112 protein-coding genes and 9 pseudogenes (1 of these 121 only partly in view) are annotated in these 111,540 nt (G+C 70.4%); 70 read left to right on the top strand and 51 right to left on the bottom strand.

Annotated elements, in window-relative coordinates; genetic code table 11:
- The 3 genes in view from ACFV2X_RS28565 to ACFV2X_RS28555 are tightly spaced (each overlapping or abutting the next) and all read left to right on the top strand, a layout consistent with a single transcriptional unit that may run on beyond the window.
- Nucleotides 1–4,944 carry the 3' portion of an amino acid adenylation domain-containing protein gene (locus ACFV2X_RS28565; protein ID WP_385621681.1) on the top strand. Its footprint begins 69 nt before the window's first position, so the window shows 4,944 of its 5,013 coding nt (coding positions 70–5,013); its start codon lies off the left edge, out of view; its stop codon occupies nucleotides 4,942–4,944.
- Complete coding sequence (locus tag ACFV2X_RS28560; RefSeq protein ID WP_385621679.1) at nucleotides 4,941–6,227, top strand: condensation domain-containing protein; 1,287 nt, start codon at nucleotides 4,941–4,943, stop codon at nucleotides 6,225–6,227. The genes ACFV2X_RS28565 and ACFV2X_RS28560 overlap by 4 nt, the downstream gene beginning before the upstream one ends.
- Nucleotides 6,220–7,440 (top strand): cytochrome P450, encoded by a 1,221-nt coding sequence (locus ACFV2X_RS28555; protein ID WP_385621677.1) that lies wholly within the window; start codon nucleotides 6,220–6,222, stop codon nucleotides 7,438–7,440. Before ACFV2X_RS28560 ends, ACFV2X_RS28555 begins: the two co-directional genes overlap by 8 nt.
- A 284-nt stretch (nucleotides 7,441–7,724) precedes the next feature.
- Here the strand turns inward: ACFV2X_RS28555 and ACFV2X_RS28550 are convergent, their stop codons facing one another.
- The 4 genes from ACFV2X_RS28550 to ACFV2X_RS28535 form a co-directional block, all read right to left on the bottom strand.
- Nucleotides 7,725–8,132, bottom strand: a complete 408-nt coding sequence (locus ACFV2X_RS28550; RefSeq protein WP_385621674.1) for an integrase core domain-containing protein — start codon at nucleotides 8,130–8,132, stop codon at nucleotides 7,725–7,727.
- Nucleotides 8,133–8,148: 16 nt separating this feature from the next.
- Nucleotides 8,149–9,090: a glycosyl hydrolase gene (locus tag ACFV2X_RS28545; protein WP_385621673.1), complete on the bottom strand. Its 942-nt coding sequence runs from the start codon at nucleotides 9,088–9,090 to the stop codon at nucleotides 8,149–8,151.
- A gap of 186 nt (nucleotides 9,091–9,276) precedes the next feature.
- Nucleotides 9,277–10,263, bottom strand: a complete 987-nt coding sequence (locus tag ACFV2X_RS28540; RefSeq protein WP_385621670.1) for a LacI family DNA-binding transcriptional regulator — start codon at nucleotides 10,261–10,263, stop codon at nucleotides 9,277–9,279.
- A gap of 139 nt (nucleotides 10,264–10,402) precedes the next feature.
- A complete protein-coding gene (locus ACFV2X_RS28535; protein ID WP_385621667.1) occupies nucleotides 10,403–10,657 on the bottom strand; it encodes a hypothetical protein in 255 nt (84 codons plus the stop codon).
- 929 nt (nucleotides 10,658–11,586) lie between these two features.
- On the opposite strand from ACFV2X_RS28535, the gene ACFV2X_RS28530 reads away from it, so the two are divergent.
- The 5 genes from ACFV2X_RS28530 to ACFV2X_RS28510 all read left to right on the top strand — a co-directional run bounded on the left by ACFV2X_RS28530 (nucleotide 11,587) and on the right by ACFV2X_RS28510 (nucleotide 18,631).
- A complete protein-coding gene (locus ACFV2X_RS28530; protein ID WP_385621758.1) occupies nucleotides 11,587–13,566 on the top strand; it encodes a TIM-barrel domain-containing protein in 1,980 nt (659 codons plus the stop codon).
- A gap of 114 nt (nucleotides 13,567–13,680) precedes the next feature.
- Complete coding sequence (locus ACFV2X_RS28525; protein ID WP_385621666.1) at nucleotides 13,681–14,589, top strand: glycoside hydrolase N-terminal domain-containing protein; 909 nt, start codon at nucleotides 13,681–13,683, stop codon at nucleotides 14,587–14,589.
- The gene (locus tag ACFV2X_RS28520) at nucleotides 14,511–15,062 is read left to right on the top strand and encodes a hypothetical protein (protein ID WP_385621755.1); all 552 of its coding nucleotides are present in this window, start codon (nucleotides 14,511–14,513) and stop codon (nucleotides 15,060–15,062) included. Before ACFV2X_RS28525 ends, ACFV2X_RS28520 begins: the two co-directional genes overlap by 79 nt.
- 195 nt (nucleotides 15,063–15,257) lie before the next feature.
- On the top strand, nucleotides 15,258–16,253 hold the full coding sequence (locus ACFV2X_RS28515; RefSeq protein ID WP_385621664.1) for a glycoside hydrolase family 43 protein: 996 nt from the start codon (nucleotides 15,258–15,260) through the stop codon (nucleotides 16,251–16,253).
- Nucleotides 16,254–16,321: 68 nt separating this feature from the next.
- Entirely contained in the window at nucleotides 16,322–18,631 is a 2,310-nt protein-coding gene (locus ACFV2X_RS28510) for a beta-L-arabinofuranosidase domain-containing protein (protein WP_385621661.1), read from the top strand.
- Nucleotides 18,632–18,639: 8 nt separating this feature from the next.
- On the opposite strand, the pseudogene ACFV2X_RS28505 reads toward ACFV2X_RS28510, so the two are convergent.
- The 8 genes and pseudogenes from ACFV2X_RS28505 to ACFV2X_RS28470 all read right to left on the bottom strand — a co-directional run.
- Nucleotides 18,640–19,475 (bottom strand): annotated as a pseudogene (locus ACFV2X_RS28505) (carbohydrate-binding protein); the annotation flags it as partial.
- Between the two features lie 90 nt (nucleotides 19,476–19,565).
- On the bottom strand, nucleotides 19,566–20,573 hold the full coding sequence (locus ACFV2X_RS28500) for a LacI family DNA-binding transcriptional regulator (protein WP_385621658.1): 1,008 nt from the start codon (nucleotides 20,571–20,573) through the stop codon (nucleotides 19,566–19,568).
- 41 nt (nucleotides 20,574–20,614) lie between these two features.
- Nucleotides 20,615–21,955 (bottom strand): alpha-galactosidase, encoded by a 1,341-nt coding sequence (locus tag ACFV2X_RS28495; RefSeq protein ID WP_385621656.1) that lies wholly within the window; start codon nucleotides 21,953–21,955, stop codon nucleotides 20,615–20,617.
- Entirely contained in the window at nucleotides 21,952–24,399 is a 2,448-nt protein-coding gene (locus tag ACFV2X_RS28490) for an alpha-L-arabinofuranosidase C-terminal domain-containing protein (protein ID WP_385621653.1), read from the bottom strand. The genes ACFV2X_RS28495 and ACFV2X_RS28490 overlap by 4 nt, the downstream gene beginning before the upstream one ends.
- A gap of 43 nt (nucleotides 24,400–24,442) precedes the next feature.
- On the bottom strand, nucleotides 24,443–25,960 hold the full coding sequence (locus ACFV2X_RS28485) for an alpha-N-arabinofuranosidase (RefSeq protein ID WP_385621650.1): 1,518 nt from the start codon (nucleotides 25,958–25,960) through the stop codon (nucleotides 24,443–24,445).
- 125 nt (nucleotides 25,961–26,085) lie between these two features.
- Complete coding sequence (dgoD, locus tag ACFV2X_RS28480) at nucleotides 26,086–27,231, bottom strand: galactonate dehydratase (RefSeq protein ID WP_385621647.1); 1,146 nt, start codon at nucleotides 27,229–27,231, stop codon at nucleotides 26,086–26,088.
- Between the two features lie 107 nt (nucleotides 27,232–27,338).
- On the bottom strand, nucleotides 27,339–28,103 hold the full coding sequence (locus tag ACFV2X_RS28475) for an SDR family NAD(P)-dependent oxidoreductase (protein ID WP_385621643.1): 765 nt from the start codon (nucleotides 28,101–28,103) through the stop codon (nucleotides 27,339–27,341).
- A complete protein-coding gene (locus tag ACFV2X_RS28470) occupies nucleotides 28,100–29,149 on the bottom strand; it encodes a LacI family DNA-binding transcriptional regulator (RefSeq protein ID WP_385621641.1) in 1,050 nt (349 codons plus the stop codon). Before ACFV2X_RS28470 ends, ACFV2X_RS28475 begins: the two co-directional genes overlap by 4 nt.
- 367 nt (nucleotides 29,150–29,516) lie before the next feature.
- On the opposite strand from ACFV2X_RS28470, the gene ACFV2X_RS28465 reads away from it, so the two are divergent.
- The 9 genes and pseudogenes from ACFV2X_RS28465 to ACFV2X_RS28425 all read left to right on the top strand — a co-directional run bounded on the left by ACFV2X_RS28465 (nucleotide 29,517) and on the right by ACFV2X_RS28425 (nucleotide 37,635).
- Nucleotides 29,517–30,854, top strand: a complete 1,338-nt coding sequence (locus ACFV2X_RS28465; RefSeq protein WP_385621640.1) for an extracellular solute-binding protein — start codon at nucleotides 29,517–29,519, stop codon at nucleotides 30,852–30,854.
- Nucleotides 30,851–31,900, top strand: coding sequence for a carbohydrate ABC transporter permease (locus ACFV2X_RS28460; RefSeq protein WP_385621638.1), 1,050 nt, complete (start codon nucleotides 30,851–30,853; stop codon nucleotides 31,898–31,900). Before ACFV2X_RS28465 ends, ACFV2X_RS28460 begins: the two co-directional genes overlap by 4 nt.
- Complete coding sequence (locus ACFV2X_RS28455; RefSeq protein WP_385621636.1) at nucleotides 31,897–32,718, top strand: carbohydrate ABC transporter permease; 822 nt, start codon at nucleotides 31,897–31,899, stop codon at nucleotides 32,716–32,718. The genes ACFV2X_RS28460 and ACFV2X_RS28455 overlap by 4 nt, the downstream gene beginning before the upstream one ends.
- A complete protein-coding gene (locus ACFV2X_RS28450) occupies nucleotides 32,715–33,398 on the top strand; it encodes a bifunctional 4-hydroxy-2-oxoglutarate aldolase/2-dehydro-3-deoxy-phosphogluconate aldolase (protein WP_385621634.1) in 684 nt (227 codons plus the stop codon). The genes ACFV2X_RS28455 and ACFV2X_RS28450 overlap by 4 nt, the downstream gene beginning before the upstream one ends.
- Nucleotides 33,395–34,363 (top strand): sugar kinase, encoded by a 969-nt coding sequence (locus ACFV2X_RS28445; protein ID WP_385621632.1) that lies wholly within the window; start codon nucleotides 33,395–33,397, stop codon nucleotides 34,361–34,363. Before ACFV2X_RS28450 ends, ACFV2X_RS28445 begins: the two co-directional genes overlap by 4 nt.
- A 40-nt stretch (nucleotides 34,364–34,403) precedes the next feature.
- Entirely contained in the window at nucleotides 34,404–35,480 is a 1,077-nt protein-coding gene (locus tag ACFV2X_RS28440; RefSeq protein ID WP_385621629.1) for a lactonase family protein, read from the top strand.
- A 644-nt stretch (nucleotides 35,481–36,124) separates the two neighbouring features.
- Nucleotides 36,125–36,913: pseudogene (locus ACFV2X_RS28435) on the top strand (integrase); the annotation flags it as partial.
- 134 nt (nucleotides 36,914–37,047) lie between these two features.
- Nucleotides 37,048–37,479 carry a DUF4158 domain-containing protein gene (locus tag ACFV2X_RS28430; protein ID WP_385621627.1) on the top strand — a complete coding sequence of 144 codons (432 nt, stop codon included), beginning with the start codon at nucleotides 37,048–37,050 and terminating at the stop codon, nucleotides 37,477–37,479.
- Between the two features lie 12 nt (nucleotides 37,480–37,491).
- Entirely contained in the window at nucleotides 37,492–37,635 is a 144-nt protein-coding gene (locus ACFV2X_RS28425) for a hypothetical protein (RefSeq protein WP_385621625.1), read from the top strand.
- 65 nt (nucleotides 37,636–37,700) lie between these two features.
- On the opposite strand, the gene ACFV2X_RS28420 is transcribed toward ACFV2X_RS28425, so the two are convergent.
- Together ACFV2X_RS28420 and ACFV2X_RS28415 are read right to left on the bottom strand one after the other, a co-directional pair.
- Nucleotides 37,701–38,693, bottom strand: coding sequence for an aldo/keto reductase (locus ACFV2X_RS28420; RefSeq protein WP_385621622.1), 993 nt, complete (start codon nucleotides 38,691–38,693; stop codon nucleotides 37,701–37,703).
- A 119-nt stretch (nucleotides 38,694–38,812) separates the two neighbouring features.
- Nucleotides 38,813–38,935: a hypothetical protein gene (locus ACFV2X_RS28415; RefSeq protein WP_385621619.1), complete on the bottom strand. Its 123-nt coding sequence runs from the start codon at nucleotides 38,933–38,935 to the stop codon at nucleotides 38,813–38,815.
- Nucleotides 38,936–38,985: 50 nt separating this feature from the next.
- Here ACFV2X_RS28415 and ACFV2X_RS28410 point away from each other — a divergent pair, with 50 nt between their 5' ends.
- The 3 genes and pseudogenes from ACFV2X_RS28410 (at nucleotide 38,986) to ACFV2X_RS28400 (ending at nucleotide 41,634) form a co-directional block, all read left to right on the top strand.
- Nucleotides 38,986–39,162: a hypothetical protein gene (locus tag ACFV2X_RS28410; protein ID WP_385621616.1), complete on the top strand. Its 177-nt coding sequence runs from the start codon at nucleotides 38,986–38,988 to the stop codon at nucleotides 39,160–39,162.
- A gap of 730 nt (nucleotides 39,163–39,892) precedes the next feature.
- Nucleotides 39,893–40,735, top strand: a complete 843-nt coding sequence (locus ACFV2X_RS28405; protein WP_385621613.1) for a MerR family transcriptional regulator — start codon at nucleotides 39,893–39,895, stop codon at nucleotides 40,733–40,735.
- A gap of 363 nt (nucleotides 40,736–41,098) precedes the next feature.
- Nucleotides 41,099–41,634: pseudogene (locus ACFV2X_RS28400) on the top strand (hypothetical protein).
- A gap of 10 nt (nucleotides 41,635–41,644) precedes the next feature.
- Here ACFV2X_RS28400 and ACFV2X_RS28395 read toward each other — a convergent pair.
- Nucleotides 41,645–42,251: pseudogene (locus tag ACFV2X_RS28395) on the bottom strand (transposase).
- Between the two features lie 373 nt (nucleotides 42,252–42,624).
- Between ACFV2X_RS28395 and ACFV2X_RS28390 the strand changes: the two are divergent.
- Nucleotides 42,625–42,990 (top strand): annotated as a pseudogene (locus ACFV2X_RS28390) (phosphotransferase); the annotation flags it as partial.
- A 607-nt stretch (nucleotides 42,991–43,597) separates the two neighbouring features.
- Here ACFV2X_RS28390 and ACFV2X_RS28385 read toward each other — a convergent pair.
- From ACFV2X_RS28385 to ACFV2X_RS28375, 3 genes are all read right to left on the bottom strand, one after another.
- Complete coding sequence (locus ACFV2X_RS28385; RefSeq protein WP_385621610.1) at nucleotides 43,598–43,909, bottom strand: hypothetical protein; 312 nt, start codon at nucleotides 43,907–43,909, stop codon at nucleotides 43,598–43,600.
- Nucleotides 43,910–43,990: 81 nt separating this feature from the next.
- Nucleotides 43,991–44,410 (bottom strand): arsenate reductase ArsC, encoded by a 420-nt coding sequence (locus ACFV2X_RS28380; protein ID WP_385621607.1) that lies wholly within the window; start codon nucleotides 44,408–44,410, stop codon nucleotides 43,991–43,993.
- Nucleotides 44,411–44,457: 47 nt separating this feature from the next.
- Nucleotides 44,458–45,093: a low molecular weight phosphatase family protein gene (locus ACFV2X_RS28375; protein ID WP_385621605.1), complete on the bottom strand. Its 636-nt coding sequence runs from the start codon at nucleotides 45,091–45,093 to the stop codon at nucleotides 44,458–44,460.
- Between the two features lie 76 nt (nucleotides 45,094–45,169).
- Here ACFV2X_RS28375 and ACFV2X_RS28370 point away from each other — a divergent pair, with 76 nt between their 5' ends.
- Both ACFV2X_RS28370 and arsB read left to right on the top strand, forming a co-directional pair.
- Nucleotides 45,170–45,484 carry an ArsR/SmtB family transcription factor gene (locus ACFV2X_RS28370; RefSeq protein ID WP_385621602.1) on the top strand — a complete coding sequence of 105 codons (315 nt, stop codon included), beginning with the start codon at nucleotides 45,170–45,172 and terminating at the stop codon, nucleotides 45,482–45,484.
- Complete coding sequence (arsB, locus tag ACFV2X_RS28365; RefSeq protein ID WP_385621599.1) at nucleotides 45,481–46,563, top strand: ACR3 family arsenite efflux transporter; 1,083 nt, start codon at nucleotides 45,481–45,483, stop codon at nucleotides 46,561–46,563. Before ACFV2X_RS28370 ends, arsB begins: the two co-directional genes overlap by 4 nt.
- Nucleotides 46,564–46,666: 103 nt before the next feature.
- Here arsB and ACFV2X_RS28360 read toward each other — a convergent pair whose 3' ends face one another.
- The 3 genes and pseudogenes from ACFV2X_RS28360 to ACFV2X_RS28350 form a co-directional block, all read right to left on the bottom strand.
- Nucleotides 46,667–46,834, bottom strand: coding sequence for a CrcB family protein (locus tag ACFV2X_RS28360; protein WP_385621752.1), 168 nt, complete (start codon nucleotides 46,832–46,834; stop codon nucleotides 46,667–46,669).
- Complete coding sequence (locus tag ACFV2X_RS28355) at nucleotides 46,816–46,977, bottom strand: CrcB family protein (RefSeq protein WP_385621749.1); 162 nt, start codon at nucleotides 46,975–46,977, stop codon at nucleotides 46,816–46,818. The genes ACFV2X_RS28360 and ACFV2X_RS28355 overlap by 19 nt, the downstream gene beginning before the upstream one ends.
- Before the next feature lie 61 nt (nucleotides 46,978–47,038).
- Nucleotides 47,039–47,266: pseudogene (locus ACFV2X_RS28350) on the bottom strand (DUF190 domain-containing protein); the annotation flags it as partial.
- Between the two features lie 213 nt (nucleotides 47,267–47,479).
- Between ACFV2X_RS28350 and ACFV2X_RS28345 the strand changes: the two are divergent.
- On the top strand, nucleotides 47,480–48,718 hold the full coding sequence (locus ACFV2X_RS28345) for an MFS transporter (protein WP_385621596.1): 1,239 nt from the start codon (nucleotides 47,480–47,482) through the stop codon (nucleotides 48,716–48,718).
- 157 nt (nucleotides 48,719–48,875) lie between these two features.
- Here ACFV2X_RS28345 and ACFV2X_RS28340 read toward each other — a convergent pair whose 3' ends face one another.
- The 7 genes and pseudogenes from ACFV2X_RS28340 to ACFV2X_RS28310 form a co-directional block, all read right to left on the bottom strand.
- The gene (locus ACFV2X_RS28340) at nucleotides 48,876–49,211 is read right to left on the bottom strand and encodes a YnfA family protein (RefSeq protein ID WP_385621594.1); all 336 of its coding nucleotides are present in this window, start codon (nucleotides 49,209–49,211) and stop codon (nucleotides 48,876–48,878) included.
- A 43-nt stretch (nucleotides 49,212–49,254) separates the two neighbouring features.
- Nucleotides 49,255–49,401, bottom strand: a complete 147-nt coding sequence (locus ACFV2X_RS28335; protein ID WP_385621591.1) for a hypothetical protein — start codon at nucleotides 49,399–49,401, stop codon at nucleotides 49,255–49,257.
- Nucleotides 49,337–49,852 carry a hypothetical protein gene (locus tag ACFV2X_RS28330; RefSeq protein ID WP_385621747.1) on the bottom strand — a complete coding sequence of 172 codons (516 nt, stop codon included), beginning with the start codon at nucleotides 49,850–49,852 and terminating at the stop codon, nucleotides 49,337–49,339. Before ACFV2X_RS28330 ends, ACFV2X_RS28335 begins: the two co-directional genes overlap by 65 nt.
- Nucleotides 49,853–49,924: 72 nt before the next feature.
- Nucleotides 49,925–50,440, bottom strand: a complete 516-nt coding sequence (locus ACFV2X_RS28325; protein WP_385621588.1) for a GNAT family N-acetyltransferase — start codon at nucleotides 50,438–50,440, stop codon at nucleotides 49,925–49,927.
- Between the two features lie 18 nt (nucleotides 50,441–50,458).
- Nucleotides 50,459–50,830 carry an ArsR/SmtB family transcription factor gene (locus tag ACFV2X_RS28320; RefSeq protein ID WP_385621586.1) on the bottom strand — a complete coding sequence of 124 codons (372 nt, stop codon included), beginning with the start codon at nucleotides 50,828–50,830 and terminating at the stop codon, nucleotides 50,459–50,461.
- Nucleotides 50,831–50,880: 50 nt separating this feature from the next.
- A complete protein-coding gene (locus ACFV2X_RS28315) occupies nucleotides 50,881–51,492 on the bottom strand; it encodes a hypothetical protein (RefSeq protein ID WP_385621583.1) in 612 nt (203 codons plus the stop codon).
- A gap of 83 nt (nucleotides 51,493–51,575) precedes the next feature.
- Nucleotides 51,576–51,866: pseudogene (locus ACFV2X_RS28310) on the bottom strand (FAD-dependent oxidoreductase); the annotation flags it as partial.
- Between the two features lie 169 nt (nucleotides 51,867–52,035).
- Between ACFV2X_RS28310 and ACFV2X_RS28305 the strand changes: the two are divergent.
- Nucleotides 52,036–53,430 carry an NAD(P)-binding domain-containing protein gene (locus ACFV2X_RS28305; protein ID WP_385621580.1) on the top strand — a complete coding sequence of 465 codons (1,395 nt, stop codon included), beginning with the start codon at nucleotides 52,036–52,038 and terminating at the stop codon, nucleotides 53,428–53,430.
- Entirely contained in the window at nucleotides 53,427–53,765 is a 339-nt protein-coding gene (locus tag ACFV2X_RS28300) for a hypothetical protein (RefSeq protein ID WP_385621765.1), read from the top strand. The genes ACFV2X_RS28305 and ACFV2X_RS28300 overlap by 4 nt, the downstream gene beginning before the upstream one ends.
- Here the strand turns inward: ACFV2X_RS28300 and ACFV2X_RS28295 are convergent.
- The 5 genes and pseudogenes from ACFV2X_RS28295 to ACFV2X_RS28275 form a co-directional block, all read right to left on the bottom strand.
- Nucleotides 53,679–54,077 (bottom strand): annotated as a pseudogene (locus ACFV2X_RS28295) (copper resistance protein CopC); the annotation flags it as partial. The gene ACFV2X_RS28300 and the pseudogene ACFV2X_RS28295 overlap by 87 nt on opposite strands.
- Nucleotides 54,078–54,447: 370 nt before the next feature.
- Entirely contained in the window at nucleotides 54,448–54,666 is a 219-nt protein-coding gene (locus ACFV2X_RS28290) for a hypothetical protein (protein WP_385621578.1), read from the bottom strand.
- Nucleotides 54,615–55,433, bottom strand: a complete 819-nt coding sequence (locus ACFV2X_RS28285; protein ID WP_385621575.1) for a M56 family metallopeptidase — start codon at nucleotides 55,431–55,433, stop codon at nucleotides 54,615–54,617. The genes ACFV2X_RS28290 and ACFV2X_RS28285 overlap by 52 nt, the downstream gene beginning before the upstream one ends.
- On the bottom strand, nucleotides 55,430–55,816 hold the full coding sequence (locus ACFV2X_RS28280) for a BlaI/MecI/CopY family transcriptional regulator (protein ID WP_385621572.1): 387 nt from the start codon (nucleotides 55,814–55,816) through the stop codon (nucleotides 55,430–55,432). The genes ACFV2X_RS28285 and ACFV2X_RS28280 overlap by 4 nt, the downstream gene beginning before the upstream one ends.
- Nucleotides 55,817–56,241: 425 nt before the next feature.
- On the bottom strand, nucleotides 56,242–56,892 hold the full coding sequence (locus ACFV2X_RS28275) for a class I SAM-dependent methyltransferase (RefSeq protein WP_385621569.1): 651 nt from the start codon (nucleotides 56,890–56,892) through the stop codon (nucleotides 56,242–56,244).
- Between the two features lie 43 nt (nucleotides 56,893–56,935).
- On the opposite strand from ACFV2X_RS28275, the gene ACFV2X_RS28270 reads away from it, so the two are divergent.
- The 3 genes and pseudogenes from ACFV2X_RS28270 to ACFV2X_RS28260 form a co-directional block, all read left to right on the top strand.
- Nucleotides 56,936–57,445: a cytochrome c biogenesis CcdA family protein gene (locus ACFV2X_RS28270; RefSeq protein ID WP_385621567.1), complete on the top strand. Its 510-nt coding sequence runs from the start codon at nucleotides 56,936–56,938 to the stop codon at nucleotides 57,443–57,445.
- The gene (locus tag ACFV2X_RS28265; protein WP_385621564.1) at nucleotides 57,445–57,768 is read left to right on the top strand and encodes a cytochrome c biogenesis CcdA family protein; all 324 of its coding nucleotides are present in this window, start codon (nucleotides 57,445–57,447) and stop codon (nucleotides 57,766–57,768) included. Before ACFV2X_RS28270 ends, ACFV2X_RS28265 begins: the two co-directional genes overlap by 1 nt.
- A 62-nt stretch (nucleotides 57,769–57,830) precedes the next feature.
- Nucleotides 57,831–57,995 (top strand): annotated as a pseudogene (locus ACFV2X_RS28260) (permease); the annotation flags it as partial.
- Here ACFV2X_RS28260 and ACFV2X_RS28255 read toward each other — a convergent pair.
- Complete coding sequence (locus ACFV2X_RS28255; protein WP_385621562.1) at nucleotides 57,988–59,154, bottom strand: NAD(P)/FAD-dependent oxidoreductase; 1,167 nt, start codon at nucleotides 59,152–59,154, stop codon at nucleotides 57,988–57,990. The pseudogene ACFV2X_RS28260 and the gene ACFV2X_RS28255 sit on opposite strands and share 8 nt — an antisense overlap.
- 36 nt (nucleotides 59,155–59,190) lie before the next feature.
- The gene (locus tag ACFV2X_RS28250) at nucleotides 59,191–59,904 is read right to left on the bottom strand and encodes a GntR family transcriptional regulator (protein WP_385621560.1); all 714 of its coding nucleotides are present in this window, start codon (nucleotides 59,902–59,904) and stop codon (nucleotides 59,191–59,193) included.
- Between the two features lie 617 nt (nucleotides 59,905–60,521).
- Between ACFV2X_RS28250 and ACFV2X_RS28245 the strand changes: the two genes are divergently transcribed.
- The 6 genes from ACFV2X_RS28245 to ACFV2X_RS28220 all read left to right on the top strand — a co-directional run bounded on the left by ACFV2X_RS28245 (nucleotide 60,522) and on the right by ACFV2X_RS28220 (nucleotide 65,984).
- Nucleotides 60,522–61,652 carry a Tn3 family transposase gene (locus tag ACFV2X_RS28245; protein WP_385621557.1) on the top strand — a complete coding sequence of 377 codons (1,131 nt, stop codon included), beginning with the start codon at nucleotides 60,522–60,524 and terminating at the stop codon, nucleotides 61,650–61,652.
- 105 nt (nucleotides 61,653–61,757) lie between these two features.
- Nucleotides 61,758–62,525: a dienelactone hydrolase family protein gene (locus ACFV2X_RS28240; protein ID WP_385621555.1), complete on the top strand. Its 768-nt coding sequence runs from the start codon at nucleotides 61,758–61,760 to the stop codon at nucleotides 62,523–62,525.
- A gap of 653 nt (nucleotides 62,526–63,178) precedes the next feature.
- Entirely contained in the window at nucleotides 63,179–63,718 is a 540-nt protein-coding gene (locus ACFV2X_RS28235; RefSeq protein WP_385621552.1) for a site-specific integrase, read from the top strand.
- An 804-nt stretch (nucleotides 63,719–64,522) separates the two neighbouring features.
- A complete protein-coding gene (locus tag ACFV2X_RS28230; protein ID WP_385621549.1) occupies nucleotides 64,523–65,143 on the top strand; it encodes a tyrosine-type recombinase/integrase in 621 nt (206 codons plus the stop codon).
- Nucleotides 65,140–65,466, top strand: a complete 327-nt coding sequence (locus ACFV2X_RS28225) for a helix-turn-helix domain-containing protein (protein ID WP_385621547.1) — start codon at nucleotides 65,140–65,142, stop codon at nucleotides 65,464–65,466. Before ACFV2X_RS28230 ends, ACFV2X_RS28225 begins: the two co-directional genes overlap by 4 nt.
- On the top strand, nucleotides 65,463–65,984 hold the full coding sequence (locus ACFV2X_RS28220; protein ID WP_385621544.1) for a hypothetical protein: 522 nt from the start codon (nucleotides 65,463–65,465) through the stop codon (nucleotides 65,982–65,984). The genes ACFV2X_RS28225 and ACFV2X_RS28220 overlap by 4 nt, the downstream gene beginning before the upstream one ends.
- On the opposite strand, the gene ACFV2X_RS28215 is transcribed toward ACFV2X_RS28220, so the two are convergent.
- Nucleotides 65,965–66,087, bottom strand: coding sequence for a hypothetical protein (locus ACFV2X_RS28215; RefSeq protein ID WP_385621542.1), 123 nt, complete (start codon nucleotides 66,085–66,087; stop codon nucleotides 65,965–65,967). The two genes, ACFV2X_RS28220 and ACFV2X_RS28215, sit on opposite strands and share 20 nt — an antisense overlap.
- Before the next feature lie 463 nt (nucleotides 66,088–66,550).
- Here ACFV2X_RS28215 and ACFV2X_RS28210 point away from each other — a divergent pair, with 463 nt between their 5' ends.
- The 3 genes from ACFV2X_RS28210 to ACFV2X_RS28200 all read left to right on the top strand — a co-directional run bounded on the left by ACFV2X_RS28210 (nucleotide 66,551) and on the right by ACFV2X_RS28200 (nucleotide 68,852).
- The gene (locus ACFV2X_RS28210; RefSeq protein WP_385621540.1) at nucleotides 66,551–67,771 is read left to right on the top strand and encodes a metallophosphoesterase; all 1,221 of its coding nucleotides are present in this window, start codon (nucleotides 66,551–66,553) and stop codon (nucleotides 67,769–67,771) included.
- A gap of 362 nt (nucleotides 67,772–68,133) precedes the next feature.
- The gene (locus ACFV2X_RS28205) at nucleotides 68,134–68,511 is read left to right on the top strand and encodes a winged helix-turn-helix transcriptional regulator (protein WP_385621745.1); all 378 of its coding nucleotides are present in this window, start codon (nucleotides 68,134–68,136) and stop codon (nucleotides 68,509–68,511) included.
- Nucleotides 68,512–68,636: 125 nt separating this feature from the next.
- A complete protein-coding gene (locus tag ACFV2X_RS28200; protein WP_385621537.1) occupies nucleotides 68,637–68,852 on the top strand; it encodes a hypothetical protein in 216 nt (71 codons plus the stop codon).
- 279 nt (nucleotides 68,853–69,131) lie between these two features.
- Here the strand turns inward: ACFV2X_RS28200 and ACFV2X_RS28195 are convergent, their stop codons facing one another.
- Nucleotides 69,132–69,386, bottom strand: a complete 255-nt coding sequence (locus ACFV2X_RS28195; protein WP_385621535.1) for a hypothetical protein — start codon at nucleotides 69,384–69,386, stop codon at nucleotides 69,132–69,134.
- 270 nt (nucleotides 69,387–69,656) lie between these two features.
- Here ACFV2X_RS28195 and ACFV2X_RS28190 point away from each other — a divergent pair, with 270 nt between their 5' ends.
- The 6 genes from ACFV2X_RS28190 (at nucleotide 69,657) to rbsD (ending at nucleotide 75,288) form a co-directional block, all read left to right on the top strand.
- Nucleotides 69,657–70,700 carry a LacI family DNA-binding transcriptional regulator gene (locus tag ACFV2X_RS28190; RefSeq protein ID WP_385621532.1) on the top strand — a complete coding sequence of 348 codons (1,044 nt, stop codon included), beginning with the start codon at nucleotides 69,657–69,659 and terminating at the stop codon, nucleotides 70,698–70,700.
- A 307-nt stretch (nucleotides 70,701–71,007) separates the two neighbouring features.
- Nucleotides 71,008–72,084, top strand: a complete 1,077-nt coding sequence (locus ACFV2X_RS28185) for a substrate-binding domain-containing protein (protein WP_385621530.1) — start codon at nucleotides 71,008–71,010, stop codon at nucleotides 72,082–72,084.
- Nucleotides 72,085–72,091: 7 nt separating this feature from the next.
- Nucleotides 72,092–73,051 carry an ABC transporter permease gene (locus tag ACFV2X_RS28180; RefSeq protein WP_385621528.1) on the top strand — a complete coding sequence of 320 codons (960 nt, stop codon included), beginning with the start codon at nucleotides 72,092–72,094 and terminating at the stop codon, nucleotides 73,049–73,051.
- Between the two features lie 12 nt (nucleotides 73,052–73,063).
- Entirely contained in the window at nucleotides 73,064–73,897 is an 834-nt protein-coding gene (locus ACFV2X_RS28175) for an ATP-binding cassette domain-containing protein (RefSeq protein ID WP_385621525.1), read from the top strand.
- Nucleotides 73,890–74,888 carry a ribokinase gene (locus ACFV2X_RS28170; protein WP_385621522.1) on the top strand — a complete coding sequence of 333 codons (999 nt, stop codon included), beginning with the start codon at nucleotides 73,890–73,892 and terminating at the stop codon, nucleotides 74,886–74,888. The genes ACFV2X_RS28175 and ACFV2X_RS28170 overlap by 8 nt, the downstream gene beginning before the upstream one ends.
- Nucleotides 74,889–74,892: 4 nt before the next feature.
- Complete coding sequence (gene rbsD, locus ACFV2X_RS28165; RefSeq protein WP_385621520.1) at nucleotides 74,893–75,288, top strand: D-ribose pyranase; 396 nt, start codon at nucleotides 74,893–74,895, stop codon at nucleotides 75,286–75,288.
- On the opposite strand, the gene ACFV2X_RS28160 is transcribed toward rbsD, so the two are convergent.
- On the bottom strand, nucleotides 75,278–75,463 hold the full coding sequence (locus ACFV2X_RS28160; RefSeq protein ID WP_385621518.1) for a hypothetical protein: 186 nt from the start codon (nucleotides 75,461–75,463) through the stop codon (nucleotides 75,278–75,280). The two genes, rbsD and ACFV2X_RS28160, sit on opposite strands and share 11 nt — an antisense overlap.
- 109 nt (nucleotides 75,464–75,572) lie before the next feature.
- On the opposite strand from ACFV2X_RS28160, the gene ACFV2X_RS28155 reads away from it, so the two are divergent.
- Together ACFV2X_RS28155 and ACFV2X_RS28150 are read left to right on the top strand one after the other, a co-directional pair.
- Complete coding sequence (locus ACFV2X_RS28155) at nucleotides 75,573–75,845, top strand: hypothetical protein (protein ID WP_385621515.1); 273 nt, start codon at nucleotides 75,573–75,575, stop codon at nucleotides 75,843–75,845.
- A 232-nt stretch (nucleotides 75,846–76,077) separates the two neighbouring features.
- Nucleotides 76,078–76,353 (top strand): hypothetical protein, encoded by a 276-nt coding sequence (locus ACFV2X_RS28150; RefSeq protein WP_385621512.1) that lies wholly within the window; start codon nucleotides 76,078–76,080, stop codon nucleotides 76,351–76,353.
- Nucleotides 76,354–76,377: 24 nt separating this feature from the next.
- Here ACFV2X_RS28150 and ACFV2X_RS28145 read toward each other — a convergent pair whose 3' ends face one another.
- Nucleotides 76,378–77,025, bottom strand: a complete 648-nt coding sequence (locus ACFV2X_RS28145) for a GntR family transcriptional regulator (protein ID WP_385621509.1) — start codon at nucleotides 77,023–77,025, stop codon at nucleotides 76,378–76,380.
- A 128-nt stretch (nucleotides 77,026–77,153) separates the two neighbouring features.
- On the opposite strand from ACFV2X_RS28145, the gene argH reads away from it, so the two are divergent.
- The 9 genes from argH (at nucleotide 77,154) to ACFV2X_RS28100 (ending at nucleotide 86,441) form a co-directional block, all read left to right on the top strand.
- Complete coding sequence (gene argH / locus ACFV2X_RS28140; RefSeq protein ID WP_385621507.1) at nucleotides 77,154–78,581, top strand: argininosuccinate lyase; 1,428 nt, start codon at nucleotides 77,154–77,156, stop codon at nucleotides 78,579–78,581.
- 78 nt (nucleotides 78,582–78,659) lie between these two features.
- The gene (locus tag ACFV2X_RS28135; protein ID WP_385621505.1) at nucleotides 78,660–79,586 is read left to right on the top strand and encodes an amino acid ABC transporter permease; all 927 of its coding nucleotides are present in this window, start codon (nucleotides 78,660–78,662) and stop codon (nucleotides 79,584–79,586) included.
- Nucleotides 79,583–80,386 carry an amino acid ABC transporter ATP-binding protein gene (locus tag ACFV2X_RS28130; RefSeq protein WP_385621503.1) on the top strand — a complete coding sequence of 268 codons (804 nt, stop codon included), beginning with the start codon at nucleotides 79,583–79,585 and terminating at the stop codon, nucleotides 80,384–80,386. Before ACFV2X_RS28135 ends, ACFV2X_RS28130 begins: the two co-directional genes overlap by 4 nt.
- Before the next feature lie 84 nt (nucleotides 80,387–80,470).
- Nucleotides 80,471–81,346, top strand: coding sequence for an ABC transporter substrate-binding protein (locus tag ACFV2X_RS28125; protein WP_385621501.1), 876 nt, complete (start codon nucleotides 80,471–80,473; stop codon nucleotides 81,344–81,346).
- Between the two features lie 81 nt (nucleotides 81,347–81,427).
- Nucleotides 81,428–82,315: a polysaccharide deacetylase gene (locus ACFV2X_RS28120; RefSeq protein WP_385621499.1), complete on the top strand. Its 888-nt coding sequence runs from the start codon at nucleotides 81,428–81,430 to the stop codon at nucleotides 82,313–82,315.
- Nucleotides 82,308–83,216, top strand: a complete 909-nt coding sequence (locus ACFV2X_RS28115) for a polysaccharide deacetylase (RefSeq protein ID WP_385621497.1) — start codon at nucleotides 82,308–82,310, stop codon at nucleotides 83,214–83,216. Before ACFV2X_RS28120 ends, ACFV2X_RS28115 begins: the two co-directional genes overlap by 8 nt.
- Nucleotides 83,213–84,631, top strand: a complete 1,419-nt coding sequence (locus ACFV2X_RS28110; RefSeq protein WP_385621494.1) for an MmgE/PrpD family protein — start codon at nucleotides 83,213–83,215, stop codon at nucleotides 84,629–84,631. The genes ACFV2X_RS28115 and ACFV2X_RS28110 overlap by 4 nt, the downstream gene beginning before the upstream one ends.
- Nucleotides 84,628–85,683 carry a C-terminal binding protein gene (locus tag ACFV2X_RS28105; protein ID WP_385621491.1) on the top strand — a complete coding sequence of 352 codons (1,056 nt, stop codon included), beginning with the start codon at nucleotides 84,628–84,630 and terminating at the stop codon, nucleotides 85,681–85,683. The genes ACFV2X_RS28110 and ACFV2X_RS28105 overlap by 4 nt, the downstream gene beginning before the upstream one ends.
- A complete protein-coding gene (locus ACFV2X_RS28100) occupies nucleotides 85,680–86,441 on the top strand; it encodes a class II aldolase/adducin family protein (protein WP_385621489.1) in 762 nt (253 codons plus the stop codon). The genes ACFV2X_RS28105 and ACFV2X_RS28100 overlap by 4 nt, the downstream gene beginning before the upstream one ends.
- Nucleotides 86,442–86,506: 65 nt before the next feature.
- Here the strand turns inward: ACFV2X_RS28100 and ACFV2X_RS28095 are convergent, their stop codons facing one another.
- The 5 genes from ACFV2X_RS28095 to ACFV2X_RS28075 form a co-directional block, all read right to left on the bottom strand.
- The gene (locus tag ACFV2X_RS28095; RefSeq protein WP_385621486.1) at nucleotides 86,507–86,797 is read right to left on the bottom strand and encodes a transposase; all 291 of its coding nucleotides are present in this window, start codon (nucleotides 86,795–86,797) and stop codon (nucleotides 86,507–86,509) included.
- Nucleotides 86,798–86,813: 16 nt separating this feature from the next.
- A complete protein-coding gene (locus tag ACFV2X_RS28090; RefSeq protein ID WP_385621484.1) occupies nucleotides 86,814–87,668 on the bottom strand; it encodes an MBL fold metallo-hydrolase in 855 nt (284 codons plus the stop codon).
- A 452-nt stretch (nucleotides 87,669–88,120) separates the two neighbouring features.
- Complete coding sequence (locus tag ACFV2X_RS28085; protein ID WP_385621482.1) at nucleotides 88,121–88,255, bottom strand: hypothetical protein; 135 nt, start codon at nucleotides 88,253–88,255, stop codon at nucleotides 88,121–88,123.
- Between the two features lie 72 nt (nucleotides 88,256–88,327).
- Nucleotides 88,328–88,600 (bottom strand): DUF2892 domain-containing protein, encoded by a 273-nt coding sequence (locus tag ACFV2X_RS28080; RefSeq protein WP_385621479.1) that lies wholly within the window; start codon nucleotides 88,598–88,600, stop codon nucleotides 88,328–88,330.
- Between the two features lie 48 nt (nucleotides 88,601–88,648).
- Nucleotides 88,649–88,939, bottom strand: a complete 291-nt coding sequence (locus ACFV2X_RS28075) for an SHOCT domain-containing protein (protein ID WP_385621742.1) — start codon at nucleotides 88,937–88,939, stop codon at nucleotides 88,649–88,651.
- Between the two features lie 173 nt (nucleotides 88,940–89,112).
- On the opposite strand from ACFV2X_RS28075, the gene ACFV2X_RS28070 reads away from it, so the two are divergent.
- The 14 genes from ACFV2X_RS28070 to ACFV2X_RS28005 all read left to right on the top strand — a co-directional run bounded on the left by ACFV2X_RS28070 (nucleotide 89,113) and on the right by ACFV2X_RS28005 (nucleotide 103,286).
- Nucleotides 89,113–91,695: a heavy metal translocating P-type ATPase gene (locus tag ACFV2X_RS28070; protein ID WP_385621477.1), complete on the top strand. Its 2,583-nt coding sequence runs from the start codon at nucleotides 89,113–89,115 to the stop codon at nucleotides 91,693–91,695.
- The gene (locus tag ACFV2X_RS28065; protein ID WP_385621475.1) at nucleotides 91,692–92,012 is read left to right on the top strand and encodes a metal-sensitive transcriptional regulator; all 321 of its coding nucleotides are present in this window, start codon (nucleotides 91,692–91,694) and stop codon (nucleotides 92,010–92,012) included. Before ACFV2X_RS28070 ends, ACFV2X_RS28065 begins: the two co-directional genes overlap by 4 nt.
- An 84-nt stretch (nucleotides 92,013–92,096) precedes the next feature.
- Nucleotides 92,097–92,531: an archease gene (locus ACFV2X_RS28060; protein WP_385621473.1), complete on the top strand. Its 435-nt coding sequence runs from the start codon at nucleotides 92,097–92,099 to the stop codon at nucleotides 92,529–92,531.
- Nucleotides 92,532–92,587: 56 nt separating this feature from the next.
- Nucleotides 92,588–94,012 carry an RtcB family protein gene (locus ACFV2X_RS28055; protein WP_385621471.1) on the top strand — a complete coding sequence of 475 codons (1,425 nt, stop codon included), beginning with the start codon at nucleotides 92,588–92,590 and terminating at the stop codon, nucleotides 94,010–94,012.
- A 316-nt stretch (nucleotides 94,013–94,328) separates the two neighbouring features.
- On the top strand, nucleotides 94,329–95,210 hold the full coding sequence (locus ACFV2X_RS28050; RefSeq protein ID WP_385621739.1) for a universal stress protein: 882 nt from the start codon (nucleotides 94,329–94,331) through the stop codon (nucleotides 95,208–95,210).
- Between the two features lie 168 nt (nucleotides 95,211–95,378).
- A complete protein-coding gene (locus ACFV2X_RS28045; RefSeq protein WP_385621469.1) occupies nucleotides 95,379–95,897 on the top strand; it encodes a hypothetical protein in 519 nt (172 codons plus the stop codon).
- Nucleotides 95,897–96,823 carry a V-type ATPase subunit gene (locus tag ACFV2X_RS28040; RefSeq protein ID WP_385621467.1) on the top strand — a complete coding sequence of 309 codons (927 nt, stop codon included), beginning with the start codon at nucleotides 95,897–95,899 and terminating at the stop codon, nucleotides 96,821–96,823. The genes ACFV2X_RS28045 and ACFV2X_RS28040 overlap by 1 nt, the downstream gene beginning before the upstream one ends.
- On the top strand, nucleotides 96,810–98,273 hold the full coding sequence (locus tag ACFV2X_RS28035) for a V-type ATPase 116kDa subunit family protein (protein WP_385621464.1): 1,464 nt from the start codon (nucleotides 96,810–96,812) through the stop codon (nucleotides 98,271–98,273). Before ACFV2X_RS28040 ends, ACFV2X_RS28035 begins: the two co-directional genes overlap by 14 nt.
- The gene (locus ACFV2X_RS28030; protein ID WP_385621461.1) at nucleotides 98,270–98,695 is read left to right on the top strand and encodes an ATP synthase subunit C; all 426 of its coding nucleotides are present in this window, start codon (nucleotides 98,270–98,272) and stop codon (nucleotides 98,693–98,695) included. The genes ACFV2X_RS28035 and ACFV2X_RS28030 overlap by 4 nt, the downstream gene beginning before the upstream one ends.
- A 20-nt stretch (nucleotides 98,696–98,715) precedes the next feature.
- Nucleotides 98,716–98,919 carry a hypothetical protein gene (locus tag ACFV2X_RS28025; protein ID WP_385621458.1) on the top strand — a complete coding sequence of 68 codons (204 nt, stop codon included), beginning with the start codon at nucleotides 98,716–98,718 and terminating at the stop codon, nucleotides 98,917–98,919.
- On the top strand, nucleotides 98,916–99,473 hold the full coding sequence (locus ACFV2X_RS28020; protein WP_385621456.1) for a V-type ATP synthase subunit E family protein: 558 nt from the start codon (nucleotides 98,916–98,918) through the stop codon (nucleotides 99,471–99,473). Before ACFV2X_RS28025 ends, ACFV2X_RS28020 begins: the two co-directional genes overlap by 4 nt.
- Nucleotides 99,470–101,233, top strand: coding sequence for a V-type ATP synthase subunit A (locus ACFV2X_RS28015; RefSeq protein ID WP_385621453.1), 1,764 nt, complete (start codon nucleotides 99,470–99,472; stop codon nucleotides 101,231–101,233). Before ACFV2X_RS28020 ends, ACFV2X_RS28015 begins: the two co-directional genes overlap by 4 nt.
- A complete protein-coding gene (locus tag ACFV2X_RS28010; protein WP_385621451.1) occupies nucleotides 101,230–102,645 on the top strand; it encodes a V-type ATP synthase subunit B in 1,416 nt (471 codons plus the stop codon). Before ACFV2X_RS28015 ends, ACFV2X_RS28010 begins: the two co-directional genes overlap by 4 nt.
- On the top strand, nucleotides 102,642–103,286 hold the full coding sequence (locus ACFV2X_RS28005; RefSeq protein ID WP_385621448.1) for a V-type ATP synthase subunit D: 645 nt from the start codon (nucleotides 102,642–102,644) through the stop codon (nucleotides 103,284–103,286). Before ACFV2X_RS28010 ends, ACFV2X_RS28005 begins: the two co-directional genes overlap by 4 nt.
- 52 nt (nucleotides 103,287–103,338) lie before the next feature.
- Here ACFV2X_RS28005 and ACFV2X_RS28000 read toward each other — a convergent pair whose 3' ends face one another.
- The 7 genes from ACFV2X_RS28000 to ACFV2X_RS27970 all read right to left on the bottom strand — a co-directional run bounded on the left by ACFV2X_RS28000 (nucleotide 103,339) and on the right by ACFV2X_RS27970 (nucleotide 110,469).
- Nucleotides 103,339–103,584 carry an acyl carrier protein gene (locus ACFV2X_RS28000; RefSeq protein WP_385621445.1) on the bottom strand — a complete coding sequence of 82 codons (246 nt, stop codon included), beginning with the start codon at nucleotides 103,582–103,584 and terminating at the stop codon, nucleotides 103,339–103,341.
- Nucleotides 103,581–104,960: a 2-oxo acid dehydrogenase subunit E2 gene (locus ACFV2X_RS27995; RefSeq protein ID WP_385621443.1), complete on the bottom strand. Its 1,380-nt coding sequence runs from the start codon at nucleotides 104,958–104,960 to the stop codon at nucleotides 103,581–103,583. Before ACFV2X_RS27995 ends, ACFV2X_RS28000 begins: the two co-directional genes overlap by 4 nt.
- Before the next feature lie 2 nt (nucleotides 104,961–104,962).
- Nucleotides 104,963–105,958: an alpha-ketoacid dehydrogenase subunit beta gene (locus ACFV2X_RS27990; protein ID WP_385621441.1), complete on the bottom strand. Its 996-nt coding sequence runs from the start codon at nucleotides 105,956–105,958 to the stop codon at nucleotides 104,963–104,965.
- A 4-nt stretch (nucleotides 105,959–105,962) separates the two neighbouring features.
- Entirely contained in the window at nucleotides 105,963–107,033 is a 1,071-nt protein-coding gene (gene pdhA, locus ACFV2X_RS27985) for a pyruvate dehydrogenase (acetyl-transferring) E1 component subunit alpha (protein WP_385621439.1), read from the bottom strand.
- Nucleotides 107,030–108,820 (bottom strand): acetate--CoA ligase, encoded by a 1,791-nt coding sequence (gene acsA / locus ACFV2X_RS27980; RefSeq protein ID WP_385621437.1) that lies wholly within the window; start codon nucleotides 108,818–108,820, stop codon nucleotides 107,030–107,032. The genes pdhA and acsA overlap by 4 nt, the downstream gene beginning before the upstream one ends.
- A gap of 38 nt (nucleotides 108,821–108,858) precedes the next feature.
- Entirely contained in the window at nucleotides 108,859–109,734 is an 876-nt protein-coding gene (locus tag ACFV2X_RS27975; protein ID WP_385621434.1) for a universal stress protein, read from the bottom strand.
- Nucleotides 109,735–109,809: 75 nt separating this feature from the next.
- Nucleotides 109,810–110,469, bottom strand: a complete 660-nt coding sequence (locus ACFV2X_RS27970) for a CBS domain-containing protein (protein ID WP_385621431.1) — start codon at nucleotides 110,467–110,469, stop codon at nucleotides 109,810–109,812.
- Between the two features lie 256 nt (nucleotides 110,470–110,725).
- Here ACFV2X_RS27970 and ACFV2X_RS27965 point away from each other — a divergent pair.
- Nucleotides 110,726–111,540 (top strand): DUF1918 domain-containing protein (locus tag ACFV2X_RS27965; RefSeq protein ID WP_385621428.1); only part of this gene is annotated, 815 nt, incomplete at its 3' end.

Below are 111,540 nucleotides of genomic sequence, written 5' to 3'. Positions count from 1 at the left end.
GGGCTCTCGCCGTGGGCCACCACCCGTCCGCTCGCCGCACCGGACCGGCAGCCCGATGTGATTCCCGCCGCCCGGGAGACGTGGTGTTCGGCGGGCGCGATGATCGCGGAGCGGTGTTCCGCCGATCCGTCCCGGACAGCACTGTCCGACGGCGTGGCCGAGGTCGGTTATGGCGAGCTCGACGCGCGGGTGAACGCCCTCGCGGCCACGCTCGTGAGGCGCGGCATCACCAGGGGCGAGATCGTCGCGCTCGTGTTCGACCGGGGTATGGCGTTCGTGGTGGCGTTGCTCGCCGTGTGGCGGGCCGGAGCCGCGTATCTGCCGCTGTCGCCGTCGCACCCCGAGGCGTGGCTCGCCGACGTCGCCCGACAGGCCAGGGTCGCGCTGGTGGTCGGCGCCCCGATTCCCGGCTTTCCGCATCTGGACGAGGTGCCCGAGGCCGCCGAACCGGTCGAGGACCGGAACACTCCCGAGGACCTGGCGTATGTGATCGCCACCTCCGGGTCGACGGGCACGCCGAAGCTGGTCATGATCGAGCACGGCGGCCTGGTGAACCTGGTGCACGCGCAGCGCGAGTACCTCGGCGGAGTACCGGCGCGCTCACGGGTGCTGCAGTTCCCGCACCCGGCCTTCGACGCCGCCCTGTTCAACGTCCTGATGGCGTTGTCGAACGGTGCCCGGCTGGAGGTGCTGGGCGGCCCGCACTTATCCGGCGATCCGCTCGCCGAGATGCTGACCGTAAGGCGCATCACGCACGCGGTGCTGCCGGCGGCGGTGGTGCGCACCCTGCGGCCGGGCCGGTTCCCGGAGCTGGACGTGCTGATGAGCATCGGTGATGTGTGCCTGCCGGAGACTGCCCGCCAGTGGGGTGCGCACCACCGGTTCGTGAACGGCTACGGTCCCACCGAGACCACGATCTGCGCCACTCTGCACGACTCGGTCGGCGCGGAGCAGACCCGTGTGCCGATCGGACGCCCGATCGCGGGCTGCCACGTCGTCATCCTGGACGAGGAACGCAACCCGGTTCCACCGGGCGCAGTCGGGGAGATCTGCATCGGCGGACTCGGGGTGGGCCGTGGTTACTTGGGGCAGCCGGAGCTGACCGCCGAACGGTTCATCCCGGACCCGGCGGGCGGCAGGCTCTACCGCAGCGGCGATCTGGGGCGCATGCTCGCCGACGGGTCGATCGAATTCCTCGGACGCGTGGACGACCAGGTGAAGGTGCGTGGCGCGCGAGTCGAGCTCGGTCAGGTGGAAGGCGCGCTCTCGGCGCTGCCCGGTGTGCGCGATGCATTGGCGGTGCTCGACCGGCGGGGTGAGCCGCGGCTGCTCGGATACGTGATCGCCGACACCGACGCCGACCCTGAGGAGCTGAGGGCGTCGTTGGCGGCCACGCTGCCCGCGTACATGGTGCCCGACGAGGTCGTCCTGGTCGACCGCTGGCCGCTCACCATCAGTGGCAAGGTGGATCGGGCCGCCCTGCCCCGGCCGGGACGGGCGGCACGCGAGACGGACGCGCCGCGGGACGAGACCGAGGCCGAGGTGGTCCGGATCGCCGCCGAACTGCTCGGCGCGGAACGGGTCGGCGTGCACGACGACCTGTTCGGCCTCGGAGGCGACTCGCTCTTCGCCACGCAGCTCGTGGCCCGGCTGCGGTCGCGGCTGGGTGTCGAGGTCGCGCTGCGGACGGTGTTGGAGTGTGGCACGGCGGCCGGGATCGCGGCCGGAATCGGCGTCAAGGCCACCGACCGCGGGCCCCGGCCCGGTGCGGAGCCGAAGCCGTCGTCCGGGCAGCGGCGCGTGTGGCTGATGCACGGTCTGAGCCCGGACGCCCGTGCCTACCACGCGCAGTCGGTGTTCCGGCTCGCCGGGGAGCTGTCCCTGGAGTCGCTGGAGGCGAGCCTCACCGAGCTCGTGCGGGCGCACGACGTGCTGCGCAGCCGGTTCATCGAGGTCGACGGCGAGCTCGACTGCGTGGTCGACGAGCCCTGGCCGGTCGCGCTGGAGGTCCGTGACCTGAGCGGTTCCGAGGACCAGGCCGCGGCCGTCGGCGCGGTGGTGCGCGAGCTGCTGGGCGCGCCGTTCGACCTGGCGCATGAGCCGCCGTACCGCTGGACACTGCTGCGGCTCGGCGCCGAGGAGCACGTGTTCGTGTGTGTGGAACACCACTTGGTGCACGATGGCTGGTCGTTCCATGTGTTCGTGCGCGACCTGCTGGACGGCTACTCCGAACACCTCGCGCACGGGAGGATCAGCCGTCCGGCGCCACCGGTCGGATACTACGACTACGTACGCTGGCAACGGCAGTGGCTGGAGTCCGAGGAGGCCGACCGGCAACGCGCCTTCTGGCGCGCGGAGCTCGACGGCGCCGAGACCGTGCTGCGGCTGCCGCACCGCGCCGGGGCCCGCGCCACCGGCTTCCGCGGCCGCGCGCCGCGGCTCGAGATCGGCGGCGAGCTGGCCCGTCGCCTCGCGGATCTCGCCGAACGTTCGGATGTCTCCTTGTTCACGACCCTGCTGGCCGCGTTCTTCGTGTTGCTGCACCACACCACCGGATCCTGTGATCTGCTGGTCGGGTCCGGGGTGGCGAACCGGCGATGGCAGCAGACCGAGGACGTGCTCGGCATGTTCGTCAACACCGTGGTGTTCCGGGGAAGGTTCGACGGCGATCCGACGTTTGCCGAGTTCCTGCGGCAGATCCACGAGCGGTCGCTCGCCGGGTACGAACACCAGGAGCTGCCCTACGACCTGATCTTCGCCGAGTCGCCGGCCGGACACGGAGACGGCGCGCGCCCGCTCGTACAGGCGATGTTCAACTTCCATGACTCGCCTCTGGGGCCGCTGCGGCCGACGCCGCTCGATGTGACGGTCGTCGAGGGCGTGGGCAATGGATCGGCCAAGTTCGACATGTCGGTCATCGCGGTGCCGCGCTACGCCGAAGCCGGTCGCATCTCGCGGCTCGCGGGCGACCTGATCGCGATCCCGCGGTCGGCCGGGCCGGTGCTGCCCAGCTCGCGCTCCGCGTTGCAGGGCATCACGCTGGCGTGGGAGTTCGACACCGACCTGTTCGACGAATCGTTCTGCGCGCATCTGCTGACGGCGTTCGAGACGCTGCTGCGGACTCTTGTAGATGAGGCTGACGGGCCTGACACGCCGGTGTCGCGGCTTTCACTCATGGACGAGCGCACCCGTGCGCAGCTGCTCGAGTGGGGGCGGGGCAGGCACGCCGAGCCGCCGTCGTGGTGGATGCCGGACCTGGTCGCCCGCTGGGTGCGCGACACCCCGGACGCGATCGCCGTCGCGGGCCCGGATCCGCTGACCTATGCCGAGCTGGGGGCGCGATCCGATGAGGTCGCTCGGTATCTGCGAGGGTCCGGGCTCGGCGGTGGCGACGTGGTGGCGGTGCGCGTGGCGCACTCGCCGGAGGCCGTCGTGGCGCAACTCGCCGTGATGAAGTCCGGCGCCGCGTATCTGCCGTTCGATCCGGCGCACCCGCCGGCCCGGATGGGCGCCCTGATGGCCGACTGCGGAGCGAGAGTGGTCGTGACGACCGCCGCGCTCGCCGCCGACCTGCCCGCGGGCACGATCGCCGTGGTGCTGGAGGACGTTCCCGAGACCGGCGGCGACCTGCCCGCCGGCGTCGGCACCGACGCCTGCTATGTCATGTATACCTCCGGCAGCACCGGTCGGCCCAAGGGCGTTCTGGTCGAGCATCGCTCGGTCGCGGCCCGCCTGCACGACGACGGTGTCACCGATCTCGCCCCCGGCGACACCCTCCTCGCGGTCGCCACCATGGCGTTCGACGTGTCCGTAATGGAGATCTGGGGCCCACTCGTGAGCGGCGCGACCGTGCGGTTCCTGCCGTCTCCCTGGCATGTGGCCGACTTGGCACGCGAGCTGGCGGAGCCCACGGTGAGCCACGCCGCACTGTCCACGGCGGTGTTCCACGAACTGGTCGCCGAGGCGCCCGAGGCCGTCCGCGGACTGCGGAGCCTACTCGTCGCCGGTGACGTGATAGCGCCGGAGTCGCTCAAGGACTTGAGCGCCAGGGGCATCACCTCCGTCGTCAACGCGTACGGACCGACGGAGACCACGGTGATCGTCACCGGCATGCCGATGGACGAGTGGCGCCCGGTCGACCAGCCGCGCGTGCCGATCGGGCGTCCGCTGCCGAACACCTCGGTGTACGTGCTCGACGAGCACCTGCGGTTGGTGCCACCCGGCGTGATGGGGGAGATCTGCGTCGGCGGCCCGGTGGTGGCCCGTGGCTATGTGCGACCGGCGCCGGGGTTCGTCCCGAACCCGTTCGGGGAGGGAATGCTCTACCGCACCGGCGACCGGGGGCGCTGGCTCGACGGCGGCCTGCTCGACTTCGCCGGGCGGGCCGACGACCAGGTCAAGATCCGTGGGTTCCGGGTGGAGCCGGCCGAGGTCCGCGCGGCGCTCCTGGCGCTGCCCATGGTGCGGGACGCGGTCGTCGTGGCGGACCGCGCCGCGGACAGGCTGGTGGCGCATGTGGTGAGCGCGGAGTCCGGTGCCGCCGTCCGACGCGCCCTCGCCGCCGAGGTCCCCGGCCACTTGGTGCCGAGCGTGGTCGTGCCGCACGAGCGGCTGCCGGTCAACGCCGTGGGGAAGGTCGACGTGCGGGCGCTCGGACTGCCCCCGCGGCCGATGGAACCGGCCGCGCCGCGCACCGCCCTGGAGACTCTGATCGTGGACGTGGCCACCGATGTGCTGGGTGTCCAGCCGGGCGTGCACGACAACGTGTTCGAGCTCGGCATGCACTCGTTACAGGCGATGCGGTTCGCGTCCCGCGTCGCCGCCGCGACCGGCCGCACAGTCGGGCTCGGCCTGGTACTCGCCCAGCCCACCGCCGCCCGACTCGCCTCCGCACTGGAGTCGGCACCCGCCGACGCCGAAAAGATCACCAGGATCCCGCGTTGAGCGCCTCGTTCCCGCTGTCGGCCGCACAACGGGCCGTCTGGGCGCGGCACACGCGGGACCTCAGCGGACACAGGCAGAGCACCCTGCGCACGTTCGCGGTGACCGGAACCCTGAACGTGGCGGCGCTGCGCACCGCGGTCGAAGCGCTCGTACGGCGGCACGAACCGCTGCGGACCGTCTACCTCGACGGGCCCGTACAGCAGATCCGTCCCGATGCGCCGGTGGCGGTGCGGATCGTCTCCGAGCCGCCCCGGCCGCGCGCCTTCGACCTGGCTCGCGGACCACTGTTGCGCGTGGACGTCCGCCCGACCGGCCCGAACCGGCACGAGGTCACGTTCTCTCTGCATCTGCTGGCGGCCGACGGCTGGTCGCTGGGCGTGTTCTTCACCGAACTCACGGCCTGCCACCGGGCTGCCCTGCGCGGCGAATCCGCCGCCCTGCCCGAACTTCCCGTCCAATACGTCGACTGGGCGGCCTGGCAGGCCGAGCGGCTGACCCCGGAGCGGACCGGTGAACTCGTACGCTGGTGGCGCGGCGCGCTCGAGAGATACCCGCGGCCACTCGACGCGGATACCGGCCCCACCGGCGAGCCCGGCCGGGGCAGACGCCGTGCCGTGGCGCTGAACACCGGCCTGGTGAGCGCCATCCGCGACCTGGGCGCCGCCCACGGCCATACCGCGTTCACGGTGCTCGCGGCGGCGTGCGCGATCGCGCTGACCCGGCGCACCGGTCAGGACCGGGTGCTGCTGGGCCTCGCGGTCGCCGGCCGCGACCGCCCTGAAGTGGCCGGTGTCCTCGGATTCTTCGCCACCCTCTCGGTGCTGCCGGTGGACCTGACCCAAGACCCCCCTTTCGGCGTGCTGCTGGGGCGCGTAGCCGAGGCGACGGCCGCCACGTACCAAAACCGCGACCTGCCGCTCGACGAGATGGTGGCCGCGCTCGGCGGCCCGGACGAGCCGGACCGCACCCCCTGGGTACAGGCGATCTTCGCGCACCACCCACCGGGCAGCCTCGGCGAACTCCGTCTCGACGGCTGCGAGACCGCCGAGCTACCAGTCCTCGACACGGCCAAATTCGACCTGACCGTCCGCGTCGAGGACACCCCCGACGGCGCCAGTACGGTATGGGCGGAGTACGACACCGCCCGCTACCACGATCCCGAGATCGATGCGCTGCTCAAGGCCTACCAGGCCGTCCTGCACGCGGTCGTGGCCCGGCCGAAAACACCGGTGTCCGCGCTGCGCGCGCTCGTCCCACCACCCGGAGGACACATCCGTGGCTGAGTTACCCACCTACCCGCTTGCCAGGGATCCGGAGCACCCGCTCGACCCGCCGCCCGAATACCGCGAGCTCCGTGCGTCCGCGTCGCTCACACGGGTACGGGCGTGGGACGGCAGCACGCCATGGCTGATCACCCGCTACGAGGACGCCCGGCGTGCGCTGACGGACCGGCGGCTCACCATGGACGTCACATCGCCCGGCTTCCCGCACACCTCGCCGTCGTCGCGGTTGCGCAGCCAGGGCGCCGTCTTCTTCCCCTCCCGCCCCGAGGAACGGTACGCGGCCGGGCGAGCGATGATGATCCGGGAGTTCACCCCGCGCCGGATGGCAGAGCTGCGGCCCTTCGTCCAGCGCGTGGCGGACGGGGAGATCGACGCCATGCTCGCCGGACCCCGTCCGGCCGACCTGGTCGAGGCGTTCGCGTTGCCCCTCGCCATCAAGGTGATCTGCGAGTTCCTCGGTGTCCCGGTCGCCGACCGCGGCCACTTGCACGACCTCAGCCGCGTCCTCGGCTCCCGCACGGCGCCCGCCGAGCGAGTCGCCTCGGCTCGGTCCGAGATGGACGCGTACTTCCGCGCACTGGTCGCCGACCCGGGCGACGGGCTCATGGGCCGGATCGTGCGCGCCTACGTGGAGACCGGTGAACTGTCCGAAGCGGACGCCGCGGCCGACTTCCAGGGTCTGTTCTTCACCGGCCACGGCCCGACCGCGTACATGATCGCGACGGGTGTGGTCGCACTGCTGCGCCACCCCGAGCAGATCGAGGTGCTGACCGGCACCGACGACGAGACCGTGCACGCGACGGCGGTCCAGGAACTCCTGCGTTACGTCACCGTGTCGCACAACGCGAGGCAGCGGGCCGCCACCGATGACATCGAGATCGGGGAGACGCTCATCCGCCGAGGAGAGGGCGTACTCATCCAGATCGACTCGGCGGACCGTGACGAGACCGTCTTCCCCGAACCCGATCGCCTCGACCTGCGCCGCACCCCGTCGCGGCGGCATGTCGCGCTCGGGCTGGGGGTGCACCACTGCACCGGCCATGCGCTGGCCGACATCGAACTGGACGTCGCCTACACCACGCTGTTCCGCCGCCTGCCCGATCTGCGGCTCGCCGTCGACTTCGCGAAGGTGCCGTTCAAATTTGACGAAAACCTCATCGGCGTGCACGCGTTACCGGTCACTTGGGGCTCGGGAGCGAAACACCGGGATTAGGGCGAACAGGGCGTGCGCTGTACCGCCGTCCTGGGGCAGCCCCAGGTGTTCTGTCCAGGCCCGATGGTCGCCCGCTTCACGGACGGCGTGTGCGTGTCTTCCTGCGGGGTCGGGATGACGGCTGTGCCGTTGTCGGCGAAGACGGCGTCGAACGCGGCGGGCGGTGAACTTGCTGTCCCGGTCGCGGATCAGGAACCGGAAGTACCCAGCCCTGTCCCCGAGGTCCATGAGCAGGTTGCGGGCGAGTGGGGTGACCCTGTGGCGGCCGGAAATCTGTGTCACCTCTATGCGACCTGCGTGTATTCGTGGATGAGGCCGCCGAGCCGATCGCGTCGATGAATGCGAGTGTTGTCGGTGGCGGTGGGTGGTTCGGGTTCGGTGAGTAGGTCCGGCGGCCGTTGTCCGAGGGATCGGTGTGGCCGGTGTTGGTTGTAGTGCTTCGCGTACTCGCTGATGACGAGGCGTAGGTGGCGCTCTCCTGTGATCAGGATGCGGTCGGTTGCCTCGCGTCGGCATGATTCGATCCAGCGTTCCGCGATGGCGTTCATCCGCGGTACCCGGGGCGGTGTTGGAAGGGCGGGGCAGGACCACAGGGTGAGCAGGCTGATCGGTTCGACGCGGGAGCACAGCCGGTCCTCGTCGCGCTCGGCGCGGACGGAGGAGGGCGGGAGGTCGCGGACCGGGCCGGTCACACGGCCCTCTCGACGGTCATGGGGACACGGGGGTCAGATCGAGTCGGACGGGCTCGTCGCGGTCGCAGTGCAGTCTGCCGTCGACGACTCGTGCGGCGGCGACCTGGAGCGAGGAGCGACGGGTGGCCTGGGTGCCGTCGTCCTCGTTGGTGTGCGCGGGGCGGCCGGGGTGTGTGAAGTAGAAGATGTAGGCCGTCTCTCCCTGGACGACCACATCGGCGTGGAGGCCGATGTTGCCGTCGTCGGGACGGCTGCCCGGCGTGTCCAGGATCAGGCCCTGGTGTTCCCAGGTCGTCAGGTCGTCCGACCGCAGCACTCCCTGTCCCCGCCACTCGTCGATGATCATCCAGTAGTGGCCGCCCAGTGCGAAGACGTTAGGGCCCTCGTGCCCGCGGTGATCGAGCACCACGCCGATGGGCCGCCAGTGGTACAGGTCGGTGCTGTCGGCGGCGCAGGTGAGCGAGCCACGGGAGTCGTCCTTGAACCACATCCGCCAGCCACCGCCGGGTAGTGGGAACACGCACGCGTCGATGACCCGGTCGGAGTCGAGGTCGAGTTCCCCGTGGTGGGTCCACTCCAGCATGTCGGGGCTGGTGTAGTGGCGGATACGGGCGGCGCCACCCCAGGAGTCGGGTACGCCGCGGATGTAGCTGACGTACATGTGGTAAAGCCCGTCGTGCCAGATGATCTCCGGAGCCCAGAAGGTGTTCCTGCCCCACTCGGTGTCCAGGCCGGTGAGCGTGCCCCGGTAGGTCCAGGTGCGACCGCCGTCCACGGACGCGGCCACGCCCAGGTCGGTGCCGTGCACCCAGGCGAAGCCGGGACCTGGGGCCGTAGCGCGGCGGTTGGTGTAGACGAGCCACCATTCGCCGCTTTGGCGGTGGTGGACGGCGACGGGGTCCGCGGCCCCGTCATATACGGGGTCGCGGAAGAGAGGGGCGTCGGCTACGGCGTTCACCGGTGGTCTTCCTTACTCATCGAGTGTTCTTGAGAAACCGGGGTGCGGCGACGGCACCCACCGCCCGGCCGGCGGCCAGGTGAGGCATGACGTCGGGCAAGGAGGGATGCGGCGCCGGTCGTGTGGGGCCGGCTGCCCGCACACCGCGGGGACCTCCGCGGGGCCACGCCAGGCCACGGCCCACGTTCAGCCGCCTGTCGACTCCCGGATCACCACGGAGAAGGGGCTGACGAACTCTTCGTGCTCCGCTCCGGGCTCGGTCTCCTCGATTCGCCTGATCAGCAGGTCGACCGCCCGTTCGGCCATCGTGTCGTGGTCCGGGTCGACGGTGGAGAGCGAGGGGACGAGGAACTCGCTCTCCGTGACGTTGTCGAAGCCGATGACCTTGACCTGATCCGGCACCCGTACCCCGGCACTCACCAGGCCCCGCAGCGCGCCCATGGCCGCGGAGTCGTTGACGCAGAACAAGCCATCGAAGTCGAGCCCGCTGTCGACCATCTCGCGGGCCCGTTCAACACCCTCGCGCATGTCCGGCCTTTCCACCGTCTGTATCAGGGCCGGGTCCGCCGGCAGACCGGCCTTGTCCAGCGCCTGCCGGTAGCCCGCGAGGCGCAGGCTGGAGACATCGACTTCCTCCACCGGACCGCACAGGATCGCGATGCGTCGGCATCCCCGCTCGATCAGGTGGCGGGTCGCCGCCTCGGCGGCTTCGACATTGGGCATGGCGACGTGGTCGACGGGCCCGCCGAAGATCCGCTCGCCCAGGACGACCACTGGGTGATCCACCTTGAGCCGCTCGGCGTCGGCCGGCCCCAGTCCCGCGGCGCTGAGGATGAGCCCGTCGTAGAGCCGGTTGCGTGACAGGGACAGGGCGGCCAGTTCGTTCTCCCGCGAAGCGCCGGTCTGCTCGATGCTCACCCGTAGGTTGTGGCGCTCGGCCGCGGTGATGATGGTGGCGGCGAGCCGGCTGTAGTAGGGGCTGTTCACCTGGGGGACGGCCAGGCCGATGGTGCCCGTGCGGCCTTTGCTGAGATTGCGGGCCGCGACGTTGACCCGGTAGTCGAGGCGGGCCATCGCCTCGAGGACCTTCTCCCGCGTTGCCCGGCGCACGTTCGGATGATCGTTGATGACGTTGGAGACGGTCATCGCCGAGACTCCGGCCGCCTTCGCCACGTCCCGAATCGTTACCACGTTCGCCCCTGGCTGCGGTCTCAAAAATCACCCGAGTGCTGTGCCCCGCCTCTGCCTGTGCCGAGCCCCAGTAAAGAGGAAGAGTTCCTCCGGCGCCGGAACACAACCCCCGGAATCCCCTTCACTTGCCTGCCCTGTGCCTGCACGGGCGGCTCGGGGCTCTGCTCTGGCCCCCGCGTTGCGAGTCGTGCGGCTGCGTGCGCTCGTTGATGAAGGCCGCCCGCTGGTCCGGCGGGCCGTCTCCGGCCCTCCAGCGCCAGATCCGGAGGCCGCCGTAGCTGCGGCGCCGGGGGCGCTCAGCGAAGTGGCCGTACAGGTTGCGGCTGATCGTCGGTCGCTCGATGCCGAGGTTGATGACCAAGGTCGGGGTAGGCACGGACGTGCTCCAGTTGTGATGTGGCGGGTTGGGATGCCGCGGTGGGTTGTCGGGCCTCCGGCTGTCGGCCGGCGAGCAGGGGACGGCATGGCGTTGCCATCCCACGGCGTGCTGTTCGGCCGACAATGACCCACTATGGGGCCCTTGCTTGTACCGGTAAAAACGCTGCCATCGCGGTGCCTGGGGAGTCAAGAGTCGTGCGACGACTTGCTCGGCCGCAGGGCCGTCCGCCCCCGCCGGCTGGTGTTCCGGTGCACTTGACAGCCTCAGATCAACGCACCTAGCGTTCGCCGATGTCGCTCCGCAACCGGTTTTGCGATGCGGCCGTCGCAGGGCATGGTTCCGCCGAGTCGAGGAACCGGACCTGCTCCCTGAACACTCACAACCGCCACGCCGACGTGGAGCCGACGGTGGCCGAGGTGTGCCATGAATCAATCCTGAAAATGCCCGGCAGTCGCCATGGCGGCCGCCGGACATCCGTGTCACTGCCCGCGGTTCCCTGATGAAGCGCCAGGCGGGCCAGCCGCCTGGCCACTTCCTCCGCTCTCGGGCTGCCGTTCAGCTACCGGGTTCACTGCCTTCCCCCGGCAGCGGGAGCCCGCCCGCGCGCGGGCAGCGGTGACGATCGCCCCTGGGACCGGGCGGCGACCCGGTCACCGCCGGCGAGGTGTCGTGGCCATCGCCCGCTTCGCGAGCCCGCCGTCCGGCTCCACCACTGGCTTCGTCAGCAGAGCGCGGTGCAGTTCATCACCGGGAAGAAGTACCTCGACTCCAACTGGGACTTGTACGTCAAGGATCTCGACAAGGTCGGGTTGGAGCGCTTCCTGGAGATCTACCAGCAGTCCTACGACAAGACGCACCGGCCACCTCGGCCGACGCCCCGCACGGACGCACGTGCACGGGCCCTTGAGAAGAACAGAGGAAACTCCTTGTCCTACAGCATCCGCGCGGGCGGCCTGGAACACCACGCCACCGAAGAGATCCTGCGCATCGAGCCCTGGGGCCCGCACGCGGTCCGGGTGCGGGCCTCCTCGGGGGCCATCGATCCCGCCGCGCCCGGTGCCCTGGAGAGCCCCCCGCCCTCCCCGCACGCCGAACTGTCCGTATCGGACGAGGGCTCCGCCCGCCTGGTCAACGGCCACCTCGCCGTCGAGGCCTCGGCCCACGGTCGGCTGAGGTTCCTGCACGCCGGCTCGGGCCGTGAACTGCTCGCCGACAAGACCCCGTACCCCCACCACGCCGGCCCGCGCGTCCATGCGGCGGGCGGCCGGACGGAACAGCACTTCGAGGCGTACGACGGTGAACGGCTGCACGGCCTCGGGCAGCATCTGCACGGGCTCCTGGACCAGAAGGGCTGTGTGATCGACCTCGTCCAGGGCAACACCGTGGCCGCCATCCCCTTCCTGCACTCCTCGCGCGGCTACGGACTGCTGTGGAACAACCCCGCCACCGGCCGCGTCGAACTGGGCACCGACACGACCCGGTGGACCGCCGACGGCGGTGGGCGCGTCGACTACTGGATCACCGCCGGGGACACCCCGGCCCAGATCATGGATGCGTACACCCTGGTCACCGGACGCCCACCGCTCCTCCCCGAGTGGGCATCCGGTTTCTGGCAGTCGAAGCTGCGCTACCGCACCCAGGACGAACTCCTCGCGGTGGCACGGCAGTACAACGAGCGCGGACTGCCGCTGTCCGTCATCGTCTGCGACTTCTTCCACTGGCCGAACATGGGCGACTGGCGTTTCGAGGAGAGCGAGTGGCCCGACCCCGCCGCGATGGTGAAGGAGCTCACCGACCTCGGGGTGCGGCTCGCGGTCTCGGTGTGGCCCACCGTCGAGCCCGGCAGTGACACCTTCGACGAGCTGCGCGCGTCCGGACACCTCGTACAGGACACGGACGGCGGCCTGCTCACCTTCCCGTGGCCGTCGCGGAGCGCGGAGGAGCCGATGCGCCCGATGGCGTACTACGACGCCACTCACCCCGGGGCACGCGCCGCGCTGTGGCAGCGGCTGCATGACAACTACTATGCGCTGGGCGTGAGTTGTTTCTGGCTGGACGCCTGCGAGCCGGACCTCACCCGGGAGGTCGCCGACCGCGCCGTCTACGCGGCCGGGCGGGCCGCCGAGGCCGCGAACCTCTATCCCGTGCTGCACACTGGCACGGTCGCCGAGGGCCTGGCCGCGGCGGGCGAGGACCGGCCGCTGTCCCTGGTCCGGTCCGCATGGGCCGGCAGCCAGAAGTACGGGGCCGCGCTGTGGTCCGGCGACATCCCCACCACCTTCCACTCCCTCTCGCGCCAGATCAGGGCCGGGCTGAACGTCGCGATGAGCGGCATCCCCTGGTGGAACACCGACATCGGCGGCTTTGGTGGCGGCGACCCGGACGACCCCGCCTACCGCGAGCTGATGATCCGGTGGTTCCAGTACGGCACCTTCAGCCCTGTCATGCGTCTGCACGGCGACCGTGAGCCCAACCACCCCACATTCTCCGCCGACATGAGCGGCGGCCCGAACGAGGTCTGGTCCTACGGCGAAGAGGCGTACGGCATCCTCCGGGAGCACCTGGTGCTGCGCGAGCGGCTGCGCCCGTACCTGAGGACGCTGTCCGAGGAGGCCCACCGCACCGGCGCCCCGCCGATGCGCCCGCTGTTCTTCGACTTCCCCGAGGACGAGCGCGCCTGGGACGTGGACGACCAGTTCCTGCTCGGGCCCGATGTGCTGGTGGCACCGGTGTACGAGGCGGGCGCGCGGGCTCGCCGGGTGTATCTGCCGTGCGGGGCACGCTGGCTCGACCCGATGACCGGACGCACCGTCGAGGGCGGTACGACACTCGACGCGGAGGCCCCGCTGGAGCGCATTCCCGTCTTCGTGCGCGAAGGAGCCGACGTCGCAACTCGGCTCGGCTGACCTCCTCCGGTCCCTCACCCGCACGGTCGGCCAGGAGACAAGACGTCTGATGGAGGGGCCGCTTTGCCGCCCCTCCATCAGACGGCGCTGATCCGCACGAAGGAAGAGAACACGATGCACTCCGCACACCCTCCCGAGGGCGGTACGGCCGCGCCCAGGCCGGCCAAGGTCGCACTGCCCGACCGGGGAATCCACGACACCGCCCCAGCCCAGTTGTGGACCGACGGCTTCCTCACCGGCAACGGTGAGTACGGAGCCGTGGTGTACGGGGACCCGGCGCTGGAGAAGGTCGTCTTCAACCACCACCGCCTGGTCCTGCCGAACGGCACCCGCGACCTCGCCCCGCCGATCTTCGTCTCCCGCGCCGACCGGGTCATCGTCCACGAACTGGCGCCGGCCCCAGGCCATATCGTCGACGTCACCCTGAGCGTGCACACCGCGCTCGACGACACATCGATCGTCCACAGCGGGGGCGACGACCTGCACACCCGCATGACCTTCACCACCCTGGCCGACGTCGGAGACGGCTCCGGATGGCTGAACTTGCGAGCCGTCTATCCCGAGTCGACGGGCGCGTACGGCTACGAAGGTGTCACCCGCGTCGTGCCCGCCGGCGGCACGGTCGCCGTCAGCGGCTCGACCATCGTGGTAACCGGGGCATCCAGGCTCACCCTCGTCACCCGGCTGGACCGGTACGACACGCCTGCCGACACCAACGTCAACCTCCAGGTGGCCTGCGGCAACATCCTCGACCTGGCCGAGGCCATGCAGGGCTACTTCGACCTGATCCTCGGCCAGCTCGACCACTGGCGGACCAACGCGAGGAACCTCTACGGAGCACGCGGCCTCCTGGCCCCCTCCCGTTCGGACGGCGAGTACGGCCATATGCTCCACTTCAACGGCGGTGACTTCCCGGCCACTGCTGGACCGGTGGCGCCGACTGGCTGCTCTACCCGCTCCTGGAGTACTACGAGGTCACCGGCGACCAGACCTTCCTGCGCGACAAGCTCGCTCCCGCTCTGATGGAACTGGCCCTGTTCTACGAGGACTTCCTCACGCGGACCGGCGCGTACGGCAAGGCGGTCTTCGTGCCGTCGTTCTCCATGGAGAACACCCCGGGCAACACGGGCGAGCACTTGTCCGTCAACGCCACCGGCGACATCACGGCCGGCAGGCACGCCCTACAGGCCGCCATAGACGCCGCCAACGCCGTCGGCGTCGAACAGGGCAGCCGCGAGGGCGTCGAACGCTGGACGGCACTGCTCGACAGGCTCCCCGACTACCGGATCAACGAGGACGGCGCGCTCGCGGAATGGTCCTCACCCGGCCTGACCGACCGCTACGACCACCGCCACATCCAGCACCTGTATGCCGCCTGGCCCCTGCACGAGATCAACCCGGAGGAGCGTCCCGACCTCGCACCGCGCCTTGGCCGCCGCACGGCTCAAGGACGGTGCCAAGGTGTACGACAACCTCCGGAAGATCACCGGCAGTGACATGCTCTTCCGCTCGCTGATGACCTCCCACAACCCGAACCTCGACATCTACAACGCCGACGCCGCGAACGCACTGCCCGCCGTGCTGGCCGGGGCCCTTGGATCACGGTCTCGATGCCGACCGGTACGTCCCCCGAAGCGCGCCGCAGGCCGTAGAAACCCGGCCCTGCCCCTCCACCACACGCAGGAGCGTTTATGTATCAGCCGCAACCAATTTACGCCGGTTACCTGCTCGTCTACTTCGTCGGCAGCCCCGCAGTCGACGACGAACGGATCCGGATGGCGCTCAGCCGCGGCAACGACCCGTTGCACTACCGGGAACTGAACGCCGGAGAACCCGTCCTGACCTCCAGCCTCGGCACCAGGGGACTACGCGACCCCTTCGTGATCCGTTCCCCCGAAGGTGACGGGTTCCATGTGATCGCCACGGACCTGTGGACGTCCGGCAGCGAGCATTCGACGCGGTTCACCTGGGACAGGGCCCAGCGCACCGGCAGCAAGTCGATCGTGGTGTGGGACTCCACGGACCTGGTCAACTGGACTGGTCACCGCCTGGTCAAGGTGTCCCCCGACACCGCGGGCAACACCTGGGCACCCAAGGCGCACTACGCCGACGAACTCGGCACGTACGTCGTCTTCTGGGCCTCGAAGCTCTACGCCCAGGACGACCCGGACCACACCGGAACCAGCTACAACAGGATGCTCTGCGCGACCACCACCGACTTCCGCACGTTCAGTGAGCCCAGGGTCTGGCACGATCCGGGGCACGCGGTGATCGACTCAGCCGTGATCAAGCACAACGGGGTGTACTACCGCTACACGAAGGACGAGCGGGACCAGACGCCTTCCGTGCCCAGCGGCAAGCTCATCATCGCGGAGAAGTCGCGCGAACTGTCCTCCGCCACATATGACTTCGTGGCCGACCGCATCGGTGAGGGGGAGATCACCCGCGGTGAGGGCCCGGCCGTGTTCAAGTCGAACACGGAGGACAAATGGTACATGTTCATCGACGAGTTCGGGGGGCGCAACTACGTCCCCTTCGAGACCACCGATCTCGACTCCGGGAAGTGGACCCAGTCGACGAGCTACCAACTGCCCCCTGAAGCCAAGCACGGCTCGGTGCTCCCTCTCACCCAGGCGGAGTACGACCGGCTGCTGAGTGCCTATGGCGGGCAGACAAACGATTCTTGATCACGCACCATCAACCGCGATGCTGTCCACCGCACGGCAGAAGCCTTCAATGAAGGAAACGAGCACTCATGCAGTCACTCCCGTACAGCGCGGTACGTCTTCTTCCCGGCCCGTTCCTGGACGCACAGACCACCGCCCTCGACTATCTGCTGTCCCTGGACACCGACCGGCTCCTCGCGCCCTTGCGGCGCGAGGCCGGCCTGCCGCCGGTTGCCGAATCCTACGGCAACTGGGAGAGCTCCGGTCTCGACGGCCACACCGTCGGGCACGCGTTGTCGGGCGCCGCTCTGATGAGCGCGGTGACGGACGATCCCCGGCCGCGGGCCATGGTCGAACGTCTGGTGCAGGGCGTCGTCGAGTGCCAGGACGCCCTGGGCACCGGCTACGTCGGGGGCATCCCCGACGGCGTACGGCTGTGGCAGCGGGTGGCCGCGGGGCAGGTCGAGCGGGACTCGTTCGAGCTCGGTGGTGCCTGGGTCCCGTGGTACAACCTGCACAAGCTCTTCGCCGGCCTGCTGGACGCCTACCGGCACGCCGGCTCCGAGCCGGCGCTGACCGCCGTCCGGCGGCTGGCCGACTGGTGGGACCGGGTGGCGGCGGGGATGGACGACGACACCCACGAAGCCATGCTCCGCACGGAGTTCGGTGGCATGTGCGAGGTTCTGGCGGACCTCGCCGAGGTCACCGGCACGGACCGGTACGCCGCCCTGGCACGGCGGTTCCTCGACCAGTTGCTGCTGCGTCCGTTGTGCGAGCACCGTGACGTCCTCGACGGGATGCACGCCAACACCCAGATCGCCAAAGTCGTCGGGTACCAGCGGCTCGGCGAGGTCGCCGACGACCCCGGCCTGCGGGACGCCGCCCGGTTCTTCTGGCAGGCCATGACCAGACACCGGACGTTCTCCTTCGGCGGCAACTCCGTGCGTGAGCACCTGCATCCCCGCGACGACTTCAGCTCCGCGCTCCAGTCGCCGGAGGGCCCCGAGACCTGCAACACCTACAACATGCTCAAGCTGAGCCGCGCCCTCTTCCTCGAACAGCCGGACACCGAGGTGCTCGACCACTACGAGCGTGCGACGGTCAACCACATCCTCTCGTCCCTGCATCCCAAGGGCGGACTGGTGTACTTCACACCGGTGCGACCGGGCCACTACCGCGTGGTGTCGACGCCCCAGAACTGCTTCTGGTGCTGCGTCGGCACCGGGCTGGAAAACCACGCCAAGTACGGCGAGCTGGTGTACACCACCGAGGGCGACCACCTGTTCGTCAACCTGTTCATCGCCTCCCGCCTCAGCCGGCCCGAACAGAACCTGGTGCTCGAGCAGACCGGGACGGCGCCTTACGACGAGGAGGTGAGACTCGTGGTGCGCGGCGCTCCCGCCACCCCTCTGCCGATCCACATACGCGTCCCCGGCTGGCACGAGGGGACGCCGCAGATCCGCATCAACGGCGCACCGCCCGAGGACGGGCCGGCCCCGCTCACCACGCGCCGCGGAGCGGGCGGACAACCCCTGACCTACGTGCGTCTGGAGCGGCAGTGGCGCGAAGGCGACACGGTCACCGTGAGCCTTCGCCCGCGCATCAGCGCCGAGCTGCTTCCCGACGGCTCGCCGTGGGTGTCGTACCGCTTCGGGCCCAGCGTGCTCGCGGCCGAGGGCGACCGGACCGATCTGGCCGGGCTCTTCGCCGACGACTCCCGGATGGGGCATATTGCCGGCGGCCCGTTGCGCCCCCTGGAGCACCTGCCCGTCGTGCTCGCCCGGAGCACCTCCGATCTGGCGGCCGGGGTGCGCCGACTCGCCCCGGACCGGTTGGCCTTCGCCCTGGACCACGTGGACGCGCGACCGGGCGAGTCCGTCACCCTTCTCCCGTTCGCCGGCATCCACGACTCCCGCTACCACCTCTACTTCCCCGTGGCGGAACCGGAGCGGCTCCAGGAGCGGCGGACGGAACTGCGCGCGGCCGACGAGGCGGCACTCGCGTTGCACGACCGAACCGTTGACACGGTTGCCGCCGGCGAGCAACAGCCTGAAAGCGACCACCGGTTCGAGGGGCATGACACATGGTCGGACCTCACCGACGGGCTGAGGTGGCGGGCCGCCACCGGGTGGTGGTCCTACCGCCTGACAGACCGGGACGGTGCCGCCACCGGCCTCCAGGTGATCCACCTCTCGGACGGAGGTACGGGGCCGACCCGCGTGCTGGTCGACGGGCATGTGCTGGGCACGCTCACACCCTCGACCGGCCCGGAGAGCGAGGAAATCTCCCAGGTGTTCCCGCTCGACTCGGACCGTCCGGCCGGGCCCATCGAGGTTCGGTTCGAAGCGGTCGGCCCGGCGCCCACCATCCGGCTGCGCCACGTGCGCCTGGTGCGCTGATGTCGTGGTCAGAACTGGTCACTGGCGACGGGGGTGAACTGCCACCAGTTCACGTTGACCAGATAGCCGCTGCCGCCGGTGAACCGCAGATACAGGTCCTGGGTTCCCGTCGCCCCGCTGACCGGGCAGGACACCGTCGTCCAGGTTTGCCAGCCGCCGGTGTTCGGTACCGCGCAGCGGGCCGCGACCGTCCCGTTCGGACCGCCCAGTCGGGCTTCGACGGTGCCGCCGCCGGTCGCCGAGGCCAGATCCAAAACCGTAGCCAGGTAAAGGAACTGGCCGCCGCCGACGGGTAGATAAGTTATGTCGCCCACGTACCTCGTGTTCGGCTCGGCCGCGGTGAAGTCACGCCGCAGCAGATCCGGCACCGGCGTCGCCGACGGCTCGGGGATTGTGGTGCGGACCTTCTTGCGCAGGTGCCGCCCGACGATGCTCCAAGCACGCATGCCACGAGCGACGCGCTTGTGGTTGACCGCACCCCGGCGTCATGCAGTTCGGCCGCTCCGCGAGCCTGGCATCGGCCCGAGCCCGCTCAGCCCGGGCACCCGCGCCGACCAGCCACCGGTAGAAGCCGGAACGGGAGACCTCAAGCATCCGGCACACTTGACGCCGAAGGCGCCACGATGATCGTCAACGAACTGGAAGCGACTCACCAGCTGGTCTCACCCGCAAAATACTTCGCGGCCCTCCGCAGGATCTCCCGCTCGAGCTCGAGTTCCTTCACCCGCGCCCGCAGCTGCCGGTTCTCCTTCTCCATCGCGCCGGCCTCACCGGCCCCCGGCCGGGCAGCCCGGTCGGCATCCCGCACCCACGTGCGCAGCGTCTCGTGGTTGACACCCACGTCTTTTGGCCACCGACGCGTGCATCCCACCCGGGCCGGCCTTCTCATAGAAACTCACAGAGAGCGGACTGGGCTGTCTGCCGGACTGTACGGTCAGCCGCCTGTCGACTCCCGGACCACCACGGAGAAGCGGCTGACGAACTCCTGCCGATCCGCCCGGGGCTCGGCCTGGTGGATCCGTCCGGCCAGGAGTCCCACCGCCCGCTCGGCCATCGTGTCGTGATCGGGATCGATGGTGGACAACGAGGGGACGAGGAACTCGCTCTCGTCGACGTTGTCGAAACCGATCACCTTGACCTGCTCCGGCACCCGGACACCCGCGTCGGCCAGACCTCGCAGCACGCCCATGGCCACGGTGTCCGTCACACAGAACACGCCGTCGAAGTCGAGCCCGCTCTCCGCCATCTCCCGGGCGCGCCGCGCGCCCGCGCGCATGGTGAGCGTGTCCAGGCGCTGCACCAGGTGGCGGTCCGCGGACAGCCCGGCGCTCTCCAGGGCCAGCCGGTAGCCGGTGTGGCGCAGGCTCGACACGTCGACCTCCTGGCCCACCGCCCCGCAAAGGATGGCGATGCGCCGGCACCCCCGTTCGATCAGATGGCGGGTGGCCGCCTGGGACGCGTCGATGTTGGGCATGGCGACATGGTCCACGGGGCCGCCGAAGATCCGCTCGCCCAGGATGACCACCGGGTAGTCCACCTTGAGCCACTCGGCATCGGCCTGTCCCATGCCCACCGTGCTGAGGATGAGCCCGTCGTACAGCCGGTTGCGCGACAGGGACAGCGCTTCCAGCTCGTTCTCCCGCAGGGCGCCGGTCTGCTCGATGCTGACCCGGAGGCCGTGCCGCTCGGCCGCGGCGATGATGGCGGCGGCCAGCCGGCCGTAGTACGGGCGGTTCACCTCGGGGACGGCAAGGCCGATGGTTCCGGTGCGGCCCTTGCGCAGGTTTCGAGCGGCCACGTTGACGCGGTAGTCGAGCCGGGCCATCGCCTCGAGGACCTTCTCCCGGGTGGCCTTGCGCACGTTCGGGTGGTCGTTGATGACGTTGGAGACGGTCATGGCCGAGACTCCGGCGGCCTTTGCCACATCCTGGATCGTTGCCACGTTTCACCCCCGGTCCGCGGTCCCATGCCTACTCGACACCATTACACCTCAGCCAGGCCTCCCCCGGTGTCGGGTGGTGTGAGGCGGTAGAGGGCCGAGCCGTGGGCGGGAAGGTCGGCGGTCAGGTGGTGGCCGTCGTGCGGGGTGTCGGTGTGGGTCCACAGCTCCCGGATGTGGTCGTCGGGCCGGGCGCCGAGGGCGCCGAGCTCCACCCTGACCCGCTCGGGGCCGTCGGCCAGGGAGAACACGGCGGCGTAGCGGATGCGCCCGTCGGTGTCGTCGGCGGTCCACAGAACGAGGTTCTTCTCGCGGAGGACTTCCCGGTTGTTCCCGCTGTGCCACAGGACGTCGAGCGCTTCGTCGTTGGTGAGCAGCTCGATCGTCTCCGGCGGGCTGGTGGGCAGGTCGCCGCCCATCATCAGCGGGGAGCGGGAGATCAGCCACAGAGTCAGCAGGCTGATCTGCTCGGGGCGGGTGAGAGAGCAGAGCCGGTCCTCACCCCGCTCGGCCCGGATGCCGATGCGGCCGAGGGGCAGCATGTCGGCGTCCGCCCAGCCGCCCGCGGCGGAGCCGCATGCCGACGCTGTGCTCTGCCACGGAGCCCACCGGGCCATGCGCGCGAACTGGGCTTCGACGTCCTCCCACCGGTCCCACAGGTCGTCGCAGACCCGCCACATGGTGGCGGTGTCCCGCAGGTGGTCGAGGCGGGCGAGGGAGACATCGGTGCCGGGGGACAGACTCAGCTCGATGGGGCGGCCACTGCGGGCGATGGCCTGGGCGTAGGCGCTGATCTCCCGCTCGTGGTAGGGGAAGAGCATGTCGTCGGCCTTGATGAAGTCGACACCCCACGCGGCGAATTGGGCGACCTGAGCATCGTAGTACGCCTGGGCACCGGGGTGGTCGTGGTTCAGGCCGTAGTTGTCGGGGTTCCAGGGGCAGACGGAGCCGGTGTCGGCGATCTCGTCGGCGGTCCAGCCGGTGCCGGCGACGGGCAGGCGGGCGGCGACGGCGCGGCGCGGGATGCCGCGCATGATGTGCAGTCCGAAACGGAGTCCGAGCCGGTGCACCCGGTCGGCCAGCGGCCCGAATCCCGCGCCGCCCGCCGCCGAGGGGAACCGGTTCGGCGCGGGCATCTGGCGGCCGTGGCCGTCGAGGACCAGGGGGGCGTCCGGGTTGTAGCCGTGGGCGCGGGCAGTGGGCTCGTACCACTGGATGTCCACGACGACGGTGTCCCAGCCGTGGGGCAGCAGGTGTTCGCGCATGAAGGCCGCGTTCGCGAGGACTTCCTCCTCGGTGACCGTGGTGCCGTAGCAGTCCCAGCTGTTCCAGCCCATCGGAGGACGCAGGTGTCGCTCGGGGACCGGGCGTGCGGATCTGGTCATGGCTGCTCGCCTCCTGGTCGAGTGCGCACAACGGTGAAGGAGTGGGGCGGGATGTCGCAGACCGGCCCGGTCAGCAGGTCCTCGACGGGGGTGGCCGGGGCGGGCTCGAACCGGCTGGTGGCATCCGGGGGGAGTGCGAGGGCGGTCCGCGCGAATCCGGCGGCGGCGTCCGCGCCGGCCAGTCGGAAACGGACCGTGACGGGCTCGGGCGTGGCGTTGGCGACCTTGATGATCACATCGCCGGCGGCGCTGTCGCGGACGGCCGAGACGGCGAAGACCTCCGGGTCCGGCCGGACGTCCTCGATGTCGTGGACGAGTTCGCCGTCGCGGTAGCAGCGGATACGCCGGCCGTCCACCTCGACCCGCAGGTCGTACCAGCGGCCGGTCTCGATCGGGTGGGCCACGGGGTCGTTGAGGTCGTGCCCCACGCCGTCGTCCACGCGCTGGAGGCGCGTACAGCGGTTCTGCCAGCCGCCGACCGACCACTGGTACCAGTCGCCGGACGAGGTCACGGCGAAGCCGATGACGAAGCCTTCGCCACCGCCGGTCTTCCTGGCCCGCACCGAGAAGGCGTACGACGTGCCGTCCGCCGTGTCCACCGCGTCCGCCAGCAGCAGCCTGGCGCCGCTGCCGTTCGCCGTCTGCCGGATGCCGCCCGCACCGTCCGGCTGCCAGCTGCCGGACTCGGTGTCCCAGCCCGCGAAGTCCGGGGCCGGCGCGGATTCGGCGCCCAGGGGGCCGATACGGGCATCGGTGAACTCCGCGCGGGTGTCAGCGCTGGTCCCGATGTGGACACCGTGCCGGGCGGCGTCCGGGACGGGTGGCGCCTGGGGTGCTCCGAGGACGGTGACCGGTAGGGCGGTGTCCCCGGAGTTCACCGAGTGCATCCGCTGGACGTGGTAGTTGAGGGTGGGCCAGACGTGGGTGTTGTCGAAGTAGATCAGATCGGGCGCCCACTGGGTGTGGCCGCGCTTGGCGAGCAGCGGGGCGTAGGAGGCGAGCCGGACGACGTCGCCGTTGCGCTCCATGGCGATCATGTAGGACGCCTCCGCGACCGCGCTGCGGCCGTCGTTGCCCCAGCTCCCGTACTCGCCGATGTACAGGTGCGGCCCCTGGCGGTCCATCGTGTCGAAGCGGCGGGTGTTCTCCAGGAACCAGCGCGGGCTTTTGTACTCATGCTCGTCGAGTACCGGGACGCTCCGCTCGCGCGCGAACTCCCAGCCCTTTTCCCAGTCCTCGCCGCAGGGCGAAGGGCCCACGGTGCCGACGACCGTGATCTCGGGGTGGTGTTCGCTCAGGGCGTCGTGGATGCGGGAGAAGCGGTCGCGGAAGGTGTCGGTGATGGTGTCCTCGTTGCCGACCCCGAGGTATTCCAGGCCGAAGGGCTCGGGGTGCCCGGCGGCGGCCCGCAGCGCGCCCCACGGGGAGTCGGCGGGGCCGTTGGCCCACTCCACCAGGGCCAGCACCTCGGCGATGTAGGCGGGCATCTCCTCCTCGGGGATGCCGACCTGGCCGGTCACGCGCGTGTTCTGGCAGCAGACCCCCGCCGGGACGACGGGCAGCGGCTTGGCGCCGATGTCCTCGCAGAACTCGAAGTACTCGTAGTAGCCCAGGCCCATCGACTGGTGGTAGCCCCATAGGTTGGGCAGCTGTCGGCGGGCCTGCAGCGGCCCGATGGTCTCGGGCCAGCGGTACATGTTGCCGAGCCCCAGCCCGTGCGCGAGGCAGCCGCCGGGGAAACGCATGAACTTCGGCTTCAGGTCCGCGATCGCCTGGGCCAGGTCGGCGCGCAGGCCGCCGGGCCGGTTGCGGAAGGTGGCCTGCGGAAAGAGCGAGACCAGGTCCAGGTGTACGGTGCCGGTCCCGGTCGCCGTGAGGGTGAACCTGGCGTCGGGGTCGGTCGCCTCACACGTGATGACCGCGGTGTGCTGCTGCCAGGAGCCGTGTACGGGTCCCAGCTCCACCTGACCGTGGACCCGGCTGCCGTCCCGGCTCTCGATCCGCGCCACCAGACGGTCCGCGGCGCCGTCCGCCAGGCGGGCGAAGAGGCTGATGTCATAGCGTTCGCCCGCCCGGACGGCGATGCCGTCGAAACCCTCATTGCGCAGCCCCGCCCCGAGGCCCGCCGCACCGGCGGCGGTGGTGCGCACCACCGCATGCTGCGGGTTGGCCGGGTGGAGTGGCGCGTCGGTGGACACCGTCACCGACCCGGCGGCCCCGTCCCGCTCCAGCAGGTCCCAGGCGGTCAGGGCGTGCCATTCGGGCCGGTCGGCGGGGCTGTACTCAAAGGACCGGTTCTGCACCAGCTCGGCATGGAGACCGCCGTCCGCCGCGTAGTTGAGGTCCTCGAAGAACACCCCGAACAGATCGGGCGAGATGGCGGTGCCCGGTGCGTCCGTGTCCACCTCGACGACCGTCTCGGCGGGTCCGGTGGGTTCAGTCATCGTCGTCTACTCCTTGGGCCGGGAAGGGGCGGTGGTGCGCCGGTCAGGCCAGTGGGGCCCGGAGAGTGAGGAACGAGTGGGGCGGCAGTGTCAGGGCCAGGCCCTGGTCGGTGGGGGTCACCGCGTCGAACGGGCGCGGAGCGACGGCGGTGGGGGTGCCCGGGGTGTTGTGGGCCTGGAGTCGGTCAGCGGTCAGGAGGCGGGCGGTCGGTTCGCCGATGGCGTGGCCGCGCAGGTCGAGTGTCACCTCGGCGGGTTCTTCGGCGTCCAGGTTGGACAGTGAGATCAGGACGGTGCCGTCCTTGACGCTGGCGGAGGCGGACAGGGTGTCCAGTTCGGTGTTCCCCACCTGGCGGCGGGCGTTGTCGGTGCGCAGGTGGACGGCGAGTGAGGTGGCGTCCTGGTGGTCCTTGTTCATCTCGAACACGTGGTAGGTCGGGGTCAGGACCAGTGTGTCGCCGTCGGTGAGCACCATGGCCTGGAGGACGTTGACGGTCTGGGCGATGTTGGCCATGTGCAGGCGTGCGGCGTGTTTGTGGAAGATGTCGAAGTGGGTGCTGGCCACGAGCGCGTCGCGCAGGGTGTTCTGCTGGTACAGGAAGCCGGGGTTGGTTCCCGGCTCGACGTCCCACCAGGTGCCCCACTCGTCCAGGACCAGGCCGACCGTGCGGCCGGGGTCGTAGATGTCCATGACCGTGGAGTGGCCGGTGAGGATGCGGTCGATCTTCCGGGCGGAGAGCATCGTCCGGTAGTAGTCGTCCGCCTCGAAGACGGTGGCGCTGCCCTTCGCGTCCCAGGAGCCGGCCATCGTGTAGTAGTGGACGGAGAGCCCCTGGAAGAAGTTGCGCGGGGTGGCCTCGCAGCCGAAGCAGCTGATCTGCTGCATCAGCGTCTCGGTCCACTTGTAGTCGTCCGCGTTCGCGCCGGAGGCGATGCGGTGGAGCTTGTTGTCGCCGTGGTCGCGGCAGTACGTGGAGTACTGACGGGCCAGGTCGGCGAAGTACTCGGCGCGCATGTTGCCGCCACAGCCCCAGGTCTCGTTGCCGATGCCCCAGAACTTCACCCGCCAGGGCTCATCGCGGCCATTGGCCTTGCGCAGCCGCACCATGGGGCTGTCGCCGTCCCGGGTCAGATACTCCACCCACTCGCTCATCTCCTGGACGGTGCCGCTGCCCACGTTGCCGCTGATGTACGGCTCGGCGCCGAGCAGCTCGCACAGCGCCATGAACTCGTGCGTCCCGAAGTGGTTGTTCTCCTCCACATTGCCCCAGTGCGTGTTCACCATCCTGGGCCGCTGCTCTCTGGGGCCGATGCCGTCCTTCCAGTGGTACTCGTCGGCAAAACAGCCGCCGGGCCAGCGCAGGTTGGGGATATTCAGGGCGCGCAGGGCTTGCACGATGTCCAGGCGGATGCCGCCCTCGTTGGGGATCTGCGAGTCCTCCCCGACCCAGAAGCCGTCGTAGATGCAGCGGCCGAGGTGTTCGGCGAAGTGGCCGTAGAGATGGCGGTTGATCTTCGGGCCCTCGATGTCGAGGTTGATGACCGCGGTGGCGTTCGGCACAGTGGTACTCCAGCGTGAGTATTTGTATCGATAAAAACTTGCATCGCGTTGCGGGGGTGTCAAGAGAGATGAGCGGGCAGAAGCGGTGGCCGGCCGCCGCCACCCGCTCCACGGGCGTCGCACCGCTACCAGGCGGCCAGCGAACCGTCGGCGTTGCGCCATACGGGGTTGCGCCAGCTGTGTCCGCGTTCGGCGGCGGCTCGTACGGCGTCCTCATCGATGGTGATGCCGAGACCGGGCGCGGTCAGCCGGGGGATGTAGCCGGCCTCGGCGGTGAAGGGCGAGGGGTCCAGGAGGTAGTCGAGCAGCCCGCTGCTGTCGCCGTATCCGATGCCGAGCGCCTGTTCCTGAATGAGGAAGTTGGGGGCGGCGAGGTCGAGTTGCAGACTCGCGGCCAGCGCGATCGGGCCGAGCGGGCAGTGCGGCGCGACCAGGACGTCGTGGGCCTCTGCCATGGACGCGATCCGCCGGGTCTCGGAGATGCCCCCGGCGTGGCTGATGTCGGGCTGGGCCACGGCGATGCCGTCGGACAGCACGGAGCGGAAGTCCCAGCGGGAGTAGAGCCGCTCGCCGGTGGCGATGGGGATCGAGGTGGAGCGCACCACGGCACCCAGATCCTGGGTGAACTCCGGCAGGACCGGTTCCTCCACGAACATCGGCAGCAGTGGCTCGAGAAGCGGCAGCACACGGCGGGACATGGCCCCGCTGAAGCGGCCGTGGAAGTCCAGCGCCACGTCGCACTCGGGCCCGACGGCCTCTCGTACGGCGGATACCCGGTCCACCATGGCGTTGATGGTGGCCGGTGTGTCGAGCGGTTCCAGCTGGCTGCAGGGGTTCATCTTGACCGCGGTCAGGCCCTTGGCGACCTGCTCGGCCGCCGACTCGCCCAGCTCCTGCAAGGTCTCCCCGCCCACCCAGCCGTAGATGCGCACCCGGTCGCGCACATGGCCGCCGAGCAGCTGGTGGACCGGCACACCGAGCGCCTTGCCCGCGATGTCCCACAGCGCCTGGTCGATGCCCGCCAGGGCGCTGTTGAGGACGGCGCCGCCGCGGTAGAAGCCCCCCTTGGCGAGGACCTGCCAGTGTTCCTCGATACGGGTGGGGTCCTGTCCGATGAGGTAGTCGAACATCTCCTCGACGCACTGGGCCACGGTGCGCGCCTTGCCTTCGACGATGGGCTCGCCCCAGCCGGCTATGCCCTCGTCGGTGTCGATGCGCAGGAAGAGCCAGCGCGGTTCGACGAGGAAGAGTTCGTATCCGGTGATCTTCACGTGCGGGTCTCCAGGTCGTGGTGGCGCGCGGCCCGAAGGCCGGCGGCTGCGGTGCGGGGTGGGCGCGGAAGAGAGGCTGAGTTGGCTGGGTGCGGGGCGCGGGTGGGCTACTCCTGGGCGCTGATGCTGCGGCCGCCGTCCACGAGCAGGCTCTGGCCGGTGACGAAGGACGAGTCGTCGGAGGCGAAGTAGGCCACCGCCGCGGCGATGTCCTCGGGCGTGCCGAGCCGTCCGGCCGGCGCCCGCGCGCCCGCCTCGGCGAGCTGCTCGGGGGGTGTGTCCGCCCACAGGGCGGTGAACACGGAACCGGGGAGGACGGCGTTGAACCTCACCTGTCCGCCGTATTCGACGGCCAGTTGGCGCACCAGGCCACCGATGCCGGCCTTGGCCGCGGCGTACGCGGGGTAGCCCTTGAAGCCCAGGGCCGCGTGGATGGACGAGGTGACCACCACCGCGCCACGGACCGCTTGGAGCTGTGGCACCGCGGCCCGCACGCCATAGAACACCGAATCCAGACACAGTCGCAACTGGTGGTGCCAGGATTCGTCGTCCAACTCGTGTGCCGGACCGTACAGGTTGCGGCCGGCGTTGAGATGGAGGACGTCGAGGCCACCGGTCCAGGAGCGGGCGTGCTGGATGGTCTCGTCCCACTCGTCGGGCGAGGTGACATCGAGCCGGCGGTACTGGGCCTGCCCTCCCTTGGCCCTGATTTCCTCGGCCACGTCGCGCGCGCCCTCGCCGTCGACATCGGTGACCAGGACAAAGGCGCCTTCGGCGGCCAGGCGATGGGCGGTGGCCGCGCCGATTCCGGAGGCCGCCGCGGTGAGCAGCGCCGTACGGCCGGAGAAGCGGGACAGTCCTGCGGAGGTCATGGAGTTGCTCCTGGTGCTGTCGTGGAACCGCGCGACACCAGACGCGGCTCTGTGGGCACGACGATGTCTCCCATCGGTGTCCCCTGGATGGCGGCGACCAGGGCGTCCACTGCCGTGGTCCCCAGGTCGTACAGGGGCATCGCCACGGTGGTCAGCGGGGGGCAGAGGTGGCCGGCGACGGGGAGGTCGTCGTTGCCGACCACGGACACGTCCTCGGGGATGCGCAGCCCCAGGGACCGGATCGCCCCCATGGCGCCGATGGCCTGGGCGAGCGAGCTGGTGTAGAGGGCCGTGACGGGCGGCGGGCCGCCCTTGGCGGCGCCCAGCAGTCGCAGCGTGGCGGACACGCCGCCATCCTCGGTGAAGTCGCCGGAGGCGACGGGTGCGGCATGCAGGCCCAGTCGTCCGGCGTGGCGCAAGAACGCCTCCGTGCGGGCGTCACTCGGGGTGATTCCGGGCGGGCCGGCGATGTGTCCGATCGCCCGGTGACCGAGGCCGTGGAGGTGGTCGAGGGCGGTGACGCTGGAGCGGGCCACATCCATGGTGACGTTGCGGCCGGACCCCTCCACCGACCGGTTGAGGAACACATGGGGGATGGAGCTGCGGCTCACGGTGTCCACCAGGGAATGGCCGGGGCGCGCCGAGGCGATGAGCAGTCCGTCGACCCGGCCCTCCTGCACCAGTTCGCTGAAGGACTCATCCGCCTCCTGCCCGTCGAAGTCCTCGGCGAGCAGGGAGAGGTAGCCCAGTTCACGGGCCCGTTGGTAGGCGCCGCGCGCGATGGTGACGTAGGTGGGGTTGGCCAGTGCGGGTACCAGCAGGGCGAGGGCGTGGGTGCTGGCGCCGGCCAGCGCCCGGGCCCCGGAGTGGGGGCGGTAGCCGAGCGTCCGGGCGGCCTCGTGGACGCGCTGCCGGGTTTCCTCCCGTACGGACATGTCACGGCCGTTGAGCACCTTGGACACGGTGGCTTTGGAGACTCCGGCCGCCTGGGCGACGTCCACGAGTTTCGCCCGGACCGGCTGCGCGGGGACGGAAAGGTCCGGCATTTCCAGATCTCCCTCTCTGATCCAACACCCCTGGATGTTCGACCAATCGGACAATGTTCAACCTCTTGACATCCTGTGACGCCGGAATTTAACGTTCGCCGCAGCTCAAGTCAACCGGTTTCCTAGGGCGAAATACATAATCTGTATACAGGCTCAAGGAACCGAAAGTTTCGGACTATAACCGACACCTCTGCGACCGCTTCGTCTCGCGAACGGAGCTGTGTCGCACCCTTCACGGCCGGTGGCAACTCGCGGCGGCACCCTGCGCCGCGCCCTCCGCCCCCGCCGGAGCGGTTTCGTCCTTCCAGGCCATCGCCGCCTGCCCTCCTCCTCTGCTCGGCCACCCGCACGCGAAAGGCTGACAAAAATGTCCTTCCCCGACACGGCTTCCCTCGGACGGCGCCGCTTCCTCACCGTCTCAGCCGGTGCCGCGCTGGCCGCCACCGCGCTGCCCGGCTGCGCCGCTTCCGTGGACGACAGCGGTTCCGGCGGCGATGGCAAGACGCTCACGATCATGTGTAACGACAAGGAGATCGACACCAAGGCCGCGGAAGCGGCACTGGGCTGCAAGGTCAAGATCGTTCTCTTCGACACCACCAAGCTCAACGCCATGCTGGCCAGCAAGACCCCGCCGGATCTGGTGCGCGGTCTCGGCGCGACGGACACCCCGTACTTCGCCGCGCGCGGGATGATGACCGACCTGGACCCGTACTACGCCAAGAGCAAGGCGCTCCAGGTCTCCGACCTGGACCCGGTCAATGACGTGTGGTGTTTCGACGGGAAGAAGCAGGGCTCCGGCCCCCGCTACGGCATGGCCAAGGACTACTCACAGGACTCGATGTTCTGGTACCGCACCGACCTGCTCGAGGCGGCGAAGCTGGACGCGCCCAGCGAGACCGAGCCGCTGTCCCAGGAGGAGTGGCTGGACATGGGCAAGCGCCTGGTCAAGCGCCGACTCGGCAAGGTGAAGGTGTACGGGTTGAACGCCACGGGGCTCAGCACCTTCTGCACGATCATGGGCATGACGGCCTCGGCCGGCGGCAGCCTGTTCGCCGAGGACCTGGCCTCGGTGGACCTCTCCTCACCGGAAGCGCTCAAGGCGCTGAACTGGTACCTGGAGTACGCCCGGGCCGACATCGGCCCGAACGTGGCCAACCCCAACCCCGACGGCTGGGACTGGCCCACCTACCAGGCCGGGCGCATGGCGATGGCCGGCGACGGCTACTGGTTCGGCGGCTCGATCGGCGGTGACAAGAAGATGGCCGCGGTGTCCCGGTTCGCGCCCGCCCCCCAACTCGGCAGCCACCGCACCAGCCCCTGCTTCGGCGCCACCGGCTACTGGATTCCGAAGGACGCCAAGAACAAGGACCTGGCCTGGAAGTTCTTCGAGTGGTTCTTCGCCGGCAAGCCGGCCCAGGACCGCGCCGCCGGCGGCTGGGGCATCCCCACCTTGAAGTCACTGCACGCGAAGATGCCCCAGAGCACGCCGTTCCAAAAACAGGCGTACGAAGTGCAGCAGCAGGAGCTGAAGTATCTGTCCATCCTGACCTTCTCCCCGTACGCCCAGCTCACCGCCCTGGACGCGGTCATCAACAAGGTCCTGCCGGGCGCGATCAAGTCCAAGACCGCCGCGGGAAAGGTGGCCGACCAGCTCAACGCGGACATGAACAAGCAGCTCGCCAACGGGAAGAAGGTCCTGGGGTGAGCGTCGAGGTCACCGGGACCGCCGCCGAGCCGCTCGCGCCGCCCCCGCCCGGGCAGGCGGCGGGGCGGGCGCGCCACTCCCGCTCGGCACGGGCGCGCCGCCCCCGCTCGGTGCGGACCCGCCGGGCCCGTGCCTTCTACATCTTCGCCGGTCCGTGGCTGGTGGGCTTTCTGGCACTGACGGCCTACCCGCTGGGGTACGCGCTGTGGCTGAGCCTCACCGACTCCGACGGGCTCTCCCCGCGCACCCACTTCGTGGGCCTGGCCAACTACAAGGAGGCCCTCACCGACCCTGACACCCTGGACTCGCTGGCCCGCACCGGGGTGTTCACCGCGATCACCGTGCCGCTGACCATCGTGGCCGGCCTCCTGCTGGCCGTGCTGATCAACCAGCCGATCCGGGCCCGCGGTCTGTTCCGCACCCTGCTGTATCTGCCGGCGGTGGTGCCGCCGGTCGGCGCCGCGCTCACCTTCAAGCTCATTTTCGACCGCGACTCCGGAGCCGCCAACGGCCTGCTGGACGCGCTCAACATGAACGGTGTCACCTGGCTGACCGACCCCTACGCCCGCTGGGTGCTGATCGTGCTGACCCTGTGGGGCGTCGGCAACATCATGATCATTTCGCTGGCGGGGCTCCAGGACATCCCCAAGGAGCTCCACGAGGCGGCCCGGGTGGACGGGGCCGGCGCCTGGCAGTCCTTCACCCGCATCACGCTGCCACTGCTCTCCCCCGTGCTCTTCTTCCAGGTCGTCACCGGCATCATCGCCGCCCTGCAGAGCTTCATGCCCCTGCTGATCGCGCTCGACCCCACCCCGCACGGCGTCACCTCCGTGCCCGAGAGCAACTACTTCTACATGATCAACGTCTTCGCCCAGTACTTCGCCAACGGCCGGTACGGGTACGCCTCGGCCCTGCTGTGGATCTTGTTCGCCTGCATTCTGGCGATCACCTTCCTCGTCTTCAGACTCAGCAAAGGCATGGTCTTCTACTCCACGGACCCGGAGCCGGCCACCACCAAGCCGCGTACGCTCGGAGGCAAGCGATGACCCTGGCCAAGCGCAGCGCCGTCTATATGCTTCTGGTGGCGCTCCTCGTGCTCTTCCTCAGCCCCTTCGGCTGGCTGGCCATCACCGCGCTCAAGGACGTCGGCGAGCTGCGGGCCCTGCCCATCCACTGGTGGCCCCACCACCCCACGCTCAGCAACTTCCACGGGGCCCTGACCCACATCCCCTACCTCGCCTACGCCCGCAACTCGCTGACGATCGCCGTCATCTACTCGGTGCTCGTGACGCTGGCCTCGGCCTGGGCCGGCTACGGCTTCGCCCGCCTCGAGGCACCGGGCAAACGCTTCATCTTCGGTCTTCTGCTGTCCACGATGATGCTGCCCGCCGTCATCACCCTCATCCCCACCTATCTGGTGTTCGCCAAGCTCAATCTGCTGAACACCTATATGCCGTGGGTTCTGTGGGGCCTGTGCGGCGCCCCATACCTCATCTTTCTGTTCCGCCAGTTCTTCTCCAACATGCCGAAGGAACTGGAAGAGGCGGCGATCGTCGACGGCTGCGGACACATCCGCATCTTCTGGCGCATCTTCCTGCCGCAGTCGTGGCCAGTCATCGCCACCAGCATGATCCTGTCCTTCTCCTGGACCTGGGGCGACTACATCGCCCCCGCCCTGCTGCTGGACAGCGACCGCACCACCCTGGCGGTGAAGCTCGCCACCGGCTACGTGAACCAACACGGCGCCCAGCTCAGCAACCTCGTCGCCGCGGGAGCCGTGATGTACGTGGTACCCGTGCTCGTTCTCTTCCTGATCATGCAGCGCGGATTCGTCTCCGGCATCAGCACCTCGGGCCTCAAGTGACCAGACGTCCGGACATCACACCGCAACTGCTGCGCACCCGGGTCATGGCGATCCTCCGTTCCGACGACGGCTCCGGGCTGCCCGCGGTGGCCCGGGCCCTGGCGGCGGGCGGCATCACCTGCCTGGAGGTCACCCTCACCACGCCCGGCGCGCTCGACGCCCTGGCCCGCATCCGCGATGAGCTGGGGTCCGGCGTCGCGGTCGGCGCCGGCACGGTGGTCACCACCGGCCAGGCCCGGGACGCGCTGTCCGTCGGAGCCGAGTTTCTGGTGGCTCCGAACGTGGACACCGCCGTCATCGGCGACGCGGCGCAGGGCGGCACTCCGTGCTATCCGGGCGCCTGGACGCCCACCGAGATGGTCACCGCCTGGCAGGCGGGCGCGGCGGCCGTCAAGCTGTTCCCGGCCTCCACCGGCGGCCCCGCCCATCTGCGACAGCTGCGGGCGCCCCTGCCGCAGGTACCGATCGTCGCCGTGGGCGGAATCGGGGTCGCCCAGGCGCGGGCCTTCCTGGACGCGGGCGCCCGCGCCGTGGGCCTCGGCTCCCCGCTGCTGCGCGGAGCGGACCGCGATCCGACCCCGGACGCCCTGGACCGCCTCGCCGACAGAGCACGCACGCTGCTGGATGCGGTCAATGCCCCCGCACCGGAAGCCTCATCGGAAGAGGAGGCCGACTCGTGAAAGGTCTCATCACCGAGCCGTATCTCGTGACGGTCGGCGAAGCACTGGCGGTCCTGTCCTCGCCGGGACCCGGCCCGCTCGTCCTGGGGGCGGCGATGCGCCTGGGGATCGCCGGGGCGGAGTCGAACGTCGCCATCGGAGTCAGCCGGCTCGGCGGATCCGCGACCTGGATCGGCCGCGTCAGCAACGACGAACTCGGCGAGTTGATCCTGCGCGAGCTGCGCGCGGAAGGGGTCACCGCCGTCGCCACCCGGGACACCGCCCCCACCTCGCTGCTGCTGAAGGAGCAACGAACCGCCAACCGCGGCCGCACCCGCTACTACCGCACCCACACCGCCGGAGCCCGGCTGTGCCCACAGGACGTGCCCGAACACCTCGTGGCGGGGGCGGCGGTCCTGCACATCACCGGGATCACACCGGCTCTGGGCGACGCCCCCGCCCTGGCCGTGCGCACAGCCGTCGACATCGCCTCCGCCGCCGGAGTGCCGATCTCGCTGGACATCAACTTCCGCTCCCTGCTGTGGGACGAGACCAAGGCCCGGGACACCCTGCTGCCCCTGCTGCGCAAGGCCGACCTCGTCTTCGCGGGATCGTACGAAGCCCGGCTCATGGTTCCCGGAACACTCGACGGTGACGGCCCCGAGCAGCTCGCCAAGAACGTCTGTGCCCTCGGGCCGGCCGGCGCCGTGATCAAGCTGGGGGACGCGGGAGCCTTCGCTCTCCTGGACGGAAAGGCGTACCGGCAGCCCGCCGTACCCGTCCGCGTCCACGACACGGTGGGCGCGGGGGACGCATTCGCCGCCGGATATCTGGCCGAACTGCTCGCGGGTGAGCCCCCGGAGCGGCGGCTGCGGACGGCGGCCCTTGTCGGCGCCTTCGCGGTCAGCTCGACCGGCGACTGGGAGGGTCTCCCCCGCCGCGCCGAGCTGGCCCTGCTCGACCACCACGACGACATCCTCCGCTGACACACGCCCCCGGCCCTCAAGGACCCTTCAAGGACCCCTCATGCCGACACCGACCCCCTTCCCCGACGAGCTCATCGTCCTCACGGGCGCCTACACACCGGACACCGGCGGCAGCGGTGCCGGGCTCGCCGCCGTACGGTTCGCCCCGCGAACCGGCTCGCTGACGGACGAGCGCCGGGTGTCCCCGGTGCCTGTCAGCGGTGCCTCGTTCCTCGCGGCACATCCGTCCCTGGACGTCGTCTACAGCACCAACGAGGCCGAGACCGGCGCCGTCAGCGCCGTCCTGCGGCGGGACGACGAGGCGCTGTCCCCCCTCGGGGCCCCGGTCGGCAGCGGCGGCGCCAACCCGTGCCATCTCACCGTCCACCCCGACGGGCACTGGCTGCTGACGGCCAACTACGGCAGCGACACCATGCCGGGCAGCGTGTCGGTGCACCGGCTCGACGCGGACGGGCGCATAGCCGAACTGACCGACGTCGCTGTCCACGAAGGGGCGGGCCCGGTCAGCGGGCGGCAGGAATCCAGCCACGCCCATCAGGTGGTGGTCAGCCCGGACGGCCGGTTCGTCCTGGCCACCGATCTGGGGGCGGACGCCGTCTTCACCTACCGTCTCGACACCGGGACGGGACGTCTGCGGCAGACCGCGGTGAACAAGGCGCGCCCCGGATCCGGGCCGCGCCACCTGGCGTTCGCGCCCGACGGCACGTGTGCCTGGAGCGCGGACGAGCTGTCCTCGACCCTCACCTGCCACCGCTACGACCCCGAGGCCGGCACCCTGACCGCGGTCTCCCGTACACCCGCCACCACGGTCCGGGACATCGCCAACCAGCCCGGTGGCATTGTCGCCTCGCCCTGTGGGCGCTTCGTCTGGGTGACCAACCGCGGCGCCGACACGGTGGCCGCCTTCCGGGTGTCCGGCACCGGCCTCCAGCCGATCGGCGAGGTGCCCAGCGGCGGGATCTGGCCCCGCGGCCTTGCCCTGGTCGCCGGCCATCTGCTCGTGGCCAACCAGCACAGCGGCACACTCGCCGCGCTGCGCGTGCTGCCCACCGGGGCACTCAGCCGGCCCGCCCCGGCCGCACACGTCCCCTCGGTCGTGTGCACCCTCGCCCTGTGACGGATTCCGTCCCCGTGAGGCCGGCCGCCGCCGAGCTCGGACGCGGCGTCGCCGAGCGCGGTCGTCATCGAGTGGACTGCGGTCGCCTCGCCCATGCCGACATGGACGGGTCCGGAGCGTTTCACTCGCCGGGTGATGGCCTCGGCGTCGGTCAGGTCCAGGGCCGCCAGGTCAACGGCAGCGGTCGCGGTCGCGGTCAGGAACTGCCGTCGCTCCACGTCGATCCTCCCGAGCACAATTGCCGAGGCCACGGTATCGCCGGCCGGGGTCTCTTCCCTACCGGAAAGATCGATGCCCAATACCTGTTCGATGTACGGCAGCCAGTCGGTCGGCACCCGCTTCCCGGCTTCCCACCGGTAGACCCTGCTGCCGGTCCAGGTAGCCCGGCTTGCCCCAGCGGGCCACCGACAGTTCGTCAGCGAGCCTCGCCTGGCTGCACCGCGGCCTGCGGGCGGTCCGCGTGATGCGGATGCGTTCACCGATGGTCATGTCCGGCTGCCCGTCGTCGGGTCCTGGTTCACAACTGTGCGGGTGCCGATAAATCATCCACGCAGTTCGGGAGCCTGATCACGGATCCTCGGCTCTCCTTGTCATTCGCTCCAAGCGCTTCACCCGCCGGGGCCCCGGCGGCATCATGATCTGTCGTGCTCCTGCGCCTGGCCTACCTCGCCACGACCAACGCCCTTGCGTTCCTGCGCCTCCTGCCGATGAGCGACAGAGACAAGGACATCGAGATCCTCGTACTCCGGCAGCAGCTGCTGGTCCTGCAGCGTCAGGTCGGCAGGCCGAGCTTCACCGACAGCGACCGTGCCGTCCTCGCCGGCCGGCCTGCTCCACCGCCTCCCCAAAGACAGACTGCGGCACCTTCTGCTGCTGGTCCGCCCCGAGACGGTGTTGCGCTGGCATCGCGAGCTGCTACGGCGCGCCATGCCGCAACCTGCGTACCCAGGCGACGCGGACGCCCGCGCACCATCCGGTCGATCCGCGCCACGGTCCTGCGCCTGGCCAGGGAGAATGCCGCGTGGGGATATCGCCGGATCCACGGCGAACTCGCCGCACTGGGGGTCAAGGTCGCCGCCTCCACGGTCTGGGAGACACTCCGCGAGCACGGCATCCCACCCGCCCCCGAACGGCAGAGCACCACCTGGGCCGACTTTCTCCGCAGCCAGAGGCCAAGGCCCTTCTCGCCTGCGATCTGTTCGAAGTCCGCACGCTGACAGGGGCGCGCCTGCACGTCTTCGCCGTCATCGAGCACGCCACCCGTCGCATCCGGGTCCTCGGCGCCACCCAGACGGCAAGGCGAAGTTCCTCATCGCGATCGCGATTCCAAGTTCACAGCCGCCTTCGATGCCCTGATGACCGATGCCCGTCTCAAGATCGTCACCACCGGCATTCGGATACCCCGAATGAACTCGCTCGTGGAGCGCTGGATACCGGCCCCGGGGATCAATCGAACCGTGGTTGGCGCTGAGATTGATCATGGTCGTCTAGCACAGCTTCGGGATGCGGGGTCAGGTTCCTCTGGAAGCCCGGTGGGCCCGGATGATGGGTGGCTACCGTCCGCCGGGTGCCGGTGGAATTTCTGACTGATGAGCAAGCGGCGGCGTACGGAAGATTTGTGGAGGAGTCGACGCGGCCGGAGCTGGAGCGGTTCTTCTTCCTGGACGACGTGGACCGGGACCTGATCGCGTTGCGCCGCACGACGGCGCACCAGCTGGGGTTCGCGGTGCAGCTCGCTGCCGGTCAGATGCCGCTTCGACCGCTGCTGCGGGGCCTGGCGGACGCCGCCGCTCTGGTCCAGAAACCGGCGAACGTGATGCATCGGCGCCCCAAGCGCCCTCCCCATCGAACTGAACGACTGTCCTTCACGCCAGCGTCTCCAGATCTCGTCCTGCTGAGTCGGCGAAAACCCGTAGCCACGCACCTGTGCCTCCACGACCACATGATCATCCGTGGGTGCCTTGATCACTTGAGAGTGCCATCGTTTGACGACACATAGCCGAGCGTCGGCGTGCTCGCGGTGGGCGCGGACGGGCACCGGGCGCTGGTCTCCTACGGCGAGATCGCCCCGGACTCCGGCAACCGGGGTGCGATCCTGGCCGTCGAGCAGTACGGGGCACCGCCGGCCCGACCCCGGCTGGTTGTGACCGGCTAGGTCACCGGTGGGCGCGACGTCAACGACGTCGTCGAGCTGGACGTCGTGCGCGTCGAGCCCACCGGCTAACCCCGAGCGACCTCAGCGGTGTGCGCGGGGGTGTAGCGCTCGCCCATCACCTGGTCGCTCAGCGGGTCCAGCGCGGCCAGCGCCTCGGCGTCGAGGGTGAGCTCCAGCGCGGCCGCGTTCTGCTCCAGCCGGGCAGGGCTGCGGGTGCCCGGAATGGTCGCCACCGCCACCCCGAGCCGCTCGGCCTGCGCGTACACCCAGGCCAGCGCCACCTGGGCCGGGGTGGCACCCAGCCGGTCGGCCACCTCGCGCACGGTCTGCGCGATCTTCTCGTTGGCCTCGCCCGCCTCGCCGGCGAAGCGGGGGTTGGTGCGCCGGAAGTCCTTCTCGCCCAGTGTGGAGCGGTCCAGGGTGCCGGTCAGGAACCCCCGCCCCAGCGGCGAGTACGGCACCAGTCCGACCCCCAGCTCGGCCATCACCGGGGTGACCGCCTCGACGTCGCGGGTCCACAGCGAGTACTCGCTCTGCACCGCGGTGATCGGGTGCACCGCGTGCGCCCGGCGCAGCAGCTCGCCGTCGACCTCGGACAGGCCCAGATGGCGGACCTTGCCCGCCTCGACCAGCTCGGCCATCGCCCCGACGGTCTCCTCGATCTCCACGTCCTGGGGCGGGCGGTGGGCGTAGTACAGGTCGATCACCTCGACGCCCAGCCGCAGCAGCGAGGCGTCGCAGGAGCGCAGCACGTAGTCCCGGGCACCGCGGATGCGGCGTGCCCGGTCGCCGGCACTGCGGTCGATGCCGAACTTGGTGGCCAGCTGCGCCTGGTCCCGGCGGCCGTGGATGGCCCGCCCCACCAGCACCTCGTTGTGCCCGGTGCCGTAGGCGTCGGCGGTGTCCAGGAACGTGATGCCCAGCTCCAGGGCCCGGTCGATGGTGGCCAGGCCACCGTCCCAGTCGGCGGCGCCATAGCTCTCGCTCATCCCCATGCACCCCAGGCCCATCGCGCTGACGGAGAGACCGGGCGAGCCGAGCGTGGTTCGGGTGATCATGCGCGGACACTCCTCCTGCCCGGCGGACCGGGCGGTACCTTGAGCACTGATGAACGCCTCCGAAACTAGGACTTGGAGCGCGCTCGAAGTCAAGCCGGAGGACCGGCCCCGCCGGCGGGTCAGGCGCGGCGGGAGCGGGTGAGGGTGAAGCGGTCCACCGGCAGCGGGTCGCCACAGGGCCCGGACACCGCGTAGTGGGTGACGTGCATCGCGGTGGTGGGCCCGCCGCCGCCCGAGTCCACGTCGAAGGCGGCGAAGCCGTAAGAGTGCCCAGACCACCGCCCCGGACGCGGTGCTGTCCGTCGACCGCGACCCGGACCGCGCGGACGCAGTGGTGCTGCACGTGAACTCCGGCGGCAACATGCTCGCCTGCAAGAGCGCCTTGATCCGGGCTGGCTACCGGTGCGAGGACATCCCCTCCGAGCCCCGTCAATACGGCCTGCGCCTGCGCATCCTGCCCACCGGCTGAGACTCGCACGTGAAGCGGTCCGGCCCGGAGCCATAGGCGTCGCTGTGCGGGGTCGCGCAGTTCCCGCGGGCCCCGCGCCGGCGGCCGGGTGAAGGCGTAGCGGCCAAGGAAGTTGATGTGGTCGTACTGGAGCGGCGACAGGCGGGCGAGGAGTTCGTCGGTGACAGTATGTCGCCGAGCTCACCGGCCTGGAGCTCGGGCCGCTGCCAGCTGCTGACCGGCTCCTCATGGGCGTGCGCGCAGCACAGCGCTGGACCCCTCTGGAGTCCTGCAACGACATCACACTGCGCGCTGCATGAGCCCTCGCACACAAAGACAGATGTCCGCCGAAGCGTCGAACAGCTCTTCATGGACACCGACCACACATGCCAACTACCTCATGCGGCAAAGGAAACTGCGCATGCGCGCCTTCGGCGATGACATGACGTCCTCGGCGTCTGGGGCCCTGGGACTTCAGCTGTCGGCGGCCAGTTGGAATTCCCCAGCGGCGGCCACTTGGTGGGGAGTCATCCGGCCGCCGATGTCACTCTGCGTGTTGATTCGTGGCACACAACGGCTGGCGGATGAGGGTGCAGAGGTCTGCCAGGATGCGGGATGCCTCGTCACAGTGATCGGTTCCGGCGGTGGTCAGGGCCTCGCGGTCGGTGGAACCCGGGTGGTGTGTTGTTGCACCTGCCGTAGCGGCATGTGGTGTCGTTGAGGCACCACAGCACGAAAGGCTCCGTCTGCGATGTACCCCTCCGTCACACCGCCCCGCCAGGTCAAGATCGGCGCTGCTGCCGCCTTCGCCGGGACCACCCCACGCGCTATCCGCCACTACCACCAGATCGGTCTGCTGCCGGAACCCGAGCGCGGTGGAGACGGCCGCCGCCGCTACGGCTACGACGACATGATCCGCCTGTTGTGGATCCGCAGAATGGCGGAGGTCGGCATCAGTCTGGACGACATGCGAGCTGCCTTCGACGAATCCGGGGACATCGAGGAGACCCTGGGCCGGCTGGAGGAATCCCTGGCTGCCCAGGAGGCCGGCATCAAACGTCAGCGCGCGGCCGTCGGGCGCCTGCGGGCTGTGGGCAGCCCGCAGGGCCTGCTCTCCGAGCTGGTGACGGATCGGCTCAGCCACCTGCCCCCTGGCGCATTGCGCGCCTCCGACATGGAGGCCCTGCTGGTCACGGAACGGATCTTCGGTCCGCTCGGCTCCGCAATACAGGCCAGCGTGTACATCGTGCTGGCCACCCATCCCGACCTACGGGCCGAGGAGGACCGTCTCGACGAGGCTGAGGCCGCCCTCGACGACGGCGTCGACCCCGATGACCCGCGCGTCGAGGAAGTCGCCGTACAGCGATACACCCACCACATGGCCCTCGTACAGGCCATCACGGCAGCCGGGCTGGACACGGCCGATGACGAGCTCTTCGAGACCTACGACGCCGACCTGGCAGAGCAGGAGGACACGCAGATGGGCGCCTCGGAGGCGATCACCAAGATGCCCTACGACTTCTCTCCTGCCCGGATGCGCTGCATGGAGCGCGTGGCACAACTCGTCGGCCAAGACGCCTGCGCAGAAAGTTGATCGCCTGTGCCCGGTACCGACCTGGCCGGCATCCCATCGCGTCCACCCGTACGCGACCGGCCACAGCAGGAACCGGTCAATCCGAAACCGAGAGTGACAGCTCAACTGGCCGTACATGGGGATTCCGGACCGGCCGCTGACAGCCCACGCGGGTGATCACGTCGCGAGCCCTCCAGGAATGATGAGGACTGCTCCAGCCTGGCATCGCCCTGATCTACGTGGAGGCGTTGCGAGCCCTCCAGGGCTGATAAGTGGCTGTTGTCGTTCCGAATCTGAGGGCAGCGTTTTCGCTGGTCAGGCATAGCAGCGGTGATTCGGTGGGAGTGGTGGCGTGTTGTGTCGTCGCTCCCGAGGAGGTTGCGGATGCCGTCGGTCGTCGGACTGCTGGAACAGCAGGAGCTCGCCGCTCGCCGTCGAGTCGACGGGTTACGTGAGGAAGCCGATCGCATCCAGGCCGAGCTGGCCGCGGCCGAGCAGGAATGGCAGGAGTGGGCGATCGCCCGCAGGCGAGTGGGCACGGTCCTGGCTCCGGGCGGCGGCAACATCGCCGATGAGGAGGCCGCCCCCGGCCACGGGACGCGGACACGCGCTCGGCGCCCAGGCAGGCGGCAAAACCGAAGTCGCAGGTGCCGGTGTGGCGTGAGGAGCTGGCCTGGTCGGTGCTGTCGGTGGACTATCAGCGCATCCTCACCGCTCTCGCGGACCGGCACCAGCTCCATCAAGGGCCGCTGATCTGCCAGGAGTTGGCCGTGATGTTCGGCCTGGATGCGGTGCCGGCCAAGGTGGAGGCGCTGCGGTCGAAGGCGGAACGCCTGGTCGCGCGGGGCTGGCTGGCCGAGCGGCTGCCGGGCCGGTTCACCCTCGCCCAGGGCCCGGCCGGGCAAGGCGGCGCGTCATGAGCAGGGTCATCTACCAGTAGACCATCGCCTCGGCGCTGGTAGTGCGGCGTTCGAAGTCGCGCACCAGACGGCGGGTGCGCATCAGGTGGGCGAAGAACCGCTCGACGATCCACCGCTTGGGCAGCACCACGAAGCCGCGCATGTCGTCGCTGCGTTTCACGATCGCCAGGACCAGCGCGAACGCGGCCAGGCAGTGCTCGACGAGGCTGCCGGTGTAGCCGCCGTCAGCCCAGACCAGCTCCAGCCGGTGGTGCACGCCGGCGACCTGCCCCAGCGGCACGTGGGCGGCGGTGCGGTCGCCGGTGTCCGCGGCGGTGACCATCACGCCCAGCAGCAGGCCCAGTGTGGCGACCACGACGTGCCGCTTGCGGCCGTTGACGAATTTGCCGCCGTCGAAGCCGCGGCTGTCCGATCCGACGACTGCGTCCGCCTTGACCGACTGCGAGTCGATCACACCGCCCGTCGGTGCCGCGTCGCGGCCCAGCGTTTGCTACGAGGTAGCGGATCGCGTCCAGCATCGCGCGGTGGCAGTACCCCTCCGGCTGTCCACCCCGGCCGCGCAGCCAGGCCGACACCGGCAGCAGCGGCCGGACCACAGTCCACTCCGCGTCCGTCATATCCGACGGATACCGCCGAACACGTTCCGGCCGATCGGCTGCGTTTCCGAACCGGTGGGCTACACAATCACACGACAGTGCAGCCGAGTTGAACTCCACCGGTGCGAGCACGTACAACTGCGGCAACAGGGTCTCCTGGATCTCGGTTGGCTTCGCAACCCGCTGCCAAGAGGCCCTGCCTTCATGCCCGCGGCCAGCTGCGATCACCCGATCGAGACTCCCGTTCGACGCGCACCCCTCAAGATCGGAACGACAACAGCCACTCAGCTTGTTCTTTAACCTCTGCCCCTACCTGGTGCGCCCCCTTTAACGGGGTGATCATGGCGGCCTGATCAGACACACTGGTTCGGTGCAGCATGATGAAGAACAGCCGTTGTCCGGCGGCAACGTCAGCGATGGTGTCGTTCGAGTCGGAGATACCGTCCGCCGTCCGACCGGACCGTGGACTCGCGCAGTGCACGCCTTGCTCACGCACCTGCACGAGGTGGGATTCCGGGCGGCGCCTCGTCCTCTGGGCATTGACGATCAGGGGCGCGAAGTCCTGACCTTTGTGCCGGGACATGTGGTGTGGCCCGACCGGTTCTCTCTGGTGGAGCCCGCTCGGCAACTGGCTCGCGTGGCACGACTGATCCGGGACTTCCACGATGCGGTGCAGGACTTCACCCCACCACCCGACGCGCACTGGCAGGTGCTGATCCCCGCCGAGGGCAGCGACGTCATCGCCCATCACGATCTGGCTACCTGCAGCTCCCCTAAGTTCAGGTTGCGCGTCTTGACGCGGAAGTCATCGCGGTCGTTGCTGCGCATCCGGCCGGCTATGCGCGATCGTGCTGCGGTTTCTTCCCACAGCGCGTACCGCTCCGGCGCTTCCACGACGTCCGTGCTGAACTCCGTCACCAGCATTCCCAGCCCCCCGTAGCCGGTTCCCCCTGCAACTTCGAACGTGGCATGGGGAGGTACGCGCAGTCCAGCAGCACTTCGGCCACATGGGCCGCCACGCACCCCTGGCAGCAAAGAAGCCTCAAGATCGAGAAGCATCGGGGATCAGCAACGCGTGGGTGGTCGTCGCCGCGTACCGTCACCTCAGAACCATGTAGTGACCGGACAGTCACGCGGTGTCCCAGCCTGGGAGGGGTCGAAATATGGTGAACGCCCAGACGTACCGGTTGTGGCAGCAGTTCGCCGTCACCGAGAGGCTGCCAGGCGCGGCGCTGCCCGCAGTGATCGAGGCCCTGTGCACGCCCTGCCCTTGCCAGAAACCTCATCCGCCCCGGCAGGGGCCGGTCCATCGGGTTTCCCGAAATCTGGCCGCGGTCGTCTGAGCCGGCGCTCTCGCACACTTGCCGTCAGCACGTCATGATGATCGATCGTGCTGCTGCGACTGGGCTTACCTGGGCGTGACGAACGCGTTTGCGATGCTTCGCCTGCTGCCGATGACCGACCGGGACAAGGACGCCGAGATCCTCGCCCTGCGCCATCAGATCACCGTGCTGGAACGCCAACTCGGCAAGGACAAGATCCGGTTCGCGCCGAGCGATCGGGCATTCCTGGCAGCGCTGCTGCACCGGCTGCCACTGCACGTCCTGCGCAGGCCACGGCTGCTCGTACGCCCCGACACGGTACTGCGTTGGCACCGCAACCTCGTCGCATGCCGCCACGCCGCCTCCTGCCGACCCGAACGCCCGGGGCCGGAGCCTATGACGATGACGTCGCGGACGTCGTCGGTCTGCGGCATGGGGTCACGCCTCCTGCTTGGCGTCGACCTCGGCGATGAGGGCCTCGATGCGAGTCTTGATCTCGTCGCGGATCGGGCGCACAGCATCAACGCCCTTGCCCGCGGGGTCTTCCAGAGCCCAGTCGAGGTACTTCTTGCCGGGGAAGATCGGGCAGGCATCGCCGCAGCCCATGGTGATCACGTAGTCCGACGCCTGCACTGCCTCGGTGGTCAGGACCTTCGGCTTCTGGGCTGCGATGTCGATGCCGACCTCGTTCATCGCCTCGACGGCGGCCGGGTTGACCTGGTCGGCGGGCAGGGAGCCCGCGGAGCGGACCTCGATCCGGTCGCCCGCGAGGTGGCTGAGGAAACCGGCGGCCATCTGGGAGCGGCCTGCGTTGTGGACGCAGACGAACAGCACGGAGGCGAGCGGGGCGGCAGGCATGGGTTCTTCCTTCGCGAAATGGATCAGCGGCGGGCGCGCGGGCCGGTTCAGGTGGGCAGGGAGGTCAGCAGGTCGGTGATGCGGGCGTCGATGTCGTCGCGGATGGCCCGCACCTCCCCGATCGGCGCGCCTTCGGGATCGGCGACGGGCCAGTCCAGGAAGCGGCGGCCGGGCACGACAGGGCAGGCGTCCCCGCAGCCCATGGTGATCACGATGTCGGCGGCCTGGACGACCTCGTCGGTCAGCGGCTTGGGGAAGGCCCCGCCCACTTCAACTTCAACGCCCGCTTCGCCGAGGACGTGTGCGATATGCGGCTCGACCTCGGCCACCGGGTGCGTCCCCGCCGAGGAGACGGTCACCCGACCAGCGGCACGGTGCTCGAGGAGAGTCGCCGCCAGCTGGGAGCGTCCGGCGTTGTGACTGCAGACGAACAGCACGCGCGACAGCCGGGAACCCGGCGCGCTCTGGACGTGCGCCAGGGCATCCAGGCGCTCGGCGGTCAGGCGTTCGGCCAGCACGACGAGGTGCGTGTGGACTCGGGCGGTCGCAGCAAGGCGCCGGTAGGAGTCGGCGAGCAGGCCCTGCACGGTCTCGGCTGCGAAGCGGCCGGCGTGCCGGGGGGCGAGCCGGGCCGCCCCGGCGGCAAGGCGCTCGTCGGGGAGGGCGGGCGGGGAGGCGGACATGGCGAGACCCTTCCGAGGGGCCCTATAGGTCAGCCTGGACTGGTATCAGCTCCAGGTGATGTGACAGTATCAGCCCATGATGACGTCAGTCGACACTGACCTGATCCGGGTGCTGGCCGACCCGCTCAGGCTCCGGATCGTGACCCTGCTGGCCCGCGAAACGTTGTGCACCACGCACCTGGTGGAGGAGACCGGCGCGCGCCAGACGAATCTGTCCAACCACCTCAGGGTGCTGCGCGAGGCCGGGGTGGTGGAGACCGAGCCGTGCGGCCGGTTCACCTATTACCGGCTCAAGCCCGACGTCATCGAAACCCTGGCAGGTCAGTTCGCCGACCTGGCAGCCACCGCCCGCGCCACCGCGGCCGCCGACACCAAGAGGGCCTGCCCGTGACCCGCACCGAAGCAGCCGCGACCACCGACGAAACCTCCGTCGTCGCCAAGCTCTCCACGCTCGACCGCTATCTCGCCGTGTGGATCCTTGCTGCGATGGCTCTGGGCCTCGGGCTCGGGCGACTGATCCCCGGCCTGAATGACACGCTGGCCAAGGTGGAGATCGGTGGCATCTCGCTGCCGATCGCGCTCGGCCTGCTGATCATGATGTACCCGGTCCTGGCGAAGGTCCGCTATGACAAGCTGGATGCCGTCACCGGCGACCGGAAGCTGATGATCTCCTCGCTGGTCATCAACTGGGTCCTGGGACCCGCGGTGATGTTCGCCCTGGCGTGGATCTTCCTGTCGGACCTGCCCGAGTACCGCACCGGCCTGATCATCGTCGGCCTCGCCCGCTGTATCGCCATGGTGATCATCTGGAACGACCTCGCGTGCGGCGACCGCGAAGCCGCCGCCGTACTCGTCGCCTTGAACTCCGTGTTCCAGGTCCTGGCGTTCGGCCTGCTCGGCTGGTTCTACCTGGACCTGCTGCCCGGCTGGCTGGGCTTGGGTGACGGCGAACACCTGGACATCTCCATGTGGAAGATCGCCCTGAACGTCGTCATCTTCCTCGGCATCCCGCTCCTCGCGGGCTTCCTCACCCGCCGCACCGGTGAGAAGAAACTCGGCCGCGAGACGTACGAGCAGAAATTCCTGCCCAAGGTCGGCCCCTGGGCCCTGTACGGGCTGCTGTTCACGATCGTCATCCTCTTCGCCCTCCAGGGAAAGACGATCACCTCGCAGCCGCTGGACGTCGCGCGGATCGCGGTGCCGCTGCTGGTCTACTTCGCGCTGATGTGGTTCGGTACGTTCGCGCTCGGCAAGGCGATCGGCCTGGCCTACGACCGCACCGCCACCCTGGCCTTCACCGCCGCGGGCAACAACTTCGAGCTGGCGATCGCGGTCGCCATCGCCACCTTCGGCGTCACCTCCGGCCAGGCACTGTCCGGGGTCGTCGGCCCGCTCATCGAGGTTCCCGTCCTGGTCGCGCTGGTGTACGTATCCCTGGCCTGGCGCGAGAAGCTCACGGCCGCGCGGTGACCCAGCAGACAGATGTGGTGGTGATCGGCGGCGGCCAGTCAGGGCTCGCCGTCGGCCACCACCTGCGTCGCCTGAGGATGGACTTGGTCATCCCTCCCGACGCTCAGCCCCAGATGGCCTGGGCAAGTGCGGCGCCGGTGAACGCCGCGCCGAGTCCGGCGACAACGCTGGCGACGACATTGGCGGCGGCGAAGAACTTCGCGCTGGACTCCGCCAGCCGCAGCGGCTCGTAGGAGAAGGTCGAGTAGGTGGTCAGCGCCCCGCACAACATGAGGTGGTCAGCGCCCCGCACAACCCGGTGCCGAGGAGCAGTTGCACCGAGTGGGAGGCGGCGCCGTAGGTGACCGCGCCGGTCAGCACGCCGAGGATGAGGCACCCGGCGACGTTGACGGCGAAGGTGCCCCAGGGGAACACGGTGCCGGGCCTGGACGGCCCGGTCGGTCAGGTAGCGCAGGGGTGCTCCGACCATGGCGCCGACGATGACGATCGCCACCGGCAGGTCCTCGCTGAGCGACAGCAGCCGGGCCGTGTGGACCAGCGAGGAGGCACCGAAGCCTTCGACGCCACGGAAGACGCCCGCCCCCGCGAGCCCGGCCTTGTGGGCGCGGTGGACGATCTCGCTGTACAGCGGCCGGTGGAGCCAGATGTCGTTCTCCCCGATGAAGATCGTCACCCGCAGGGCGATGCCGTGCAGTCGGGTCATGGCTGCCGGTGCCGCGGTTCGGGTACGGCGAGCCCCACCGCCGTGCGGCGGCCGGATACGGGCCGCCACCGCCCGTCAGCGTACTGGGGTACTGGGCCCTCTTGGGCCGGGCCACCCTCGCCCCGCGCCCGGTCGAGAGCCCCGGTGCGGGTGGGGCGGAATCGCCGGATCCACCATCGCCTGCCTGCCATGGCGCCGGGGCAGACTTCCCGCATGACTGAAACCGCGCCTTCCTCCGACCGGACCGCTCCCGATGAGGAGCGGTGGCTGACGCCAGGGGTGCGCGGGATCGGCTCGGCGAGCTTCCTCGCCGATGTCGGCCACGAGATCCCCACCGCGCTGCTGCCGTCCCTGCTGACCTCCACGCTCGGCGCTCCGGCCGTCGCGCTGGGGGCGATCGAGGGGGTGTCCGACGCGCTCGCCGGGGCGGCACGCTTCGGTGGCGGAGTGCTGGCTGACGATCCTGCGCGGCGGCGGAAGGTCGCCGTCGGCGGCTACACCACGACCGCGGTGCTGGGCGCCGCGACCGCAGGGGCCACGGCGGTGTGGCAGGTCGGTGTGTTGCGGGCGGCGGCCTGGACCGCTCGTGGGCTGCGCGTGCCGGCCCGTAACGCACTGCTGGCGGACATCGTGCCGGCGAAGGCGTACGGACGGGCGTATGGCTTCGAGCGGATGATGGACAACCTCGGAGCGATCTTCGGCCCGCTGCTCGCGCTCGCCCTGGTCGCCGCTCTCGGGGTGCAGTGGGCGATCGGCCTGTCGGTGATCCCAGGGCTGCTCGCCGCCGTCGCGATCGTCTACGCGATCCGGCACACGCCGAAGCCGACCGGCCGGGACAAGGTCCCACTGAAAATCCGTATCCGGCCGGTACTCAAAGGCGACCTGGGCAGGCTGCTGGCGGCGGTGGCGGCCTTCGAAGTCGGCAACGTCGCCGCGACCCTGCTGATCCTGCGCGCCTCCGACCTGCTCGCCCCAGGACACGGTGCGAAAACCGCGACCACCATCGCGCTCGGTCTCTACACCGCCTACAACGTCGCCGCCACCCTCGCCTCCGTTCCGGCCGGACGCCTGGCCGACCGGCTCGGCGCCCGTGGTCCGGTCCTCGTGCTGGCCGGTGGTGTCGCCGCCTTCGCCGTGGCGTACGGGATGTTCGCCGTCACCGGCGCGGTCGTCGCCGTCCTGGCGGTGCCGTTCGTGCTGGCCGGGGTGGGGATCGGCGCGGTGGAGACCGCCCAGCACTCCGCGGTGGCCGCGCTGGCTCCCAAAGACCTGCGCGGGTCGGCATTCGGGATGCTCGCCACCGTCCAGTCCCTGGGCAACCTCGCCGCCTCCACCATCGCCGGCGTCCTGTGGAGCACCGTCTCCCCGACAGCCGCGTTCACCTACCTGACGGCCTGGATGCTCCTGGCCCTGGTCGGCCTACTGTTCGCCAGCCGGCGCCCAAGGCACTGACGTCCGCTGACTCAAAGGGCTAGCGGATCCGGCAGGGCGAACTTCTGCAGCACCCGCTCGACCTGTCCATGCAGCCGACCTAGCGGCTCCAACTCGCCGATGAACCGCGCGGGTCCCCCGCGCACCGACCCCGTCGACGATGGCGGTCGCGGGCGGTTCAGTGGCCCCGTGGGGCGTACATGATGACGGCCATCCCCGCGAGGCAGACCAGTGCCCCGATGATGTCGAACCGGTCGGGGCGGTAGCCGTCGGCGGCCAAGCCCCAGGCCAGCGACCCGGCCACGAAGACCCCGCCGTACGCGGCGAGTACGCGCCCGAAGTCGGCGTCCGGCTGGAGGGTGGCCACGAACCCGTACAGGCCCAGCGCGATCACACCAGTGCCGATCCAGATCCAGCCCTTGTGCTCGCGCACCCCCTGCCAGACCAGCCAAGCCCCACCGATCTCGAACAGGGCAGCGACGAGGAACAGAGAAATGGAGCGGGCGACCAGCACAGCAGGACTTTCTCTCGGCGGGAACGCTTGGGGACGACGGTGGTCACGCAGTGGGTGTGAACAACTCGGCGAGCAGCCCGGCACCCTCGGCGGGAGCGCGGACCTCCACGTGCAGGAGAGGGCCGTCAAGCTGGATACGGAAGTCGAAGAACGGGCAGCACGCCTGCTCGGACACGGCCAATGCCGTCACGTCCGCGGCGCGCTCGACGGGCGGCGTCAGCCTCAGACCCTCCCGGGATCTCCTGCTGTTCGGCGCCGTCGACGAGCCGGCGCCACTGGGCCCGGCGTTCACCGAGTCGGCCGGAGTCGAGGGAGCAGGCCACCGGAGCTGTCCGCCACCGTTCAACACCGGGATCGGCTTCTGCCCGGTCGGTGGGGAGCGGCGCCGCGTCAACCCGGCCGGCGCTGAGCCCGGGAGGTGCGGCGAGAAACGTACAGGCGGGATCGCAGCGGCCAAAACGGTCGGGCAGCTCGTCGAGGCGTTCCAACGCACGGTGCAGCGTGGCGGTGAACCTCGCCAATTCGGCAGTGCGGGCTTCAGCATCCGTGATCCGGGCTGCGATACGCGGCCGCAGATCCGCTTTCACATCCGCACATGCTCCCGACTCCCACACGGCCAGCAACTCCGAGACCTCCTCCAGCGGAAGTCCGAGGTGCTTGGCCGCGCCGATGAAGGCCAGGCGGTCGATCGCGTACTCGCCGTTGCTGAAGCGTCAGGTGATAGCCGGGCTGCGGCGCTCGATGAGCACGACGTCGCGCCATAGACCGTGGTGGCGGCCGATGCGCTCGCGGGTACCGATGACCCGGAACCCCGCGCGCTGGTGCACGACGAGGCTGGCCGTGTTTTCCGGGAAGATCCCGGACTGAATGGTCCAGATCCCGGCCGCCTCGGTGGAGTTGATGAGCGACTTGAGCAGCGCCGAGGCGATGCCGCGGCCGCGAGCTGCGGGATGGACGTACACCGAGTGCTCCACTACGCCGGCATAGGTGCAGCGGTCGGAGACCTTGGTCGCGGCGACCCAGCCGAGCACTACTCCGTCCTCGTCCAGCGCGGCGAAGCGGTGCTCGGTCAGCTTGGCCGCGTCGAACGCCTCCCAGCTGGGAGCGGTCGTCTCGAAGGTGGCGTTGCCCTCGTCGATGCCCGCCTGATAGATCGCCAGGACCTGCTCGGCGTGCTCGGCGGTCAGCGGCACGACCACCGCGCTGGACGAACTGGCGCCTGCGGGCATGGCGCGCTCCCTCCCCCGTCAGGCCGCTGCCGCGGCGGTGGTCAGCAACCTGCCCATGGCGGCCAGCACGGACGGCTCGACGCGGTAGTAGACCCAGGTGCCGCGCCGCTCGGAGGTGAGCAACCCGGCCTCCTTGAGCTTCTTCAGGTGGTGAGAGACGGTGGGCTGGGAGACGCCGACGTCGGAGATGTCGCACACGCACGCCTCCCCGCCCTCGTGCGAGGCGACCGCGGAGAACAGCCGCAGCCGCACCGGGTCGCCGAGCGCCTTGAACATCCGCGCGGCCGTCTCGGCCTCCTCGGCAGTGAAAGGCCGCTCGGTCAACGGTGGGCAGCACGGCACCACGGCCTCAGGGGCGGCGTTCAGCGGCAGCACCTCAGCATTCGACATGCATCTATGTTGACACATGTCGAACCAGCGCGGCGAGGGCGCGGGCGGCGTCAACGCCGGGACAGGTGGGCGGCCAGGCGGCGGGCTGCGCGGGCGGCGTCCCGGCCCACTCCGCGCAGCGAGTTGGAGGACAGGCTGCGCTGCCACTCCAGCCCCACGAAAGCCAGGCCCGGGCGCGCGGAGGAGACGCCGTCGCGATGGAGTGGATGCCCCGTGGCATCGAGGGCGCCGAGGCCTGCGAGGTAGGGCAGGTCCGGCCGGTAGCCGGTGGCCAGCAAGATCGCGTCGACCTGCTCCACACTTCCGTCCCCCCAGGTGACTTCGCCGTCCTCGATGCCGGTGAACAGTTCCCGGCGGTCCGGCGCCCTCGCGGCGAGGGCGGCGCGGTAGCGGCCCTCGTCGATGACCAGCTGGGCTGGCGGGGTACGCAGGAAACGGCCGACCGGTGCCGAGTCGATACCAGTCCACTTGAACCAGAAGTGCAGATCGCGGCCGAGGGGGCGCTGGTGTGCGAACTTCACCGGCCCCCGGTTGGCCAGGGACACCCGAGCCACGGCGGCGAGCTCGGTGGCGATCTGGATCGCGGAGTTTCCCGCGCCGACCACGACGATCCGCTGCCCGGCGGATGACTCGGGACTCCGGTAGTCGGCGGCGTGGAGCACCTGGCCGGCGAACCGGTCCAGGCCCGGCAGGGGTGACCGAAGGTGCCGGACGCCGCGACGACGGCGCGCGCCGCAAGGCTCCCGCCGCCCTCCCACACCACGACGAACCCCGATCCATCTGCACGCACGTCAATGACGCGGCTGCTGGTGCGGATGTCGGCGTCCAGGCGGGCGGCGTAGGCGGTCAGGTAGGCGACCACCTCATCCCGGTGGGGGTATCGGCCCGGATCCTGGCCCGGGAACGGCATCCCGGGCAGGGAGCTGTATCGGGCGGGTGAGAACAGGGTGAGGCTGTCGTAATACCGCGGCCACGACCCTGCCGCCCGCTCCGATGCCCCCAGCAGCATCGGGCTCAGCCCCTCCCGCCGCAGCATGTGCGCCACAGCCAGCCCGGACTGGCCGCCGCCGATCACCGCCACGTCAACGTGCGCCATGAACGAACCCTCCTGGATTCGATAAATGTCTATGTTGAAGTTTATCGAATCAGGTGTCATGCTGACTGCGCAAGCCATCGACGAATGTCGAAACACGCAAGGAGTCGCTGTGAACGCACCCGTCGCCACCGAGCCGCCCGTCGTCGTGATCGGCGCCGGTCCGATCGGCCTGGCCGCCGCTGCCCACCTTCTGGATCGCGGCCTCGAGCCGCTGGTCCTGGAAGCTGGTCAGGCCGCGGGGGCGGCGGTGCGCGAGTGGTCGCACGTGCGGCTGTTCTCCACCTGGGGCGAGCTCACCGACCCGGCAGCGGAGAAGCTGCTCGCCCCGACCGGCTGGATCAAGCCGGACGCGAGCACGTACCCGTCCGGCGAGGACTGGGCCGAGCGGTACCTGCAGCCGCTCGCCGACGTTCTCGGCGACAAGGTGCGCTTCGGCGCCCGTGTGACGGGGGTGTCCCGGGCCGGCCGCGACCGGATCGTGGATGCCGACCGTGAGGCCCAGCCCTTCGTCGTCCACGTCGCATACGCCGACGGCACCGAGCAGCGCGTCTTCGCCCGCGCCGTGATCGACGCGTCCGGCACCTGGACCGCCCCGAGCCCGGCCGGCGGCAGCGGGCTGCCCGCGCTCGGCGAGAAGGCGGCTGCCGACCGCATCACCTACCGCGTCCCCGACCTCAACGACCCCGCCGTACGGGCCCGGTACTCGGGCAAGCGCACCGCTGTGATCGGCTCGGGCGCCTCCGCCTTCACCGCCCTCGCCCACCTGGCCGACCTCGCCAAGTCCGACGGTGACACCGGCACGAAGGCCTGCTGGATCCTGCGCCGGGGCATCTCCGGCGCAACCTTCGGCGGCGGCACCGCCGACCAGCTGCCCGCCCGGGGCGCCCTCGGCCTCGCCGCGAAGGCCGCCGTCGACGAGGGACACGCCGACGCGGTCACCGGCTTCCGCACCGAGGCGATCGAACGCGACGGCGACGGGCGCCTGGTGCTGGTCGGCGAGGACGGCCGACGACTGGAGCCGGTGGACGAGGTGATCGTGCTGACCGGCTTCCGCCCCGACCTGTCCTTCCTCTCCGAGATCCGCCTCGACCTGGACGAGCGCCTCCAGGCGCCGGTCGAGCTCGCGCCGCTGATCGACCCCAACCAGCACTCCTGCGGCACCGTCTACCCCCATGGCCACCGCGAACTGTCCCACCCCGAGCAGGACATCTATCTCGTCGGTATGAAGTCATACGGCCGCGCACCGACGTTCCTGGCCATGACCGGCTACGAGCAGGCCCGCTCCGTCGCCGCCGCCATCGCAGGCGACCTCGAAGCGGCCGACCGCGTCGAACTCACCCTGCCCGAGACCGGCGGGTGCGGAGGCGCCGGACTCTTCGACGCGCCCGAAGCCGACAAGGCGTCCGACGGAGGCTGCCGCGCAGCCCCCGAGCCGCAGCTCGTCCAGCTCGGCGCACCAGCCGTCGCCGAGGAAGCGCCGACGGGCGGCTGCTGCGGCTCGTGACCAGCCTCAACACTGCGCGGGGGGACCGCGACCAGACCGGTGGGCCGGCCGCGGTCCCGCGCCGCCTCGCCGCCGAGGCCCGCAAGCAGCGGCGTCGACGCCTGGCCCTCGTCTCCGCCGCGGGCCTCATCGGGGCCGCCGTGGTCGGCGGGGTGGTCTGGTCGGTGGCGCCGGATGGCGTGGGGGCCCACGGCGAACTGGTAGCTGCCCGCCATCACGTCACCGTCCCGTGCGGTCACCTGCCAGTCGACGGTGTGCACCCCGGTGGTCACCCTGCCGCGCAGCGGGATGGTGACCGTACGGCCGCCCTGGCTGAGCTTCCCGGTACCGAGTGAGGCCGAGGCGGCCGGCTTCAGCCGCACGGAGGTACCGGTCAGGCCCACCGGCTTGTCGAAGACGAGCACCAGCGCGGTCGGCGAGTCGGCCACCGTCGCATCCGCCGCCGGGCTGGTGAACAGCAAGGTGGCGTGCGCGGACGCGGGGGCAGCCGTGCCCAGCAGCAGAACCAGGACAAGCGGAACCAGCGAAGTGAGCACGACGGCTGCACGCCGCGCTGAGAGCCGGGTGCGGCGTGATACGAGGAACGTCACCTGTCGAGGGTCTCCGATGCATCGGCCGGTGCGAACGGCAGGGTGGCCTTGGAGCATGCGGTCTGTGCGCGCAGCCGCCGTAGCTCCTCGCGGGCGCGGGGCGATCCAGCGGGGTGCCGTCGTGTGGGGTTTGCTCGCTGCGCAGGGCGCCGATTTCCTTGCGCAGCCGGGCCAGTTCCCGCCGGCCGGCGGCGGGATCACTCGAGGCACCGTGCCCCGGGCGCATCATGAACCACATCATCGGGCCCACGCCCAAGGGGCACAGGAGCACGGGAAGTATGTAGAGCAGCTTGTCCATGATGAGGCTCTGTCTTTCGATCACGGTGTTCAGATCTGGAGAGGGCCCGCGCCAGGAAGTGCCGACAACCTAATCTCCTAAGGTAATTAGGTTAACAGGAGCGCGTCTCACCCGGAGGCGGCGAGCAGGTCAGCGCATCGTAGTGACCTGGGAGGCCGGAGTGCCTTGGGGGCAGTAGTCCATCTGAGTCGCGGCGGCGGCCGGACCGCCGAGCACCAGCACCGGCAGCGCGAGCGCGGCGGCCGCGGTAAAAGACCCCGCCGCGATACGGGCTCGGCCCAGCGGCTGCGGGGCGATCAGGCGGCGCACCCGCTGGGCGGCGGTGCTGCCGCCCGCTGCGAGGGCCACGGCCGGTACGGCGTGCGCCCCCGGCCGGAGGCGACCGCCAGCAGAGCCTCGGCGACGGTCAGCCGGTCAGTGCGGGCTGCCGCCGCATCGTCCGCGCACAGTTCCACCAGCCGGGCCACCTCGGCCCGCCCGTCCCGGAAGAGCGGGATCCTGGGAAAGGCGCGGGCCATGGCGGCGGACCAGGTGAGCACCAGGTGGTGACGCTCCGCGAGGTGGGCCCGCTCATGCGCGAGGACGGCCGCCGGCTGGGCGTGGCCCAAAGCGCGCAGCGCGCCAGCGGTGATCACGGTGCGGCGCCGTCGACCGGGCAGGCAGTACACGGCAGCTTCATCGTGGTCGAGCAACGCGAGTCCCCGCTTGCCATCCTCGTCGGCAACCAGGTCCAGAACCTCATGGTGACGCGCCCGCTCCCGTGCGGCCCGCAGCAGCGCGGCCGCCAGGCAGTACGCGGCGCGCACGAGCACCGCCAGGGCGAGCACGGCGCCGCTCGCCGCCGCGGCGGCTCCGCCGGGCGAGGTGTACTGCGCGCGCAGCGCCATCACGCACGACTGGAGCAGTGCCGCCAGATTCCCGCTGACACGCCCCGTGGGTACGGTCAGCGCCACGCCCGCCATCACCGCCGAGGCGAGGGCCGATACACCCTGAGCCAGCCAGATGGTGATCCCGAGTCGGGGTGCCCGGTCCGTCCAGCCGCCTGGGCGCAGCAGGCGGCCGCCCGCGGTGGCCAGGGCGGCGGCGTAGCCGAGCAGCGCCAGCGCGACGATCAACGCTCGCGCCCCTCGCCGCGGGAGCCGCCGTCCCGGACGGCACCCAGCAGGCGGCGCAACTCCTCCGCCTCTCCGGGCTCCATACCTTCGACCAGATTCATCACCGCCGCCGCCCGGTCGTCGGCGACGGCCAGCACCTCGCCCATCAGGTCGGCGACATACTTCTCACGGCTCGCCGTCGCCCCGTAGCGGAAGGCCCGCCCCTCCTTCTCCTTGGACAGCCAGCCCTTGCGGTACAGGATCTCGGTCACCGTGTGGACGGTGTTGTAGGCGGGCTCGGGGTCGCGGTCGAGGCGCTCCAGCACCTCGCGTACGCGCAGCGGCTTGCCGGCAGCCCACACCGCGTCCATGATCGCGGCCTCCAGCTCCCCGAACTGCGGCATTAGCCCTCCTTCTGACCTCGGCACCTCGCGGTAAATCCTAAGCCGCATAGGAAGCGACGGGCAGCGGCATGGGCGCCGCGCCTGGTGCTGTGGCGCCGAGCACCACGGCGGCAGCCGCGTCCGGGGAAGCCAGAAGCCATGGCATCCATGGACATGAAGATCGCCCGGAATGCACGCAATGCCGATGACTCCCGGCGCGACCCATGCCTCCATGCACCACTGCATGCACATGTGCATGCACGACTGCCCGTGTTGCGGTCCGGAGTGCGAGATGTGCTGTGAGCAGGGCTGCGACAAGGCGTGTTGCGCCGACGACGGCATGGCTGCGGGCGTCCGCGCACCTGTCGAAGAAGGGGGATTGCTGCGAGGACTGCGCGACGGCATGCGACGCACCGGCCCCTCGCCCGACCGCCCGTCCTTCGCCGCTATCGCCCGTCAGCGGCCGGCGGGCGGGCGGTGCCGATGATCGACGGCGAGGCCGGGTTCGCCCGCCCGTTGATGAGGAAGTCGAAGCGGCGTACGTCCTTGGCGACGAAGCCTGCATCGGCGATGGCCCGCTCTGTGTCCCGGGTGACGTGGCACCCGCCGCCCAGGAGATGCCAGAAGGGATCGATGATCCGCTGCATCCGGTAGAAGCCGGGCCGCGGTGAGCGGACGTGCTCATAGAAGCGCAGTTCTCCCGTCGGCTTGAGCACACGTGCGGCCTCGGCGAGCGCGCCGGGTACGTCGGCAATCGAGCACAGGACGAGCGACATCACCGCCACATCCATGCTGGCGTCCTCGACGGGCAGAGCCTCGGCCCGGCCGGGAAGGACCTCCACCGGCGCGGCGGCTTCGGCGGCGGCCTTCTCGGCGAGGGCGCGCAGCCTCGGCTCCGGTTCCACCGCGATGACCTGTTGGACTGCCGACGGGTAGTGCCGGAAATTGGCGCCCGCCCCCGCACCGATCTCCACGGCCCGGCCACGCGTGCCCCTCAGAAGCTCAGTGCGGTGTTCGAGGGAGCCGTGCGCCTCGGCGAAGGCGTTGATCCGCGGGTAGACGCGTGCGAACAGCGGATGCGACACCGTCCTGGCCATACTGGCTCCTTCGTGTCGACTGTGTCGTTCGTACGAGTGCGGGGTGCCCCCGCTCCATTACCTAAAAAGCTTAGGAGTAGCCTCGCGGTGCGTCCAACGCGACGCACCCGCCTGTACCTCCCCGTCATGGAAGCCCTTCCTTGAGCGCCGGTATCACCGAACTCGTCACCAGCGGACCCTTGCTGCTCGCGGCGCCGCCGGAGCGGCGTCGTTCTTCTCCCCGTGCTGCCTGCCGCTGGTACCCGGCTACCTCTCCTACGCCACCGGCATGTCCGCCGACGACGTCCAGGACGCCAGGCCAGGACGAGGCCGCATGGTGGCCGGGACCGCGCTGTTCATCCTGGGCTTCTCCGCACTGTTCGCCAGCTACGGCTACGCCGGCAACGTCCTGCTGGAAAACCAGGAACGGCTCACCCAGATCCTGGGCGCCCTGACCATTGTCCTCGGCCTGCTGTTCCTCGGCGCCTTCGAACGTATCCCCATCGCCGGACGCACCTTCCGCATCGCCTACCACCCGCGCGCCGGGCTGGCCGGAGCGCCCCTGCTGGGGTGATGTTCGGCCTCGGCTGGACCCCGTGCATCGGCCCCACCCTCGCAGCGGTCCTCAGCATGTCCGTCACCACCGGCACCGCCGAACGCGGCGCCCTGCTCGCCTTCGTCTACAGCCTCGGCCTCGGACTCCCCTTCCTGCTCGCCGCCCTCGCCTTCCGCCGCGCCCTGCGCGTCTTCGGCTTCACTCGCCGCCACACCCGCACGATCATGCGCATCGGCGGCGCCATGCTGATCGTCGTCGGGATACTGCAAGTCACCGGGGCCTGGACGTACTTCACCGGCCAGCTGCGCTACTGGGTCACGGGCTACCAGCTGCCCCTGTGAAGCCGCGATGACAGGACTCCCGACGCGCACGCCCTCAGAACACCCGGCCCCTGACCTGGTAAATCACCTGGGCGCTGATCCTCGGCTTCGCGCTGTCGGCTGTCGTACGGGCGGTGGTGCGCAGGTCAACGGTCGTGCGGCTGCTCGGCGACGACCGGCCCCGTACCCTGGCGCTCGCCGCGGGGCTGGGAGCCGCCTCTCGCAGTGGAGTGCTGCCGGCTACTGCTCGCCCAGGCTGGTGGCGTGCTGATCCACCTCGATGTCCGAGCGCCGTACGCCGGTGAATCGTGTGGGCCGGAAGGCCCCAAGGAGGGCCTGTTCCGAATCGGTTGTGATCTCGGCCGCGACCAGCCGTCCCAGAATCGGCGCCAAGGTGACCCCGCTGTGCGAGACGAGGCAGTAGACGCGGGACTGCGCGGAGGCGTAGCCGGCGACGGTGTGGCCGTCTGCGGGCAGTGACCGGAAGCCGACGCGCAGGTCGATCTTCGGTGCCCGGCCCGGGGCGGGCAGCAGTGCGGAGAACCGCCGGGCGAGGGTGCTCGCGATGTCCCCGTCCGCGGACGGAGGGTCTTCTGGATCGACGTCGGCGTTCAGATCGAGAGCCTGCAGGACGGTATGCCCGCCGGCCGCGGGGCGGAGGTTGAGGCCAGGGCTGTGGATCACACAGCGCAGGTCGAGTTCCGGGGACCTGGCGTACCCGAGCAGACCGACGGTCTGCGATCCGCGACCGGTATCCGTCACCATGGGAACGTCGATCCCGGCCCGTGCGGCGAGGCGTTCTGTCCAGCGGCCTGCCGCCAGGACGACTCGATCGCCCGTGCAGACCTCGCCTGTGGCCAGGGTGACGGATACCCCGTCAGACCTGTCGACGATGGCCACGACCTCACCGATCGCGCACGTGGCTCCGTGCTGCTCGGCGTCCGCCAGCAGGTTGTTCACAAAGCGGTCCGGCAGAACGTATCCCTCGCTGGGAAAGTGTGCGATGCCCGTGATGGCCGCCGGGATGCGGAGATCACCTGCGATCCGCGTTGCTTCGTCGGGCGTGACCCAGTGTGCGGGGTAGCCGAGGGCCTGCAGTCGTTCCACGTTGTCGGCGAGCCGCTGCTCGTTTGCGGCGTCTGCCCACTGCAGCGCCCCGCTGGGGAAGTACGACGGCACGCCGGGCAGTTGCTCGGCGAGCCTGGCGTGCTCCTCCATCCCCGCGAGGTTCAGCCGGTGGTAGTCCGGGGCGGGCTTCCTGCTGGAGTTGGTCCAAGCGAATGTGGTCGCGGTCGTACCGGTGCCGGCTCCCCACTGATCGAGCAGGAGAACGTCCTCGCCGGCGACGGCAAGCTGCCGCGCGACGCTCACCCCCAGCACGCCGGCACCGATGATAATGACCTTCATTGTGTGCACATTTCCCTTCCGGCAGCGGCACGCTGCTCATATGGCGGGGACGGGAAGCTCCAGGAAGAACTCGGCGGTTCCCGGACGGACGAGGGTCGTGACCACCTCGACGGTGCTTCCGTCATCGGCACGCAGCTCCCTGCGCCTCATCAGCGAGGGCGTCCCGGTCTCGCTGTCCAGCAATGCGGCGTCGTGCTCGTCCAGAGCCACCGGGTCGAGGTAAAGCCGGATCGCGTCGATCGGCACTCCCCTGCGCTGTAGATACGGGAGGGTGACGAGGTCTTCGAGGTTCTCGTTCAGCAGGTCGGGGGCGGCCGCGAAGAGCACGACGTGCCGCTCGACCGACTGAGGCTCCTCGCGGACGTTCAGCTTGCGGCGGACCAGTTCCACTACGGCCGTGTCGGCGGAGGCACCGGGGAGGGCCGGGATGGCGTCGGCGGCCCTGACAATCCGCGCCGAAACGACCTCGTGTCTGCCCGGTGCCCCCTTTGCGGCTGCCGTGGGGGTGACGAAGTTGAGCAGATTGATCTGCCGCGTCACATCCGCGACGAACGATCCGTGGCGCCGCCGGCGGATCGCCAGTCCCGCCTCGGCCAGGTCGTTGAGGACCCGTTGGGCCGTGGCACGGCTGACGCCGTACTCGGCGGAGATATCCATCTCGCTTGGCAGACGCGAGCCAGGCGGCAGGGCCCCAGCCCGGATCTTCGCTTCGAACTCTCGCCTGATCTGCACATAGAGCGGCACGGTCATGGTTAGACCGTACATTCACTCAATTGACTGGTAAGAGCGAGCTGATCAGCCAGTTCTTCTGCGTCCGCGCCTTATGGGCGGGGCGCTGTTCGCGACCTGTCCCACACGGTTGCCGCGCAGGTTCGAGGGCGACCACCAAGCCGAGCCGACGACAGGGGCGCGGTTGCGCCTGGAGCCTTCCGGAACGCCGATGACGGGCGAGATCGGACCCGCCTTCACCGATTCACTGAAGACACGCCGGCCCCGTAACGGCCGGCGCCGTTCCCACAGCGGAGATCCTTTCAGCCGGAAGTCGAGTGCCAGCGGGCTGGGCTCTTGCCTGATTCGTCATGTCGGTCTCCTGCCTGATCTGCGCGGTGACCAGTACCGTTCCTAGAACGTACAATCATCCAATTGACCGGTCAATAGCGAGGTCGCAGAGGATCTACTCAGCGGGGAAACACGTGTGCCCGTTTGGCACCGGGGGCCGTGACCTCCCAGCTGCGCTGGGAGGTCTTGGAGTACTGGGAACCACGCGGCTGCCGGTACCTTGTGGCCGAGCCTGCCTCCCCGCCGTTTGGGTGAGACGGGAGGTGGTGTCAACGTGAGAGTCCGGGCGGCGCGGTACGTACAACGGCATGGCCACTCATCCCGATCCCCTGCCGAACCCGGAGACCGTGAGCAGCAAATCCCAGGCGGGACGCAAGGATTACAGCGAGCGCTTCCTGGGACCGGCCGTGCCTCTGCCCTTGCCCGCCGGCCTGGGCATCGAGACGGTGATCCTCCCCTACACCAACTTCAGCGTCGTCTTCCGTCCGGACCGGCGGCTGGCCGCGGCAACAGGCGTCACGATCGACGGTGCGAACCTCATCGAAGCGCCCCGCGACGACGACTGGCGCTCCGACCCCCGCCTGCCCGAAGCCCAGCAGGCCGGCCACCCCATCTGCAAAGACAACCCCCTGAAACAAAGGACACCTGGTCCGCCGCCTCGATCCCACCTCCGCTTCTGGAAGGTCGCCGCGTTCATGCCGAACGGGGACATGGCGTCCACCGCCTACGTGCTCGACCAGAGCCCCGACCTCACCAAAGCCGCCGCTGCCCAAGCCATGGCCAAAGCCGCGCGGGCCGGAGACCCGCCCCCACTCGGAGCCTTCCGCACCTTGGTCGCCGAGCTCACCGGCCTGGACCTGGGACCGCTGCTGGCCGCCGACCAGCTTCCCGCGATGCGCGCAGCACGGCGCTGGACGCTTCTGGAACTGACCTTCTACCGGCCCTCCAAGCAGAGCGAGTACGCGCACATCGACGCCCTGTTCGGCCAGCCGGGCAAGCACGTCATCGACTTCGACCTGATCGAGTCCCAGTTCCGTCACCTGATGCGGGTGGCCGTCTCCGTACGCGAGGGCACCATCTCCTCCTCCACACTGCTCAAGCGCCTGCGCTCGGGGTCGAGGAAGAACGCCACCTACGCCGCCTTCCGCGAGGTCGGCCGCGTGATCCGCACCGTCCAGCTCCTGAGCTACCTCTCGGACGCGCCGCTTCGTCGACGGGTGACCGCGGCGACCAACAAGGTCGAGTCGTTCAACCGGTTCTCCCAGTGGATTGGCTTCGGCAACCGCGGCGTCATTGCCGACAACGACCCCATCGAGCAGGAAAAGGCGATGAAGTTCAACGCCCTGCTCACGAACGCGGGCCTGCTGCGAGGGTCAGCCTCCAACACCGTGGCCCGGGCAGGTGATCCGATACCGCTGCCGTGGGGGCGGGGTTTGTGACGGTTCTTGTGGGCCCTCGCCGTATTTCAGAGGGATACCCGCGCTGTTCTGCCAGCGGCAGAACAGCGGCCGGACCGGGCTCGACGATCACTACAGTCCAGTCTCATGACGACGATTACGACGCGTACGGTCGAGTATCCGGCCGACGGTTTGACGATGATCGGGCACCTCGCGCTCCCGGCCGGTGTCGACCGCCGGCCCGCGGTGCTGCTCGGACCAGAGGGCATGGGGCTCAGCGACGTCGAGCGCCGCCGGGCCGATGCTCTCGCCGAGCTGGGATATATAGCGCTGGCCTTCGACCTTCATGGCGGGCGCTATTTGGGCGACCCCGAGGAGATGCTGGCCCGTTGCCTGCCGCTGCTCGCTGATCCCGAGCGGATGCGAGGCATCGGCCATGCGGCGCTCGATGTGTTGCGCACCGAACCGCGGACCGACCCCGACCGGATCGCCGCCGTCGGCTATGGCACGGGGGGTGCCGTCGGGCTGGAACTCGGGCGCGGCGGCGTCAGCCTGCGCGCGATCGGGACAGTCAACGCACTGACCACGGGCCGACCGGGCGAGGCGGCGCGCATTCGCTGCCCGGTGTGGGCCGGGGTCGGGTCGGAAGACCCGATCATGCCGCCCGCGCAACGGAACGCGTTCACCGCTGAGATGCAGGCCGCGGGCGTCGACTGGCGCCTCGCGGTCTACGGCGGCGCCTTGCACGCCTTCCACCACCCGCCGGTCGACCACCCCGTGGTCCCCGGCGTCGGCTACCACCCACGGCACGCGCAGCGAGCCTGGCGCGACATCGTCGACCTGCTCGCCGAGTGCCTGCCCGTGACGGAGGATCTGGGGAATGACCCAGGTAAGCATGCTGGCCCCGGGCACTGACAGCCCACTCCCCTCAAGTCCGCACAGCAGAAACGCATTCGGGCGGTTGCTCGATCGCGGAGACGTATTCACAACTACCGCAGTAAATACCGGATTTACTGCGGCAGAGCCCCTACCGTGACCACCGCGACCTGCGGCGGACCAATCCGGCCGCCGGGGCGAGGTGTACGCATTTACTGCGGCAGTACCGGAAGGGCGGGACGGCGGGACGGCGTGACGGCGTGACGGCGTGACGATCGAACCGGTGACCGAACTCGGCAGCGGGGGCGCACTTCGGTTGCCGCGCGCTCGGGTCGTACCTCTGTCCGCCCCGCCGACGTCGTACACCGCGGGGGTCGAGCGGTACCTCACCGGCGCGGGCATCGCGAAGTCCTCCGCGCGGATCTACCGGATCTCCCTCACGACGCGGGGATGGATGCTCGCCGGCGAACCACCGCCGACCGGACCCGCCCGCCGAGGCGCGAAACCGCCCGTCTTCCATCGCGCGCAAGGCGATCGGCTGGTGGCAGCGCCAAGGCTGGATCGAGTGCGATCCGACGATCGGCATCGAGCGGCGGCCGGCGCCGCCGGACCACACCAAGGCTCTCGCGGAGAACCAGATCGCCGCCCTGTGGCGCCTCCACGTCGCGCTGCGGGAGAAGACGCAGTGGAAGATGCTCTACGAGTCCGCCGCACGGGCCGACGAGGTGCTGTCCCTCGACGTGGAGGACCTCTACCCGCAGGACAAGCGCGGCAGGATCACCGCCAAGGGCGGGGCGACCGCGTGGATCCACTGGCAGTCCGGCACCGCCCAGCTCCCGCCCCGCCTCATCGCCCGCCGTACCCGCGGCCCGCTGTTCCTCACCGACCGCAAGGCCCCGGCCGGAACACGCACGCTCGACGTGTGCCCGGAGACCGGCCGGGCCCGGCTCTCCTACCGCCGCGCTGAGGAGATCTTCGAGGGGAACACCCGGCTGCCGGCAAACCCCCTCGCCTCGCCCGACGACATCGAGGACCTGGATGGCTGGACGCTTCGCCGGCTACGTCACAGTCCCCTGACGCACGACGCGGAGGACGGCACCTCCACCCCGATGCTGCTGGCCCGCTCCCGCCACGCCTCCGTCCGCTCCCTGGAGCGCTACGCCCGCCCCGGCGTCGACTCGGTCGCCCGGCACGTCGCCGAACGCGACCCCGCCGCACGTCGCCGCAGGTAAATCCGAGCGGATCAGTGCTTCAAGATCATCTCATTGCCCCTTTGGCGCGCATCTCGGAACCGGCGCGAATCGCATCTGATGCGAACTGGCATCATTTTGCGCCGCGTTGTGCGGGCGGGCATCGGGAAGCCGCTGATCAGCGGATAGAGGGTCCATCAAGGAACCGCTGAAACGGTAGCCGATGGCCGGGCTGGTGGCGTCCCGCTTCACTCGATCGGATGGCTGACCTGCTGTTCCGCTCCGAGCTTCGCATCTGATGCGAAATTCTCGCGCCAGATGCGATCTACGGAGCGTAACGGTATTGGCGGGCAAAGAGGGGGCGGCACCGGGGGCCGCAGCTGTACCTGGCCGACGGGGTGCCGCTGCTGCGGCCGGAGGAGCAGGTCTTCGAGGCGATGCTGGACGGCTGGCGCAACCAGCAGCTGGCCCGGAACCCCGCGCTGTCGACTATCAACGGCCGTGAGCGGAAGGTCCGGGCGTTTGCCGCACACGCGGACGTCTTCCCGTGGAACTGGTCCTCGACGTTGGCGGACGAGTGGTTCGGCGACCTGCGGGCCATCCGCGGCTGCGTCCGTTCGACGCTGCGCGGCTACCAGGAAGCCGTGCGGCTGTTCTGCGGCTACGGGACCGATCCGGCCTACGGCTGGGCCGCCGAGTGCGAACGACGCTTCGGCACTTACCCGATCCAGGTGTGTCACGAGTGGAACACCGCCGTACACATGCAGGAATGCGAGGCCGAGGCCCCAAAACGGGCCTTCACCCGGGACGAGTTGCAGGCGTTCTTCGACCACGCCGACGGACGAAGTGTGTCGGGTCCGCGGCCGGGGCCGCAAGGGCTGGCTGCCCGCCTTCCGCGACGCGATGCTGTTCAGGACCGCGTACGCATACGGGCTGCGACGCAACGAGACGCGGATGCTGGACACGGCCGACTTCGGCCGCAACCCCGAAGGGGCGGAGTTCGGCGAGTACGGCGTCTGCTACGTCCGCCACGGCAAGGCCAAGAAGGGCTCACCGCCGAAGCGCCGCAGCGTGCTGACTGTGTGGGACTGGTCGGCCGAGATCCTGGGCCAGTGGGTCAGCGAGGTGAGACCCGCCATGCGGCACGCGGACGGGACGGCCCTGTGGCCGTCCGAACGCGGCCGACGGGTCGGCCTGCAACGGCTCGACTCCCGCTTCGCCGCCTGCCGCGACGACCTCGGCCTGGCCCCGGCCCTGGACTTCCACTCGCTACGAAGGTCGTACGTCACCCACCTCATCGAGGACGGCTGGGACCCGCTGTTCGTCCAGCAGCAGGCCGGCCACGACCACGCCTCCACCACCTCCATCTACACCTGCGTGTCCTCAGACTTCCGCACCCGCACCCTGCGGCGGGCCCTGGACGCCACCATCGAGGCCGCGCTCAAGCCCGCGAGGAGGGCCCGATGAAACGCCAGGTCAGCTACCAGTGGCGGCTGCGCGAGCGGATGGCCGCAGCCGGGGTGTTCGCCACCAGCGAGCTTGCTCTGCCGCTCGCCGAGCGGGGCATCAACCTCTCCCTCTCCCAGGTCCACCGCCTTGTCACCGGCACCCCCGAGCAGCTGTCGCTGCCGTTGCTGGCCGCGCTCTGCGACATCTTCGAGTGCACCCCGGCCGACCTGATCGCCACCAAGGCTGAGAACGCAGCCGTCCGCAAGGTCGCTACCGGCGATGCGGTGGTCGACCTGTCGGCGGTCCGTCCCGAGCGCGCCCGCATCCGGCCCGAGGGATGAGCCGCACCCGCGTCCGCGCCGAAGACCTGTTCTGCTCGCGCTGCCGTCGGGCCGTGCGTGTCGGGGCGGCGCACTGGCCCGAGGGCTACCTCTGCCCGCGCTGCTACGACCATGCGCTGGAGACCTACGGGCCCTGCACCGGCTGCGGCACTGAGCGGCTGACGCCCGGCCTCGCGCCGGACGGCGGCAAGCTCTGCACCGACTGCGCCGGCGGCCTCGGAGACTTCACCTGCGAACAGTGCGGACGAGAGGTCAGGCGCTACCGGCGCGGAGTCTGCGGCCAATGCGTGCTGGCCGAGCGCCTTGGCGAACTCCTCGACGACGGCAACGGCTCCATCCGGGCCGAACTCCTCCCTCTCTTTGACGCCCTGCGACAGACGCGCCGCCCGAAGAGCGCCCTGACCTGGACCAGCAAGCCCCACGTCCAGCGGAACCTGCGAGCCCTGGCCCGCGGCGAAGTGCCGCTCACCCAGCCTGAGCCGGCTCACCCCCTGGCGTTCAGTTGCCTACCTGCGTGATCTGCTCATCCAGGCCGGGATCTTGCCACCGGCCGACCGGCAGCTGCTGCTGTTCCAGCGATGGCTCGCCGAGAAGCTGCCCGCCATCGACGATGCCGAGCACCGGCAGTTGCTGGAGATCTTCGCGGCTACACCACTCGGCGGGACACCATCCAAGATGACAAGAAGTACGTTCGGCTCCTGGAGTTCAAGGTGCAGGCGGATGACGTGATGCACCGACAGATTCGTACCAGCCGTGGCGTCATCACCAAGTACGGACTCCCTAACTCGGGGTACATCAAAGCCCTGTTGCGGGAGTGCATTGACCGGCTTCAGTACGGCCGGTGCTCGCCATCATCGGCTCAGGCCATCGTCCCGCCGACCGCGCCCTCCACTGGCGGCGGTACCAAGCCGGGGCAGTAGCACCCTGATCGCGGCTCATGCCAAGAGAGGTGTCTGCGGCGGCGTCTTGCCATCTCGCAGAAAACCCTTCGTCCCAAGGGGCCGCGCCCGTGAACGCCGGTCCGGCCGGTCCAAGGCGACCCGATACAGTGCGCAAGACGGCAGCCCGGTCAGGGAGGGGAAGCGTGACCGACACCAGCAACACCCGGCCCACCGAAGGTGAAGCGCAAGCGCCGCGGCAGAGCCGACTGCACCGCCTGATGCGCTACATCCCCCTGATCGCCCCCGTCCTGCTGTGGGCCGTGCCCTGCTGGGTGCTCCTGCACAGCGGCCAGCACTGGCCGCTGCCCGTCATGCTGGCCGGCACCGCCCTGTTCGCCCTCGGTCTTATCGGTATGCCGCTCATGCTGGTGCGCGGCCACGGCCGCCGCCAGCAGGACCGGGCGGCGATCACCGGCGACACCCTGCTGGGCACCAGCTGGATTCTGTTCACCTGGTCCATTCTGCTCGGCGTCCTCTTGCGGCTCGCCCTGACCGTGGCCGGCGTCGGCGAGAGCCAGGACCGGGCCCGAATCGTCACCTGGTCCGTCCTCGGCACAACCGCCGTACTGCTCGGCTGGGGGTACGCCGAGGCCCGCCGCGTACCACGCGTGCGCCAACTCGACGTGCAACTCCCGCGGCTGGGTGCCGGGCTGGACGGCCTCCGCGTCGTCCTCATCACCGACACCCACTACGGCCCGCTCGATCGCACCCGCTGGTCGGCGCGGGTATGCGAGACGGTGAACACTCTGGAAGCCGACCTGGTCTGCCACACCGGCGACATCGCGGACGGCACGGCCGAACGCCGCCGCGCCCAGGCCGCCCCACTCGGTACCGTGCGAGCCACCCGGGCCCGTGTATACGTCACCGGCAACCACGAGTACTACAGCGAGGCCCAGGGCTGGGTCGACCTGATGGACGAGCTGGGCTGGGAGCCGCTGCGCAACCGCCATCTGCTGCTCGAACGCGGAGGCGACAGCCTCGTGGTCGCCGGCGTGGACGACGTCACCGCCGAGTCCTCCGGCCTGGCAGGCCACCGCGCCCACCTCGCCGGAGCCTTGAACGGCGCCGACCCCGACCTACCCGTCCTGCTCTTGGCACACCAGCCCAAGTTCATCGACCGGGCAGCGGCCGCCGGCATCGACCTCCAACTCTCCGGCCACACCCACGGCGGCCAGATCTGGCCCTTCCACCACCTCGTCCGCATCGACCAGCCCGCCCTCGCCGGCCTCAGCCACCACGGCCCCCGCACCCTCCTCTACACCAGCCGCGGCACCGGCTTCTGGGGCCCACCGTTCCGCGTCTTCGCCCCCAGCGAGATCACTCTGCTCGTGCTCCGCTCCCCGCACCTGCCCACCTCGACATAGCACTCAACGGGCCGACACATCCGCTTGGAACCGGCCACGAGCCGAAGGATGCGGCGTCCACAGATGACCAGGCCCGCCTCTTTGCAGCGCGCGTAGGGATCACGACGTATGGCAGCCCGTCTTGCAGGTTTTGCCGAGGAGCGCCCGGACTTCCTCCTCTGACAGCAAGGCCGGCTTGATGTCTTCTCTCACGGTCGAGCGCCAGTGCACGTTGTCTGTGCCAGACAGCGGTAGCCACTGACGAGCGACATCCGCCGAGCTCGCCCTGATCACTCAGCGCGAGCCCCATTGCGGCTCGGCCGCGCACAAGCGACACCACGGCAGGGCGATAAAGACGCTGCACGGGGCAGCGGCCCGCAGCGCTGCACGGCGTCGACGCCGAAACACGGACGGTTTTCCGGGCGGACTGCCCCAGCCGGCCGATCCTCGACCAGATAGCGGACAAGTGGTCGATGATGGTGATGGCACTGCTGGAGCGGCCCACCCGGTTCAATGAGCTGAAGCGAGGTCTGGAGGGCGTCACACAACGTGTCCTCACCCAGACACTGCGCCGTCTCGAGCGCAACGGCATGATTCAGCGCACGGTGCTGCCGACCTCACCGGTCGGCGTCCAGTACTCGCTCACACCCCTGGGCGAGTCCCTGCGCGAGCCATTCGGGCAGCTCTATGACTGGACCGTCGAGCACAGCGAAGAGATCCAGAGCAGCCAGCAGGCGTACGACACCAGGGCTGACGCTTAAAATCCGGCGCGCTCGCGGATTGGCATGCGCAGCGCGGCGGCGCTGGGCTCGGGATGACTCGATCGGGGTCTCGCGGGGGCCCGCAGGACGATGCGCCGCTCGGCGAGCATCACGCCTGGCGCGAGATGCGCCGACAGCAGTCCTCGGAGCGGATCTGTGTCGAGCACGCCAATGCCGAGCTGAGGCAGTGGCGGCAGCTCCAGCGTTACACCAGCCCCCGCGAGAACTACGCCGAGGCCCACCAGGCGATTGCCTCACTGCTCTCGGACCGCTCAGCCCGTCGGCCAACCCGCCGCAGGCCAAGCACCGAGTTGGTGCTCGCCTGGCAGGCGACCTGCTGATCCCCCACCAGCCGACCCGCCAGGCCAGCACGCCCAGACCTCAATCGCGGACCGAGTCGTAAGACCGATGAGAAACGCCAACTCGGATGAGAACTACGTCAACCCAAACGGTATACAAACTAGGCGAACCAGGCTGCCGCATGCGCTACCGCCCGGTCGGGTGGCGGCTTCGTGCCGCCACCCCTCGGCCTGTTCCTGCTGGCGCCGGGCTTGGTCGGCGCCTCGCCGGTACGCGGGCGGCCTGTTCGGCCAGACGCTCGGCTATATCGGGCGGGAACGTCACGCCGTCGGCGCCCAGGACGAGGTCGGCGAGCGGGAAGCGTTCGCGGACAACTGGGTCGCCGGCGCACGGCGGGTGGTGCGGTCCGAACAGCCGCAGGCGCTTCGTCCACACTGCTGTCCGCGCTCGTGGGGTTCTCCGAGCCCGGCCTCGGCTGTTTCGTCGCGGTGGTAGAGCGTCCAGGCCGGGGTGCCCTCGGCGAACAGGACGTGCGGGATGCGGGTGTCCGGGCGCATGAACCACACGTCCCGCACGCCGGCGACCTCCTGGTTGTCGTCCTCAGGAAGACACCAACGCAGGGGGCGGCGGATTCATCCCGCCGCGATGATCAGGGTGATGATCAAGGTCACGCCCGAGTTTCACCCATAAAGGAGAGTTTCGAACTCTTTACCAAAGGATTTCGGACAACCTCTTGCGCATCGGCGGATCAGGGGTCGATATTCATCCAACGCAACCGCATCAACTCGTGTTGACAACACGAGTTGATGCTTACAAAACGCAGCCCCGCATCGAAGGAGGGTCCGATGGCAACTCGCCGCGACGTGGCGCGCCTGGCGGGCACCTCCGAGGCCCTGGTCAGCTACGTCCTCAACAACGGCCCCCGCAAGGTCGCCCCCGCCACCCGTGAGCGGATCCTCGCGGCGATAGACGAACTCGGCTACCGCCCCAACGCGGTGGCCCGGTCCCTGAAGACCTCGCGGACCATGACCTTCGGGCTGGTCGTGCCCGACAATTCCAACCCCTTCTTCGCCGAGCTGGCCCGCGTCATCGAGGATGTCGGCTTCGCCTCCGGCTACACGATGCTGCTGGGCAACGCGATGGGTGACGACGCCCGTGAGGCGACGTACATCCGGACCCTGCTCGACCGGCAGGTGGACGGGCTCATCGTGGTCCCGATCCACGGCCCGCACAGTTGGGTCGCAGAGCTGTCCGACCAGACGACCGTGCCCCGGCTGGTGCTCGACCGCGAGCTGGAGCTGCCGGGGGCGACGCAGGTGCTCACCAACAACGAGGGCGGCGCGTACCAGGCCACCTCCCATCTGCTCGGTCACGGCCGGGAGCGGATCGGGTGCATCGCCGGGCTGGAGGGCGTGCACCCGACGGTCGACCGGGTCGCGGGCTGGCGCCGGGCCCTCGTCGAGGCCGGGCGGGATCCGGGGAGCGCGTCGCTGACGCATGTGCCGTTCGGACGGGCCGACGGGTACCGGGCCGGCCGGCGGATGCTCGCGGACGCGGGACATCCGGACGCGCTCTTCGTGGCGAGTGACGAGCAGGCCATCGGCGTCCTGCGCGCCGCCGCCGAACTGGGGCTGCGCGTCCCCGACGACGTGGCGGTCTGCGCCTTCGACGGTATCGACGGCAGCGAGTACACGGTGCCCGCGCTCACCACCATGCGGCAGCCCTTCGACGAGCTGGGCCGCTCGGCCGTCGAGTGGCTCCTGGCCAAGATCGCCGACCCCGCCCTCCCGGTACAGCGCATCACCCACCCCACCACCCTGATCGCCCGCGGCTCCTGCGGCTGCCCGGACCCCGCCGGGGGCGACTCGATGATCGGCGAGCGCTTATAGCGACGGCGGGCGAGCGATTATAGCGGGCGACCGGTTGAGGCGCCCGGCTCGCACCGAAATGCCCGACCCATACGCCGCGTACACCCCGTACGACTCGTACGACCCGTCTGACCCGTACGACGGACTACGACCTCACCGTGGGCCCCGGCTCACCTGGCCCCGAGCCCAAACTCGGCCCCCGGCCCCGGACTCCCGGACTCCGACCCAGCCTCCCCCAGCCTCGGAGTCCGAGCCCCCCGCGCCCCGCGCCCCGCGCCGACCCCACCCCACCCCGTTTTGACGCAATGACGCGACGAAAGGCACACCCATGAACACCAACGTCACCGCCAACTCCGGCGCCACTGCCAACCGCACCGCACGCAGAGTCCGTTCCGCCACCGCTGTCGCCGCCGCCGCGACGATGCTGCTGGTGGTGGCCGGTTGCGGCCGGGGCGGGGACAGCTCCAGCAGCGGTAGCAAGTCGGGCGAGGCGAAGATCGCCATCGTCACCCGGGACTTCACCAACCCCTACTGGGCGGCGCTGCGCGACGGCGCGATAGCCGAGGGCAAGAAGCAGGGCGTCAAGGTGGAGGTCCAGGCGGGCGCGTCGGAGACCGACAGCACGGGTGAGAACGCCAAGATCTCCACCCTCGCGGGCCAGGACTACAACTGCTTCGGCGTCGTACCGGTCAACGCCACCAACGTGATCACCCCGCTCGTCCCGGTCGCCCAGAAGAAGATCCCGATCCTCAACCTGGACACCCAGATCGACGCGAAGTCCTCGAAGCAGGCCGGGGTGTCGTACGCCTCGTTCATCGGCTCGGACAACCTGTCGGCGGGCGAGAAGGCGGGCGAGGCCCTGCTGAAGCTCATGGGCGGCAAGGGCGAGGTGGCCCTCCTCCAGGGCATCGCCGGTGAGCAGAACGGCATCAACCGCCAGAAGGGCTTCTCGGAGAAGGTCGCGGGCAAGCTGGACATCGTCGCCACCCAGCCCGCCGACTACGACCAGGCCAAGGCGCAGACGGTCACCGAGGCCATCCTCAAGGCCCACCCGAAGATCACCGGTATCTTCGCCGCCAACGACACCATGGGTCTGGGCGCCGCGCAGGCGGTCCGCAACGCCGGTCTGACCGGCAAGGTCCACATCATCTCGGTGGACGGCATCACCGCCGCGCTGAAGGCGGTCAAGGCGGGCACCCTCAGCGGCACGATCTCCCAGTACCCGTACGCCGAGGGCCAGTTGGCCGTGCAGGCCTGCATCAACCTGGTCGCCAAGAAGAAGGTGCCCACCCGGATCGTCGCCCCGATCGCCCTGATCGACTCCAGCAACGTGGACAAGGCGATCAGCTCCTTCCCGCAGCCGTTCGCCCCGTTCGACAACCCGCTCACCTCGGCCGGGAAGTGAGCTGATCATGGCTGACACCCAGGCGCCGGGACGGCCCGGCCTGGACTTCTCGGTCGCGGCGGCGGCACGGTTCGCCGCCCCGATCGGGCTGGGCGTGGTGTTCCTCGTCTTCTTCATCGCCACGCCCGACTTCCTCACCACGTCCAACATCAGCGACCTGCTGGTGTCCGCCTCGATCCTGCTGGTCCTCGCCATGGGCCAGCAGCTGGTGGTCACCGTCGCCGGTATCGACCTCTCGGTGGGCTCCAACCTGCCCTGGTCGGCGGCGGTCCTCGGGTACGCCTACACCAGTGGCTGGGGACTGGCCGTCTCCGTCGGCCTGGCCCTGCTGGCCGGGCTGGCGGTGGGCGTGGTGAACGGCCTGCTGGTGGCCCGGCTGAACATGACCGACTTCATCGTCACCCTCGGCTCGCTCTCCGTGGTCAGCGGTCTCACCCTGCTGCTGACCAGCGGCAACACCGTCCCCGTGAACTCGGACTTCCTGCGCGTTCTGGCGATCAACGGCATCGGCCCGCTGCGCTGGTTCTGGGTGCTGGCCTTCGTGGTGGCCGCGCTGGTGGGCTTCCTTCTCTACCGCACCCGTACCGGCACCTATCTGCTGTCGACCGGCGGCAACATCGAGGCCGCGCGGGGTGTGGGCATCCACGTCGACCGTATCCGGCTGATCGCGTACGCGAGTTCCGGGCTGGCCTGCGGGGTCGCGGCCGTGCTGTTCGTGGCCCGCACGGGCGGCGCCGACCCCAGCCTCCAGACCGACCTGCTACTCAGCTCCATCGCGGCGGTGGTCCTCGGCGGGTCCAGCCTGTTCGGCGGGAAGGCCTCCGTATTCGGCACGGTGACCGGCGCGTTGCTGCTCCAGAGCCTCATCAACGGTTTCACTCTGGTCGGCATCTCGCAGTACTACCAGCCCATCGCGGTCGGCACCGTCGTACTCGGCGCGGCCTTCATCTCCCGGTTCCAGAAGTAGGAGAAGCCAGCCATGACGGACACTCCGGCCCGTGTGACGGGCATATCCGCCGCCCCGGCCAGCCAGAGCGCCGCCTCGGCCAGCCAATTCGTCTCCCCGCTCGTGGAGATTACCGGGCTGCGCAAGTCCTTCGGCGCGGTCCACGCGCTCCAGGGCGTGGACCTGAAGCTGGCCCCCGGCGAGGTCACCGCGCTCCTCGGCGACAACGGCGCGGGCAAGTCCACGCTGGTGCGCTGTCTGACCGGTGTGCACCCGCCGGACGCGGGCGAGATCCGCTTCCGGGGCGAGCAGATCCGGTTCCACTCCCCCGACGACGCCCGGCAGTTGGGCATCGAGACGGTGTACCAGACCCTCGGCCTCATCGAGGACCTCCCGGTCTGGCAGAACCTCTACCTCAACCACGAGCTGACCAGCGGCTTCGGCCCGTTCCGGGTGCTGGACAAGAAGTCCATGATCGCCCAGAGCCGCGACATCCTGTCCCGGCTGGACGTGAACGTGCCGAACGTAAGGGGCACCGTGCGGCGGATGTCGGGCGGTCAGCGGCAGTGCATCGCCATCGCCCGCGCGGCCAACTGGGGCCGCACCCTGGTCATCATGGACGAGCCGACCGCAGCGCTGGGCGTCCGGGAGACGGCGGCCGTGGAGGAGCTCATCGACCGGCTCCGCGAGGCGTCGGTGACCGTGCTGCTGATCAGCCACGACATGGCGCAGGTGCTCCGGGTCGCCGACACCGCGTACGTACTGCGCCGAGGCCAGACCGCCGCGCGGCGGGCCGTCTCCGCCACCACAGGTGACGAGTTGGTCGGGCTGATCACCGGGGCCGTACAAGGGGACGCGCATGCCTGAGGCTGGTCCCTCATCCGCCCCCGTACCCGAGCCCGTGACGGGTACGTCACCCCTCGTCGTGGTGATCGGCTCGGTGAACATCGACCACGTCGTCGTCGCCGACGCCTTCCCCTCCCCCGGCGAGACCCTCCTCGGCCGTACCGCGTACGTCACCCTCGGCGGCAAGGGCGCCAACCAGGCGGCTGCGGCGGCCTCCGGGGGCGTTCGTACGGCGATGATCGCCCGGGTGGGCGAGGACGCCGAGGCGGACCGGGCCCGTGCCCGGCTGGTCGCCGGCGGAGTGGACGTCGAGGCGGTGACCACGGTGCCCGGCGCCGAGACCGGTACCGCGTGGATCACCACGGCGGCCGGGAACAACACCATCGTGGTGGTCGCCGGGGCCAACCACCAGTGGCCGTCCGAGGGCGACCCCACCGAGGGCCTCGGGGCTCAAGCGGCCGTCGTACTGGCCCAGTTGGAGATCCCGCTGGACGTCGTACGACGCGCGGCGGACGCCTGCCGGGGCCGGTTCCTCCTCAACGCCGCCCCCGCCGCCGAACTCCCCGACGACCTGATCGCCCGCTGTGACGTGCTCATCGTGAACGAGCACGAACAGGCGGTGGTGTCAGGGCAGTTGGCGACAAAAGGGGCGGAGGGTACGCCGGAGGCCGCGGCCGTGCGGAATGCGCACGACGCGCTGCGCGCCCGGGGTGCCAAGGCCGTGGTCACCACCCTGGGCGAGGCGGGCGCGGTCGTCACCGACGCCGACGGCGTCTCCACCGCGCTCCCGGCCGTCCCCGCGACCGTCGTGGACACCACGGGCGCCGGTGACGCCTTCGCCGGGGTGCTCGCCGCCCGGCTCGCCGCCGGTGACTCGCTCCTGGACGCCGCCCGCCTGGGCATCGCCGCGGGCTCCCTGGCCGTACGGGTCTCCGGCGCGCCCCAGCAGTACGCCGACCTGGCCACGCTGCGCGCCCTCACCCCCACCACTCCCCCTACCGAAGAGGACTGAACCCGTGCAACGCAGAGGCATCATCCACCGCGAGCTGGCCGGGCTGATCGCCGGTCTCCGCCACACCGACACCTTCGTGATCAGCGACGCCGGGCTCCCCCTGGCACCCGACACCCCCGTCGTGGATCTCGGCTACCGGTACGGCCACTCCCCGTTCCTGGACGTCGTCCAGACCGTGCTCCACGAGATCGTTGTCGAGCACAGCTGGGTGACGGACAAGGTCCGCGAGGTCAACCCCACCATCCACACCGGCCTGCGCTCCTTCGGGCTCAACCCCGAACTCGTCGACCACGACGAGTTCAAGGCCAGGGTCCGGGACGTCAAGTTCGCCGTACGGACGGGTGAGGACACCTTCTACGCCAACGTGCTCTGCCGCGCGGGGGTCCCCTTCACCCCGTGACCGCCGCCTGCGTGACGGGCAGCCGGACCTGGAGGGAGTAGAACCGTGTGGTCTGGGCGGCGTTCTGGTTGTCGTCGCTGTGCAGTGCGCGACCAAGCCCCGCCTGGCCCGGGAGATGATCGCCGTCCGCGCGGACAGCGTCGCCGAACGCCCGCGCCCTTGCCAGAAACCTCATCCGCCCTGGTAGGGCCGGTGAATCGGGTTTCCGGAAAACTGACCGAGGTCGCCAACTCGGCGAGGAAAAGATCCGGTTCACGCCAAGCGACCGGGCATTCCTGGCAGCGGTGCTGCACCGGCTGCCGCTGCACGTCCTGCGACAGTTACGGCTGCTCGTACGCCCCGACACGGTACTGCGTTGGCACCGCAACCTCGTCGCACGCCGCCATGCCGCGTCCTGCCAACCCGAATGCCCGGGACGGCCGCGCACGGTGCGCTCGATCCGCGTCCTGGTGCTGCGCCTGGCGAAGGAGAACCCGAGCTGGGGGTACCGGCGCCTGCACGGCGAGCTGCTCGTGCTGGGGGGAAGGTGGGCGCCTCCACCGTCCGGGAAATCCTGAAGGAGGCCGGTATCGACCCAGCACCCCAGCGGAGCTCCAGCACCTGGGCCACCTTCCTTCGCTCCCAGGCTGATGCCCTGCTGGCCTGCGACTTCATGGAAACAGTCACCCTGTCGGGGATGCGGATGTACGTACTCGTGGTGATCGAACACGGCAGTCGCCGGATCCGCATCCTGGGCGCCAGCACGCATCCGACCGCCTCCTGGGTAGCCCAAGCGGCGAGGAACCTCGCATGGACCTCGAAGACCCCGGCTGCCGGGCACGGTTCATGATCAGGGACCGGGACGGGAAGTTCCCTGGACTGTTCGATGCCGTCCTCAAGGACGCGGGGATCGAGGTCGTGCTCAGCGGCATCCAGATGCCGAGGATGAACTCGATCACGGAAAGGTGGATACAGACCTGTCGCCGCGAACCCGACACGTCAGCCCACCTCAAGATACGTCGGCACGATCGCCTCGGCGGCATGCCGAAACATTCCCGGCTCGAACGCGCAGCACGATCGAAATAAACGGTACATAACGTTCCGGAAGGTTCAGGGTGACGCCGGCACGAAAGCCTTGGCGTTGGAGAGGTGCTGATCGAGCAGCTGGGTCGCCTCCTCGACCTTGGCCTTCCTGATCAGCTCCGCGATCTTCCGGTGCACTTGCAGCATCTCCGGGAGGTCGTCGCTCGAACGGTCCACGGACGAGATGGCCAGCTGCAGCTCCGCGAGGAGCGACCTGGCGACCTCTGTGAGCCGTGGACTGCCGAGGAGTCCGACGATGGCCACATGGAACTGCATATGGGTCCGGGAGATCTCGACCGGCCGCCCTTCCTTGACGGCCGTCTCGTACTCCTCGAGCCTGCCACTCAGGGTCGTCAGGTCCCCGCGGCTGGCATTCACGACCGCACGCACCCCGGCCAGCTCCAGGATGCGTCGGGCGCGGAAGATGTCCTCCACCTCGGCCTCGTTGAGCTGTCGGACCAGGACCCCCTTGTTGGGCTCCCGGACGGCCAGCCCCTCACCGATCAGGAGCTGCAGCGCCTCCCGCACGGTGCTCCGTGACACGTTGAGGCTCTCCACGAGCCCGCTTTCGCGCAGGGCCGTGCCGGGCTTCAGGCGCCCGTCGAACATCTGCTCCCGCAGAGCCCCCGCCACCTGCTCGACAACACTGGAGCGGTCGAGGTTGATCGATTCCATGGACTCAATCTAGCGCACGATTGTCCGAATGTCGGACGATCTATTGACGCCCCGGGAACACATTCAACAACATTGTCCGACGATCTGACATGGGCCCGGTGTCGGGCGTGCGAACGAAAAGGTGTTCTGTGACCAGTACGACGACCAAGCTCTGGGGCGGTCGCTTCCGTGAGGCCTCCGATCCGGCTCTCGCCAAGCTCTCCCGCTCGGAGCCCGGCTACTTCGACATGGCTCCCTACGACCTCGCCGGCTCCCGGGCGCACGCACGCGAACTGCGGCGTGCGGAGATTCTGGACGAGACCGAACTCACCGCGGTCCTCGCCGCCATCGCTCAGCTCGACGCGGACTACCGCGCAGGCGCGGTCGCTCCCTCGCCGGACGACGAGGATGTGCACACGTTCCTCGAAAGGGTGCTCACGGAACGCCTCGGGCCGCTGGGGGGCAAGCTGAGGGCCGGCCGCTCCCGCAACGACCAGGCGGCCAACGACCTGCGCCTGTACCTGCGGGACAAGTCGCGCACGGTCGTCCAGGCCACCGTCGACCTCATCGAGGCGCTGCTCGGGCAGGCGGCCGAGCACACGCACACTCCCGCGCCGGGCTTCACCCACCTGCAGCCCGCCCAGCCCATCGTCTTCGGGCACCAACTCCTCGCCCACGCACATGCGCTGGACCGGGACGCGGAACGTATACGGGACTGGGACCGGCGCGCGGCACAGTCGCCCCTCGGCGCCGCCGCACTGGCCGGATCCGCCGTGGCGCGGCATCCGGAGCTCGCCGCCGCGGAGCTGGGCTACGACCGTGTGTGCCGCAACTCGCTCGACGCGGTGGCCGCCCGGGACCATGTCGCCGAGTTCGCGTTCGCCGCCTCGATGCTCGCCATCGACGTCTCGCGGCTCGCGGAGGAGGTCTGTCTGTGGGCCTCGCGGCAGTTCCGCTGGGTGGAACTGGACGACCGCTTCGCCACAGGGTCGTCGATCATGCCGCAGAAGAAGAACCCGGACATCGCCGAACTGGCTCGTGGCAAGGCCGGCCGTCTGCTGGGCAACCTGACGGGTCTGCTGGGTGCGTTGAAGGGCCTGCCGCTCGCCTACAACCGTGATCTCGCCGAGGACAAGCGCGCGGCCATGGACAGCGTGGAGACGCTGCTGACCGTGCTGCCCGCCATGTCGGGCCTGATCCGCACGCTCACGGTGAACACCCCCGAGATGCGTGCCCAGGCCACCGCGGGCTTCACGCTGGCCACCGAGATGGCCGACTGGCTCGCGCTGCGCGGCGTGCCCTTCCAGGACGCCCATGAGATCACCGGAGCCGTGGTACGGCACTGCGAGGACCTGGGCGTCGACCTCCCCGACGTCGGTGACGAGGAGCTCGCGGCCGTCGATCCCCGGCTCACCCCCGAAGTGCGCTCGGTCCTGAGCGTCGAGGCAGCCTTGGCCGCACGTTCGAACCGCGGCGGAACCTCCCCCGAGCGGGTCGTCGAGCAGCTCGACGAGTTCGCCGAGCGGATCCGTGCACACCGCGACTGGGCCGCCGTGTACGACGGTCCGCGCGCCTGACCTCCTCCTCTCCCCCCCCGACACTCCCCCGCCCCCGTCCCCGGTCCAGCCTCCGGACCGTGCCGTGAGGAGCCCCGTATGCCCGGCACATCTGCCACCAAGGCCGCCAGCAGCACCGATCCGCCCATCGTCACCGAGGAGTTGCTCACTGAGTCCCGCAAGCATCCCGGGCGCTGGGCCGGCGCCGTCGCCGTTCTCCTGGTCGCCGCATTCCTGATCGACTCGTTCGCCGGGGCGCAGATCGACTGGGGAGTCGTACGCCATTATCTCGGCGCCGGATTCCTCATCCAGGGCCTGGGGATGACCCTCCTGCTCACCTTGGTCGCCATGGTGCTGGGCATCGTCCTCGGGGTGCTCATCGCGGTCATGCGGCTGTCGAAGAACCCGATCACCAGCGGCGTCGCCTGGTTCTACGTGTGGGTGTTCCGTGGCACACCGGTGTATCTCCAGTTGCTGTTGTGGTTCAACATGGCCCTGGTCTTTCCGATGGTGTCGATACCCGGCATCTACAGCGCCCGGACCGTCGAGGTCATGACGCCGTTCGTGGCCGCCGCCCTGGGCCTGGGCATCAACCAGGGCGCGTACACCTCCGAGGTGGTCCGGGCCGGCATCCTCTCCGTGGACGAGGGGCAGGTGGAGGCCGCGTACGCCATCGGGATGGGCCGTCTCAGGACCATGTACCGGGTCGTTCTGCCGCAGGCCATGCGGGTCATCGTGCCGCCGATCGGCAACGAAACCATCGGCATGCTCAAGACCACGTCGCTGGCCTCCGCGGTGGGTGTGACGGAGATCCTCCTGGAGGCCCAGCACGCCTACTACGTCAACAACCGGATCATGGAGCTGCTGATCGTCTGTGCCGTCTGGTATCTGGCGGCGGTCTCGGTCCTGAGCGTGGCCCAGTTCTACGTCGAACGGCACTTCGCCAAGGGCTCCTCGCGCCCGCTGCCCCCCACTCCCCTGCAGCGGCTGCGCGCCGCCGCCGGACGAAAGCCCGTGCTGCGATGACCACTTCGACGACCGCTTCAACGACCACTTCGACGACCGCCTCTCCTCTCGTGCGCGCCGAAGCAGTCCACAAGTACTTCGGCGACCACCATGTGCTGCGGGGCATCGACCTTGACGTCGCACGCGGTGAGGTGCTGTGCCTGCTCGGCCCCTCGGGCTCGGGCAAGAGCACCTTCCTGCGCTGCATCAACCATCTGGAGACGATCCACTCCGGCCGGATCTGGCTGGGCGACGAGACCATCGGTTACCGCCAGCAGGGTGCCAGGCTCGTCGAACGGCCCGAGCGAGAGATCGTCCGCCAGCGCCGCGCCATGGGCATGGTCTTCCAGCGGTTCAACCTCTTCCCGCACCGCACCGCCCTGCAGAACGTCATCGAGGGTCCGGTGCAGGTCGGGCGCGAGAACCCGAAATCCGCCAGGGAACGTGGCACCCGGCTCCTGGAGCGCGTCGGCCTCGGCGACAAGCTCGACGCCTACCCCCGCCAGCTCTCCGGCGGACAGCAGCAGCGCGTCGCCATCGCCCGCGCCCTGGCGATGGAACCCCAGCTGATGCTCTTCGACGAGCCCACCTCCGCGCTCGACCCCGAACTCGTCGGAGAGGTCCTCACCGTGATGAAGGACCTGGCCGAGAGCGGGCTCACCATGATCGTCGTCACCCACGAGATCGGCTTCGCCCGCGAAGTCGCCGACCGCGTCGCTTTCATGGACGACGGCCGGATCCTGGAGATCGGCAGCCCCGCAGAAGTGCTCGACTCCCCACGGCACGCGCGCACCAGGACCTTCCTGTCACGGGTCCTGTAGTCCCCTCCCGCGATCCCTGGCCAACGCCGGTCAGCGTCACCCGCCGCGTCCTCATCTCCGCTCGTCCCCCTTAGGAGTGCCGCCATGTCCCGATTCGCCCGCGCCCTCAAGCCCCTGCCTCTGCTCGCGGTGGGTACCGTCCTGCTCGCCTCCGCCTGCGGCACCGGCGATGCCGCCAGTGACAAGGCATCGAAGAACGGACTGCCCGCCGCCGTGGCCCAGTCCGGCACACTGCGGGTGGGCATGTCCCCGGACTTCCCGCCGATGGAGTACATCGACGAGAAGACCAAGAACGTCGTCGGCGTCGACGTGGAGCTCGCGAACGCACTCGCCAAGCAGCTCGGCGTGAAGGTCCAGATCGTCCAGCAGTCCTTCGACCAGCTGCTCAACTCCGTGCAGACCGGCCGGGTCGACCTTGTCATGTCGGGTCTGTCCGACACCGTAGAACGTCAGAAGACCGTCGACTTCATCGACTATTTCGGCTCCCAGGGCCGCTTCTACACCCTCCAGAGCAACGTGGCCAAGTACACCGAGCCCTCCGACGCCTGCGGCAAGACACTGGCGGTCAGCAAGAAGACGGACTACTACCAGCAGGCACAGGACTTCGACAAGAAGAACTGTTCCGGCGCGGGCAAGGCCGCGATCGAGCTGCTGCCGACCGACTCGGGCTCCGCGGCCCGTCTCCAGCTGGAACAGGGACGTGCCGACCTCGCGATCCAGGGCGCCGAGAACCTGGCGTACTTCGAGAAGCAGGACCCCAGCAAGTACGAGTCGGTCCTGTCACCGCTGAAGTCGACGCCTTTCGGAATCGTCATGAAGAAGGGCGACTCCAACATGTCCGGCGCCGTCCTCAAGGCCATGAACACCCTGGTGAAGAAGGGCACTTACGAGCGGATCCTCACCACGAACGGCATGAAGTACGCCGTCCTCACCCCGGCCCTGAACGGAAGCAAGGGCTGACCGGACGCCGCGGGGTTCCGTCGCACGGGACCCCGCGGCAACGCAGCCCCTCCGACCGTTCCCTCTTCCTCAGGACCACGTGTGACCACAACCGACCCCGACGCCGCCGAGGGCTTCTGGCCCGCCGGCCACCAGAGCGCGGTCGCGCTCGCCTTCGACCTCGACGGGCCCACGGGCGACGCGATGCTCAACGGCTCCATCTGGCGCAAGCCCAGCTACTTCGCACTGGGCGCCTACGGGCCGTACCGGGCGCTGCCCCGGATTCTGGACCTGCTCGACGAGGCCGGCGTCCCGGCGACGTTCTTCACCCCGGCGTGGGTCGTCGAGACCTGGCCCGAGGCCTGCCGCGCGGTGGTGGAACGCGGCCACGAGATGGCCCACCACGGCTATCAGCACGAGCGATACTGGGACCTGGAGCCCGAGCAGCAGGCCGAGGTGATCTCCCGCAGCCAGCAGATCTTCCGCGAGGTGCTCGGCGCCCCCGCGGTCGGCTTCCGTACGCCCTCCGGCGACTGGCATCCCGAAACGCCCCGGCTGCTGGTGGAGGCAGGATTCGCCTACTCCAGCTCGATGCGTGGCGACGACCGCCCGTACCTGCACGAGATCGACGGCAGGGCCACCTCGCTGGTGGAGATCCCGGCCCGCTGGGACCTGGACGACTACGCCTCCCTCGCCTACACCCGCAACCCGGACTATCCGGCCGGTCAGGACCGCATCGCCAGTTACGAGCTGACGCTCGACAACTGGATACGCGAGTTCGACGGCCACCACGCCGAGGGGCTGTGCATGACCACCCTGTTCCATCCGAAGGTCTCCGGGAAGCCCGGCCGCCTGCTACTGCTCGAACGTCTCCTCGGGCACATGCGCTCCAGCGGCGACGTCTGGTTCGCCACCTGTGGCGAGGTGGCCGAGTGGTGGTCACGCCCGACGGTGTCGACCGCTCTGCAGGGAGCCGGTCGCGATGTCTGAACCGATGTCCCCGGCAGTCCGCTGGCCAGGCGGCGCCCGCTGCGCGGTCGTGGTCAGCATCGACTTCGACGCTGAACTGCCCCTGCTCGCCTCGTCCCCGGACATCGCCCGGCGGGCCAAGACGCTCTCGGTGGGACGTTACGGCGCCACGCGCGGCGTCGACCGGCTGCTGCGGACCTTCGGCGAACTGGGCCTACGTACCACCTGGTTCGTGCCCGGCCGCCAGGCCGAGAACCATCCCGGCCTGGTCCGGGAGATCGCCCGAGCCGGTCATGAGATCGCCAACCACGGCCATGCACACGAGAACTTCGACCTGCTCGACCTGACGGGTCAGCGCGCGGTCGTCGAGCGCGGCAGCGACGCCCTCGCCGAGGTCATCGGACACCACCCCAGAGGATTCCGCATACCCGAAGGCGAATGGGCCCCCGGACTGCCCGAAGTGCTCGTGCAGATGGGCTTGACCTGGTCCTCCTCCCTGCGAGGGGACGACCTGCCCCATCTCCACCCGGCCGGAGCCGGAGCCTCGCGGCGGCTGGTCGAGATCCCGGTCCACCACGAGCTGGAGGACCACCCCTACTTCTTCTTCAATCTGGACCCGGCCTTCCCCGCCGGACAGTCGCGGATCGCCTCCTACCGCGAGGTACTGGGCAACTGGACCACCGAGTTCGCCGCCTACCGCCGCTTCGGCCTCTGCTACGTCCTGCGGCTGCAACCCGAAGTCACCGGCACCCCCGGACGGATCGCCCTGGTCCGCGAGCTGCTCACGCACATCCGTGGTCATGACGACGTATGGATCGCCACGGCAGGCGAGGTCGCCGCCTGGTGGTCGGCCACCCACGAGAACAACGAAGCCGACCACCCCTCCGAAGTGTTCGCACGGCTCACGCAAGGAGTTTCATGACGGTCACGGCAGCAGCCAAGGAGCCGCTCCGTGCGAGCGACCCTCTCGCCGCGCTGGCCCGCTTCACCGCCACCACCCGGTTCGACGACCTGCCCGCGGCCGTCGTCGACAAGGCCAGGCATCACCTCCTGGACACGCTCGGGGCCGCCCTGGCCGGAGCGGACAGCACCGAGACCACCGCCCTGCTGCGCATGCTCACCGCCACCGAGCCCGGCGCCGACGCCTGCGTGTGGGGCACCGGGATCGCGCTGTCCCCGCGTGGCGCGGCCCTGGTCAACGGCGTGTCCGCGCACGCCCTCGAACTGGACGACGCGGGCGGCTGCGACCACTCGGGCGCCGTCGTCGTGCCCGCCGCGCTCGCGGCCGTCGCCGCCACGCCCGCCCCGGTGTCCGGAGCGGACCTGCTCACCGCGGTCGTCGTCGGCTACGACGTGGCCCGCAGAGTCCTGGAAGCGTGCGGCGGCTACTGGCCGCACAACGAGGCGGGCTGGCACTCCACCGGGACCTGTGGACCGTTCGGCGGCGCCGCCGCCGCTTCCGCCATCCTCGGTCTCGGGGTGGAGCAGACGGCGCACGCGCTCGCCTTGGCCGGCAGCTTCGGCGGCGGCATCTGGGCGTTCGTACACGACGGCGCCATGAGCAAACGGCTGCACGCGGGGCGGGCGGCCGAGGCCGGGGTCACCGCGGCCCTGCTCGCCGCGCACGGCGTCACCGGGCCCGCTCAGGTGTTCGGTGACGTCTGGGGCGGCTTCCTGCGCACGCTGGCGCCCACCAGCGCCGACCCCGCCGCGCTCACCGCCGGCCTGGGCCGGACATGGCGGATCTCCCGGTGCTCGCTGAAGCCCTACGCCTCCTGCCGCTCCACCCACTCCTCGATCGACGCCGTGGGCGAGATCCTCGACACCCACCGTCTGACCGCCGACGACGTGGTCGGCGTCCACGTGCGGCTCGATCCCGCCGTCCACGGGATGTGCGGCGGCACCGATGTCTCGACGTTGCCCGCGGCGCAGCTGAGCCTGCCGTACGCGGTCGCGGCGCGCATCGCACTGGGCGGCGCGGGCCTTGGTGCCTACGGCGCGGAGAACCGGCACTCCCCGCATGTGAGTTCCGTCCTGGACCGGGTCGTGCTGGAGGTCGATCGGTCGATGGACCGCGATACGGAGCCCGTCGTCACCCTCACGACCCGGACCGGCGCGGTACACCGGAAGCAGGTGACCGACCCGCTTGGCTCCGCGACCAATCCCCTCGACGGCCACGCCGTCACCGCCAAGTTCCACGAGCTCGCCTCCCGCGCCCTGCCCTCCGCGCGGACCGAGGCGGTGGCCGACGCCGTCGGCCGCCTCGAAACCCTGGGCGACGCCCGCACACTGGTGGCCCTCCTCAGTCACCCGCGACCTCAAGAAGACCGGATATGACCTCGCACGGCCCCGACCGGACGCCCGCGGGCGAGCTGCCGCGGGTCGTACTTCTCGACTCGTTCGGCGATCTCAAGGACGTGGCCGAGGAACTGTACGGCCTGCCGGTGGAAGTGAGCCGGGCCGAGTGTGTGCCCAGCGGCCCCGGCATCGTTGCCCTGCTGCTGGGTCCGAAGACCGCTCTGACCGCACAGCAGGTGGCAGCCTTGCCCGACCTGCGGATCGTCGCGGTCACCGCGACCGGCTACGACCACATTCCCCTCGATGCGGTCACGGCCGCCGGAGCCTGGGTGACCACCAGCGCGGGCTACTGCACGAGCGAGGTCGCCGAGCACACGGTGGCCTTCGTCCTCGGTCAACTGCGTCAGGTGACCGTGCTGGACCGCTCGGTGCGGCAGGGGCACTGGGACGTGCTGAGGGCCCGGCCGCGCACCGTCGCCGGGAGCGTGCTCGGGCTCGTCGGGTTCGGCAGGATCGGACAGGCGGTGGCGGAACGGGCCGCGGCCCTGGGCATGCGGGTCACGGCATACGATCCAACGGCACCCGCCGCCGCATTCGGCAGGCAGGCCGTGACGCGCCACGACGATCTCGCGGAACTGCTCGCCACCGCGGACACGGTCAGCCTGCACCTGCCGCTGACGCCCGCCACCGAAGGGATCATCGGTGCAAAATCGTTGGCCGCGATGAAGCCCGGTGCGTACCTGGTCAACGTCTCACGCGGCGGTCTCGTCGACCACAAGGCCGTCGCCGCCGCGCTCGCGAGCGGGCGACTGGCCGGTGCGGCGCTCGACGTACTCCCGATGGAGCCGCCGCCCGCCGACGAGCCGCTGCTGGCTCACGACAACGTGATCATCAACCCCCACGCCGCGTGGTACTCGCCCCAGGCACGCACCCGGCCCTTTCGCATGGCCGCAGGCTATGTGGCCGACGTACTCGAAGGCCGCGAGCCGGCGGGCGCCGTCGCCCGGCCACTCACGAACACGGCCTCCCCTTCCACCGCGAAGCCCGCCGCTTCGACCGTCTCTCCTCACGCAGTCAAGGATGCTCAGTGACCGACACCATCGCCGAAGAGGAACTGCTCCTCCGCCGCGAACTCGCCGCGGTCTACCGGCTCGTCGCGCACTTCCGAATGACCGACCTCATCTTCACGCACATCTCGCTGCGCCTGCCCGGCCCCGACCACCACTTCCTGATCAACCCGTACGGCCTGCTCTTCGAGGAGATCACCGCCTCGAACCTGGTCAAGATCGACCTCGACGGCAACGCCGTGGACCCGACGCCTCATCGCGTCAACCCCGCGGGGTTCGTCATCCACAGTGCCGTCCACAAAGCGCGGCCCGACGCCCAGTGCGTGCTGCACACCCACTCCCGCTCAGGCTGCGCCGTCGCCGCGCAGTCCGAGGGCCTGCTGCCGCTCAACCAGATCTCCATGGAGTTCTACAACCGCGTCGCTTACCACGACTACGAGGGGGTGGCGCTCAATCTCGACGAGCAGAAACGCCTCGTCAACGACCTCGGCACCCACCCCGTGATGATCCTGCGCAACCACGGTCTGCTCACCGTCGGCAGCAGCGCGGCGCAGGCGTTCCTGCGCATGTACTACCTCGACAAGGCCTGCCAGATCCAAGTCGAGGCCCAGTCGGGCGGCAGCGCCGTCGTCCTGCCCGATCCGACGGTATGCGATTACACGGCACGCCAGCTCAACGGAGAGACAGGCGAGTCGGACTACCAGGACGACGATGCCTACGACCTGGCCTGGGCCGCCCTACTTCGCCTTTTGGAGCGCGTGGCTCCCGACTACCGGGACTGAAGAACACCGATCGATCGGACCGGACGGCGTCCGCACCACCCCTCGTGTTTCGCGGTTTTGAGTGATCAGGTTCCGGCGGCTGCCCAGGCTGCGAGCACGGCTCGGGTTTCTGCCCGGTGTTCTGCGGCGTCTGCAGGCGCGTGTCCGTGCAGCGTGTACCAGAGGGTGACCAGGCTGTAGCAGGTCAGTCCGAAGGGGACGGTGCGCCGGACTGCTTGGGGCAGGCGGTTGCGGACTTCGCCGATGCCGAGGACCTGGCGGGCGTCGGCAAAGGCCTGCTCGATGGACCAGCGTGCCGCGTAGCGGGCCACCAGGTCCTCGGCGCTGGTGGTGAGGTCGGTGGTGACCAGGGGCACGCCGTAGCCGCGGTCGTCACCGTGGGAACTGCGGGCTTGTCGTCACGGACGAGGACGACGCGGATGGTGCGGGTGTGGAAGGAGCCGTACCACAGGCAGATGACCTCGGTGATCTGCACGGTGTCGGTGCGTCCGTAGCGGCGACCTGTGTGGTTCGCCAGGTCGCGGTGGCCGCGAGGTCGGCCGGGGTTCCCAGCCGGTTTCCCTTGGTGCGGGGCCGGCCTTTCTTCTCCGTGCGGGGCGGGGCGAGCTCGTGCAGTACGGACGTGACCTTCAGCCGACTGGTCCATGTCAGTGTTTCGCCCAGACCACGCAGATACTCGCCGACGTAGGCGGCGTCGCCCACCACGTGCACAGTCCGGCCGGGATAGCGTGCGGCGATCAGTTCTGCCATCTCCCGTGCGTGGGCGAGTTTGCCGATATGGCGTGGCTGCCACAGCCGGGCCAGGACCGGCAGGCATGTCTGTGCGATCAGGCCGACCACCAGACCGGTGAACGTGCGGTACGTCGGAGCCGCCAGACTCTTGGCCAGCCGTTCGTCGTGGTGCACGAGCAGTTCGGCGACCCGGGTGTGGGCGCTGTCGGCCACGGGTCCGTGCGCGGGCAGCAGGCGGGCGTCGGCGTAGCGGGTCATCAGCCGCAGCGAGTCCAGGTAGTCGGCGAGCGGACGGCCACCGGGCTCGGCCAGTTCGAAGCCGATGGACGGGGTGATGTGCGGCAGGACGTGATCCCCGGAGAACAGCAGCCCCCGCTGTTCGTCCAGGAAGACCACATGGCCCTTGGTGTGTCCGGGAGTGGGGACGACACGCAGCTCGCGGTCGCCGAAGCGGAGGGTCCCGGCGCCGAGCCAGCGATCGGGGGCCTCCCACACCCCCCAGGTGCTCTCCTGGTTTCGCCCCGCGCCGTTCCAGGTGTTCGTGGACGGTTGCGACCAGGCGGGAGTCGTCCGCCGCGGCGTGCGTGGTGGGCACGTTCACGATCAGGTGAGGAAGACCGGTATCGCAGGTCTCGCTGTAGTGGACCTTGTAGCCGTCCCAGACCATGCCACGCTTGACCGCGCAACGTGCGTCCGTATCGTGCGGGCTGACCAGCCGGAGTCTGCCCGGCGGGAGGTCTTTGCCCTCCCGCCAGCGCGCCCCCTGGCCGTGTTCGCCGCCTCGGTGATACTGCTGGACCCATGCCCGCCGCAGGACCTGCACGGCAGGCAGCTGCCGCAGCCAGGCCGGCGCATCAGGCCGATGGGCTGCCCCCAGCAGGGCGAGAATCCGGTCCAGGGGCGTTGCGCCGATCAGCGTGTTCGCGGCCATCACGCCCTCACAGCGGTCATGAGCGGCGGTCGCCGCCTTGGTCCACGCCGCGCATCATCACGGCCATCATGGCCACGCACATGATCGCGATGACCAGGAAGCCGGTGCTGAGGACGCCGGTGGCGACCAGGACGATCACGGCAATGATCATCGGGACGCAGCAGGCGAGCATCAGCCATCCGTGCTTGCTCCGGTTGTCCTCGCCGGGTGTGTGGGGGGGTGCTCATGGCCCTCTCCGTCGGGTCCGGGGCACGTGGCCGAGCGTGGCGTACAGCGGGCAGTGCCCGGTCGCGCCCGTGATCAGCAGGTCGAGCCCGGCCAAGAGCAGCAGCACCTCCAGTACGACGGCAAGCGCGCCGTCGGCGGTGGTGAGCAGGACGATCGCGAGGACGGCGGCGGCCAGGCCTACCAGGACGCGGCCGGCGCGTTCGACGAGGCTGATGTTCACCGTGCGCCAGGCGTGGGCGCCGGGGCGGTGGGTTGTGGGTGCGGTCATGGTGACCTCCCGGTGGAAGGCACGGGGCGCGGGCGGAGGCGGGGGCGGCTAGGGGGATGGTGCGCTTGGTGGCGATCCTCGGAGGGTGGCCAGGCGGCGGTGGTATTCCTCGTCGTCGATCTCGCCGCGTGCGTACCGCTCGGCGAGGATCTGCTCGGGGCCGGTGGGCCCGGGCGTCTTGTGCCCGGCGGTGGGGCCTGTGCCGGGCGGGGTGGGGCGAACCAGGGCCCGGTAGAGCAGGACGCCGATGGCGATGATCAGCCCCCAGAACACCACCGTGCTGATCAACATCGCGAACCAGCCCCAACCGTTCATGCCATGGCCGTACCAGAACATCATTCCCGCCTCACTTCCCCAGGTCAGTCGGGGCACCTTTCCCTGCTGTCATCGTCGCTCTGCCTCGGCGCGAGTGCTGGGGCCTGCCAGTCCCCGGCCAGTGGGCCGATCAGCGCCTACCGGGTACCCGTGCCGGCGAGCGAGGCTGGGTTGGGGGCGGGAAGGGAATGCCTGCCATGAACACCCTGGATCTCGTGGTCGTCGCCGCCGCCGTTGTCGTGGTCGCCGGGCTGGGCCGGTATTTCTTCGGGCCGCGCCGGGTCCGCACGGCAACCCTCGAGGGTGGGGTGCAGCGCGTCGGAATCACGGTGCGCGGCGGCTACAGCCCGAACGTCATCCGGGTGCGCCAGGGCACGCCGGTGGAGCTGGTCTTCGACCGGCGGGAGTCCGGGGAGTGCACCTCACGGGTGGTCTTCCCTGACCTGCGGGTCAGTGCGAGCCTGCCCGCCCACGCGCGCACCACCGTGCGGCTGAGGCCCCCAAGGGCCGGGGCCTTCGGGTTCGCGTGCGGCATGAACATGATCCACGGAACGCTGCTGGTCGACCCGGCCGCACCCCCGGGCCGGCAGACCTCCCCTGACGCCGGCCAGGCTCCGCCCACCACAGCCAGGCCGGGCAGCTCGCCACCGGAGGGCGAGAGCGCGGCGGACACGGAGGCGGTGGAGGCCGCCGAGCGGCGTGGGGAGATCGCGGACTTGACCCGGCGGTTCGCGGTGGGTGCGGTGCTGACGCTGCCGGTTCTCGTCGCGGTCATGGCGCATGAACTGTTCGGCGCTACGTGGGTGCCGGGATGGATGCTGAACCACTGGTTCCAGCTGGCGTTGATCACGCCCGTGATGTTCTACACCGGCCGTCCGATCCACACCACCGGTTGGCTGGCCCTGTGGCACCGCTCGGCCGACATGAACTCCCTGATCACCCTGGGCACCACGGCCGCCTACGGCTACAGCCTGCTGGTCACCCTCGCCCCCAGCTGGTTCCCGGCCGGGGTCCGCGCGGTGTATTACGAGGCGGTCGGGGTGATCCTCACCCTGATCCTGCTGGGCCGGCTGCTGGAGGCCCGGGCCAAGGCAGGCACCGGCGAGGCCATCCGGGCCCTGCTCGGGCTGCAAGCCCGCACCGCCCGCGTGATGCGCGACGGCACCCCGGTGGAGATCCCGGTCGACACCGTCGCGGTCGGCGACGAGCTGCTGATCCGCCCCGGGGAGAAGGTGCCGGTCGACGGCGAAGTCCTGACCGGCTCCTCGGCCGTGGACGAATCCATGGTCACCGGCGAACCGATGCCGCTCACCAAACACCCCGGGGACACCGTCATCGGCGCCACCGTCAACGGCACCGGATCCTTGCGGATGCGCGCGGCCAAGGTCGGCGCCGACACCATGCTGGCCCAGATCATCCGCCTCGTTCAGCAGGCCCAGGCATCCAAGGCCCCCATCCAGCGGCTCGCCGACGCCGTCTCCGCCTACTTCGTCCCCGCCGTGATCGCCATCGCGGTCGCCACCTTCGCCGCCTGGTTCACCCTCGGCCCGCCCCCGGCCCTGACCCTCGCCCTGGTCTCCGCCGTCGCCGTACTGATCATCGCCTGCCCCTGCGCGCTGGGCCTGGCCACCCCCCTGTCGGTCATGGTCGGCACCGGCAAAGGCGCACAGGCGGGCATCCTCATCCGCTCGGCCGAGGCATTGGAGACCGCCCACAAGCTCGACACCGTGGTCCTGGACAAGACCGGCACCGTCACCGCGGGCAAGCCCGTCCTCACCGATGTGCACCCGACCGACGGCTACGGCGAGCGGGAACTGCTGGCGCTCGTGGCGGCCACCGAGGAGATGAGCGAACACCCCCTCGCAACCGCGATCGTGGTCGGCGCCCGGCAGCGGGGCCTGGACCTCCCGACAGCCGACGCCTTCGACTCGGTCACCGGCAAAGGCGTCCGCGCCACCGCCGACAGCCACGCCATCCTGGTCGGCACCGCCCGCCTGCTCCGCGACGCCCACATCGACACCGGTCCGCTCGACCGCGTCGCGGCCGACCTGTCGGCCCAGGGCAAGACCCCCGTACTCGCCGCCGTCGACGGAGCACCCGCCGGGGTGCTCGCCGTCGCCGACACCGTCAAGGACGACTCCGCCGCCGCCATCGCCGCCCTGCAGCGGCTCGGCCTGGACGTCGTCATCATCACCGGCGACAACGCCCGCACCGCCCAGGCCATCGCCCGCCAGGTCGGCGTGGCCCGGGTGCTGGCCGAGGTGCTGCCCGAGCACAAGGCGGATGAGATCCGCCGTCTGCAGGGCGAAGGCCGCACGGTCGGCATGGTGGGCGACGGCATCAACGACGCCCCCGCCCTGGCCGCCGCCGACGTCGGACTCGCCATCGGCACCGGCACCGACGTCGCCATCGAGGCCGCCGACATCACCCTCATCTCCGGTTCCCTCACCGGCGTCGTCACGGCGATCCGGCTCTCCGGGGCCACCATGCGCAACATCCGCCAGAACCTGTTCTTCGCCCTGATCTACAACGCCATCGGCGTCCCCGTAGCCACCGGCGCCCTCTACCCCCTGTGGGGCATCCGCCTCAGCCCCGTCATCGCCGCCGCCGCCATGGCCCTGTCCTCCCTGTCGGTCGTCACCAATTCCAACCGCCTACGCCACTGGCGCACCACCCCGCAGCCACTCGCCACACACGCCCTCGTCGAGCCGCACGAGGAGTTCACCGCGCACCGCCATCAGACCGCGAGCGGCACCCGAGAAGAAGACCCACCGCGATGACCACCGTCCACCACCACGCCCCCCGGGAACCGGCACCGCCTGGATACACCAGTCACAAGCCCGACCACCTGGACCGGCTCCACAAGATCGAAGGCCGGACCCGCGGCGTCACCCGCATGGTCGCCGACGATCGGTACCGCATCGACGTACTCACCCAGATCAGCGCCGTCACCCACGCCCTGCAGCAAGTCGCCCTCGGACTCCTGGACGACCACATACGCCACTGCATCACTACCGCCACCCGGGCGGACCCGGTCCACGCCGAGGAGAAGCTCGATGAACTCACCCTCGCACTGCACCGTATGCTCCGATTGTGAACCTGGTTCGGTTCTCAGAACAGCCCATTCCCGGCACGCCATGATGGGAATACGGAGCACTCGCGCATCAGAAGGGTGAGCCGGATGCGGCCGCACAATGCCATGCGGCGCGGTGGGCACCGTAGTGTTCCCCACACCGCGGACCTCCGGGTTGAGGCCTGGGCCCCGACCCGGGAGGAGTGCCTGACGCAGGCGGTACGAGGGGTCTGCACGTCGTTCCTGGACCTGACAGGCGCGACAGGTGTCCGCAACCGGGATGTCGTGGTGCGGGCGAACACGGACGAGGACCTGTTGGCGGCCCTGCTGGAAGAGGTCGTCTACTGGCTCGACACTGCGGACGAGATCCCGGTCGACATGGAACTGACCGCCGTCCCGGGCGGTGTGCGGACCCGCCTGCACATGGCGGACACCAGGTCGCTCCCGGCGACGGGTGCCGCGCCGAAAGCGGTCACTCTCCACGGTCTGGAATGCGGTCGCGGGCCGGACGGCTGGCGGTGTTCGGTGACACTCGACGTGTAAGCCCAGCACGATCGAGGCTCGGCGGAGGGACCCCGACTCCAACGAGGATGACGGACATGGACATCACGATGACGGAGGAGAGCCCGTTTCGCTTCCGCATTGACCAGCAGGACCGGATGAGAGTTCCCGGGATCGTCTTCGCCAGCCGAGAGCTGCTGCCGCAGGCGGCCGGGGACAGGGCGCTGGAGCAGGTGGTGAACGTGGCGATGCTGCCCGGCATCGTCCGCGCCTCCTTCGCCATGCCCGATGTGCACTGGGGTTACGGCTTCCCGATCGGCGGGGTCGCCGCCACGGACATCGATGCCGGGGGCGTGGTCTCGCCGGGAGGGGTGGGGTTCGACATCTCCTGCGGTGTCCGGCTGTTGGCCGCCGACATCGAGCGTGCGGAGCTGGCCCCTCGCTTGCGGAGACTGATGGACGTACTCGGCGACATCATTCCGCGCGGTGCGGGGCGCGGCGGCCTGTGGAAGTTGTCCGGCCGCGCGGAGATGGAGAAGCTCCTCGCCCATGGCGCCCGGTACGCCGTGGAACGTGGCCACGGCACAGCCCGCGACCTGGTGCGCTGCGAGGACCACGGGAGCCTGGCCGGTGCCGACCCGTCGCAGGTCGGGCAGCGGGCCGTGGACCGGGGGCTGCTCCAGGTGGGCAGCCTGGGCTCGGGCAACCACTTCCTTGAGGTACAGGCCGTGGACCGGGTGTACGACCCCCGGGCGGCGGCCGCTTTCGGCCTGCGGGCCACTCAGGTGTGCGTGATGATCCACTGCGGCTCACGCGGTCTGGGACACCAGGTGTGTGCCGACCACGTCCGCGTCATGGACCGGTCGCCCTACGCCCGTGCCGTTGATCTCCCGGATCGCCAGCTGGCGTGCGCGCCCGTGGCATCGCCGCCCGGCCAGGCCTACCTCGGCGCGATGGCAGCCGGGGCCAACTACGCACGCGCCAATCGGCAACTGCTCACCGAGGCCGCGCGCCGGTCATTCACCTCGACTGTCGGGGTGGGTCTTGACCTGGTGTACGACGTCTCACACAACATGGCCAAGATCGAAATCCACGAGGTAGGAGGTGTGCCGCGCCGACTGTGTGTCCACCGCAAAGGCGCCACCCTGGCCCTCCCTCCCGGCCGTCCCTGCCTGCCGGAGGACCTCGCCGAAACCGGACACCCCGTCCTGGTGCCCGGCACCATGGGAACCGCCTCATACGTCATGGTCGGCACCCCGGAGAACGACGCGTTCGCGTCCGCCTGCCACGGCGCGGGACGTGTGTGGAGCCGCCACCAAGCACTGCGCCAGGTCCGTGGCCAACAGCTCCGCGACGAGCTGGAATCCCGGGGCGTCGCCGTCCGACCGTCCTCATTGCGCGGGCTGGCCGAGGAGACCCCCGCCGCGTACAAGGACGTCGACGCGGTGGCCGCCGCCACCGAAGGCGCCGGGCTCGCCAGAATCGTCGCCCGGCTGATCCCCCTCGGTGTCGTCAAAGGATGAGAAGGCGCCGCGCACGCGGAAGGGGCGAACGCGGAAGGGGCGAACGCGGAAGGGGCGAGCGCGGAAGGCATACGGCGCCGAGGGCTGCCCGCTTCTCGTGGGCCCGGATTGCACGGTGCGCGACTTCACGCCGCTTCTCCGTGTCTGTTCTCGCCCTCGGTGCCACTTCCATAACACCACCGCACGGCCAAGAGGACCAGGGCCGACCGTTCCCCGCCCGAGGTCCGGTCCGCCCATCCGCATGGGCCCGGTCGGTGCCACTGTGGACATGCGGGTACCCAAGAGGGACGAGCCCCGCAGGAAGGCGGTGGGGATGATGTCGCTGTCGCTGGTCGTGGGGGTCGACGGATCGGAGTCGAGTCTGCAGGCGGTGGACTGGGCCGTCGACGAAGCGGCACGTCATGGGCTGCCCCTGCGTCTGGTCCACGCCTCTCGTTGGGAGCGGTACGAGGGGGGCCTGCCCTTCTTCGGTACCGGCCGCCCACCCTCCGGGGAGATCCTGGCCGAACGCATCGCCGCGTCCGCCATGGAACGCGTGACGCTGCGCAACCCGGATGTGAAGGCCTGCGGTGAAGCGCTGGCAGAAGACACCGTGACAGCCCTGCTGGCAGAGAGCCGTGAGGCGTACGCCGTGGTCACCGGGTCCCACGGCAGAGGCGAGCTCGCCGGTTCGCTCCTGGGGTCGGTCAGCCTGGCGGTGGCGGCGCGTGCCATGTGTCCGGTGGTGGTGGTCCGTGGCGGGGAGCGGAACCGCGAGGGTGCCTTCGGGCGCGTCGTCCTCGCGGTCGGCGACCCCGCGGAGGGCTCGGCGGCGGCGCGGTTCGCCTTCCATGAGGCACGGGCGCGGAACGCCGAAGTGCAGGCCGTACGGACCTGGCTGTGCCCGGCGGAGCGGCACACGGGCCGGACGCTGCGCGCGCATGAGGCCACCACCCTGCTCTACGAGGAGCAGGCGAGCCGCATCCTCAACGAGGTGCTGGACCCGATCGAGCGCGAAGACGACGCGATCACATGCCACCGCGATGTGGTCGAGGGGCGCGCCTACCAGGTTCTGCTGGACATGTCGGAGCGCGCCGATCTGCTGGTGGTCGGAGCCCTCCGCCGCCCTGACCACACCGGTCTGCAGCTCGGCCGGGTCAGCCACGCCGTACTGCACCACTGCGCATGTCCGATCGCCGTCGTGCCGGAGCGGCTGTGAGACGAACGCGCGGCCAAGAGACGACGAGTGCGGCGGTCCAGGCGGCGTGTCGGGCGGCCACGCCGCCGGGTCAGAGGCACGTGGACGGTCCAGTCCGGCGCGACAGGGACGGTCCGACTGCGGACACTTGGGTCAAGAGGCCGCAAACCATGACCATGGGGAGAGCTCGTGGCCGGATTCCGGGATTTCCTGCTGCGGTTCCGTCCGGTCGGCTCGCCGGGCCGGGCGGCGCCCGGGGGTGTCCCGGCAGACCGCGCCGCCGAGCTGGCCGCCGAGCTGACGCCGCCGCTGTCCCTGCTGGAGGAGGTCGAGGCCGAGGCGCGGCGCATCCGTGAAGAGGCCGCCCGCGTGGCGGCGGACAGACGGCGGGACGCCGAGCGGCAGGCCGACACGATCGTGGGGCGGGCACGGGCGCGGGCCGACGAGGTGCGGGCGCAGGCCGCGGCCCGGGTCCGCCGCGCCGCGGAGGCCGAGGCGGCGGAGTTGCTCGCCACCGCGGAGCGGAACGAGGCCGAGATGCGTTCCCGGGCCCAGGCGCGGATGCCGGGGCTCCTGGACCGGGTGGCGCGGCTGGTGATCGAAGACATCGAAACACCCGCGACTCCCCGGTCGCCCAGGAACCGGGGCGCGAGCAGGAAGACGTCGCCTGACGTGCCGGACTCACGGCCACCGAAGCGAGGTCCCTGATGGGCGCCGGATGGGTGGCGGGGGTGACGCGGGCCAAAGCCATGCTCTCCCGCGCTCTCGGTGCGGAACGAGCCGAGGAGGTGGCCTCGGCTCCGGGTCTGGACGCGGCCGTGCGGTACCTGAGCGCTTCTCCCTATGGGCACGATCTGCCGTCCGAGGCGTCTTTGGCCGAGGCTCAGCGGGCGGTGGGCGAAACCCTGGTGTGGCATCTGCGGGTGCTGGCCGGCTGGCAGCCGGCGAGCGGTGTGACCGCCCTGCGGCTGCTCGCCTGCGGGTTCGAGATCGCCAATACGGAGGACCATCTGCGCACGTTGACGGACAGCGGGCCGGTCCCGTCGCCGTACCGGCTGGGCACACTGGCGACCGTCTGGCCCCGGCTGGCCCGCACCCGCTCGCCCCAGGAGTTGTGGGCCGCGCTGGCCTCGTCCGCCTGGGGTGATCCGGGAGCCGCCACCCCGGCGGCGGTGGCGGTCGGCATGCGGGTCTCGGCCGCGGTGCGCACGGCGATGGCCGTCCCGGAGGCCGCGCGCTGGGCGGCGGGGCGGCTCGCGCTGCTGGTGGGCCGCGAAACGTTCGTCGCCCGCCGCTCGTTGCCGGGCGCGGTCGCGGCGCGGGCGGGCCGGTTGCTCGGTACGAGTGCCATGGCCGCGTCGTCGTATCCCGACTTCCGGCGGCACCTGCCGCCCGCCGCCCGCTGGGCCCTGGCCGGCGTCGACAGCGCGGCAGAGCTGTGGCGGGCCGAGCTGCGGTGGTGGCAGCGGCTCGACGAGGGCGGACGGGGCCTGACGCGCGGGGCCCGGCTTGGCTGCGCACCGGTGGTCGGCGCCGCGGCGGTGCTCTGCGCGGACGCCTGGCGGGTGCGTGGCGCGCTGGAGCTGGCCGCACGGGGCGGCGGGCGGATCGGTGCCTTCGATGCTCCGGCCTGAGCCGATGGTGCCGGTGCGGATGCGTCGGGTGGCGATCGTCGCGCCACGTGCGGCGCTGCGGGACGTTCTGGTGCGGGTCGCCGACGCCGGGTGTGTCGAGATCGACCGCGCCGACGGGGGCGGCGGGCCGGACGCGCCACAGACCGCGCCCGGGTCCGCGGCCCGTCGGTTGCGGGCCTCGCGCGCCGCGCCGGAATGCGCCGTCCTCAGTGCCGTGCCGCTGGATCTCGACGCGCTGGAGCGTGCGGGCCGCGCCGATCTGCTGGCGGGTGAGGCGCAGCTCGAGGAGCGCCTGGGCAGTGCGGTGCGGCGTGGTGCCGCCGTGGCACTGGCCGGCTGGTGTCCGGCCGCGGATGTCCCGGCGACCGCAGAGCGTCTCGCCGGGGTGGGAGGCGCGCTGGTGCCCCTGCGCACGCCGCGCGGAGTGGACCCGCCGACCCTGCTGGGCGGCGCCGGCGCGGTGCGGCGCTCGTTCGCGGGGCTGGTGCGCACCTACGGGACGGTGCCGTACGCGGATCTTGACCCCAGCGTGCCCGCGGGCATCGTCTACGTGGTCATGTTCGGGGTGATGTTCGGCGACGCCGGGCACGGGGCGCTGCTGCTCCTCGCCGGGCTGTCCCTGTGGCTCGGCCGTCCCCGCCGGGCGGAGCCGCTGCGCGGGCTGTGGCCGTTCGTCGTCGGGGCCGGGGTGACCAGCACGCTGGCGGGCATGGCCTACGGAGAGTTCTTCGGTCCGACCGGAGTTCTCCCGGTGCTCTGGCTGAATCCGCTGCACGATCCCCTGCGACTCCTGGCCGCCGCCGTGGGTCTTGGCGCCGTGCTGCTCGCGGTGGCGTACGGGGCGGGGATCGCGAACCGCTGGCGGGAAGGGGGGCCGACGGGCGCCCTGTACGCCCTGTCCGGCGTCGCCGGGGCGATGCTCTACCTCGGCCTCGTCGTGATGGGCGGCGCACTGTGGCTGGGTCACGTCGGTGTTCTGTTCGCGGGCGCCGCGGTCGCCTGCGCGGGCCTCGCCCTGGCGGGTTCGGGGCTGTTCGCCGCGACCGGTGGCGGTCCGGGAGGGGCCGTTCAAGTCGGTGTCCAGCTCTTCGACGGGGTGCTGCGCATCGGATCGAACGTCGTCTCCTTCGCACGACTCGCGGCCTTCGGGCTCACGCATGCAGCGCTGGCCGCGGTCGTGTGGCAGGGCACCACGGCGCTCGCGCGCATGGGCGGGGTGACCCTTGTCGCGGCGGTGGCGCTCTTCGTCGTCGGCAACGCGCTCGCGTTCGCGCTGGAGGCGCTGGTCGCCGGAGTGCAGGCGCTGCGTCTTGAGTTCTACGAGCTGTTCTCCCGCGTCTTCGATCCCCAAGGGCGTCCCTTCCGTCCCTGGCGGCTCCCCGTACTGCACGGTGCCGGACCGGCGGCTGCTCCGCCCGAAGGGAACGCGCCGGACAAGGAGGCCACGTGATCGCCTGGCTCATCGCCCTTCCCCTCCTCGCCGTGGTCGCGGCGGCCGTCCGACGGTTGCCCGTACGCCGTGGGCGCACGGCCCTGCGCTGGGTGCTCGCCGCCAACGCCCTGCTGTTCGCGGCCGCACTGGCGCTCCTCGTGGTGGCGCTCGACGGCCGGTCCGCGCAGGCCGCCGCCCCGGCGGCCGCGGCGGCCCAGACGGGGGGTTCCGGGTCCGCCGCGCTGATCGGCGCGGCGATCTCGGTCGCCGGGGCGTCCATCGGGGCGGCGATCGCCGTCGCCTACACCGGTGCGGCCGCGGTGGCGGCGCTCAGCGAGCGCCCCGAACTCTTCGGCCGCGCCATGGTGATCGTCGGACTTGCCGAGGGCATCGCGATCTACGGCCTGGTGATCGCGATCATCCTGATCGGAAAGGCCTGACCATGGGGCGAGTGGCGGCCGTGGGGGAACGTACGCGGGTGGCCGGGCTGGCTCTGGCCGGAGTGACCGCCATGGCCGCCGAGGAGCCGCACACGGTCCGCGAGGCGTGGCGGAGCCTGCCACCGGACGTCACGCTGGTGATCCTGACGCCTGCGGCAGCCGACGCGCTCGGCTCCGCACCCCTGGAGAGTGTCCGCCCGCTCACCGTGGTGATGCCGTCATGACACCGCCGCTCCCCCGACGCCCACTCCCCCGACAGCCGCTCCCCGACGAAGCGGTGGCCGCCCTCGCGCCGGTGCGCGCCGAGTTGCTTCACACGGCCCGCGCCGAGGCCCGGGAGCTGCTGGACCGTGCGGACCAGGAGGCCGAAGCGCTGATCGCCGAGGCGCGGGCCACGGCACGTTCCCTCCTGGAGGAGGCCCAGCGAGCCGGCGAGCGGGACGGTGCGGCAGCCGCCCGCGACATACGGGCCCGCGCCCGCAGGACGGCGCGCGCCCGTGAACTGGCCGCACGCGGACAGGCCTGCGAGGAGCTGCGGTCCCGGGCCGTCGTGCGCGTCCGGGAAACGTGGGACACGACGGCCCGCCGAGACCTCCTGGACGGGCTGCGACAACGCGCCCAACAGCTCCTGGGCCCGGACGCCGAGGTCACCGAGGCCCCTGACGGAGGTCTGGTGGCCCAGTTGGCGGGCCGGCGTGCCGACTACACCCTGGACGCACTCACCGCCCGCGCGGTGGACCGGCTCGGAGCGGAAGTGGAGACGCTGTGGTCGGCATGAACGCAACCGCCGGGGTGCCGGGGGATGTGCGACATGAATCGGGTCGCCCGTGCCGGATTCTGCGGGTCGCCGGACCGCTGGTCGAGCTGGAGTACGTCGGCGGTACGGCCATGTACGACCTCGTCTCCCTCGGCGAGGCCCGCCTGCCTGGCGAGGTGGTGGCCATCAGTGGCGATGTGGTGACCGCGCAGTCCTACGAGTACACCGGCGGCCTGGCCCCCGGTGACACGGCCCGGCCCCAGGGCGCGCCCCTGTCCGCGCCGCTCGGCCCCGGCCTGCTCGGCGGCGTGTTCGACGGTCTGCTGCGGCCGCTGTCCGGCAGCGGGGACTGGCTGCATCCGGGGAGCGTCGCCCAAGCGCCCGCAGAGCGCGCCTGGCACTTCGTACCGCGAGTGAGCGAGGGGGAACGGCTTGCGGAGGGCGGGGTGGTCGGGGAGATCCGGGACGGCGGACCGGTCCGGCTGCGGGTTCTCGTGCCACCGGGTTCCGGTGGCGTGGTGGAGCGCGTCGCCGGTGAGGGGGAGTACCAGGAGGATGCGGTGGTGGCCGTCGTGGGCGGGGCCGAGGTGCGGATCGGCGCCACATGGCCGGTCCGCCGTCCGCGTCCGGTACGCGAACGCGGTGGCGAGCGCGAGGCGCTGAACACCGGGCAGCGCGTGATCGACCTGCTGTTCCCCGTCGCCCGCGGCAGCACCGTGGCCGTCCCCGGCGGATTCGGCACGGGCAAGACCATGCTGCTGCAGCAGATCGCCAAGTGGTGCGACGCGGATGTGATCGTCTACGTCGGCTGCGGGGAGCGTGGCAACGAGATGGCGGACGTCATCGCCGAGCTCGCCGCGCTGGAGGACCCGCGCACCGGCGGGCGGCTCGCCGACCGGACGGTGACCGTCGCCAACACCTCGAACATGCCGATGATGGCTCGTGAGGCCAGCATCTACACGGGCGCGACGGTCGCCGAGTACTTCCGGGACATGGGGCTCGATGTCGTCGTCATCGCCGATTCCACCTCGCGGTGGGCCGAGGCGCTGCGCGAGTTCGCCTCCCGCACCGGCGCGCTGCCCGCCGAGGAGGGCTATCCGGCGGGGCTCGCGTCGGCCATCGCGGCGTTCTATGAGCGTGCGGGAGCCGTGGTGACGCTGGGTGGCGAGCGGGGCTCGGTCACGGTGATCGGGGCGGTCTCCCCGCCCGGTGGCGATCTGACCGAGCCGGTCACGGCGCACACCGAGCGGTTCGTGCGCTGCCTGTGGTCGCTGGACCGCGACCTGGCCTACGCCCGCCACTACCCGGCAGTGTCCTGGGCGGGGTCGTTCTCGCGGGACATGGCCGCGCTCGCGGCGCGGCGGGCAGCGGCGGGCGACCCAGCTTGGGCCGACCGGCGCGCCCGGCTCGCCGCGGTGCTCGCGGAGGCCGACCGGCTGGCCGACCTCGTCGACCTGATCGGCATCACGGCCCTGCCCGACCGGGAGCGCATCGGCGTCCTGGCCGGACGGCTGGTGCGCGAAGGGGTGCTGCGGCAGAGCGCACTGTCCGCAGGCGACGCGTACTGCGGGCCGGACAAGGCCGCGGCGCTGGCCGACGCGGTGCTCGCGACCGTCGACCGCTGCCGTGAGCTCGTCGACTCGGGGGTCCCGGCGGCCACCGTGGAGGCGGTGGACTTCGGCCCGGTGCTCCGGGCCGCCGAGGAGGTGGGACCGCATGACGTGGAAGGGGTGAGGGGGCGGGGTCAGGACATGCTGGCCCGGCTCGGGGAGCTCGGGTGACCTCCTGGAGCGAGGTCGAGTACACGGCCGTGCGCGAGCTGCGCGGCCCGCTCGCCGTCGTGGCAGGGGTCTCGGGGGTGGGCTGGGACGAGTTCGTACGCATCACCCTGGACTCGGGCGAGCGACGCTACGGCCTGGTGCTGGAGGTGGACCGCGAACTCGCCGTGGTCCAGGTGCTGGAGGACACCTCCGGGATGGACCCGGCGAACCTGAGGGTGTCCTTCGCCGGCGAACCGCTGCACATCCCGGTCGGGACGGGCTGGCTGGGCCGTACGTGCAACGGCCGTGGCGAGCCCGTGGACGGCGGCCCACCCGTGTTCGGCCGGGCCCACGCGCCCGTGGGCGGCACCCCGATCAACCCGGTGCGACGGGAACCGCCGTCGGATCCGGTCCTCACCGGCGTCGGTGTCATCGACGCGCTCACCACACTGGTACGCGGGCAGAAGCTGCCGGTGTTCTCCATAGCCGGGCTGCCCCATCTGGAGCTGGCCCTTCAGATCGCGGCACAGTCCACCGTCGGGGGCGCGGCGTTCAGCGTGGTGTTCGCCGGGATGGGCCTGACCCACCCGGACGCCTCCTTCGTACGGGACGCCCTGGCGGAGCGCGCGGCGGCGGGAGAGCTCGTCCTGCTGCTCAACACCGCCGACGACCCCGTCATCGAGCGGATCCTGACCCCGCGTATCGCGCTGACCGTGGCCGAACACCTCGCCTTCACCCACGGACACCATGTGCTGGTGGTGATGACCGACATGACCGCCTACGCCGAGGCGCTGCGCGAGGTCTCCGCGGCCCGCGGCGAGGTCCCGGCCCGCCGCGCCTACCCGGGCTATCTCTACAGCGACCTGGCCTCCCTCTACGAACGCTGCGGGCGGATCCACGGCCGGAGCGGCTCGGTCACGATCCTGCCCGTCCTCACCATGCCCGCGGGCGACATCACCCATCCGGTGCCCGATCTCACCGGTTACATCACCGAGGGCCAGATCGTGCTCTCCCGGCAGCCGCACGCCCTGGGTGTGTATCCGCCGGTGGACGCCCTGTCCTCGCTGTCCCGCCTCATGCGCAAGGGCGCCGGCCCCGGACGCACCCGGCCCGACCACCTCGATATCGCGGCCCAGACGCTGGCCGCGCTCTCCCGGGCACGCCAGGTCCGGGAACTCTCGGACCTCGTGGGGCAGGAGGCGCTGAGCCCGACCGACCGCCGCTATCTCGACTTCGACGAGGCGTTCTTGCACCACTTCATGGACCAGCCACGCGACGGGACGCGCCCGTTGGACCGGACGCTGGACGCCGCGTGGCAGGTGCTGCTCACCCTTCCCCGAAGCGAGCTGGCCCTGCTACCCACCGCGCTGCTCGACGCGCACGGCGCGCGGGACACACCGGCCGACGACGAACGCGAAAGGGCAGGAGAATGACCTCCGCCCCCGGGGTTCCGCCCTCTCGCGCCGCCCGTCTGCGCCTGCGGCACAGCCTGGACGTCGCCCTGCGCGGAGCGGACCTGCTGGAGCGGAAGCTGCGCATCCTGCGGACGCTCCACAAGGACCTGCTGCGGGCCGAGGAGACCCGTGCGCGCGAGTGGCACGACTCGGTGCGGGAGGCGGAGACCTGGCTTCTGCGGGGGCTCGTCCTGGGCGGCGAACACGCTCTGGAGACGGCGGCCGAGGGTGTCGGCGACGCGGAGGTCGCCTGGGGTGAGGGGTCGACGATGGGGGTGCGCCACCCGTCGCTCGCCTCCTGCCACGTCCCGGACCGCTCCCCCGATGCGGCCACTCCTCGCAACACCGCCTTGATCCACGCGGAAGCCGCCTACCGGGAGGCGCTGCGGGCGGGCGCGGAGTACGCCGCGGCGCGGACGGCCGCCCGGCTTGTCGGGGCGGAGGTGGCGCACACCCGTCGGCGGGTTCGCGCCCTGCGCCGCCATTGGATCCCCCGGCTGGAGGAGTCGCTTGCCCGGGTCGTGCTCGCCCTGGAACAGGCCGAGCACGAGGACGCCGTACGACGTCGGTGGGCTGCCGGCGTGGCGGCCGACGGCCCGGAAACCGACCGACGGCGCTGAGCCGCGTTCCCGCATGGGCCACCGGAACACGACACGGGATCACGACACCGGATCACGCGCCACCGGAGGAGAGAAAGCCGACGCAGCCGGACAGCGTGGTGAGCCGTGGTGTGTCCTCGTCGTCGATACGGACACCTGTGCGCTCGCCGAGCGTTTCGATGAATCTCAGGAAGTCGAGCGAGTCGAGTTCAAGCGCCTCGCGGAACGGCTCCTCCGGGCTCAGGGCGGTGAGGTCGGCATCGGGCACGATCCGGGCGAGGGATTCCTTGACGACGTCCGCTGCTTCGGTGCGGTTCACAGGTCCTCCGGGCGCTGCAAGAGGCGGTCGACCGCCGTCAGATAGCGGGCCCCGATGGCGCCGTCGGTCGCCCGGTGGTCGGCGGACAGGGTCGCGGTGACCGTGGGCCGCACGCCGAGCAGACCGTCGACGGCACACGGGCGGTCGACGATCCGTCCGAACCCGGCCAGGGCCACTTGGGGCGGGTAGATCACACCGAGCACGCTCTCCACTCCCTGATCGCCGAGGTTGGTGACCGTGATGGTGGGGTCGGAGATCTCCGATCCGCGCAGTCGGCCCGCGCGGGCGCGGGTGACCAGGTCCTTCAGCGCGGCCATCAGCTCGGTGAGGCCGAGCGTGTCGGCGTCGTGCAGGGCGGGGGCGACGAGTCCGCCGCCGCGCAGGGCCACGGCGACGCCCAGATGCACTGCGCCGCCCGGGGTGAAGTGGTCCTCGGTCCAGAAACCGTTGAGCTCGGGGACCTCACGGGCCGCCAGGGCCGCGGCCTTCAGCAGCAGGGCCGCGGGGAGCAACCGCTCGCTCACCGGGCTGCGCCGGTTGTGCTCACGGAGCCAGTCCATCGCGGCCGCCATATCGACGGTCGTGGACAGGTAGTAGTGCGGAATGTCCCGTTTGGAGCGGGACATGAGACCACCGATGGTCCGGCGCATGGCCGCCGTCCGCTCACGGGCCGCGCGTTCGGCCTTGTGTGCCGGCGCCGTACGAGGGCTCACCGGGGTGACGGCAGGGCCAGGGGCGGCCTTGCGCACGTCGTCGGCGCGGACAACGCCGTTCTTACCGGTTCCCGTCACGGCGGTGAGGTCCACGCGCAGTTCCCCGGCCAGCCGTCGGGCGAGCGGAGTGACCCTCGCTCGCCGCGGCCGGGTGTCGGCGGCGCGCTCGACGTCGGCGCGAGTGATACGGCCCTCGGGACCGGAGCCGTGGAGAGCGGTCAAGTCGACGCCGTGCTCCCGCGCCAGACGCCGGACCAGCGGAACGGTCTCGGGGCGGGGGTGCTCGTCCGGCGGGTGGGCGACAAGGGACCCCGGGAGCCCGGCGGGGACCTGCTGGGGACGGGCCGGCGGCGGGCTCGGCGGAGGCGGCGGGCTCGGCGGCTTGCGCCGCGGCGGACCCTTCTTCCCGGCCTTCTCCGGTGCGCCGGCCACCGGCTCGATCAGTGCGAGCGGGGTGCCCACGGGCACCGTGGTCCCCGGCTCGACGAGCAGCCGCCCCATCGTCCCGGTCTCGAAGCACTCGACTTCGATCGTGGACTTGGCGGTTTCGACGACGGCGACGGGATCGCCTCGGTGCACCGGCTGGCCGGGGTGCACCAGCCACTCCTGGAGCTTCCCCTCGTCCATGTCGGCACCCAGCGACGGCATGGTGAACTCGGCCACGGTCAGTCCACCGCCCGGTGCGCCGCCGCGACGACATCCGCGGTCTGCGGCAACGCGGCTTCTTCCAGCCGCCGGGCGTATGGCATGGGGACCTCGGCGCTGCACACCCGCTCGACGGGCGCGTCCAGCTCGTAGAAGGACCGTTCGGCGATGCGCGCGGACACCTCGGCGGCCAGGCTCCCGGTGCGCCAGCCTTCGTCGACGACGACCGCGCGATGGGTCCGCGCCACTGAAGCCGTGATGGTGTCGTCGTCGAGTGGCCGTAGGGTGCGCAGGTCGACCACCTCGGCACTGATGTCCTCGGCGGCCAGCTCGTCGGCCGCCGTGAGCACTTTGGGCAGCGAACCACCGTAGGTGATCAGCGAGACGTCGGTGCCCGGCCTGCGGACCTCCGCGTGGTCCAGATCGATGGGCGCGGCGGCCGGGTCGAGCTCGCCCGCGGCGTTGTACAGGCTGCCGTGCTCGAAGATCAGCACCGGGTCGGGGTCGGCCAGCGCCGGGGCCAGCATGAAGCGGGCGTCCTCGATGGTCGCCGGCGCGACCACACGGATGCCGGGGATGTGGGCGTACCAGCCCTCGAGGCTGTGCGAGTGCTGGGCGGCGAGCTGCCGGCCCGCGCCCGTCGTCATCCGGATCACCACGGGAACGGGCAGCTGGCCACCCGACATGTGCAGCAAGGTGGCGGCGTTGTTGAGGATCTGGTCGAGGGCGAGCAGGCTGAAGTTCACGGTCATGATCTCGACGATCGGCCGCATCCCGGACAGGGCCGCACCGATGCCCGCGCCGACGAAGCCGGACTCCGACAGCGGCGTGTCGCGGATCCGCTCCGGTCCGAACTCCTCCAGCAGGCCGAGGCTGACGCCGAAGCAGCCGCCGTAACGGCCGACGTCCTCGCCCATCAGGAAGACGCGGTCATCGGAGCGCAAGGCCTCGCGGATGGCCTCGCGCAGCGCTTCCCGGTAGGTGGTCTTCCGTTCGTCGTCCCGGCTGGTGCCCATGGGATCAGCTCACCTCCGCCGAAGCACTCGTGACGTGGCGCAACAGACTCTCGACCGGCTCCTCCGGCGCCCGCTCGGCCGCTTCGACCGCCTGTTCCACCTCGTCGGCGACCTGGTGTTCGAGCTCGGCCAGATCCTTGTCGCCCAGCTCGCCCCGCTCACGCATCCGGGCAGTGAGCCGTTCGATCGGGTCCCGGCTCTTCCACCGCTCGATCTCCGCCTTGTCGCGATAACGGTCGGGGTCGTACATGGAGTGCGCCCGGAAGCGGTACGTGCGCAGTTCGAGGAAGTGTGGTCCGGCACCAGCCCGGATGCCCTCGGTGGCCCGGCGTGCGGCCGACTCGACGACCTCCGCGTCCATACCGTCCACGGCCCAGGCCACCATGCCGTACGAGGCGGCGCGCATGGCCAGGTCAGTCTGTGCCTCATGGCGTTCCAGGGCCGTGCCCATGGCGTACTGGTTGTTCTCGCAGGCGAGCAGCAGGGGCAGGTTCCACAGCGCGGCGAGATTCGCGGTCTCGTGGAACTCGCCCTCCGCGAAGGCCCCGTCGCCGAAGAAGCAGCAGGTGACACGGTGTGCATCGCGCATACGGTCGGCCAGTGCGAGCCCGGCGGCCAGCGGAAGTCCGCCGGCCACGATCGCGTTTCCGCCGTAGAAGCGGCGGCTCACGTCGAACAGGTGCATCGATCCACCGCGGCCTCCGCTGCACCCGGTCGTCCTGCCGTACATCTCGGCCATGACGGCTTCCGCCGGAATACCGCGCGCCAGTGCGTGGCCGTGTTCACGATAGGTGGAGACCACCGCGTCGTCCGGGGCCAGCGCCTCGCCCACGCCGACGGCGACGGCTTCCTCCCCGATGTAGAGGTGGACGAATCCCCGGATCTGCGCGGCGCTGTACAGCTCGACGCAGCGCTCCTCGAAGCGGCGGATGCGGAGCATGGCGCGCAGCAGATCGTGGCGGTGCCGGGCGTCCGGGGCACGTGAAGAGAGAGTGCCGGTCCTCTTGTCCGTACGGCTCGTGGGTTTCGCCGCCTTGGCGGGCTTGCGGGTACGGGGCTCGCGGGTCGGGCTCATGCGGATCCCTCCAAGGTGGACAGATCGCCGGTGGGCAGGCCGAGTTCGCGGGCCCGCAGCAACCGACGCATGACCTTGCCACTGCGGGTCCTGGGCAGGTTCTGGTCGAAGGCGATCTCGCGCGGCGCGACCGCGGGACCGAGCCGTCGGCGGGCGAAACCGAGCAGGTCACGCTCCAGCGCCGGGGTGGCCTCGACACCGGGGCGCAGCGATACGAACGCCTTGACGATGTTCCCGGCGACGGGGTCCGGCCGGCCGATCACCCCGGCCTCGGCGATCGCGGGGTGTTCCATGAGTGCGCTCTCCACCTCGAAGGGCCCGATCAGATGGCCCGCCGACTTGATGACGTCGTCGGCGCGGCCCACGAACCAGAACCAGCCGTCCGCGTCCCGGCTGACCAGGTCGCCGGTGAGGTACCAGCCGTCGGCGAACGTGGCCTCGTACCGCTCTTTGTCGTGCAGGTAGCCACGGAACATCGACGGCCAGCCAGGCCGCAGTGCCAACTCCCCCTCGGCCCCCGGGCGGTCCTCCACGGTCACCCGGCCGTCGGTGACCCGTGCCCGGCCGTCCTCCCCGCAGCTGAGCACCGCCGCCTCGACGCCCGGCAGTGGCCGTCCCATCGAGCCTGGGCGGATCTCGTAGGCCGCGAAGTTGGCGATCATGATGCAGCCGGTTTCGGTCTGCCACCAGTTGTCGTGGACGGGCAGTCCCAGCACCTCCTGGCCCCACACCACCGCCTCGGGGTTCAGCGGCTCACCGACCGAGGCGATGAACCGCAGCCGGGACAGGTCGTAGGAGGCCGGCAGGTCGTGGGAGCCTTGCCGGGGCGTGGCGCGCATCAGCATGCGCAGCGCCGTGGGCGCGGTGTACCAGACGCTCACCCGCTGCTCCGCGAGGATCCGGTACCAGCGACGGGCGTCGTATTCGCCCTCGTCGACGACGACGGTCACACCGTGCACCAGCGGGGCGATGACGCCGTACGACATGCCGGTCACCCACCCCGGGTCGGCGGTGCACCAGTACACGTCCTCGGGGTGCAGATCCAGCGCGTAGGCGGCCGTGGCGTGGTGGGCGACGACCGCCTCGTGGACGTGGACCGCGCCCTTGGGGGCGCCGGTGGTGCCGCTGGTGAAGTGCAGCAGCGCCATGTCCTCCGGAGACGTCGGCGGGATGGTGAAACGCTCCGGCGCGGTGGCCATCAGCCCCTCGAAGGACAGCGTGCCGGGCAGGTCCTCGGCACCGGGACCGACGATCAGCACATGCTCAAGACCGGCCAGGGACGCCCGGCGTTCGGCCACCTTGCGCCGGTAGAGCGCGGCCGTGGTCACCAGGACACGGCCGTCGCCGAGCCTCAGCCGCTGTTCCACCGGGTCCGGGCCGAAAGCGGAGAACAGCGGGCACAACACGCTCGTGTTCTTCAGCGTGCCCAGCACCGCCGTGTACAGCTCAGGACAGCGGCCCAGCAGTGTGAACACCCGGTCGCCGCGGCCGACTCCCAGCGAGCGCAGCACATGCGCGAATCGGGAGGTGCGGCCGGCCAGCTCGGCGTAGGTGAAGGAGTCGGCCGTGCCGTCCGGGGCCACACAGCGCAGCGCGACCTTGCCACCGCGGTCAGAGCCCGCGTGCCGGTCCACCGCCTCATGGGCGATGTTCAGCCCGCCGCCGGGCTGACCTTCCAGCGCGGCGCGCGCCCGCGACCAGGTGAACTCCGCCCGGGTACGGTCGTAGTCGGTGAGGTTCGGCCGGACGCGTGGGGCCACATCCTTGCGGATCGTCTCCCGGGCCATGGGGTCTCCTTCCGACGTGCGCCCGCCTCATCCGCGGGTTATTCGTGGGGGATCACGGCGACCGGGCACGTGGCGTGGTGCACGGCCGCCTGCACCACCGGGCCGAGCCGGGGCGCCAGGGCGGCCTGGTGCTTGCGGCGGCCGATCATCAGCAGCCCGCTGCCGGCGGCCGCCCGTACGACAGCCTGCGCCGGGCTCTCGAGCCGCACCTCGTCGATCACCGGCACGCCGGGAAACTTCTCCCGCCACGGCCGCAGCACCTCGTCCAGTTCCCGCCGCGCCTTCTCGGTGACGTCTGTGGCGATGCCGGCGTCCACACCCCACGGGACGTGCGCCTGGACGGACAGCCTCCTGCCGTGGACGGCGCGCAACGGCACACCGCGGGCGAAGGCGGTGACGCAGGCGAATTCCAGCAGGTTGTCCTGAGGGCCGTGCAGACTCAGCCCGACCACCACGTCCCGCCCGCGGACCTCGGATGTCCGTTCTTCGTCCGGCTCACCCGCGCGCACCAGGACCACCGGCCGCTCGGCCCGGCCGACGACGTACAGGCTGATGTCGCCGAAGAAGAAGCTCGCCAAGGGCTCCATGCCCCGCGATCCGAGCACCAGCATCCGGGACCGTCCCGCCGCGTCGAGCAGGGCGGTCTCGGCCTCCTGCGCGACCAGTTCCTCGGTAATGGGCAGATCGGGGTGGCGCCGGCTGAGCTCCGTGTGCGCGTCGTGCACGATCCGCTTGGCCCAGTAGTTCTGGTCATCCGCCGAGGGGCTGTCGGGGGTGGGCGGGGACAGCAGGATCCACGCGTGCAGCAGGCGCAGCGCGAGCTCGCGGCGCCCCGCCTCGTCGGCGGCCCAGCGGGCGGCGGCGAGGCTCTCCGGCGAGCCGTCGAGGCCCACGGTGACGACTTGTTCCTCCATGGCGTTCCTCCGTCTCGCGAGAAACCCTCGGTATCGTCCGCAGCGTGTCATGCAGCGGTGGCAGATCCCTCGGCGTCAGCTTCTGGTGTCATCGGTTCCGTACGCGATGTGCTCGGCGACCGAGACGACCCCGTCCACGCTCCGGCACAGCCGCTCGATGATCGGGACCAGGCTCCTGGCCTCCACCGAGCCACGCAGAGTGACCTCGCCCTCCCGTACGTCGACCGTCACCGCCGAGGGGGCCAGCCGCATCGTGCGGCGCAGCACGTCCCGTTCGATCTCCTCGCGGATCGCGTCGTCCTGGCGCAGGAAGACCCGCAGCAGATCGCCACGGCTGATGATGCCCAGCAGCTTGTCCGTCTCGTCGACCACGGGCAGCCGCTTGACGTCCTGGACCGCCATCAGACGGGCCGCCTCGGCCACGGACCACTCCGGACGCGCGCACACCGCGGGGGCCGACATCAGCTCCTCCGCCCTCGTGCCTTCCGTCTTCGCGCGCTCCCACGCCTCCAGGTGCGGAATCGGCACCCGGCCGGACGGATCGGCCTGGCCGGATGACTTGCGCAGCAGATCCGCCTCGGACACCACACCGATCGGGTGGCCCGAGCCGTCCACGACCGGCACGGCCGTGACATCGTTTTCCGCGAGGAGCTCCACGATCTCCTTGAACGGCATCTCGCGCGGCGCCCGGACCACGTTGCGGGTCATGAGCTCCCCGACCGTCCTGTGGTGCATGTCCCGACTCCCTTCGGACACTCGCTCTTCGGCCTGCCCGTGTCGCCACGCGGCGGAGCCGCCCATGGACACTGCCAGCCTCGCAGCCCGCGCCCACCGCCACATGAGCCGCATGGCCCCGCTCACCGGCCACTCGGTCCGACGCGAGGGCCATCGAGTACCCACGCGAGGACCTTCCGCCCATGCCATCGCCCGCCGACCGTGAAATGCTGGACAAAATCAGACAAAAGGAGACGGGTAGAGAGGCGGGAGGCCGATGCGTGCTCATATCGGCGACCACCTGATTGTCGAAAGCCCCACCACGGGTGCGACCAGGCGCGACGGCGAGATCGTCGGTGTCCACCACAACGACGGGACGCCTCCGTACGACGTGCGCTGGTCCGATTCCGGACGGGTCTCCCTCGTGTTCCCCGGACCGGACGCCCATGTTCACCACGCCGGCCACCCGGCCGACACGGCGCCAACGGCCCCCGCCCTCAGAACGACAGCGCGGGCGAGCGCACGGCCGCTCTCCGACGCGGAGGTGACGGCGCTGGTGCGGGATGCCTCGGCCGCCCCGTCGATGCACAACGCACAGCCCTGGCGGTTCCGGTACTTCCGCGGCAAGCGCCTGTTCCACGTCACCGCGGACCTGGCGAGAACCCTGCCGCACTCCGACGCGGACCTCCGCGCCCTCCACCTGGGCTGCGGCGCCGCCCTGATGAACCTGCGCGTCGCGGCCGCTCACACGGGCCGGTCACCGACGACCCGACTCCTGCCCGATCCCGATGACCCGACGCTGCTCGCCGCCGTGGCGCTGACCAGCCCCCTTGGCGACGAAGACGACCTGGGCGGCCTGTACCCGGCCATCCACGCCCGGCACACCAGCCGGTCCCCGTTCGCCGAGACCGAGATACCTCAGTCCGTGCGCACCACCCTCCGGGAGGCGGCCGGGACGGAGGGCGTCTCGCTGTCCTTCGCCTCCGGGTGGCATCTACAGACGGTGCTGGACCTGGCCCTGGAGGCCGAGGCGCGCAACCTCACCGACTCGGGCAGCGCCGAGGACCTCACCCACTGGGCCCGGCTCTCCGA

The organism is Streptomyces sp. NPDC059679, assembly GCF_042734105.1.
Taxonomy (GTDB): Bacteria; Actinomycetota; Actinomycetes; order Streptomycetales; family Streptomycetaceae; genus Streptomyces.
The sequence above is the reverse complement of the archived record's forward strand: the minus strand, read 5'-3'. Positions and strand labels throughout refer to the sequence as shown.

Coding starts and splice junctions, on each gene's coding strand:
- ACFV2X_RS28525 (WP_385621666.1), top strand. CDS start 13,681: ATGCACTCCGCACACCCTCCCGAGGGCGGTACGGCCGCGCCCAGGCCG.
- ACFV2X_RS28515 (WP_385621664.1), top strand. CDS start 15,258: ATGTATCAGCCGCAACCAATTTACGCCGGTTACCTGCTCGTCTACTTC.
- ACFV2X_RS28510 (WP_385621661.1), top strand. CDS start 16,322: ATGCAGTCACTCCCGTACAGCGCGGTACGTCTTCTTCCCGGCCCGTTC.
- ACFV2X_RS28495 (WP_385621656.1), bottom strand. CDS start 21,955: ATGACCAGATCCGCACGCCCGGTCCCCGAGCGACACCTGCGTCCTCCG.
- ACFV2X_RS28490 (WP_385621653.1), bottom strand. CDS start 24,399: ATGACTGAACCCACCGGACCCGCCGAGACGGTCGTCGAGGTGGACACG.
- ACFV2X_RS28475 (WP_385621643.1), bottom strand. CDS start 28,103: ATGACCTCCGCAGGACTGTCCCGCTTCTCCGGCCGTACGGCGCTGCTC.
- ACFV2X_RS28470 (WP_385621641.1), bottom strand. CDS start 29,149: ATGCCGGACCTTTCCGTCCCCGCGCAGCCGGTCCGGGCGAAACTCGTG.
- ACFV2X_RS28465 (WP_385621640.1), top strand. CDS start 29,517: ATGTCCTTCCCCGACACGGCTTCCCTCGGACGGCGCCGCTTCCTCACC.
- ACFV2X_RS28455 (WP_385621636.1), top strand. CDS start 31,897: ATGACCCTGGCCAAGCGCAGCGCCGTCTATATGCTTCTGGTGGCGCTC.
- ACFV2X_RS28440 (WP_385621629.1), top strand. CDS start 34,404: ATGCCGACACCGACCCCCTTCCCCGACGAGCTCATCGTCCTCACGGGC.
- ACFV2X_RS28420 (WP_385621622.1), bottom strand. CDS start 38,693: ATGATCACCCGAACCACGCTCGGCTCGCCCGGTCTCTCCGTCAGCGCG.
- ACFV2X_RS28405 (WP_385621613.1), top strand. CDS start 39,893: ATGTACCCCTCCGTCACACCGCCCCGCCAGGTCAAGATCGGCGCTGCT.
- ACFV2X_RS28380 (WP_385621607.1), bottom strand. CDS start 44,410: ATGCCTGCCGCCCCGCTCGCCTCCGTGCTGTTCGTCTGCGTCCACAAC.
- ACFV2X_RS28375 (WP_385621605.1), bottom strand. CDS start 45,093: ATGTCCGCCTCCCCGCCCGCCCTCCCCGACGAGCGCCTTGCCGCCGGG.
- ACFV2X_RS28370 (WP_385621602.1), top strand. CDS start 45,170: ATGATGACGTCAGTCGACACTGACCTGATCCGGGTGCTGGCCGACCCG.
- ACFV2X_RS28360 (WP_385621752.1), bottom strand. CDS start 46,834: ATGTTGTGCGGGGCGCTGACCACCTACTCGACCTTCTCCTACGAGCCG.
- ACFV2X_RS28345 (WP_385621596.1), top strand. CDS start 47,480: ATGACTGAAACCGCGCCTTCCTCCGACCGGACCGCTCCCGATGAGGAG.
- ACFV2X_RS28325 (WP_385621588.1), bottom strand. CDS start 50,440: ATGCCCGCAGGCGCCAGTTCGTCCAGCGCGGTGGTCGTGCCGCTGACC.
- ACFV2X_RS28320 (WP_385621586.1), bottom strand. CDS start 50,830: ATGTCGAATGCTGAGGTGCTGCCGCTGAACGCCGCCCCTGAGGCCGTG.
- ACFV2X_RS28280 (WP_385621572.1), bottom strand. CDS start 55,816: ATGCCGCAGTTCGGGGAGCTGGAGGCCGCGATCATGGACGCGGTGTGG.
- ACFV2X_RS28275 (WP_385621569.1), bottom strand. CDS start 56,892: ATGGCCAGGACGGTGTCGCATCCGCTGTTCGCACGCGTCTACCCGCGG.
- ACFV2X_RS28265 (WP_385621564.1), top strand. CDS start 57,445: ATGTTCGGCCTCGGCTGGACCCCGTGCATCGGCCCCACCCTCGCAGCG.
- ACFV2X_RS28255 (WP_385621562.1), bottom strand. CDS start 59,154: ATGAAGGTCATTATCATCGGTGCCGGCGTGCTGGGGGTGAGCGTCGCG.
- ACFV2X_RS28250 (WP_385621560.1), bottom strand. CDS start 59,904: ATGACCGTGCCGCTCTATGTGCAGATCAGGCGAGAGTTCGAAGCGAAG.
- ACFV2X_RS28245 (WP_385621557.1), top strand. CDS start 60,522: ATGGCCACTCATCCCGATCCCCTGCCGAACCCGGAGACCGTGAGCAGC.
- ACFV2X_RS28240 (WP_385621555.1), top strand. CDS start 61,758: ATGACGACGATTACGACGCGTACGGTCGAGTATCCGGCCGACGGTTTG.
- ACFV2X_RS28235 (WP_385621552.1), top strand. CDS start 63,179: ATGCTCTACGAGTCCGCCGCACGGGCCGACGAGGTGCTGTCCCTCGAC.
- ACFV2X_RS28225 (WP_385621547.1), top strand. CDS start 65,140: ATGAAACGCCAGGTCAGCTACCAGTGGCGGCTGCGCGAGCGGATGGCC.
- ACFV2X_RS28220 (WP_385621544.1), top strand. CDS start 65,463: ATGAGCCGCACCCGCGTCCGCGCCGAAGACCTGTTCTGCTCGCGCTGC.
- ACFV2X_RS28200 (WP_385621537.1), top strand. CDS start 68,637: ATGCGCCGACAGCAGTCCTCGGAGCGGATCTGTGTCGAGCACGCCAAT.
- ACFV2X_RS28190 (WP_385621532.1), top strand. CDS start 69,657: ATGGCAACTCGCCGCGACGTGGCGCGCCTGGCGGGCACCTCCGAGGCC.
- ACFV2X_RS28185 (WP_385621530.1), top strand. CDS start 71,008: ATGAACACCAACGTCACCGCCAACTCCGGCGCCACTGCCAACCGCACC.
- ACFV2X_RS28180 (WP_385621528.1), top strand. CDS start 72,092: ATGGCTGACACCCAGGCGCCGGGACGGCCCGGCCTGGACTTCTCGGTC.
- ACFV2X_RS28175 (WP_385621525.1), top strand. CDS start 73,064: ATGACGGACACTCCGGCCCGTGTGACGGGCATATCCGCCGCCCCGGCC.
- ACFV2X_RS28170 (WP_385621522.1), top strand. CDS start 73,890: ATGCCTGAGGCTGGTCCCTCATCCGCCCCCGTACCCGAGCCCGTGACG.
- ACFV2X_RS28160 (WP_385621518.1), bottom strand. CDS start 75,463: ATGAGGTTTCTGGCAAGGGCGCGGGCGTTCGGCGACGCTGTCCGCGCG.
- ACFV2X_RS28150 (WP_385621512.1), top strand. CDS start 76,078: ATGGACCTCGAAGACCCCGGCTGCCGGGCACGGTTCATGATCAGGGAC.
- ACFV2X_RS28145 (WP_385621509.1), bottom strand. CDS start 77,025: ATGGAATCGATCAACCTCGACCGCTCCAGTGTTGTCGAGCAGGTGGCG.
- ACFV2X_RS28135 (WP_385621505.1), top strand. CDS start 78,660: ATGCCCGGCACATCTGCCACCAAGGCCGCCAGCAGCACCGATCCGCCC.
- ACFV2X_RS28130 (WP_385621503.1), top strand. CDS start 79,583: ATGACCACTTCGACGACCGCTTCAACGACCACTTCGACGACCGCCTCT.
- ACFV2X_RS28125 (WP_385621501.1), top strand. CDS start 80,471: ATGTCCCGATTCGCCCGCGCCCTCAAGCCCCTGCCTCTGCTCGCGGTG.
- ACFV2X_RS28115 (WP_385621497.1), top strand. CDS start 82,308: ATGTCTGAACCGATGTCCCCGGCAGTCCGCTGGCCAGGCGGCGCCCGC.
- ACFV2X_RS28110 (WP_385621494.1), top strand. CDS start 83,213: ATGACGGTCACGGCAGCAGCCAAGGAGCCGCTCCGTGCGAGCGACCCT.
- ACFV2X_RS28105 (WP_385621491.1), top strand. CDS start 84,628: ATGACCTCGCACGGCCCCGACCGGACGCCCGCGGGCGAGCTGCCGCGG.
- ACFV2X_RS28085 (WP_385621482.1), bottom strand. CDS start 88,255: ATGATCATTGCCGTGATCGTCCTGGTCGCCACCGGCGTCCTCAGCACC.
- ACFV2X_RS28080 (WP_385621479.1), bottom strand. CDS start 88,600: ATGACCGCACCCACAACCCACCGCCCCGGCGCCCACGCCTGGCGCACG.
- ACFV2X_RS28075 (WP_385621742.1), bottom strand. CDS start 88,939: ATGATGTTCTGGTACGGCCATGGCATGAACGGTTGGGGCTGGTTCGCG.
- ACFV2X_RS28070 (WP_385621477.1), top strand. CDS start 89,113: ATGAACACCCTGGATCTCGTGGTCGTCGCCGCCGCCGTTGTCGTGGTC.
- ACFV2X_RS28065 (WP_385621475.1), top strand. CDS start 91,692: ATGACCACCGTCCACCACCACGCCCCCCGGGAACCGGCACCGCCTGGA.
- ACFV2X_RS28060 (WP_385621473.1), top strand. CDS start 92,097: ATGCGGCCGCACAATGCCATGCGGCGCGGTGGGCACCGTAGTGTTCCC.
- ACFV2X_RS28055 (WP_385621471.1), top strand. CDS start 92,588: ATGGACATCACGATGACGGAGGAGAGCCCGTTTCGCTTCCGCATTGAC.
- ACFV2X_RS28050 (WP_385621739.1), top strand. CDS start 94,329: ATGTCGCTGTCGCTGGTCGTGGGGGTCGACGGATCGGAGTCGAGTCTG.
- ACFV2X_RS28040 (WP_385621467.1), top strand. CDS start 95,897: ATGGGCGCCGGATGGGTGGCGGGGGTGACGCGGGCCAAAGCCATGCTC.
- ACFV2X_RS28035 (WP_385621464.1), top strand. CDS start 96,810: ATGCTCCGGCCTGAGCCGATGGTGCCGGTGCGGATGCGTCGGGTGGCG.
- ACFV2X_RS28020 (WP_385621456.1), top strand. CDS start 98,916: ATGACACCGCCGCTCCCCCGACGCCCACTCCCCCGACAGCCGCTCCCC.
- ACFV2X_RS28015 (WP_385621453.1), top strand. CDS start 99,470: ATGAACGCAACCGCCGGGGTGCCGGGGGATGTGCGACATGAATCGGGT.
- ACFV2X_RS28005 (WP_385621448.1), top strand. CDS start 102,642: ATGACCTCCGCCCCCGGGGTTCCGCCCTCTCGCGCCGCCCGTCTGCGC.
- ACFV2X_RS27990 (WP_385621441.1), bottom strand. CDS start 105,958: ATGGGCACCAGCCGGGACGACGAACGGAAGACCACCTACCGGGAAGCG.
- pdhA (WP_385621439.1), bottom strand. CDS start 107,033: ATGAGCCCGACCCGCGAGCCCCGTACCCGCAAGCCCGCCAAGGCGGCG.
- acsA (WP_385621437.1), bottom strand. CDS start 108,820: ATGGCCCGGGAGACGATCCGCAAGGATGTGGCCCCACGCGTCCGGCCG.
- ACFV2X_RS27975 (WP_385621434.1), bottom strand. CDS start 109,734: ATGGAGGAACAAGTCGTCACCGTGGGCCTCGACGGCTCGCCGGAGAGC.
- ACFV2X_RS27970 (WP_385621431.1), bottom strand. CDS start 110,469: ATGCACCACAGGACGGTCGGGGAGCTCATGACCCGCAACGTGGTCCGG.